Here is an 88840-nt window from a genome sequence, read left to right as displayed (position 1 = left end):
AGCCAACGCAAATCCGACCTTTTTGGGATTGTGAATGGCATTGACGAAAACACCTGGAACCCCGCGACAGACCCACATATCACGCCGTACAAAACAGCCGCCGGTAAGGCACCCAATAAACAAGCTTTGCAAAAAATATTTGGGTTAGAACAGAGTGACGGTCCACTTTGCGTGCTCGTGTCTCGACTAACAGAGCAAAAGGGAATTGACTTATTGCTAGACGCGTTGCCGGAGCTCTTGAAAAATGGCGGGCAACTTGCCCTGCTTGGATCAGGTGACCCTAAGCTTGAAATCGCTTTGTTAAAGGCCGCTGAAGACAACCTAAACGTCTCCGTCAAAATTGGCTATGACGAGATTTTGTCTCATCAGATGATGGCCGGTGGCGATGTGATTTTGGTCCCCTCGCGGTTCGAACCATGCGGTCTTACCCAGCTATATGGGCTGCGCTATGGTACTTTACCGCTCGTTGCGCTTACAGGTGGATTAGCAGACACTGTTATCAACGCCTCCCCTGCTGCACTTGCGAGCGGTGTAGCAACGGGCTTGCAGTTCTTTCCAGTCACATCCCAAGCCCTCTCGAATGCATTCGCGCGGCTTGGTAAGCTATATGCCCAACCAAAAGTTTGGAAAAAAATGCAGAAAAAAGCGATGCGGCAACCGGTCGGTTGGAAGACATCTGCCGAAGAATATCACGCCATCTATGAATCTTTGGTAGGCACGCGCATTGACCAATAAGCCATTTCCTATCGGCCCCGGACGCGCATCCCCGCTAGGGGCTACGGTTGATCCCGAAGGCGTGAACTTCGCCGTCTTCTCGCAGCACGCGACAAGCGTAAAACTGTGTCTGTTTGATGAAAACGGCGCTGAATATCTCGTGGTGACTTTGCCAGAACGCGAAGGCCATGTTTGGCATGGATATTTTCCGGGCATGAAGGCAGGTCAGCAATATGGCTTTAGAATGGATGGGCCATATAAGCCAAGCGAGGGCCATCGTTTCAACCCTTTCAAACTGCTGGTTGACCCCTATGCCAAACGTTTAACCGGGCACCCAAAATGGAACAATGCCCTGTTTGGTTATGAGGTCGGCCATAAGGACAAAGACCTTAGTTTCGACACCAATGACAGCGCACCTTATATGCCACGCAGTGTGGTGGTTGATCCGACTTTTGGTTGGTCCGAACCACATCGCCCAAACCATTCGTTAGAAGACACGGTGATCTATGAGGCACATGTAAAGGGTCTAACAGCGGGTCGTAAAGATATCAAAAATCCGGGTAGCTATTTATCGATGGCCTCGGACCCGATGCTCGAACATCTCAACAATCTTGGTGTCACAGCTGTAGAATTGTTGCCGGTGCAGGCATTTTTAAACGAGAAATTTCTGCTTGATCGCGGGTTGACCAATTACTGGGGCTATATGACCTACGGGTTTTTTGCCCCCGACCCGCGTTATATGCAGGGCGCTGATATTGCTGAGTTTCAACTCATGGTGCAACGGTTTCATTCAGCTGGAATCGAAGTCATCTTGGACGTGGTCTATAACCACACCGCAGAAGGCTCCGAAATGGGCCCGACGCTGATGTTTCGAGGGCTTGATAACGCCAGTTACTATCGCTTGGCTGATGATCGGCGCTATTACATCGACGATGCGGGCTGCGGCAACACGCTGGATTTTGAAAACCCGTTTGTTATCCGATTGGTGATGGACAGTTTGCGCTATTGGGTGGAGGTCATGCATGTGGATGGGTTCCGGTTTGACCTATGTTCTGCATTGGGTCGAACGCGTCACGGATTTGAACGGGACGGTCCGTTCTTTCGTGCCGTCGGGCAAGACCCAGTATTAAACAAAGTGAAATTGATTGCTGAACCATGGGACATCGGCCCACGCGGCTATCAGCTTGGGGCGTATCCCGCGCCATTTGCAGAATGGAATGACAAGTACCGAGACAATACGCGAGAATTTTGGCGTGGCGACCGCGGCAAAGTCTCTGATATGGCGGGGCGGTTGGTTGGATCGGCCCAGTTTTTTGACCATAGCGGCCGATCTGCCACCTCGTCTTTGAATTTCCTCACCGCACATGATGGGTTCACGCTGCACGACACGGTGAGCTACAAAAGCAAGAACAACCTAGCCAACGGCGAAGACAATCGCGATGGCCATTCCAACAACCGTTCCGACAATATGGGTGTTGACGGTCCAACGGATGACCCCGCGATCACTGCGGCGCGAGTTCGACGCAAGCGAAATATGATGGCGACATTGATGCTGTCCCAAGGCACGCCAATGATTTTGGCCGGTGATGAGTTGAGCAATTCGCAGGGTGGAAACAACAACGCCTATTGCCAAGACAATCAAATCGGCTGGGTGAACTGGCCGGAAGAGGACGACCCGTTTTTTGCGTTTTGCCAGCAGGCAATCGCGTTTCGTAAAATGCACCCTCTTTTGCGCCAAAAGCGATTTTTGCATTCCCGCGAGCGGCATATTGATGGAGAACCCGATCTATTTTGGCGTCGTGCAAACGGAAAGCCAATGCGGCAGGCGGATTGGGACAATCCCGAATTAGATATCATTGTTGCTGAAATGCGCATGGCATCGGGAACGCCCGAATATGTTCAGCGTCAAGGTACGCTGTTGATCGTGTTGAATAGAGGTGCCGAAATAGAAATCGTTCCGCCAGTGCTTCCTGACGGGAGTGTTTGGGTGCGCCGATTTGATACTAGCCAGGACGATGCGATTCAGGTGACCCCGGGGATGACGGTAGCAGCAGACGCTGTAGTTGTATTCTCTCAGGAGGCGAACACAAAGACTACGCCAACGGATGATTGATAAACGAATGTAAAGTGGAGACCAGCCAATGCCCATGCAGATAGTTCGAACTGCCCCGATTGAGGGTCAGAAACCTGGCACGAGTGGATTGCGTAAAAAAACAGCTGTCTTCAAGCGTCCACATTATCTAGAGAACTACGTCCAATCGATCTTTGACGGGATAGGCGGGATAGAGGGCAAAGTGCTGGTTGTTGGTGGTGATGGTCGCTACTTTAATGACGACGCTATTCAAATCATTTTGCGTATGGCCGCAGCCAATGGAGCAGCAAAATGCATCATCGGCCAGAGTGGCATCCTATCAACACCTGCGGCGTCTCATCTAATCCGACTTAGGAAAGCTGACGGCGGTCTAATCCTGTCCGCAAGCCACAATCCAGGTGGGCCAAACGCCGATTTCGGTCTCAAATATAATGGCCCAAATGGTGGACCCGCAACCGAAGCTGTTACCGATAAAATCTTCGAACGCACCACAACAATTGATACCTACAAAATCGCGGTATCCGTTGAAATAGACATTGATACTTTAGGCAGCCAAAGCATCGAAGGTATGGACGTCGAAATCGTAGACCCAGTTACCGACTATGCCGCGTTGATGCAAAAGCTGTTTGATTTCGACAACATCCGCGCCCTTTTCGCAAGTGGCTTTACGATGCATTTCGACGCTATGCATGCGGTTACCGGCCCCTACGCGCACGCCATTCTAGAAGACACGCTAGGTGCCGCGAAAGGCACGGTATTAAACGGAACACCAAGCCCTGATTTTGGCGGTGGCCATCCTGACCCCAACCCGATTTGGGCTAAGACATTGATGGACAAAATGCATGGCGCTGACGCCCCTGATTTTGGCGCGGCTTCTGATGGTGACGGCGATCGCAACATGATTGTGGGGCGCAACAATTATGTAACGCCATCTGATAGTCTTGCACTATTAACCGCGAAAGCACATTTGGCCCCGGGTTACAAAGATGGATTGGTTGGCGTTGCACGTTCAATGCCGACATCCCGCGCGGTGGACCGTGTCGCGAAAAGCTTGGATATTGCCTGCTACGAGACACCCACCGGCTGGAAGTTTTTTGGCAACCTTTTGGACGCTGGCAAGGTTACACTATGTGGAGAGGAGAGCGCCGGCACGGGTTCTGACCACGTAAGGGAAAAAGATGGGCTTTGGGCGGTCTTGCTGTGGCTGAACATCCTTGCGGTCACCAAGCAATCTGTTGCAGATTTGATGGCCGATCTTTGGGCAACCCATGGACGCTGCTACTATTCACGTCATGATTATGAAGATGTCGATGCTGACAAAGCCAATGCGATGATCGTCGCCCTTCGCGCTAAGCTGCCGTTGCTTGCGGGAACCAAGGTAAATGGGCTGATGGTAGAAACTGGCGATGAGTTTGCTTACGACGACCCGGTTGACGGTTCACGGTCTGAAGGTCAGGGAATTCGGATTTCGTTTGCGCAGGGCGCAAGAGCTGTTTTCCGCCTATCTGGCACAGGAACTGTCGGCGCAACGATCCGTATTTATCTCGAACAGATTGAAACCGATCCGGATAAACTTCAACTATCTCCTGAAGATGCGTTGAAAGAGGTGCAGATTGCTGCGCTTGAGCTTTCGGATTTAGCGGCAATGACAGGTCGGACGGACCCTGACGTTATCACCTGAATTGGGATGATTTCGCCTAGAAGACGCGCAAAACCTGCGCGTTGAATTGTTGCGAATAATCAAAATTTCATGGCCGGCCCTCTTGGCATCTGGTGGTGAAAAAGAGTATCACGCGTTTCTTGAACTGTTTCGAACAGCATCAAAAAACGAAGAAACATTGAATTAGCGCGCCCAAAGGCCCCTTTGGTTGACCGCGACGAAACAAGGAATTCTCTTGATGGACGTAATGAATGATCAGTCCGCAGATGCGTTCCGGGTTCGCATCACCAAACATCTGACCTTTACGCTGGGGAAAGACAAACCCCATGCCAGTCTTTATGACTGGCGTATGGCCGTCAGCTACAGTGTTCGTGATCTGATTATCGAGCCATGGTTTGCGGCGACACGAAAGACATATGAGGCGCAGGGCAAACGCGTTTATTATCTGTCATTAGAATTTTTGATTGGCCGCATCCTTGGTGATGCAATGATGAATTTAGGTCTGTTCGACATTGTGAAAGATGTTCTGGACGGCGAAGGCATCAGCCTAGCCGATGTCATCGCAGATGAACCTGACGCGGCATTGGGCAATGGTGGTTTGGGACGTTTGGCGGCTTGTTTTTTGGAAAGCATGTCGACGTTGGCCTGCCCTGCTGTTGGCTATGGTATCCGCTACGAACACGGCTTGTTCCGGCAAAGATTTGAGGGTGGTCGGCAGGTCGAGCATCCTGAAGATTGGCTAAACCAACCTCATCCTTGGGAGTTTGTGCGGCCGGAGGCGCGTTACACTATACCTTTTAAAGGGCATGTCGCTGATGTTGATGGCAAGCTGACTTGGCGACCATCGGAAACAGTTTATGCACGCGCATATGACATGCCAGTGGTGGGATGGCAGGGAAAATGGGCAAACACGTTGCGGTTATGGGGTGCCCACCCAACTGAATTATTTGATCTAGAGCGGTTCAATTCCGGCGACTATACCGCAGCCGCGACGCCCGAAGCATTGGCGCGAACCTTGTCGCGGGTCCTATACCCAGACGACACGACGGACAGCGGAAAGGAACTACGACTAAAACAGGAATATTTCCTGACCTCTGCTTCGTTGCAAGACATTTTGCGCCGCTTCCTAAGCGAATATGACGACCTTGAATTGCTACCCGCGAAGGTCGCAATCCAGATGAATGATACGCACCCTGCCCTTGCCGGCCCTGAACTGATCCGGCTTTTGATGGATCAACATGGCTTGGCGTGGGACGTGGCGAAGCGTATCTCCGTGAAATGTTTAAACTATACCAATCACACCCTTTTGCCAGAGGCGCTTGAAACATGGTCAACGTGGCTATTGGGCCGTGTGCTGCCCCGCCATATGCAGATTATTGAGCGGGTTGACCAAGAGCATCAATTGACCACCAAATGCAGTGCGGAACTTGGCATTGTTCGGCAAGATCAGGTTCATATGGGTACATTGGCATTTGTCATGGCGACCAATGTCAACGGCGTTTCAGCCCTGCATACCCAGCTGATGAAAGAGACTGTTTTCGCAGGTCTTAACGGACTTTATCCAGCACGGATACTAAACCAAACCAATGGCGTCACTCCAAGGCGTTGGTTGCGTTTGTCGAACCCTTCATTGTCCAGTGTTCTAACTGATACAATTGGTGCAGGCTGGGAAAACGACCTAGATCGGCTTTCTGAGCTGGGCGCACATGAAGCAAATCAAGACGTGCGCGATGCAATCGGCGCTGCAAAGCGCAAAAACAAAGTCGCTCTATCCAATTGGGTAGGCGCGCAGCTCGGTATTTCACTGAACCCGGATGCGATGTTTGATGTTCAGATTAAGCGTATGCATGAATATAAGCGGCAATTGCTGAATGTATTTGAAACGATTGCACGCTGGTCTGCCATTAGGGCCAATCCGCAAGGCAATTGGACCCCACGCGTCAAAGTGTTTGGTGGCAAAGCTGCACCTGGCTATTTTGCCGCAAAAGAAATTATTCACCTGATCAACGATGTGGCAAAAACCATCAACAATGACCCAGTTGTTGGCGATCTATTAAAGGTCGTTTATCCGGCAAACTATAATGTCTCGATGGCGGAGCGCCTTATTCCTGCAACAGATTTATCTGAGCAAATATCAACTGCGGGGAAAGAAGCGTCCGGCACCGGCAACATGAAATTCACTATGAACGGTGCTTTGACCATCGGCACGTTGGACGGCGCCAATGTTGAAATCCGCGAACATGTGGGGGCAAAGAATTTCTTTTTGTTCGGGATGACCGCATCCCAAGTGCAGGAGCGTTACCTTGTACACGATCACGCGCGGCAGGCGATTTCTGCCAGCCAGCCGCTTCAAGACATATTGCAAATGATCGCCGAGGGACGTTTTAGCCCTGAGGACAAAGGCCGATATGGTGGTCTGGTTGATGCGACATGGAACCACGACCCGTTTCTTGTCGCATCCGACTTTGACAGCTACTTGGCGTGTCAGGCAGATGTCGACCAGGCCTTTACCGATAAGGATCACTGGAACACATTGGCGCTGCGTAATATCGCAGGGTCAGGGTTCTTTTCATCCGATCGCACGATCAAAGGTTACATGGCCGACATTTGGGACACAAAAAGCCTGTCTTAGCTCGACGTAATCGTAAAATCAGCTCCATGAGATAAATAGGCGAACCCGTTGCCCGCCAACGCAATCTTGCCTTTATCCAGCGTGACTTCGTTGCCATGCAAAATGTCAACATTGCCTTTGGTCTGTAAGGTGTGTGCTTCAGTCGAGAGATTAAATACGCAGGTGAGCGTTTCTTCCTTAGAAACACGACTGAACGCTAAAATGGGTTCTGGCAATGATATGAATTTTGTCTTCCCACCGCTCAAAGCAGGGCTCGATTTCCGACGGGCAATCGCGTCTTTATAATAGGCTAAAACGCTCCCGTCACCTTGGCTATCGACCGCTTTTCCTGCCTGTGGTGCCTTCACAGGCAGCCATGGCGTGCCCGTGGAAAAACCAGCATTTTCAGCATCTTTCTCCCAAACCATGGGTGTGCGGCAGCCGTCACGTCCTTTCACGGCTGGCCAAAATCGAATTGCAGGCGGGTCAGTTAATTCCTCAAAAGTTAGCTCCGTTTCTGTCTGGCCCAGTTCTTCGCCTTGATAGATGCCGATGGTCCCTTCAAAAGACATCAACATCGCACAGGCAAGCCGCGCCATACTATCTTCGTTCACAGCATACTCGGCCCAGCGGCTTACTTGTCGAGGTACATCGTGGTTGCTGAATGACCAATATGGGTGACCACCGGGTGCGCCTTTTTGGAACCCCTCGATGCAACTTCGAAAGTGGTCTGCGCTGAAATCTGGTCCCAACATTGCAAAGCTATACGCCATATGGAGCCTGTTGGTCCCTTCGGTGTATTCGCCCATAATCTCGATGGAACGGCGCCCCATTTCACCGACTTCACCCACCATCATAATGTCAGAATATTGATCCGTTAGCGTGCGCAACCGTTCAAGAAACCCAATATTTTCAGGCCTCGTCTTATTGTAGATATTGTCCTGCATGCCATATAGATCAGTCGCCATCACCTGCGGCTTTACCTGCGCAGGCGGGTTAGAGCGCAGTTTTTGGTCGTGGAAATAGTAATTGACCGTATCCAGACGGAACCCGTCCAAACCACGGTCTAACCAAAACCTGCACGTTTCCAAAATGGCGTCGACGACATCAGGATTGTGAAAATTCAGATCCGGTTGTGATGCTAGAAAATTATGCAAATAATATTGACCACGTTGAGGATCAAATTCCCAAGCAGGGCCACCAAAATGACTGTGCCAATTTGTTGGCGGAGAACCATCGGGCAATGGATCAGCCCAAACATACCAATCTGCCTTGTCATTGTTTCGACTAAGACGTGATTGCTTGAACCAGTCATGTTTTTCTGAGGTGTGCGACAGCACTTGATCAACGATGACCTTCAACCCACGCGCATGGGCAGATGCAATGAGTTTATCAAATGCGGCAAGATCACCAAACAAAGGATCAACAGCCAAATAGTCGGAAACATCATAGCCCATATCGGCCTGGGGCGAGGCAAAAATTGGCGAAAGCCAAATGCAGTCGGCACCAAGTTCAGCAATATGATCCAATCGGCGCGTAATGCCCATTAGATCGCCAACCCCGTCGCCAGTTTCGTCCTGAAACGACCTTGGATAAACCTGATAAACTACAGCATCTCGCCACCATTCTTGCACCAAAAAATCCCCTAATTACATGTATATGAACACAAAAACCTCATTAGAAAGTGCCCCAAATGTCAAGTGCCAAACTACCAACTTGTGAACGGTAGAAGCCAAATAGAATAGTGCGTTTTACAAATAAGCGGCCAGTTGCAAAGATAAATACTGATTGATTTGCGTCCATCTTCAGTTTTGAGCTTGCCCAGTTGAATTTCGACGGCGGCGTAAATGCCAAGTTTTCCGCCAAACTTGACTGATAGGATAACAGATGTAGGGTTTATGCTATGCAAAGCCCTGCCAATTCCGATTGTACCAACGACATTTTAAGTGCCTTTGAGGCCAACGAGATCGAGCGTGCTATCGCTCTGTTTCAGGCGGCGGGTGGTGAACTTTTCGCGCTTTTGCACGGTTATGAGGATCTTGGGTTGGTTCTTTCGGACATGCCGGAGGGGCTATGGCGCGAACATGAATCGTTGCTTGGGGCTTATATGCTTTTTCTGGCCAAGCAGGGCAGAGCCGGACGAGCACTGGCCCACCTAAACGATCCTGATCTGACATTTGAGCGAACGTTTAAGTCTGATCTTTATGCTCTATTCATGGCCATTCATTTGGGCGACCCGGTGAGTACAGAGCAACTAAACGCATGGATCAATATCGAACGACGACTTCCGCTAGCCAATCCCCTGCTGGAAGGCTTATTTTACAATTGTATATTGGTTTTCTTTGTGCGGCATGGGCGCATCAAGGAAGCACGCATTGCAGGTGCGCGCGCGATAACGGCTTACCGGGACGCCAATCACCCGTATTTAGAGCATTTCATACATTTACATTTGGCAGATCTTTCGATCATGGAGGGACGGCTGCGCGATGCACGGCGTGACTTGAACATAGGCATACAGCTGTTTCGCGAGGCCGGGCAGGTTTACGGCAACGAAGAAGCGATTATTGAGATTATCGAGCTCGCGCTTGACTATGAAACCGGACGGTTCGAACATATTCCAGCACGAATAGAAACGCTGCGGCATGCTCTTTTGGCCAACGATAGCTGGGTGGAGATGTACGCGCAATTGGCCCGGATAGCTGTAAAAAGCACGTTCTTTCTTGAAGGGCGAGAGGCCGCATTGGCCGAACTTGAAAAATTACGGGCCGGCTACGCCGAACGGCATGGCGGGGCATCAGAATTACTTGCAGTGTTGGAGGTTTCGATTGACCGGCTCGATTGTCGGTTTGGTGATGCTGAAATCGGCGCGATGGCCTTGGACCCTGAAAAATTGCTAAGCCCCATTGGCCAATCTTTGTTACGCGAAGTCACAACCCAGGAAATGGCGTTCGATGGTCCAGAAGTGGAATTTTCCTGTCCACGCACAAGCATTATCGATGCTTTGCAATCCGCCCGTTTGGAGACCGGACACCAACGCAGACGGTTGGTTGAAAAAGCATTTTGGCTGGCCGTAAAAGAAGGGCAAGCCGCCCCGTTTTTGGAACATCGCGACGTGCTATCTGGGATTGGTGCACGCTTGTCATCAGGCCGGTTTGCACGTGGGCATATTCAACTGGCGCGGCTTGCGCGGCGCACTGTTGATATTATTCGGCGAAGCTATTGGATGCCACCGGGCTTGCTGGACCTTAACATCACATATCACCAATATAGGGTTGTTACCGCGCTGCAATCGGGCGCGAGCAACAAGGAAATTGCCCGTTCTCTTGCGGTAAGTGAGGCGACGATCAAGTATCATCTTGCGCGGCTTTATCGCATTTTCGAAGTCCAACGACGCGGCGAACTCGTTGAAAAATTTACTTTAATCTAGATAATGGGCGAAAACTAACCCACTTAGAACCAAACTATCCGTTATTCCAATATCTCGATCGCAGTTTGTAAAGCTAAGCTGATTGCGGAGGTTCTGGATGTTTTCATATCTATTCCGCCGTGCTCTGTCACTCTTCTTTGTTTTGTTGGGGCTGGCCATTCTAATTTTTGTGATTGCGCGCATTGTGCCGGGCGATCCAGCGCGGATTGCGCTTGGTCCAAAAGCCACGCCAGAGCAAGTTCTTCAACTGCAAGTAGAGATGGGTCTGGACCAACCCTTCATCGTTCAACTGGGCACTTATTTGAACGGGCTTGTAAATGGTGATCTTGGCAAATCTCTTTTGACATCGCGCCCTGTGCTCGACGACATTATGGCGGCGCTGCCCGCGACGTTTGAACTGGTTCTGTTCACCATCATTTTGCAAATCGTCATATCCATCCCTTTGGGTATTTTGGCAGCGTCTTACCGCAATACTTGGCTGGACAATGTCACGCGGATTTTTTCCCTGATCGGCGTGGTGACGCCCGGCTTTGTGCTGGCGATTATATTGCAACTTGTGGCCGCCCATTATTGGGGATTTCTTCCCATAACTGGGCGGCTTGATGGCGGCATCGATTTTAACGCTGATATTACAGGCCTCTTGCTTGTGGATGGCGTCTTAAAATGGCGATGGGATGTAGTTGGAGATGCATTGCGGCATTTGATGTTGCCTTCAATTGCATTGGCAGCAGCCGGTATTGGCCAGGTGGTCAGGATCACCCGTGCGGCCATGATTGAAGTTTCAAGCCGAGATTTTGTAGAAGCCGCGCGTGCTTACGGCATCCCGGAGCGCGTGGTGACATTTCGATATATGTTGCGTGTCTCGGCTGTCGCCCCACTTACCATTTTGGGGCTTGAATTTGCCTCCCTCATTGGCAACGCCTTTATTGTTGAGTTCGTTTTCTCTTGGCCCGGTATTGCCAGCTACGGAGTGCGGACCATTTTGCAAAAAGACCTTAATGCAGTGATCGGTGTTGTACTTATTTCCGGCGTATTCTTTGTGATTGCAAACCTAGTGATCGACATCATTTTGGGGATCCTTGATCCGCGCCATAGGCTTAATGCGAAGGACAGCAAATGAGGGGTACAAGCGAGACAATTAGCAACGCCCCACGTGTTCTAACGTCGCGACAAATGGCGATGTATCGGTTTACGCGCAATCCTGCGGCACTGTTTGGTGCTATCATTGTGATCTGTGTCATCATTGCAGCAATATTTGCCCCTCTGCTTGCACCGTCGCCCGAAAGTGCTGGTTCGATGGTTGATTTTCGCAACCGCCATCAGCCACCAAGTTGGGACCATTTGATGGGCACCGACAATGTGGGTCGCGATGTTTTCAGTCGCGTGCTTTTTGGCTACCGGGTTTCACTTGGGCTTGTTGTGGGTGTCTTGGGTGTGGCTGTGCCATTCGGAGTCGTTCTGGGGCTAGTTGCAGGATATTTCGGTGGCTGGACCGAAACGATCATCATGCGCTTTACGGATGTGATGTTGGCCCTACCGCCGCTGGCAATGGCGCTGGCAATCACCGCGGTTTTGTCACCCAACCTGGTCAACGCGATGATCGCGATTACATTGCTGTGGTGGACGTGGCATACGCGCCTGATCTACCGGATCGTCAAAGGTCAGATGAACGAAGACTATGTTGAGGCCGCCAAACTGGCCGGTGCCTCCCACATGCATATTCTCTTTCGTGAACTGCTGCCCAATTGCATTTCCGCCATTGCCGTTAAGGTTTCGTTGGATGCGGGTTTTGTGATCCTGTTCGGGGCTTCTCTTTCTTTTCTCGGCCTTGGCATCCGGCCCCCAACCCCCGACTTGGGCACAATGGTTGCGACCGGGTCAGAGTACATGCCCGAGATGTGGTGGCAGGCCGTTATGCCTGGCCTAGCGATCCTATTTGCCACCCTTGGTTTCAACCTATTGGGTGACGGGTTACGTGACATGATGGATGTAGAAGTATGAATGCACCATTGTTAGACATTCAAGGACTTAGCATCGGGTTTCGCGCCTATGGCCAATACCGGCGAGTGCTGGATGATGTTTCGCTTAGTGTTGGCGAAGGGGAACGCGTGTCGCTGATCGGACAATCCGGGTCCGGTAAAACCGTCACCATGCGCACCATAATCGGCACGTTGCCGATGCCGCCGGGCCATATCGAAAGCGGGAGCATAAATTACGACGGTCGCTCATTGCTTGATCTGAACAAGGTAGAACGCAACAAGCTTAAAGGCACCGGCATCTCGATCATTCTTCAAGACCCGATGCTCTCGTTCAACCCGGTTTTAACGATCAGACGGCAAATGGACGATATTGTCAGGTATGCCGATATACGGCTCGCCCGATCACGCAGCCGCGCGGAACGAGAAACGCTTATTTTAGACACACTTTCAAAGGTTCAGCTTGCGGATGGCGCGCGCGTTCTAAACAGTTATCCCATCATGTTGTCGGGTGGAATGCGTCAACGGGTGTTGATCGCCATGGCGCTGTTGAACAAACCCCGCTTGCTGATCGCAGATGAACCGGGCACTGCGCTTGACGTGACCACACAGGACGAAGTTTTAGTGCTGCTGAACAGGTTAGTCGCCGAAGAAGGCCTGTCGCTTTTGCTGATTACCCACAATTTGGGCGTCGTGCGTGAAATGGCAGACCGGGTTTATGTCATGGATAAAGGCCGCATCGTGGAAACTGGCACCCGAGAGGCGATTTTTAACGCGCCTAAGCACGCCTATACCAAACAGTTGATGGCCGCTGTGCCCCCGCTTTATGGCCCCGATGTACATACAGTGACGAACACAAAAATTGATCCCGATGCAGCCATTTCAATTCAGGGTGTGTCCAAAGACTTTCATGCCCGCTCTGGCTTTTTCAACCAGCACCGAAGCGTGCATAGGGCGGTTGATAATGTATCTATTGACGTGAAATCGGGGGATATTTTCGGTCTCGCGGGTGAAAGTGGATCGGGTAAAACCACGTTGGCAAAAATGACCCTTGGGCTTATTCGCCCGACGAAGGGGATGATCACCATTGATGGACAAGACGTTGGCGACGCAGCTGGTACGACAGAATTTCGCAAGCTGATCCAGATCGTTTATCAAAATCCCGGTTCTTCTTTAAACCCTCGCCGCACAATCGCTGATCAAATCGCTGTGCCGCTCAAATTCACCAACCACGCGTCTTCACAGATTAACACCCGCATCGCGGAGTTGCTTGAGATGGTGGATTTGCCAGCAGATATGGCGAACATGTATCCGCATGAGCTGTCTGGTGGGCAAAAACAACGGGTGGCAATCGCCCGGGCTTTGTCGGTTAATCCACGCATTTTGGTGTTGGACGAGCCAACAAGTGCGTTGGATGTGCTGGTGCAATCGACGGTGATTGATCTGCTGCACAGGCTGCGCGAACAGTTCGATCTAACCTATCTGTTTATTAGCCACGACCTGTCGCTTATGCGCAATTTCTGTAATCGCGTTGGCGTTATGTGGCGAGGTGCAATTGTTGAGGAAGGCGCTGTCGATAAAGTCTTTGATACACCTCAGCACTCGTATACGCGTGCGTTACTGTCAGCTATTCCCGTTACAACGGACGCCGCAGAAGCGCAAAAACCCAAAATTAGCAAAGAAGAACGTGCAGCGGTGCTTAACCCCACCACAGCACTAGGAGGATAGTGATGTTTCGGATTGGTGTAGATGTTGGTGGTACAAATACCGACGCCGTAATTATGGATGGCGACACGATCCTTGCCGGGGTGAAATCCCCCACGACCGAGGACGTTATGGGCGGGGTTGCTGAAAGCATCACCAAAGCGCTCGAACAATCTGGTGTGCCCAAAAATCAAGTTTCTTCTGTGATGATTGGCACCACGCATTTTGTAAATGCTGTTGTAGAGCGTCGGCATATGGAACGCACGGCTGCGGTTCGTCTTTGTTTGCCCGCCGCCCAATGTCTGCCCCCGATGGTTGATTGGCCAGATGACATGCGCGATGCCGTTGGCGGGAAATTCTGGTTGGCTAAAGGCGGTCACGAATTCGATGGGCGTGAAATAAGCCCATTAGACATGACTGAGTTGGATACGATCGCCGCAGAAATCGGCGCGGCTGGCATTAATTCAATTGCGATTTCTTCTGTCTTTTCACCTGTGAATGACAAGATGGAAAAAATAGCCATGGAGCGGCTTAAAGAACGGTTGCCGCAAGCCGATTTCACACTTTCCTCTGAGATTGGCCGTTTGGGCATTCTTGAACGCGAAAATGCCGCCATTATGAACGCGTCATTGCGTGGCCTGTCCCGCAAGACAGTGTCGGCGTTTGGTGATGCGCTTGAAAATGTTGGGCTATCTTGCCCCTATTACATCACGCAGAACGATGGCACCCTGATGAACCGGGATTTTGTTCAGGCCTATCCCGTTCTTACCTTTGCTTCGGGTCCGACCAATTCAATGCGTGGCGCATCATTCCTGTCGGGTGAAACCGACGCCATTGTTGTGGATGTGGGCGGCACAACCACTGACGTGGGCGCGCTTGTTAAAGGCTTCCCTCGCCAAGCAAGTACAACCGTGGATGTCGGCGGTGTGCGCACCAACTTCCGCATGCCAGATGTTTATTCGATTGCCTTAGGCGGCGGAACCATCATTGACGGCGATGGAGATGCCATGACGGTCGGCCCTCGGTCCGTCGGCTATCGCATCTTGCAAGAAGCGCTGGTGTTTGGTGGTGAAACCACAACAACGACCGATGTGGTTGTTGGGCTCGGGCTAGAAGATATTGGCGATGTCGATAAAGCCAAATCAATCGGTGGCGAGAGGCTAAACCGAGCTAAATCCAAGATCGATGAGATGATCGTGAACGCGGTAGAGCGAATGCGCGTATCCCCTGCGCCAATTCCGATCCTTGCTGTCGGCGGCGGCTCGATTTTAATGCCCGATCAAGTTGGTGATCTAAAGGTAATCCGGCCAGAACATTTTTCAGTCGCCAATGCCGTTGGTGCCGCCATTGGCCAAATCTCTGGTGAAGTTGACCGCATTTTCTCCCTTGCCTCGATCACAAGGGAAGATGCGCTGGCGCAGGCCAGAAAAGAAGCAACTGAAAAAGCGATTGCTGCTGGCGCGCAACCTGACAGTATTGAACTACTGGACCAAGAAGATGTACCGCTGGCCTATTTGCCCGGTGATGCCACCCGCATCCGCCTAAAAGTTGTGGGGTCCATGCATGACTGATGTTTTACGCGAAATCACACTAGAGGACTTGGATGCGCTAGAAATCGGTGCCGCAATCCTTGGCACCGGCGGTGGTGGCAATCCATATATCGGCAAGCTGCGCTGCCGCGAGCAATTGCGGATGGGGCGCAAAGTGCCTGTTATCCCGCTTAACGAATTGCCCGATGATGCGCTTGTTGTCTCACTTGGCGGGATTGGTGCGCCGGTTGTCGGCGTTGAAAAAATCGAAGAGGGCGAGGAATGCTTGCGGGCATTGCGCGCTGTTGAAGAAGAAGTTGGGCAAAAGGTCGATGCGCTGATATCCGCAGAAATCGGCGGCTCAAATTCGATGGAGCCGATCCTTACCGCCGCTCAAGCAGGCTTGCCAGTGGTGGACGGCGACGGCATGGGCCGCGCCTTTCCAGAAATGCAGATGATTACGTGGTCAATTTATGGCCAACGTTCCGTCCCTGCGGCAATGGCGGACGAAAAAGGCAATGTTGTCGTTTTCCGCACAACGCCATCAGACAAATGGCTTGAAGATTTGGCACGTTCTTGCGTGGTGACCATGGGGGCCGCGGCTGGCCTTGCACAAGCGCCGATGCGTGGCGAATTCGTCAAACGCGCCGCCATTCCCAACACGGTCACCCAAGCCCGCAATTTAGGACGCGCGGTGCTTGAAGCCAATGCGCAGAACCGCGATCCCGTGCAGGCCGTAATTGACCAAGAAAACGGGCGGCTGCTCATGACCGCCAAAATCTCTGATCTAGAGCGCCATTTGAAGGGCGGGTTTGCCGTTGGTCAATTGTCGCTGGAAGGCTTTGGCGCTTTTCAGGGAGATACTGGTCGCATCGATCTGCAGAATGAATTTCTGATTTTCATGCGCAATGGGATTGTTGAAGTTTGCGTGCCCGATCTGGTCGTGGTGCTGGACGCCGATACCGGCCTGCCCATCACAACGGAGATGCTGCGCTATGGACAACGGATCGCCATTTTGGGTCTACCCTGTCATGCGCTGTTGCGCACACCAGAAGCTTTGGCGGTCGTCGGGCCAGCAGCCTTTGGCTATCACGACATCACATTCAACCCGATGAAACCAAACGGGAGCACATCATGATTTCTTTGAACCAAATCACCCATGCCGATATGGCACATGTCGCCCTTGGTGGCGCATTTTTGGGAACTGGTGGTGGCGGAGACCCTTACATTGGCAAACTGATGGCCGAGCAAGCAATCGCCCAAAACGGCCCAGTGCCAGTTATTGATGTTGATGCGCTTGATGACGATGCGTTGATTATTCCTGTCGCCATGATGGGCGCACCAACTGTCATGCTGGAAAAGCTACCGCGTGGCGACGAAGCTGTCGCTGCGGTGCGGGCGCTTGAGGCAGTTGTCGGGCGAAAAGCCGACGCTATCTTTTGTATCGAAGCGGGTGGACTAAACTCGACGATCCCTATCGCCGTTGCCTCAACTTTGGGGCTACCGATTGTCGATGGGGATGGAATGGGCCGCGCTTTTCCCGAATTGCAGATGGTTTCAATGACCATGAGCGGCATCAGCGCCTGCCCAATGACTATGGCGGATGACAAGGGCAATGCTGTGACGATGAACACCGTGGACAACTTGTCGACTGAGAAATTTGCGCGGGTTATCACCGTGGAAATGGGTGGCGCGGGACTGATCGCACTTTACCCCATGACCGGCAAACAAGCTAAAGCTGCGGTTTTGCGTGGCTCACTTTCGTTGATTCATGCGATTGGCAATATCATCGCCCAAGAGCAAGCGGCCAACCGCAACTGCGCTGACCGCCTTGCAAGCGAGTTAAACGGCGTGCGGTTGTTCGAAGGCCGCATCGTCGATGTTGATCGGCGCACAACGGGCGGTTTTGCGCGCGGCACGGCTTTGATCGACGGACTTGAGAGCAATCATGGGATGAAAATGAAGTTGCATTTTCAAAATGAATTCCTCGTCGCAGAGACTGACGATGGCCGGCCGATGGCCACAACACCTGACTTGATCTGCTTACTGGATTTAGAAACTGGCGTGCCGATCACGACCGAACAAATGGGTTACGGATTTCGCGTGATCGTCTTTGGTTTGCCGTGTGATCCTAAATGGCGTTCAGAACATGGCCTTGATCTCGTCGGTCCAAAATACTTCGGATATGAACACACTTACGTTCCAATAGAAGACCTTTCAGGGTCCGCAATTTAGACACAACAACAAGGAGTTAAGATAATGAAATCATTACGATCCCTTCTTTTAGGTGCAACAGCGGCTCTAGCGCTTGGCGCTAGCGTTCCTGCATTTGCGCAAAACGTTGTTACCGTCAATACGGTGCAGATTTTCGGGACAGTGGACCCCGCTAAGATCAACGATTACACCGAGTATATGGCCGCGGTGAACATGTATGAGGCCCTTACAACACTAGACGGTGACGGCGCAATTCAACCCTTACTTGCTGAGAGTTGGGAAGTATCTGAAGATACGTTGACATGGACATTCACCTTGAAAAAGGGTGCGACGTTTCAAGACGGATCACCCATTGAAGCCAAGGACGTTGTCTGGTCCGTAGAGCGCCTGTTGGCAATCAATGAAGGCCCGTCATATCTGTTCAGCAACCTATTGTCTGAAGGCTCCGTGACAGCATTGGACGACCACAAAGTTCAATTTGTCCTAAACGAGGTGTACACACCGTTCCTCACCACCACACCACTTCTGTTTTTGGTGAACTCTGATGTGGCGGCTGCCCAAGCGACCGAAGACGACCCATGGGCTCAAGGTTATATCGCCAATAACACTCTTGGCGCAGGCGCGTTCATGCTCGACAGTTGGGACCGTGGCGCATCGATGACGATCAAGCGGTATGAAAACTATCACCTTGGCTGGGATGATCAGGCGATCGATGAAGTTCGTTTCGTCGTAACCAACGAAGAAGCCACAGTGAAAGCGCTAGCAGTAGCTGGTGAACTTACAATGTCGTCGGATGCTCAAGCTCAAGAAACTTATGCCAGCATTGGTGCGCTAGAGGATTATCGAATTGTCGAGTATCCAACCGCCACGAACTTCTACTTCAAGCTAAACAACCAGATCGCACCAACGGATGATGTGAACATTCGCCGCGCCTTAGCTTTAGCAACAGACTACGACACAATCCGTGAGGTGTTGCTGCCAGGCGAGCCATTGGCAGGACCAATGCCGCCGGTTTTTGCTGATGCATTCCCAAAAGATGTTGCACTGCCCAAGTTCGATTTAGAAGCAGCCAAAGCGTTAGTTGAGGCATCACCTTATTCGGCTGATGGACCAATCGACATTGAAATGATGTATGTGGCTGGTCTGGCGTTTGAGGAAGAGATTGCGCTGTTGACAAAGTCGATCCTGGATACAATTGGGTTCAACACAATCCTAAAGCCTGAGCCTTGGAACCGGATGACTGAACTTGCAGCAAATGTAGATACTACCCCTGCAATGACACAAGTGTTCTACGGCGCAACATACCCCTCACCTGACAGCTATTTCTTTGGCCAGTACCACAGCCGTGCGGCGGGCACTTGGCAGTCTATGGAATGGGTCATGAATGACGAGATCGACAAGATGATCGACACAGCACGCGGGACAGTTGACGTCGATGCCCAAAATGCGATTTATGCCGATTTGCAGCGCAAATTGGTTGATGAGCAAGTTGCTGTCTTTGTGCTAACCCAACGTTCTCAGCAAGCATTTCATCGTTGCCTAGAAGGGTTCACATGGGTTCCAATGCAGAGCTTCGAGTTCAACTTCCACACGATGCGGTGGGTTTGCGAATAACCTTCCGGTCCTCGTGACCACCCAAGAAAGAAAGCGGCCAATAAGTCTTGGCCGCTTTCCCACATGTAAAAGATCTCAATGATCCGTTCGTCGCAGAACCGTGCTAATATAAATTGCCATTCGCCAACTTATTAAGTCGAAGTCTACACAGCACCTATTGCGGAGGAACAATTAGTGCTGAAGTCTAAAACTGCAAGATTTTGGGGATGTTGGTCAGAGCTATTGGAGTGATAAATGGCCACCCTCATTCCAAATTTATGCGCGGTGCACCTTTTTAACTGTTTTATTGGGGCATTTATGGGTTGAAACAAAAATCCAAAAAGACAACCCACCTCATAACAGATTGATTTTATTAAGAAAAAATGGTGGGCCCGGTAGGACTCGAACCTACGACCAGACCGTTATGAGCGGTCGGCTCTAACCAACTGAGCTACAGGCCCAACCCGGCTCAGCTAATAGCAAGCTGGATGCAAATTTAAAAGCATAAAATGCAAGCTTGATCACATTACGAAATTTGAATAACATTATCCCCAGTTGGGTTCCCTCATTCCGCCTTCGATTGTCTAGGATTTTGGGAAAATACTTAAGTATATGTTTTAAGTGAATATGCCTCCTGACACATATTCTCATTTTTAAAAAAGTACAATTATGAGGCGCTATACGCCTCGATAGGGTAGGTTTATGTCATTACATGAAATCGAAATAAGCTCCAAAACTCCAATTTCAAATGACCTGCATTATTCCGCAGCAGAAGCATCGTCTTTTTTGAAGGCGATCGCCCATGAAGGGCGCTTGATGATTCTGTGTCGCCTTTCAGAGAGTGAAGCTTCTGTGTCTGAACTTGAAGAACTGCTAGAGGCGCGCCAAGCAGCCGTTTCTCAGCAACTAGCGCGGCTGCGACAAGAAGGCCTTGTGAAAACCAGACGAGATGGCAAAGCCATATATTATTCGCTGGCGGACGACCGGGTGCGCACAATTATCAATGCGGTGCACGGCACTTTTTGCTAGCAAGTTCTTTATTAACGAGCTTCCAACGTGCGGCAATTGATGGCATTGCCGCACGGTTTATTCTGATCCATGTTGGCGCCAATGATCAACATGATAGGTGTCATCCATGAAATTCCTCTCCATATTAACCGCTATGTTTCTCGCATTGTCAGCCCCTGCATTCGCAGATGGTGACGTGGAAAAAGGCGAAAAAATATTCAAGAAATGCAAGGCCTGCCATATGGTTGGCGACAAGGCAAAATCAAAAGTTGGCCCCGCGCTCAACAATGTTTTTGGCCGCCAAGCTGGGTCCGTTGAGGACTTCAAATATTCTAAAGCAATGACGGAAGCTGGCGAAGCCGAGCTGGTTTGGAACATCGACAACATGAAAGAGTTTGTGACCAAACCCAAAAAGTTCCTCAAGGGCACCAAAATGACCTTTGCTGGCCTGAAAAAAGAGAAAGATCAGGATAATCTGATCGCCTATTTGCTGCAGTTCTCGCCTGAATTCGACCCAGCCGCGACAGCGACCGAAAGCAAATAATACGCATTTTTCCTATTGCGGCCTGCCCCAATCGGGCCGCAATATTCTGACATGTTCCGGTCGAGTATTTTTCGAACGGAGACCACAATGTTAAAGAAATTACTTCCCCTTTCCGCCATCATTATTCTTGGCTTTAGTGTCCAGCAGGCGGCGGCTGAAGACCAGATCGCCACCATCAATATCAGCGCCACCGGCAACGTGACGGCTGCGCCAGACATGGCCATTGTCACCTCTGGTGTTGTGACAGAAGGCGAAACCGCCCGCGATGCACTAAGCGCAAACAACGAGGCCATGAGTGCTCTTATTGAGGTGCTGAAAGGCGCGGGTATAGAAGCAAAACATATCCAAACATCAAACTTTTCCGTTCAGCCAAATTACGTGCATTCTGATAAGCGCGATCAAAACGGGTACACGTTGGCGCCCAAAATTAACGGCTATCGCGTTTCCAACATGGTGACAGTTGGTGTTTTGGAACTCGACAATCTTGGTGATGTTCTGGATAAGGCAGTCACCGTTGGCGCCAACTCTGTGAACGGCGTTAGCTTTGCCGTCGCTGAACCAGCAAAACTGTTGGATGAGGCGCGCAAAAATGCAATTATGGAAGCCCTGAAAAACGCCAAAATCTATGCTGACGCAGCAGACTTAAACCTTGACCGTATTCTGAGTATTTCCGAGAACTCAGGTCACACGCCGCAGCCCTATGCCAATATGGCGCGTATGGAAATGGCAATGTCTGACTCAGTCCCCGTGCAAGCCGGCGAATTGGATTATTCCATAACCGTTAATGTCACTTGGCAAATATCAGAATGATTGATCGTACGTTTATGTTTTGGGGCAGCTACCAAGTTGCCCCGAAACATTATCCAAACAACGCTTGAATGATCATACGTGTGCCCACAATCAGCAAATAGACAGCTAGCACTCTTTTAAGCAGCGTTGCCGACAATTTGTGCGCAATCATTGCACCAACGGGTGCAAATAGAATAGCCCCGATCGCCAGCATCGCCATCGCCGGGATTGAAACATAGCCGACAGATAAAGCTGGCAGGTCAGCAACATTCCAGCCTGAAATCACAAAACCAATCACAGCCGGAAATGCAATAAACACCCCAAGGGCAGAACTTGTGCCAACAGCGGTGTGAACAGGCGTTCCTAGCACGGTCATAGTGGGTACGCTTAGCGAGCCGCCACCAATGCCCATCAATGATGAAATATAGCCGATAAACGTTGCGCTAACGCGGTGGGTGATGGGTGAGTTCGACAAACCACCCATCAGCATTTTTTGCAGCGGCACAATGGAGTTTATCGCGATGAAGAATGCCATCACCCCAAAGACAATGCGCAGCGTAAATGCTGAATAAAAGCCAGCGCTAAGCCCGCCAAGAAATGATGCAACGACCATCGCGGGGGCCCAAAGTACCAATAAATCTCGCGATACAGCACCGCGCTTAGCATGAGATCGAGCGCTTGAAATTCCGGTTGGCACGATCACCGCGAGCGAAGTCGCCACAGCAATGTGCATAAGAATGTCAGGTGAAATTCCCATCAGCTGAAAAATGGTTGCCATAACCGGCACCATCACAATGCCGCCGCCAACGCCCAAAAGCCCTGCCATGATACCAGCAGCAACCCCTGCACCCACGAGCCAAAGTGCCATTGGAAGAAGCGTGGGCACAAGTTCTATCAATTGGTCCATTATTTACTCATTGCAGTCCGTAATTTTTCGATGACTATTTTTCGCGAATCCAAAGGCCCACTGCAAGTTGCATCTAGTGCAGTACGTCCATCATCCGCTGTTAAATGCGGATTTGCGCCGCCATCAAGCAGAATTTCCACAATTGAAAACGTGCACCAGCCTGCAGAGTTGTGCAAAGCCGTCCGACCGTTTGCAGAAGCCGCGTTCGGGTCTGCACCGGCGCGCAACAGTAAATCAACAACGGGCAACCCACCTTTTGGGCCAGCTGCAACAAAGATTAAGGGCTCTCCAATACCATTCTTTTGGTTTGGATCAGCGCCGCCATCCAACAAATATGAAAGTTCAGTAGCGTCGTTGTTGCGCACAGTTTGAAATATCGAGGGCTCATCGCCCATCCGCTGTACACATCCAAAAACAAGGCCCAGTAAGGGTAAAAGTAAAAGCAGTCTCATGACGCACACCTTTCTCCCCGATTTATTATGCGCGTTTACGTCGTGCCTCGCCTGCGGGCAGCCGCGCATATTTGGCAACATAGTCTAACAAAGGACCAGCAACATCAATGCCGGTCGTCTTCTCCAACCCTTCAAGTCCTGGGGAGGAATTTACTTCCAAAACCTTAGGACCGTCTTTAGAGCGTAACATATCAACACCAGCAAATCGTAAACCCATCACTTTTGCTGCTTTTATAGCTAACATTCTCTCTTGTTTGCTAATTTTGACCTTGGCCGTTTTGCCACCTTGCTGCAGATTAGATCGAAAATCACCGTCCGCAGCTTTTCGTTGAATGGCGCCAATCACTTTGTTGCCAAGCACAATGCAGCGAATATCAACACCCTCGGCTTCTGCTACAAAATCTTGCACCAAAATGTCTGCTTTCAATTGGCCAAATGCCGCGATAACGCTTTCAGCCGCTTTCATAGTTTCAGCCAGCACAACACCACGACCATGCGCACCCTCTAGCAGTTTCAGCACAAATGGCGCTTGACCCATCGTACCCAGCATGCCCGAAATATCAGAAGGAGAATGAGCAAAGCCTGTGGTTGGCATTTGGATACCAGATTTAGCCAGCACTTGATGAGCATTCAGTTTATCGCGCGATGACGCAATTGCAGCCCCATTGTTCAGACAAAACGAGCCGATCATTTCAAATTGACGCACAACGGCTAGGCCATAGCTGGTCACAGAAGTTCCAAAACGCGGAATGATCGCATCATAGTAAGGCAACTGTTTGCCCTGATAATGAATCGCTGGATTGTTCGCAGTGATATTCATATAGCAACGGGTTGTGTTAATCACATCCAGTTGAATATCATGCGCCTTTGCTTCTTCAATAATACGTTTGGACGAGTAGCTATTGGGTTCGCGGCTCAACAGTGCGACACGCAATTGGCGTTGCATCGCTTCTGGTTGTGGCTTGTCATATAATGCGACGTCCAAATCACCATTGATGCGGGCGGCCAGCGGGTCCACCACAATTCGGCCTTCCATGGCGGTTCGACCCAGCAATTTACGATAATTCATCGACTCTCTGTCGCTCAAAGAGAGTTCGATTTCCCACTCCTGATCAGCAACCTTAAGTGTGGTGCTGACAATTGGGCGCACCTCGGCCATGCCGTTCGAGGAAACAATTTCGCGATAAGCAACAAGCGGCGCGGTACACCAAACTTGAACATCTGGACGATCCACAATTGGCTGCACGCCAAACCGGATCATCCGTTTCCCGTTCTCTTCTATTTCTTCGTAAGAAAAAGCGTGAAGAGAAGATGTCTTGGCCCCTGTGTCAACTTTGGCCAGCACAGCTGGTAGTCCCAAATCGGGGAATGAAACCCATTCTTCGTGTCCGACATGGATTTTTGGTTTACCGTTATCCGATGAACTCATTTGCTATCCTAATATTGCAAACATATGAGTGAAATTGCAGATGGCTAATTTCACCAGTGTTAGATAGCCGCTTTAAAGCAAAAGGATCGGTCTGGCGATAAATTTTTGACAGCCAAACCCACTTGTTCAAGTGCAATGGTTTACCAATTACTGCTCTGTAACGGCCAACCGTGCCGCCAGCAGCCCAAAACTCATGGCCACCGTTCTGCGGAACCAGCGCATAAAACGTGGCGATCCGGTGAGTACTTTGCGAATTGAAAATGCAAAAGCTGCAAACAGAGCAAATACCAAGAACGTAAGCGCCATAAATACTGCGCCCAACACCAGCATTTCCAATGTATTGTTGGTGGAATTCACGCTGACGAATTGGGGTAAAAACGCCAAGAAAAATATAGAAAGCTTAGGGTTAAGCGAGTTGATGGCGATGCCGCTCACGATCACCTTTTTAAGGGGCACGTTTTCTTTCGGGCTGTCATCCAACTTAATCGGTCCACTGGAGCGAAGCGTTTGCCACGCCAAATAAAGCAGATATGCGACACCGACATATTTCACGATCTGAAAAGCGAGCGCACTGGTGTGCATCAAAACCGCTAAACCAGTAATAGCGGCAATCATGTGTGGAACAATTCCCAGAGTACTAGCGAACGCGGCGACAATGCCAGTGCGCCACCCTTGAGCGATTGCCATAGCCACCGCATAAACCATACCCGTGCCAGGGATCAAGATGACCACCATACAGGTCATAAAATACTCAAAAGTCATCTACACCATCCCCAAAATATCAATGCACAAACATAGCTGATAAATTAAATTAGATAAACGCGCTATGCGGACTTTTGCGAAATTCGATATGTACAACGACGGGCACCAGAGACAATATGGCTCTCACGTTGCACTTCTGCGTCCTCCCCCAGCACCGTTCGAAAAAGGTTCAGTTCTGACCTGCAAAAGCCTTGGCAAGAGGTCGCGGCAACGCATATGGGGCAATGATTTTCATGCAGCAAAAACCCATCATCAGTATGTTCCACCTCAGCCATATAGCCTTCGGCTTCACGAATTTTTGCTAGTGCCACCACTTTGGCTTTCAGATTTGAGGCAGATGAAAGACGCGCGCTATATGTGTCTAAAGACCTTTGCTCGCGCTTTGCAATCAGCTTGTCCAGCCCCTCTTCGCCAAATGTCTCAACGACTGAACTGATCATTTCCAACGTCAAATCAGCATGCCGATCAGGAAAACGTTGATCACCCTTTTCAGTAAGCTGCCAGTATTTCTTAGGCCGCCCAACACTTTCGCGCCGGTCCTGACTGGACACTAGCCCCTTTTGCGCGAGCTTTTCCATATGCTGCCGAACCGCAACAGAAGTTGTGCCCACCAACTCACCTAAAGCGACGGCCGTTTGCGGTCCCCGTGTTTTAATGAGGAACAACAGGCGCTCAATGGTTTTTTCGTCAGATAATTTCATCCAACAGATCCCTAATTGTTAGCGCAACATAATAAAAAAAGGTTTGACTTGTCAAATAATGCGCACTATCAAATTAGATAAGATATTTCTTATTTAATTAGTGAGGCAAGAAAATGTGGACCAACAAATCGCAATACACTCTCCCTAGTGCTTTTCCCTTTGTTCGGCCATCTGTGCATCGCTATGCCCTGTTTGGTGGAAATTCTGCTCCCCTCACCAAACAGGGCACACCCCATTGCGAAAGTTGCAACCAACTCAACTCAAATTTTGAATTCTATGCAAAGATAGCAAAATGAACTCAAATCAGCGCGCCGATGCCCATGTTCGATTTATAGACCTGTTCACCGAAGGCCGGGCATTGCTCACCCTAACGTTGATATTGTCGGTGGGATCACACGCCACAAATCTCTTTGTCACCCGCACTGTTTTGCCAACAATTGTTGCGGATATTGGCGGCAAAGAGTTGATGTATTGGGCGTTGGCGCTGTTCCAAATTGCCGCCATTGTGGGCGGCATGGGGTCGGCCCAAATAAAGGCGAAACTGGGTGGCAGACATACGATTTATCTCGCTGCTGGGCTGCTTGTCATTGGATCGTGCTTCGCGGGTTTTGCAACCCATTTCGGCTATTTGGTTATCGGTCGCGGCATACAGGGCTTCGCAGAAGGCATGTTGATTTCCCTTGCCTATATCATTCTGAGTGAAAGCTACAAAAACAACCTCATGGCCCGCATGATCGGCGTGTTGGCCATCGTTTGGGCAGTAGCTGCCGCAATAGGGCCCTTAGCGGCGGGTCTTCTTGAGGAAGCTTTTGGCTGGCGCTCGGCCTTTCTCATCAACTTGGTGATCGCGCTGGTCTTAGTTGTTCAATCACGCCTCGCCGTAAAACAGCAAATTTCTAACACTCAAACCGACCGCGTGCCCCTTGCGCGCATGGCTTTATTTGTCACCGCAATTACAGCCCTTTGTCTAACCGGCCAACTAAATGATCCACTTCAAATCGGCTCTGTTTTGGCAATGGCTGCAGCCCTTCTAACTCTTGCCATTCGGCGGGATCAAAAAGCGACGAACCGGATGCTGCCAAAGTTCATTTTCACCGCAAAGAATTCCATCGGGCTAGGGTTTTGGATTAACATTTCGATCAGCCTCGCTGCAGGTGGACATGTGGTTTACGCCGTCGCGCTGCTGCAAAGTATTTGGCAACTCAGCCCCATGAGTGCTGGCTATATCGCTTCAATCCTTGCTGCAACATGGTCCATTGCTTCTTGGAGCCTTTCAGGTGTCACAAAATTAAAGAACCAGCTCAACCTAATCCGCCTTGGCGTTAGCCTCATAACGTTCAGCTTCCTGCTCACAGCCTTGGGTTGGGCTCAGGCTAATTTGATCATCACGGGGCTTGGTTTTGCCATGATGGGCACCGGACTTGGCACCTCCACCATATTCCTAGATAAAAAAATCATGCAGGCTGCCGCACAACCGGAAAAAGACAGGACATCGTCTATGTTGCCACCAATTGATAGCGCTGCAAGCGCCATAGGTGCAGCTTTTGCAAGCATATTAGCGTTGTCACTTGGCCTATTTGGCGGCACCCCAACCTTTGGCATTTTAGATGCAGATGTCGCCATCAGCGTCGCGCCGCAAATGTATTTGATCTTCTTCGTTTTGGCCCTGCCTGCTATGGTGATGACATTCCTATTGCCCCTCAACGATTCTCAAGTTGAGCCAGTTTCCGAATTTGCCAACACCACATCTTCATAGTCCCGCCATCCATATTTGAGTGAAAATGCAAACCACTGCCACAAACAGCGAACAAAATTTAGGGATCTTTTCCAAGCAGTTTCTCCCGCTTACGCTGATGAACATTTTGGTGGTGACCTCCCATGCAGTGAACGGATATGTCACCGCTGTGATCGCGCCTTCAATCGTGCTCGATTTGGGTGGCCGCGAATATATGTTTTGGCTCTTCGCACTGTTTCAAATTGGCTCGATCTGCGCAGGTGTTGTTGCCGGTAATTTCAAATTGCGGTTTGGCGCACGTCCCATATTCATAACCGCCAGCATTTTGCTCGCTTCGGGTTCTCTGCTTGGCGGCGTTGCCGACAGCCTTGCGATGGTGATCCTGGCGCGAGGCATTCAGGGCTTGGCCGAAGGCATGCTCATTTCCTTGGTTTATGTCGTGCTGGCAGACCATTTACCCGCGAAACTATTGCCCAGAATGTTAGCGCTCAGCTCAACCCTTTGGTCTGTGGCCGCCGCCGCAACTCCCGCCCTTGCAGGCACGTTGACCCAGTTCGTTTCTTGGCGCGCCGCATTTTTGTTCAATCTACCTCTCGTTGCTGTGTTGATCTTGCTGGCTGTTTTCTACTTGCCCAAAAGCGCCATTGTTGCCCAAAGCAAATCATTTCCCATTAGACGATTGCTGCTCTTAATGAGTGCATTGTTGATTGCTGGGTTTGCTGGGCAAATTCAAAACACGGTCTGGTTGATTGTCATCATTTCAACGTCTGCCACATTGCTCGTCGCCTTTGCGGCATTTGACCAAAAGGCCGAAGATCGCTTCATGCCCCCTAACCTATTTTCTGCCAAAACGAATATGGGCCGCGCGTTCACCGGACTTGGACTTTTTGCCGTCGGTGCAAGTGCCACCAACATTTACATGGTCGCGCTTTTGCAGTCCATTTGGAGCCTATCTCCACTTGCCGCAGGCTACACTGTCGCGCTGATTGCCTTTGCTTGGACCGCGTTCGCTTGGATGGCCAATAAGATTGAAGACCATCAACGCCAGCTTGTCTCCATCCGTTTAGGCGGCACATCCATCTTGGCTGGATACCTAATTTCTGCCGCTGGCATTTATTTTGGTCAATATGCACTGGTTGCCATTGGCATGATCTTTATTGGCGCGGGGTTCGGGTCATCAAGCCCCCTCATTCGCCAAATCATCATCACCCAAGCACCAAAAGAACATAAATCAATCGCCTCCGGCGCCATTGCACCTGTTCAATTCACCGGCGCAGTTGTTGGCGCAACCCTAGCCGGGTTCTGCGCACTCACGTTTGGTCTGTTCGAGGGCGCAACGAACGACAGCGTATTTGCCGTCGAAGCAGCAACACGCTCCGGCGGTTTGATGCTACTTGCCTTCGCGGTTTTCCCTATAGGCGCTTTGTTTGCAATCTTTGGCTTACAGCTACCCACAGGTCAGCCTCAGGAAGAGGTTTCGCAAGCGGCAAACTGATGTTGTTACAAGACATTGGTCGGGCGGTGTCAACGAATTTGCAAACTGTTGCATGGGCAACTTTTCATTTCGCGCTTTCACCCAACAAACTATTGTGAATAACCCTATTTGCAAGCAGCACCCCAACCACCGCGAACAATGCCCCGCCAAATGCCGGGCCGATAAGAACACCATTAACGCCCCAAAAATGCGCACCCATCAAGATGAATGGCCAAGTGCCAATCGTATGGCGTCCCCAATTCAACCACATCGAATATATGGGGCGGCCCAGCGTGTTAAAGGCAGCGTTGCTCACAAAAAGCCAAGCTTCAAATGTGAAGGCAAATGCAAGTGGACCGCAAAATAGCAAAACAAGTGAAAGTCCATCGCCTTTAATTCCAAAAATCTGAATGATAGGAAATCTAAGGATGAACAGCATGGTCGCTGCAACCATGATATAGGCCGTTACAAACTTTAATGAGGCAAACAAGGTTTCAAACATTCGGTCCTTATGGCCCGCGCCAAAGTTCTGACCAATTATTGGCCCCACCGCCCCGCTCACTGTGAAGACGACTGAAAACGCGATGGGAACGATGCGGCGAATAATGGCAAATCCCGCCACGGCATCCGTGCCAAAACGAGCAAGCTCACGCGTAATCAGCACATTTCCAATCGGCGTTGCCAAATTTGCCATAATGGCTGGCGCCGCCAATTTGCAAACAATCATAAAGTCGCGACGAACACTGGAAAGGTTGAACTTTGCAATGCCGTCATATTTGAGGATGAGCGGTGCGACCTGCGCAACCATAATCACGACGTAAGCCGCGACCGAAGCGAACGCTGCCCCTTTTAACCCGAGCCCAAAGCCAAATATCAAAATTGGGTCGAGAACCGCATTGACCAATCCCCCAATAGCAATCGAAATCATCGGCTGCTTCGCATCGCCATGGGCTCTTAAAATTGTACCGCAGATCATGCCAAACATCAGGATCGGCATGACCGGAAATAGGACCATAAGGAAGGTTTTTGTAAGCGCTGCGGTTTCGCCTTCAGCACCTAGCGCTTTTATGATCCAATCTAAGTTGAACAATACCGCAATAACGATAATGCAACTCAAGCCAACACCAATGGTGAGAACGCTCATCACCTGCCTGCGGGCGTCGGCAAGTCGTGAAGCACCGATACTCCTAGCGGCTAAAGTACCTGCGGCTGTAGAAATCCCCACACTTATGGCAACCGCTGCAAACATCACAACGCCACCATAACCGGCGGCCGCCGCAAGGCTGGCATTTCCCAACATCGAGATGAAAATGAGATCTACAAATCCCACAGTATGCAGGATCATAGACCCAAAACTGGAGGTCAGCGACACCACCATGACGTGCTTGAGTAAACTGCCTTTGGTGAATTTGGCTTGGGTCATAAAAATCGCAATTAATGCAAACGGGGAATGCAATACCCTATGGGTCGATACTACACTCTAACGTTGATCAAATAGCGACGCCTGTCACCTATTATCTCGTACCGGTCAGTAAAATCAAAAAGTCAGCCGCATCAACTTAATCAAAAAGGCGGTCGCCTTGCTCCTTGATGATTTGCTTTGCTTTGTTGATGGCCGCACTGCTCACCATCTCAGCACTTGCCAAACGATCTGCGCGAATAAACGTGGAGGTTTTCAACTCGCCATTGATTTCTTTTTCGATCGTTCCGGCCAATTGGTATTCTGAACCAACCTTCATTTCTTTGGCTTTGATGAGATACCCTTCGTGGGTTTCTTCACTCAATATCTTGGGCTCGCCCGGCGCTGCGTCGTCCCCACCCAACCCAAATAGTTTTTTCAAAAATGACATATGCGCCTCCGTTTCAATTTAGGTCCCTGCATAACCTATCAGTCACGCGCTGCCAATATCTGCCCGAACTTTGCCATCGCACCAATCACGTTGTGGGCACTTCCCCCCAACTCTGTCAGTTCATATTCCGTTTTTGGCGGAACCGTTGGATATATGGTTTTGGAAACGATCCCCGCTGCATCAAGATCCGACAAACGCTGCGCCAACATTCTGGGACTTATCCCAACCAACGAACGCTGCAATTCAGAATAACGCTTCTTGCCCGACAAAAGATCGCGGATGATCAGCGTCGTCCACTTGCCGCCCAACACACCATTCGCCCGCGCAACGGGACAACTTTCATCACAATTATCTTTCAACATGGCGCACCTGTTTCCAACAAAATAACACTATACTTTTGGTAACTACTTCCTTTTGTATAGTTCATAAGTTAGATCATGGCAAGGAAACAATGGAGCCTTTCATGACTAAACAAAAAATCCTTCTTTGGATAATCGCCATTTCTCAATTTGCCTTGGGTGCGCTGACACTTGTCATGCCTCAACAATTCTTTTTGCTCATGGGGTTGTCCGCCCCACCGATCGACAACAATTATATGCTGGGCATGTTGGCGGGTCGCTTTATCGCCTATGGAGCTGGCATGGCAATGTTGGCGCGGCAGGAAAAACCAGACCACTTCTGGATCCGCAATATGATCTTCATTCAGCTCATAGATTTTGCGGCTGGTGCCTATTACTTAACGACCGGTGTCATCAGTATATCCGTTGCGGCATTTCCGATGTTCAATGCAGCACTTTTCTCAATTTTGCTATGGCGATGGTTCCCTAAAAACCATGCACAATAAAACCATGCACAATAAAACCATGCGCGGTCGCTTTTATGCGACCGCGTTCACACCTTGGAAGGGTTTTCAAACTACAACCAAGCACAGCAGTTCCTGCTATCCTTATGAATTGATTCAACAAATCAAGACAAGTCGCTGAAATTGAATCATCTTTTGATGGTTTAGCCGTGTTGTTCGGCCACATCGGATGTCGGGAAAATGCCGCGAATGGCATAGCAGTTGCAAGAATATTTGCGCTCATAAGTTGATTCAAAAAACTCACGCAAACCATTGGCTTTGAATCTCAATCCAATTTCGGCACCAAACCCGTTGCGCATAACTTGCCCTATTGCGTAAGTAATCGAACTCAACCCAATTTATGAATCATTTGAATCGCTTAGTCTGGTTTGTTCAAGAAAATCCGCCGCTTCTCGCCTAAGCGAGGCTGCAATGGAAACCCGCTTCTCGACATTGACGATCAGAAACACCAAATTTGCACAATAAAAAGGGCCCCGCAGGGCCCTTAAAATTCGATTTGTCAGCTCGACTAGTTGTCCAAGAAAGACCGCAATTTGCGGCTACGACTTGGATGCTTCAACTTGCGCAAAGCCTTCGCCTCAATCTGACGAATACGTTCCCGTGTCACGCTAAATTGCTGGCCAACTTCTTCCAGCGTATGGTCGGTGTTCATGCCGATACCAAAGCGCATCCGCAACACACGTTCTTCACGCGGTGTAAGCGAAGCGAGAACCCGCGTTGTTGTTTCGCGCAAGTTCGACTGGATCGCCGCATCAATTGGCTGTATCGCATTGCTATCCGGAATGAAGTCGCCAAGATTGCTGTCTTCCTCATCACCGATTGGCGTTTCCAAAGAGATAGGTTCTTTTGCAATCTTCAATACCTTGCGCACCTTATCCAAAGGCATTTGAAGCTTTTCGCTCAATTCCTCTGGTGTCGGCTCGCGACCAATTTCGTGCAACATCTGACGTGATGTCCGCACAATCTTATTGATCGTTTCGATCATGTGTACCGGAATACGGATCGTACGCGCTTGGTCGGCAATTGAACGGGTGATCGCTTGACGGATCCACCATGTTGCATAGGTCGAGAATTTATAGCCTCGACGATATTCAAACTTATCAACGGCCTTCATCAAACCAATATTGCCCTCTTGAATAAGATCCAAGAACTGCAACCCACGGTTTGTGTATTTCTTAGCAATCGAGATAACCAAGCGAAGGTTGGCTTCAACCATTTCCTTCTTGGCAATCGCTGCTTCGCGTTCGCCTTTTTGAACCTTTTGAACCAGCTGACGATATTCAGCAATATCAACGCCAGTTTCTTGGGCAAGTGTTTTGATCTCGTCGCGCAACTCTTCAATCATATCGCGTTCAGCGATAGCAAAGTTGGTCCAACCGGCAATCGGCAACGTAGAAACCCGATCAATCCATTCAGGATCAAGCTCAGAACCTTGATAGTGCTCCAAGAAGTCAACGCGCTTAATGCCGTAGCTTTCTGCCAACCGCAAAAGACGACCTTCAATACGCACAAGGCCTTTATTGATATCGTAAAGCTGCTCAACAAGCGCTTCAATCCGACCGTTATGCAACGATAATGATTTAACTTCCTTGATCACTTCAACATGAAGATCAGCCAGCTTTTTCTGCTTACCGGTCGTAAGGTCTTGTGAATTGAGTTTGAGTTCAACTTGCTCATCGTGCAATTTACGCAATTTTGCATAAGTGCTCGCGATCAGATCAAAAATCTCAACGACTTGAGGCTTTAGTTCAGCTTCCATTGCCGACAATGAGAGATTGTTCTCGAACTCGTCGTCTTCATCGTCATCTTCGTCATTGGTTTCGCCTTCTTGACCCTCTGGCTTTTTCTCATCTTCAGGGGTGCCATTCTTCGCATTTTCTGCCGCTTTAGCGTTAGCTTCAGCATTGGCTTGGACGCGAGCCAAGACATTGGGTCTACCATTTGTCGTATGGGCATTGGGTTCAGCTGGCTTCGCATCTGGACCAGCATATGTGGCTTCCAGATCGATAATGTCTCGCAACAAAATCTCACCTTCGGCCAACTGATCGCGCCAGATAATAATCGCCTGGAACGTCAAGGGGCTTTCACACAAGCCTTCGATCATGGTCTCTCGACCCGCCTCGATACGCTTGGCAATCGCTATCTCGCCTTCGCGGCTCAATAACTCAACTGTGCCCATTTCGCGCAAATACATGCGCACCGGATCATCAGTTCTGTCAGAACCTTCGCGAGCGTTCGATTTCGAAGCAACTGCCGTACCGGTTGCAACTGCAACCTCTGTACCTGTTTTGGCGCGTTGTTCGGCCTCGTGTTCCTCTACTTCATCTTCTTCGATAACAGAGATGCCCATTTCTGAAAGCATCGCCATTATGTCCTCAATTTGTTCGGATGACACTTCGTTTGAAGGCATCACCTCATTGAGTTCGTCATAAGTCACATACCCGCGTTTTTTCGCGAGCTTGATCATTTTCTTGACCGCAGAAGCGGAAAGATCGAGAAGGGGTCCGTCTTGACCTTCGCCTGATTCTGGCTTCTCAGTTTCTTTCTGAGCCTTAGTCGCCATTCATGTTCTCCTGAACGGGTAGCCGGCAAAATTGCCGAGAATATATGGTGAGACAACAAAGCCGAGACAGGGGCGATTGCCGTTAAATCCCCTAAGGGAATACAACAATCATGGTTTCAGTTTCGTTACCAAATGCAATAACTTAACGTCAGATGCACAAAAACGCCGACCGTAATCTTTCACTTAAAGATCCCGCGTCGAGCGCCCAGATAACGAACCAAATCCCTCAATCAGAGCCTCAGTGCCATCAACACTGGTAATCTGGTTCTGGATGTCACGCAGCCTTTCATACGACTCTTCGCTCGGGTCACTGCCCAGCGCCAATTCGGCTGCTTTAAGTTCTCTATTTAAGCGATGTGATTTATAATGCAAGGCCAAAGCGTGATTTAATCCAACCTCAGCGTCCTGACTGTCAGCTTCCGGGGTGACCTGCCATATGCCCTGCTGGCGCACAATATAGTCGATTTGGGCCAATTCAGTCTCACAACCGAACTTAGCAAGCGCTGTTCGAAGGTCTTTATTTTCAATCTCAGGATTTGCTGTCACTTGCGACATGACGACGTCCAAAATGCGCCGCACCACATTGGAAGTCAGATCAATTTCAGCCAAATCTTCTAAATGACGCTCAACGAGTTCCGGGTGATTGACCAAGCCAGCGATGATTACAGCTTCGCGAGATGCAACCCCAGTCGCAGCGGAATTTGGTGCCAATGTTTTTTTCAAAGAACTACCCAGCTGATAGCCCCCTCGCCCAACACTCACCGCGCCGCGTGCGTCACGTCCTGCATCACGCCGAAAGCCGGAATTGTTCTGGTTACTGCCACCTGTATATTTGCCCGTATACTGACGTTGCGGACGAAAATACTTATAGAGTTTGTCGTTAAACGCCTGCCCATAATGTTTGCTGACGGACTTATCGCCTATCTCGTTCGCAATGCCCCTAAGGCGGTGTTCGAGCGCGGCTTTGGCCTCAGGCGTATCGGCATTTACGCTGCGCGTTTCACGTTCCCAAACTGCCTCGGAAAGCGGTGTCGCACTTCCAAGCAAGTCCTCGAACCCTTTGCGGCCCTCTTTTTGAATCAAATCGTCAGGGTCTACACCGTCAGGCAGCGTCGCAATTTTGGCAGAAACGCCAGGTTTCAGCATCGGCAGCATGATGTCCATCGACTTGGATGCGGCGCGTTGCCCAGCAACGTCCCCGTCAAAACAAAGCACAGGACTGTCTGCCATTTTCCATAAAAGACCCAGATGTTCCTCCGTCAGCGCTGTACCAAGGGGCGCGACAGCCCCTTCAAATCCAGCCTGCACCAGCGCGATAACATCCATATAGCCCTCAACAACAATCAGTGGTTTGCCGTCATGGGATGCTTGGCGTGCCATTTGGCCGTTATAAAGGGTGCGCCGCTTATGAAAGAGCTCTGTTTCTGGCGAATTGAGATATTTTGCCCGCGCCTCCGGCGACATGGCCCGCCCACCAAACGCAACAACACGACCTCGAAAATCATTGATTGGGAACATCAAGCGATTGCGAAACCGATCAAACGGCACCGCAATATCATCGCCTGAAACCAAAAGGCCGCAATCAATCATTTCTTTGGCTGTAACGCCGTTTGAGGCGAGATACTCTTTCAGCCCGTTGCGACTATCTGGCGCAAATCCCAAGCGGAACATGTTTTGAAATTTTGGCAGCACGCCGCGCTCATGCAAATATCCTCGTGCCCGCGCACCCACATTTGCCGCCAATGCCTGCTCGAAATAGCTCGCGGCCAAATCCATCACGTCGAACAGCGACTTGCGCTTAATGTCCCGCGCTTCGGCTTGCGCATCACGCGCTGGCATTGGAATGCCTGCCTGGCCGGCAAGCTTTTCAACAGCCTCAGGAAAACTCAAACCTGATTTTTCAACTAGAAACCGAAAATGATCGCCCGAAACACCACAGCCAAAACAATGATAACGCCCACGGCGGTCATCTGCATGAAAACTAGGTGTCTTCTCGCCATGAAATGGGCAGCAAGCCCAAAAATCACCTTTTTGCGGCTGGGACTTCTTCTTGTCCCATACGACTTGCTCTCCCACAACTTGGGAGATCGAAATTCGATCCCGAATGTCGTCTAAAAATTGATCTGTAAACCGCATCGACACAATCTAAGGGGCAAGAGGGGCAAAGCGCAAGTGATGGAATTGCACTTTAAGGTGTTCAGTCCACAGCGCGTTCAAAAAACACGATATCGCCGTCAAAGCCAACTTCTTTGGCTCCATCTTTAACTATGTGCGTTTGGGTGAACCCACATTTTTGCAAGACATGAATGGATGCTGGATTGGAAGATAGCGCATGAGCATGGGCAACTTTCGCAAGTGAGTTTGACGAAATTTGCATTAGCCCAAACTTCACAAACTCAGACGCGAAGCCTTTTCCGCAATATTCTTCGCCTACCCGATAGCCGAACTCAGCTCGATCACCTTCAAAACTAATGTTCAGCCGACCCACAATTTGATCTTCTAAATAGGCGACATAGTACTTGCCTTCACCCGCATCAATTTCCCGCACAAGCGCATCAATAGCGCTCGCCATGCCCTCACTCGTCAACATTTTAGGTGGTCGAGGCGGCACAAATGCAGCAAAAAATTCCGCATTGCGCAATTCAAATGCCAATAGGGCTGCGCAGTCATCTGCGCTCACCAACTTGGTATCAGCCATGAGGTTATCCGTTCGTGCGAAGAATTCTTACTAGAATGCAGTTTAGAGTCTGGACCCTAGTTAAACCAAAGGGCAAACAGTCCAGTCTGCCCCCCGGTCAATCTAGAAAATCTTTGGAATATAGAATTATCGATGACCCGACCACGTTCTAAATACGGAGCCAAAGCAGCGCCATGTACCAACAGTAACAGATCAAAGTCGCCCGGATCATTCATGAGTTTGGCGAAATTGACGCCAACTTGTGTATCCGATGCGCCGTCTATTGAAGCACGAACCCGCCAAAACGGAATAAGCGCCTCACCTTCAAGAACGGCAGACATTTCACCCAAAACTGCCTGCCAGCCGAGCGCCATTTCAGCATCAACTTTAACCCCAAAAGCCGAGGTCTGCTTGCTGTTCGGCAGCCATTCCGCGTCATTGTCAGTTTCAAATTCAAGTGTTTGCCAAAATGCTGCATTGAAGGCGATCATTTCTTTAAAATGAGCCAACGCAAGTTGAGTACGTGCTTTTTCTGGCTTGCCATGCAATGCCGTCACAACAATAGCTATTGTGTCGATCAGATTTTCTTCACCCAAAATCGGGTCACGAACGACAACGCCCATCGCTTCCATTTGCTGACGACCGGTCCACACTTTCGAGATGGCGGTTGTTGGATCAACAGAAAGCACCATTTCCGACATGCCTTGCAGCACATGAACATAGGCGAGCAACCAATAGGCATCAGCACTGTCAAATTTTACAACTGGAAGCTTAAAAGACATCACTTTGACATCAATCGCCGCGCCCAAAAATCCGCTAATAGACTCGTCGTCGGTCCGAATGCCGTCTTTGTCAATATCAAACCAAACATTGTTCAGATCGACCGGCGCGACAAATTCTTTTCCCGCGACCTGTTCAAGCGTTGCTTGGGCCGTTTTCAATCGCTCAATCGCGCCGGTTAGCGCGACTTCAACAAAAGCAGGATCAAATTCAGCGTTTGGGTTGGTCCGCAAAATTGTGCGCCCACCCGGCACAAACGGCAATTGTCCCGCATATGAACTATAACGCTCTTGCAGGATAAATTCGATCGCCATCAGTGTTTCAACTGCCCCGCGCAAAAACTGGGTGCGCGGCTCTTGTGGCAATGTATCCAGATATTCCGCTGCCGGAGCCAAACCTTCATCCAACAATATTTGGTCGAATTGGCCCTGCTCTTGCGCCTGTGCGCCAAAAACGAACAGTACGAAAACCAAAAATGTAACTGCGAGTTGTCTCATGTGCATGGCCCCAATTGTATATGGCTCCCAAATGGATTATCCGTTCAACGCCGCTTTCACTGACTTTGAAGCGTGGCCAAAATCGATCCGACCTGGATATTTGGCTTTTAATATGCCGACAACTTTACCCATGTCGCGCAAACCTTCTGCGCCAGTTTCCGCGATGGCTGCAGCAATTGCCGCCTGCAACTCATCGTCGTTTAATGGCTGAGGCAAAAACTCCTGAATAACGACGATCTCTTCACGCTCTTGTTGAGCCAGTTCTGGACGATCATTTTCAGCATAAACAGTGGCAGACTCTTCACGCTGCTTCACCATCTTTTGCATGATTTGCAAAATCTCTTGTTCGCTCACTGGCTCTTTACCTTTGCCACGCGCTTCAATGTCGCGATCCTTGATCGCAGCATTGATTAAGCGGTAAGTCGAAGTCCGACGTGTATCGCGCGCTTTTAGCGCTACTTTGAGCGCTTGGCTGAGTTTGTCTCGCATAATTTCGCAAAATTCCCTGATGATTTTTAAGCAAGCTTATACCTAAGCTACACTTCAATGCCAATTGGTCTTTAAACATAAATCTAAGGGATTGATTTAAAACGGTTAAATCTTTGCTTCGAATCTGTTGACCAATTTTGCTTTCTCACATAGTGTCCGCCCGATCCAGAACAGCTTGAATTGCGCGACTAAAAACCAGGCGCAAACGCACATCCAAGCGGCAAAGCTGAACAATTGGATCGGTCAAATTTACGCCCACGACACAGCGTTTAAAGGATTTGTGATGACCGGCTGGCAAGAAGAAAAACCCAACGCACTTCTCATTTTACAAAATGGCACACGAATTGAAGGTCGTGGACTTGGTGCCACCGGCCACGCAGTTGGCGAAGTTTGCTTTAATACTGCCATGACAGGGTATCAGGAAGTCCTCACAGATCTTTCCTATGCCGGGCAAATCATCACGTTCACATTCCCGCACATCGGCAATGTCGGCACGAATGACGAAGACATCGAAACGCTAGAAAACGCCAGCGCGTCAGGCGCAAAAGGCTGTGTCTTGAAAGCAGACATAACCAACCCTTCAAATTACCGCTCCACAAGTCACCTTGACGCTTGGTTGAAGGCACGTGGCATTATCGGCATCGCAGGCGTTGACACAAGAGCGCTAACAGCTTTCATCCGCGAAAATGGTTTGACGAACGGCGTTATTGCACACGCTCCAGACGGTGTTTTTGACGAAGCCGCAATCAGTGCTGAGCTTGCAAAGTTCAAGGGGTTGGAAAACGCGGATCTAGCAGCAGATGTTTCCACGGCAAAAACCTATGAGTGGAGCCAAGGTCGTTGGGTTTGGAACGAAGGCTTTTCCGCCATCGACAGCCCCAAAAACCATATTGTTGCCATCGACTATGGCGCAAAAGCCAACATCCTTCGTTGCTTGGCCAGTGAAAATGTCGCTGTCACAGTCGTGAGCGCTTCCACACCTGCAAAAGACATTCTCGCGCTGAACCCAGATGGCATTTTCTTGTCAAACGGGCCTGGCGACCCTGCAGCAACCGGCGAATATGCCGTTGGCATCATCAAAGAGTTGATCGCAAGCGACAAGCCAATTTTCGGTATTTGTTTGGGACACCAATTGCTCGCCTTGGCACTTGGCGGCAAAACCGTCAAAATGCACCAAGGTCATCACGGCGCTAATCACCCGGTGAAGGATTTGACGACAGATAAAGTTGAAATCACATCCATGAACCATGGGTTTGCAGTAGATGCAGACAGTTTGCCTACCGGCATCACACAGACCCACATTTCACTGTTTGACCAATCAAACTGTGGACTAACGGTCGATGGCAAGCCGATTTTTTCTGTGCAATATCACCCAGAAGCATCACCCGGCCCACACGACAGCCACTATCTGTTCAAACGCTTTTTGGACAATGTGCGCGGTGTAACAGCCGACGCATAAGCCAGGCTGAGATTTGATGTGGGACGAAGGTTGCTAAACCAAGCCTTCACTCCATTTTTGTGGCGGCGCTTAGAGATAAGGCTCAGCACGAGGCAGTCCTCAGCAACAAGTATGCGCCTAACTTCACAAAGACATCTTCTTCGTCAAGTTCAGGCCATATAAGCAAAAACTATAGTCCAACTTCAATTGTTCCGACGCGATCAACGCTAAAACGTGTCGCACTGGCCAACATTACCCGACTTGTATCCCCGTTCGAACCACTCTTGTCGTTGAGCGGACGTACCATGGTTGAAATTCTTGGGCACCACAAAACCTTGGCTACGCATCTGGATGGCATCATCACCAATTTGCTCGGCGGCGTTCAGCGCTTCGGCAATATCACCGCGCTCCAATAAATTCTGCTCACCCACATAGTTCGCCCAAACACCGGCATAACAATCCGCCTGTAATTCGACACGAACTGAATAGGCATTGGCTTCTTCCTTGCTCATGCCACGTCGTTTTTGATTGAACTCAGGCAACACACCCGTCAATTGCTGAACATGGTGTCCAACTTCGTGAGCAAGCACGTAGGCCTGAGCGAAATCGCCCCCTGCCCCAAATTGCTGCCGGAGCTGATCGTAAAAGCTCAGATCAAGATAAATCTTTTGGTCACCGGGACAATAAAATGGCCCAGTTTGCGCGCTAGCTGTGCCACAAGGTGAACTGGTTGAACCAGAAAATACCACCAACGTTGGTGGCTGATATTGCAATTCATTTTGCCTAAAAACCTGCGTCCAAAGATTTTCGGTTTCGTTCAAATTAACGGCGACAAAATCAAACAATTCATCTTTGCCAGCGTCAGGCAAGGGCCGGTTGTCAGAAGGTCGAGAACTGGTTGTCCCGCCGCCAGTTGAAATGGACCCATCCAATAGGCTCATTGGATTGATACCCAGCGCCAAGGAAATCAACACGACAATGACAATCATCACCAAGCTGCCCGCGCCGCCTTTTCCCGCACGGCTGCGTGGCATCGGGATACGCACACGATTGCCACCTGAGCGCCCGGATGAGCGGGAACGGTTTCCACGTCGATCTTCGATATTTGAACTTCTATCGCGTCCTTGCCACTTCACCGTATGCGTCCTTTGAATTGCCTTCGTTCTACATGAACTCAATTAGCGTGAAAATCTGCGCTGAGCAAGTAAATGGGCAATGCAATGCGCAAGTGTTCAAGCCTGCCACCAACTCAGTCCAACAAATAACTGAGTCACAAAACTGTCGTTTTCTCGCCTTCAAATTGAAACAATTTCAGCCTATCGCTGCACTATTCCATTAAAGGTTAGAACAATGCCCACGAATAGTATTTTACCAAATGGTCGAATTATGACACATTGGCCCTGTCGTGTTTTTACTCAGCGACCAACAGGTGGTGAAATGCTCATAACAGCATTCGAAACATCGGAAATATCCGCCCCACCAATAAGTGCGCCAACTCAACCGCACAGATTTCAAACCACCCAGCGGAGGACAAAATGTCACTTCTAAATTCTATTTCACGCCGTTCATTTTTGGCAGGCTCTGCCAGTGCAGGCGCGTTAATCGCGATGCACCCATTTGCAGCAATGGCCAGCAATTCTCAGGCCCATTTGCGCCTGATGGAAACAACAGATATTCACGTTGCTATTCATCCTTATGATTATTACGCAGATCGTCCAAACGACACGATGGGTTTGGCGCGCACAGCCACTCTAATTGACAATGTTCGCGCAGAAGCCACCAACTCAATGCTCGTTGATAATGGTGACCTGATACAAGGCAACCCGATGGGTGACTACGTCGCTTACGAACGCGGTTTTAAAGACGGTGACCTGCACCCAATGATCGCGGCGATGAATACGTTGGGTTACGACATTGCTACGGTTGGCAACCACGAATTTAATTACGGACTGAGCTTCCTCGATAAAGCCCTTTCTGGCGCGTCATTCCCATTTGTCAGTGCAAACATTGTTATGGGCACCGTGTTGGGCGCGGACCCGACAAAAGACAAAACACTTTTCCCTCCATTCCAAATTCTTGAAAAAGAAGTTGTTGATGGCGCTGGCAATAAACGCCCAATTAAGATCGGCTTCATTGGTTTCGTACCACCGCAAATTATGGTCTGGGATTTCCAGCACCTTAACGGCAAAGTCACCACACGGGACATCGTTCAAACCGCAGAAGCCTATGTACCTTTGATGAAAGAACAAGGCGCTGATTTGATCGTTGCCCTTTCTCACTCTGGAATTAGTGGTGAACCACAAACCGAAATGATGGGCAATGCATCGCTGCATCTGGCTGGCGTTGAAGGCATCGATGTTGTGTTCACCGGTCACCACCATAATGTGTTCCCAAGCTCTCAGTATGATGGCATCGAAGGTGTTGATTCTGAAAAAGGCACTTTGCAAGGCAAGCCTGCTGTAATGGCTGGCTTCTGGGGTTCACATATGGGTCTTATCGATTTGCTGATCGAGCATGACGGCAACGCGTGGAAAATCATTTCCCACACATCAGAAGCCCGTCCGATCTCTGAGCGAATTGAACGCAAGGTAAATCCCTTGGTTGAGAGCGACGCAGCCGTTCTGGCTTCGGTGCAAAAAACCCATGATGAAACACTTCAATATGTGCGTACAGCCGTTGGCCAAACCGATGCCAAATTGCATTCGTACTTCGCGCTCGTCGCTGATGACCCATCCGTGCAAGTCGTCTCGCAAGCTCAAATGTGGTACACCGAGCAAATGATGCGCGGCACAGAGTGGGAAGGCCTGCCGATCCTTTCAGCAGCTGCACCATTTAAAGCTGGTGGCCGTGGTGGACCGGATTACTACACTGACGTGCCTGTTGGCCCTGTCGCCATCAAAAACGTTGCCGATCTTTACTTATATCCAAACACTGTTCGTGCCGTTGAAGTGACCGGCGCAGGCGTTAAAGAATGGTTGGAGCGTTCGGCCGGTATCTTTAATCAAGTTGAAGTGGGCAAATCAGATCAGCCTTTGGCCGATCCTGATTTCCCATCATACAATTTTGATGTGATTGACGGCGTTACGTACAAAATCGATATCTCACAACCGTCAAAATATCCACCTCGTGGTGGCGATGCCATCAATCCAGATGCAAATCGGATTGTTGACCTGCGTTATAAGGGCGAGCCAATCGATATGAACCAGCGCTTTGTTGTTGCAACAAACAACTATCGTGCGGGCGGCGGCGGCTCATTCCCAGGTTTGGGTTCAGACAAAATCATCTTTGTTGGACCAGATACCAACCGCGATGTCTTGGTGCGTTACATAGTTGAAAAAGGCACGATCAACCCAAGTGCAGACAGCAATTGGTCGCTTGCACCATTGCCGAACACTTCAGTGTTGTTCGAAACTGGCCCATTGGCAAAAGACCACCTGAGCGATGTTACCGCAGTGGACATCGAATATGTGGGTGAAGCGGAAAGCGGCTTCGGCCAATATCGGATCAATCTACAAAAATAGATTTGTCGCTTAAGATGACTAAAAAGGGGTGGCGCATAACGTGCCACCCCTTTTTCAATTTCGCGTGACCCCATTGAACGCAAATGCTTCAGCGGCGTAAACTAATAATTGGTGAAGGAACAATTTGCGGCAAAGCCCTTAACGCCCGCCCACACTGTTTACGAAATTTCTGACGACATAATTTGATGCCGTCAAATGGGAGGCGATTATGCAAATATCCAAACGACAATTACTCAAATCAGGTGCTGTTCTTATGGCAGGTATCACTTTTATTCCGTTCAATGCGCTTGCCGATGGCCACGCAGACCATCAGTTCGGCACCAATTCGGGCAAAATCACAGTTCACCCGATCAGCCACGCATCAATCGTTCTGGAAACGCCAGCTGGCGTGATTTATGTCGATCCGGTGGGTGATGCCGCACAATATGCCAGCCATCCAAAGCCTGATTTGGTTTTGGTCACGCATCAACATGGCGATCACTATAATGCCGAAACATTGGCCGCAATTGTTGGCGAAAACACAAAACTGATCACCAACCCAGCAGTTTTCGAAATGCTTCCGGCCGCGCTTAAAGAAAACGCAAGCCAACTGGCGATCGGTGGCACTATAGATTTCGCTGGCGCGCAGATCGATGCGATCCCAGCTTATAACACTACTGAAGGCCGTAAAAACTTCCACCCTGAGGGTCGAGACAATGGCTACGTGCTTTCGATAGATGGCACACGGATCTACATTTCCGGCGATACGGAAGACATTCCTGAAATGCGGGCGCTCCAAAATATCGATATTGCCTTTATCTGCATGAATTTGCCATTCACCATGGACATCAATGCAGCGGCATCCGCAGTAGCAGAGTTTAAACCCAAATACGTGTATCCCTACCATTATCGCGGTCGTGACGATGGCACCCAAGACCCGAAAGAATTCGCCAAACTTGTTGGCGAAATGGCCACGGTCAAATTTGGAAATTGGTACGGATAGAACGCAAAAGCCCGGTGTTTAACGCACCGGGCCATCTTCTCGAAGTATTGAACTATTTAGCATCTGCCGCGTTGCACCACACCTTCACGATCTCGATCAGTTGAGGTTTGACCTTTTCAAACTCCTCAACATCAGCAATTTTGCTGTCCGTGCAACAGGCGTATCTCCCACAAGAAGAGGAAAATCACCTTCAGACGTTGCATCTCTTGGTTCAAAAAATATAAGATAAACACATCCAGCGCAATCCATCCAAAGATGGATATTGCGCCGCCCCAGATGCAGAGTGAATGCCAATGACAATGCTTACTTTTCGCCACGCAACACGAAACGACATCGCAACTATTTTGCGCCTTTCGATTGGCGGCAATGCGCCGGGCCGCAAAATTGTCGACGATGCAAATGATGCGGATGCGCCTGAATATCAACGTGCTTGGGACGTGATCGAAAAGGACCCAAGCAATTTCTATATTATGGCTGAACTCGAAGGTGATGCGGTTGGCTGCATGCAGATCAATATTTTGCATTCCCTTGGCGGGCGCGGAAAATCCCGCGCTCAATTGGAAGGCATTCACATTCGTGCTGACCAACGTGGCAAAGGCTTGGGATCACAAATGATCCAATGGGCGATTGATCAAGCAAGGTCAAATGGCGCGCGTTTGGTGCAACTTACCTCGTCAAAAGTACGTCCAGAAGCGCACAGGCTTTATAAGAAGTTGGGTTTTGAAAACACTCATGAAGGATTTAAGCTCGATCTAACCAAGTAAGACTGAAATCGATCTTCTTAGCCGCGAAAGTCATCATGAAACTATTATATTCTCACGCCTCACCTTACGCTCGCAAATGCCGCATTACGGCGATTGAAAAGGACATCACCTCTGTTGAAGAAGTGTTGGTAAATCCATACGAGGAAACTGAAAAAGTTTCACAAACCAACCCTTTGGGCAAAATCCCATGTCTGATCTACGGAAACGGTGAAACGCTTTTCGATAGTTCGGTCATATGCGCTTATTTTGATACAATCAGCGATGGACCACGCCTTATGCCCGAAGAAGGGGTCGATCATTGGGCAATGCGACGCCACGAAGCCCTTTGCAGTGGCATTCTGGATAGCGCCGTTAACATGGTGATTGATGGACGCAAACCTGAAATTCAGAGGTCGGCGCACTGGGGCCAACGTTGGACTTGTGCCATTGCGCGTTCTCTTTCACAGTTGAATAGCGAGCTGGACCAATTCAGCGGCAACATTTCAACGGCACAAATTGCGTTGGGCGCAACCATTGGCTATTTAAATTTCCGGCTTGGCGACCATGACTTTCTTGCCCCTCACCCAGAGCTACATGACTGGTATGGTGAATTTTCCCAACACCCTTCAATGCAGCAAACAATGCCTAAATAACGATCACTGGCCGGTGTTTATGCTCAGCGGCCAGCACATGACGACACGCGCAAATCTTCCTGCGCTCCTATTCTTATGCACCCGCGACCAAAGTTTTGTTGCAAAAGCCCCAAAACTGGGCAATTTGGAAACCTCTTTTCCTAAAACGGAAGCACTGGCCAAAGCATGACCCGCACCACGTCCACCTTAATCGGCTCCATCGCCATCTTGCTGTGGTCTTTTCTCGCGCTTTGCACGGCGGCGAGCGGCGAAATACCGCCGTTTCAGCTCAACGCGATGGCCTTCGGCGTGGGAACGCTTGTTGGGATGAGCAAATGGATACGCGATCCTTCATCCATCAAAAAGCTACGCCAACCCATAATGGCTTGGGTTTTAGGCATCGCGGGATTGTTCGGCTATCACCTGTTTTACTTCACCGCCCTGCGCAACGCACCAACGATTGATGCGAGCTTGATCGGCTATCTCTGGCCATTGCTCATTGTTTTATTTTCTTCGCTTTTGCCGGGCGAAAAGCTCAAATGGCAACATGTTGTAGGCTGTCTGCTCGGGCTAGGCGGGGCTGGCCTCATCGTTACTGGTGGGCAAGGCTTCACTTTCAAAACTGAATTTGCGTTCGGCTACTTCATGGCCTTATTGAGCGCCCTTTCTTGGTCTGCATACTCAGTATTGTCACGCCGCTTCGCTAATGTACCAACTGATGCGGTTACAGGGTTCTGCGCTGCGACGGCGGTCCTATCACTTGGCGGTCATCTATTGTGGGAAACGACGGTCTGGCCGCAAGATATTTGGCAATGCGTTGCCGTTATCGGTTTGGGTTTAGGGCCGCTTGGCCTTGCATTCTATGTATGGGATCGCGGCGTAAAGCATGGGGACATTCAAGTTTTGGGCGCAGCGTCATATGCAGCACCTTTACTCTCAACGCTCATCCTAATCTTGTTTGGATTTGCCCAATTTACGTGGGCAATAGGCGCCGCTTGTCTCCTCATCACATTGGGGGCAGTGATCGCCTCAAAAGACATGATTTTTGCACGTAAATTTGGTTCAAAACCTCAAAATTGAGGATTATTTTTTCCAAAGAACCATTTTCTTTGAACAGGGGGTTCCCCTTTGGCTCATTACGCCATAAAACGCGCACTCAGCCACATATGATAAGAATCGCCACATTTTTGCGCATAAATTGCGCACGATGTCTGGCCTGCTGAGAAGTGATGATATGCCCAAACGCGAAGATATTTCCTCCATCCTGATCATCGGCGCCGGACCTATAATAATTGGTCAGGCATGTGAGTTTGATTATTCAGGCACCCAAGCCTGTAAAGCGCTAAAGGAAGAGGGTTACCGGATTATCCTGGTCAACTCGAACCCGGCAACCATCATGACAGACCCGGACTTGGCTGACGCGACATATATGGAGCCGATTACACCAGAAGTCGTCGCAAAAATCATCGAAAAAGAACGTCCAGACGCATTACTGCCCACAATGGGCGGACAAACCGCCCTGAACTGTGCGCTTTCGCTGCGCAAAATGGGCGTGTTGGACAAATACAATGTCGAAATGATTGGCGCGACAGCCGAGGCAATCGACAAGGCAGAAGACCGTGACCTGTTCCGTTCTGCAATGGATAAAATCGGTCTTGAAACACCAACTTCAATGCTCGCGCATAATTTGACCGAAGCACTTGAAGCTTTAGACGTGGTCGGCCTACCGGCGATCATTCGCCCGTCTTTCACCATGGGTGGCACCGGTGGCGGCGTTGCATATAACCGCGAAGAATACATCTCAATCGTTGAAAGCGGCATCGACGCATCTCCCACCAATGAAGTGCTTGTCGAAGAAAGCATCATTGGCTGGAAAGAATATGAGATGGAAGTTGTTCGCGACAAAAACGACAACTGCATCATCATCTGTTCAATCGAGAATATCGACCCGATGGGCGTGCATACCGGCGACAGCATCACAGTGGCACCAGCCCTAACGCTTACCGATAAAGAATATCAGATCATGCGCGACGCCTCACTGGCTGTTTTGCGCGAGATCGGCGTTGAAACCGGCGGCTCAAACGTTCAGTTCTCGGTGAACCCAAAAGACGGTCGCCTCATCGTTATCGAGATGAACCCACGGGTTTCTCGCTCTTCAGCATTGGCATCAAAAGCAACTGGCTTCCCAATTGCAAAAGTCGCGGCACGTCTAGCTGTTGGTTACACGCTTGATGAACTCGAAAACGACATTACAGGCGGTGCAACACCCGCCTCGTTCGAACCATCCATTGACTATGTGGTCACCAAAATCCCTCGCTTTGCATTTGAAAAATTCCCCGGTGCTGACAATCGTTTGACCACAGCGATGAAATCGGTTGGCGAAGCCATGGCCATTGGCCGGACGTTCCAAGAGAGCATGCAAAAAGCACTTCGTTCGCTTGAAACAGGCCTAACTGGTTTCAATGAGGTTGGCATTGAAGGCATTGGTGAAGGCGACGACAAAAACGCCGTTCGCGCTGCATTGGGCAAGCCAACGCCGGATCGTATTTTGGTGATTGCAGACGCGATGCGCCTTGGGTTTGACGATGAGTTTATCCACAATGCCTGCCAATTCGATCCATGGGTACTTGAACAAATTCGTGGCATTGTCGACATGGAAGCCAAGGTTCAGGAACACGGCTTGCCGGACAACGCCCAGCAAATGCGCAAACTCAAATCGATGGGTTTTGCGGACACCCGCCTAGCTGACTTGAGCGGCAAAAAACCACGCGAAATTAAAGCCCTACGGGACGAGTTGGACGTGCATCCGGTCTATAAGCGCATCGACACCTGTGCCGCCGAATTCGCATCTCCAACCGCCTATATGTATTCAACATATGAGGCACCATTTGCCGGCAAGCCAGCGGACGAAGCGCAACCAACTGACAAGAAAAAGATTGTCATTCTTGGTGGTGGGCCGAACCGTATTGGCCAAGGCATCGAATTCGATTATTGCTGCTGCCATGCCGCATTCGCGCTGTCAGAAGCCGGTTATGAAACCATCATGATCAATTGCAATCCTGAAACGGTTTCAACCGATTATGACACCTCTGATCGCTTGTATTTCGAACCGTTGACCAAGGAAGACGTACTTGAGATTCTGCACACCGAGCAGAAGAACGGCACGCTTGAAGGCGTTATCGTGCAATTTGGTGGCCAAACACCACTTGCGCTTGCCAATTCAATCAAACGCGCGGGCATTCCAATTTTGGGCACCCAACCTGAATCCATTGACTTGGCTGAAGACCGCAACCAGTTCCAAAAGCTGATACACGAGCTGGACTTGACCCAACCCCGCAACGGCATCGCCTATTCGCTTGAGCAATCGCGCATGGTCGCTGAAGATATTGCTTATCCGCTGGTTATTCGCCCCTCATTTGTTTTGGGTGGTCGCGCCATGGCCATCGTGAACAATTCTGATGAGTTCGAAGACTACGTGCAAAGCACGCTCACAGAGTTGGTCCCCCCCCATATTCGTCAAAAATATCCCAACGACAAAACCGGGCAGATCAATTCAGTACTCGCGACCAACCCTTTGCTATTTGATAGCTATCTGGGCGGCGCGATTGAGATTGACGTTGATGCATTATGCGATGGCACGGATGTGTTTGTGGCTGGTATCATGGAACATATCGAAGAAGCTGGCGTTCACTCCGGCGACAGTGCTTGTTCCCTTCCATCGCGCAATCTAGACGACGAGACCATCACAGAGATCAAGCGCCAAACCAAAGAATTGGCATTGGCATTGAACGTCGTAGGATTAATGAACATCCAGTTCGCCTTAAAAGACGGCACGCTTTATGTTTTGGAAGTGAACCCACGGGCGTCGCGCACAGTTCCGTTCGTCGCAAAAGTCATTGGCAGCCCAGTCGCCAAAATCGCAGCGCGCATCATGGGCGGTGAAAAGCTAAGCTCATTTGATCTCAAAGAAACCAAGCTAAAACATATCGCGGTCAAAGAGGCTGTGTTCCCCTTCGCGCGGTTCCCTGGTGTTGATACAATTTTGGGCCCAGAAATGCGCTCAACCGGCGAAGTTATCGGCCTTGATTCAAGCTTTGGCGTGGCATTTGCCAAAAGCCAGTTGGGCGGCGGCACGAAAGTGCCAAAATCGGGCACCGTTTTTGTCTCCATACGTGATGAAGACAAAGAGGCGATCCTGCCGTCCGTAAAATTGCTAGAAGGCGTTGGCTTTAAAATCATCGCCACCAGCGGCACGAAACGTTTCCTCACCGAGAATGGCGTGACGTGCGAGAAGGTCAACAAAGTGCTCGAAGGACGTCCCCACATTGTTGACGCAATGAAAAACGGTGAAGTTCAGTTGGTGATCAACACGACCGCTGGACAACAAGCGCTAAAGGATAGCCGCGATCTACGCCGCACCGCACTATTGAATAAGATCCCTTATTACACGACCATCGCCGGGGCAATCGCTGCGGTTGAAGGCATCGTTTCCTATTCGACAGACACGCTAACGGTGAAATCGGTCCAAGATCACTTCGCCGCATAAAAACGCGTTCAAGGTAATTTCTGGGGCAGCAAAGCAGGACCAGCATATGAAGATCGCCATCGGCACCGACCATGCGGGCTTTTTGTACAAAGAAAAGATCAAGGCATTTTTGATTTCGCTCGGTCATGAGGTCAAAGATTTTGGCACTTTTAATGACGCGTCCTGCGATTACCCAGATTTCATCATCCCCGTTGCCCAAGCCGTTTCATCAGGAGAATACAAAAAAGGTATTGTTCTGGGCGGTTCTGGCAACGGCGAAGCGATAGCTGCAAATAAAGTCAAAGGCATACGCTGTGCCGTGTGTTGGAATAGCATCTCAGCAGAAATGGCACGTCGCCACAATGATGCGAATGTGTTGTCTCTCGGGCAGCGCATGATTGAAGAGGAAAAACTACTCGACATCGTTCAAACTTGGCTGGAGACCGCGTTTGACGGCGGTCGGCACCAACGACGCATCGAAAAAATTCAAGAAATGTAACCAAGCCTAGGGTCGCATTTCACTCGGAATTAGCACTAGACCTTAGTTCGCTCATATCCGCCGCCGGATCATAAAACATGCCGGTCATCAAACTCCGCGCAATGTTATGCGCCCGCGCCGTAAAGAAGTTCTCAGCTTCAGCCGATGGTGCAATTTCATCCAAGTTTTCAGCAAAAAGCTTAAGCCATAGATCAAAATGCCACTTCTCAACCTGTTTAAGTTTGAGATGCGCAGGCATTGGGCGTCCGTGATAGTCACCTGTTTTGAGCGCGATTGCGCCCCAAAACTGTTTCATTTTCGCCATATGGGCGGGCCAGTTATCGCCAATCACCCCGTCAAAAATCGGACCAAGGTCATCGTTGGCCCTCACCTTTTCATAAAAACTTTCGACCAGTAGTGAAACGAAGGCCTCGTCAATGCCATAGCCATTTGCTTGCTGGCGATAGTTTTCCCGATGAATTTCGGCGAATGTTTTGTCCATTGAACCATGACCTTAAAAGATATATACAAAATGCATCTTTAGTGATTTAATCAAAATTTGCAACATGCTAAACGCCTCAAAGTCAAAAGTGAGACAATAAGTGCATCTAACCAACCAAACCGATTACGCACTAAGGCTCCTGATGTATTTGGGTGCCGTGGCGCCCCAAAAACGCACAATCGCGCAAATTGCGCAAAAATTACAGATTTCAAAAAATCACTTGATGAAAATTGTTAATCGCCTGACGACCGCAAAAATACTGATCTCCATACGCGGGAAAAATGGTGGGGTCACTGTTAATCCAGAGGCTCACACCGCCACTATTGCAGAAATAGTTGAGCATACAGAGCCCGGATTTACGATCGTTGAATGTCTGAATAAAGAAAACTGTAAGTGTGTATTCGTCGGATACTGCTCGCTTACATCATTCTTTACTGAGGCAAAATCAATGTTTATTGCACATTTGCGCACAAAAACACTCGGTGATATAATAAAAGAAAACTCTATTCTTCCTCCATCACTGAATTGACACATTTAAGTCATCGAATTTAAATTTCGTAGTTTAAAGTATTTTTACCCGCTTGAATTTTGAGCGATTCAATTCTATATTTCTACAGTCGAATATTGGCCGAACGATCTGGCCGGAGCTACCTCCGTGAATGCTACGTTTCTACCAACATCGATCCAGAACCGGTTCTAAAGATAAAGAACCAAGAATTGCGGCAGTATTTCACGAAAGGAAATTTTCATGCCTTCAGGTACAGTTAAATGGTTTAACACCCAAAAGGGTTACGGCTTTATTGAACCAAAAGACGGTGGCAACGACGTGTTTGTCCACATTTCTGCGGTTGAGCAGTCAGGCCTATCTTCTTTGGCAGAAAACCAAAAAGTTGGCTACGAATTGGTTCAGGACGAACGTTCTGGCAAATTCTCTGCTGGCGAACTTACAGTTGAAGACTAAGCCTTAACGGCCAGTTCTTCTGCTTTTTAGTCAGCCCTATTGCTGACATATCAAGCGCGTAACAAATTCGGTAGCCGCACATTTTCCTTAGCATAAGGCAGATTTGCGGCTATGTTAGTTTTTGCACGCTGTCGGTCTCCAATTGTAATATTTTGGGGCCGGTTTTTTATTGCAGTGCAACACAAAAATAAGAATGAAAGGGCGGGACCATGGAAAAGATCCCAATGACAATTGCAGGCCACAAGATGCTAGGCGACGAGCTTGTTCAGCGATCTTCTAAAGAGCGGCCGAGCATTATTGCAGCAATTTCTGAAGCCCGTGCTCATGGCGATTTGTCAGAAAACGCGGAATATCATGCGGCCAAAGAGCAACAAAGTCTAAACGAAGGGCGCATCCAGGAGCTAGAGTCTATCATGGCGCTGGCCGAAGTTATTGATGTGACCAAGCTAAGTGGCGACACCGTTAAGTTCGGCGCAACCGTTAAATTGGTTGATGAAAATACCGAAGAAGAGAAAACCTACCAAATTGTGGGTAACCCCGAAGCGGACGCTGGCGCAGGCAGAATTTCGCTATCTTCACCTATTTCCCGCGCACTGATTGGGAAAGAAGAAGGCGACAGCATCGAAGTTTCGGCACCAGGCGGCTCAAAATCTTATGAGATTTTAAAAGTTAGCTATATTTGACCCTCATTGGTTCACGTTTATGTGGGCCAATTCTGTTCAGTCTTGTATCATGCGCGTCGCATACCTACACTAAGTGCAAATCTTCTAATCCACTTTTTCAAGGTATGCGAACATGCACGCACCCGTCATGATCATTGGTTCTGGACCCGCAGGTTACTCAGCAGCAATTTATGCTGCTCGCGCCATGCTAGAACCGGTCATTATCCAAGGCATCCAGCCCGGTGGCCAACTCACCATCACCACAGAGGTCGAAAACTATCCCGGTTTTGCGGATATGGTTCAAGGCCCATGGCTTATGGAACAAATGCAAGCACAAGCTGAACATGTGGGCACCAAGATTGTTTCTGACATTATTATCAATGTGGACATGGAAAAACGCCCGTTCGAACTTACTGGCGATAGCGGCACCATTTACACCTGCGATGCGCTGATTATTGCCACAGGCGCCCAAGCCAAATGGCTTGGCTTACCCTCAGAGCAAGAGTTTCAGGGCTTTGGTGTTTCCGCATGCGCAACTTGTGACGGCTTTTTCTATAAAGAAAAAGAAGTTCTGGTCATTGGCGGCGGCAACACAGCTGTTGAAGAAGCACTGTTCCTCACCAACTTTGCCTCAAAAGTCACATTGGTTCACCGTCGGGACGAATTACGTTCGGAAAAAATCCTGCAAAAACGCTTGTTTGCGAACGACAAGATCGAAGTTATGTGGGACACAGAATTGCTTGAAGTGCTCGGCACCACCGGCATTCCAAGATCGGTTACTGGCGCGAAACTGAAAAACCGCAATACCGGCGAAATCGTTGAGAAAGCTGTTGATGGCATATTCGTCGCCATCGGGCACGCCCCTGCCACCAGCCTTTTCGATGGAAAACTGGATATGAAACATGGCAATTATCTCGTCACCAAACCTGACAGCACTGCCACGAACATTCCCGGTGTTTATGCAGCCGGCGACGTCACGGACGATATTTACCGTCAAGCGGTGACCGCTGCGGGCATGGGGTGCATGGCGGCCCTTGAGGCTGAAAAATACATCGCAGAGCTCGATGTTGCAGAAGCGGCCGAGTAATGGGCATTGATTGGGACAGGTTGCGGATTTTTCATGTTGTTGCCGAAGCAGGCAGCTTCACCCATGCTGGTGAACGTTTGGGCATGAGCCAATCCGCCGTGTCCCGTCAAATATCGTCGCTAGAAGACGGGCTTGGCCTAAAACTCTTCATTCGCCACGCGCGCGGCCTCGTGATGACGGAAGTTGGCGAACAATTGTTCCGCACGGCTCATCGCATGGCATGGGAACTGCAATCCGTTGAAGCGCAAATGAGCGAGACGCGTGACCAACCCACTGGCCCATTGCTGGTGACCACCACCGTTGGGTTCGGCTCGACTTGGCTAACCTCGCGGATCAATGAATTTTTAGAGCGCTATCCAACCATCCAGTTGGAAATAAAACTCAACGATTCTGAACTTGATTTGGCGATGCGTGAGGCAGATGTTGCCATCCGCTTGCACCGTCCCAATCAATCTGAACTGATCCAACGCAAACTCTTCACCGTGCATTTTCACTTCTATGCGTCATCAAGCTATTTGGAACAGCACGGCATTCCTGAAAATGTTAGCGACATCGACAACCACAAGATCATCACGTTTGGCAATCCAAGCCCAGCCTATTTAGGTGATGTGAATTATCTAGAAACCATCGGCCGCGCTGAAAACAATCCACGCATCCCCTCCCTGCGCGTCAATGCAATTTACGGGATGATGCAGGCGTGCCGCGAAGGCATCGGCATCGCGATGTTGCCCGACTATGTCACAGAGGACGAATCTTCCTTAGTGCGTATTCTCGAAACTGTAGAAAAGCCAGAGTTTGAAACCTATTTTGTTTACCCACCAGCGCTGAAAAACTCAAAACGCGTTGGCGTTTTCCGTGATTTCCTCGTGTCCAAAGCTCGCGGCTGGGAATTCTAGTTCAACAACAAGCTGAATACGTCACCCATTGCTTGGAAATGTCCGCCCAAAGGTCACTTTCAAATCCGTTAGGCTTGATGATGTAGCGAGAACCAAGGACATCGACCTTCTCAGGTGACGTGAGCAAGCCCGTGCATAAACTGGAATACACAGCATTTCTGAAGAAAAATCGGCACAAACCAGCGCGGCAATAATATTGATAACAGGCTGGAATATATGAACAATGCGACTGATATGCAAAAACTGCATACCGGACATGTGCGTAACGTGGTTGCCAAAAAGTAAATTCGCCATCATATACGCCTCAAGAAAAACGAACATGTTGTTCCTCCTCCCTCAACTGTTTCGTTGTTCCCTCCTTGTTAGAGTTTTCCTCTAATCCTTTTTGGCTCTGTCCTCGCGGATGGAGCCTTTTTTTTGAGCAATCAAACCCATGCATTTTGTGCATGGCAAATATGCAATCATGTCTGTTGTGAAAGTTGGAGGGGACAGGCATATAGGATGCATAACAAGTTGATGACGTATCCTCCTCCCTCGAAGTCAACTTGTCAGACGGCAGACACCGTCCCTCCTCCCTCGATGTCTGCCTCATTCATTCAAAGGCTCCGTCTCCTCCCGACGGGGCCTTTTTTTATGGGAAATCCCAACGCATTCAATTGCATACCAATTAAGTCCAGTTACGCCAAAATAACAGGGCTCGATGCGGTTTTGACCTCAGAATGGCGCAAACCATAGGTTGCGAAATTTAGCTATGCGTTTAGCGCATATCAAATATGCATTCTATACGCTTGTTAAGTTGCCATCGCACACCATATAAGGTCGGTAACGAGTTGATGACGTCCCTCCTCCCTCGAAGTCAACTCGCGTACGGCAGACACCGTCCCTCCTCCCTCGATGTCTGCCCCTTATTCAAGGCCCTACCTTTTTGGTAGGGCCTTTTTTTTGCATAATCGATGATGGTTTTGCGGTGGGCTAAGAAAAACTAAACCCTAGCCAAGTTGATGGCCTGAGCAATTTCAAACCCTTGGTTTGCAGCTTGGTAGATCGGGCGCGGCGGGTTTTTGCTCGTGTCAATATTGCGCACAAGCCAGCGGCTCTTTTGAAGTTGTTGCAGGGATTGCGATAAGGCCCTGTCCGTCACGGACACCAGCTCATTCTTTATTTCGCCAAAATACCGGGGTTTGTAACTTGCTGCCAAAACCGGCACGCTCCAAGTGCGACGCAATATCGGACCATGCGCTTGCTCCGTTACAGCGGCATTGATTTTCCCCGCAACCGCTGCGATTTCAACGCCCTTTGGTGTCAGCCGATATTCGGGGCGCAGCGGATGGCCGTGACCTGGATTTCGCTCCAGCAGGCCAAGATCAACCAAATGAGACAAGCTTTGCGCAAAGGCCGTGCGGCTTGCACCTGATTTAGAAAGCAATGGCGCTTGTCGACCCGGCGTACCAGCGTGCAGCAGCGCGAGAATGTTCAAGCACCATGCCCTAGAAGTCACCTTGACAATTGTTTCTATGTCCATAAAGTATAGTATATATATTTTATGATCAAAAAGGAAGCCCTATGCCAGCCGTAACTTTAGAAAACACAATCACCATCGCCTTATCCGTAAGTGACCGCCATGCCAGCGCACAATGGTACAATGATATGCTTGGGTTTGAACTTGTTTATCACGCCGATGACGCTGGGTGGAGCGAACTTAAAACCAAAACCGAAGGCGTAACATTGGGTCTTGGCGAACATACCGAACCCGTGCCAGGCAATTCAGTACCCGTATTTGGCATTGCAAATATCGACGAAGCGCGTGCAGCCTTAGAAGCGGCTGGTGTAAAGTTTGATGGGGAAACAGATGTCATAGAGGGGATGGTCAGCACCGCAACATTCTACGATCCCGATGGGAACGCGATGATGTTGGCTCAAGACTTGACGTGAACAAGACCTGACTTAAATCTGATTGAATTATAAAAAATCGCCGGTGAAAATCTTCACCGGCGACCAGTTATGAGGAGGAGTATTTAAGATACGGCTCTACCGGTAAAGCAGATCACCTAAATCTTGCATATCGGCATAAAGCCCCGCGACTTGCTCTTCATATCCATTGAACTTCAATGTTGGAACGCGATCACCTGTATGCAACACACGTTCGGTCGCTTGCGTCCAGCGCGGATGTGGCACTTCGGGGTTCACATTGGCCCAAAACGCATATTCTTTATCTTGCAACTGTTCCCAAAAACTAACTGGGCGTTCGTCAGTAAACGTGAACTTCACGATCGATTTGATCGACTTAAACCCGTATTTCCACGGGACAGCCAATCTAAGCGGTGCGCCCATTTGGTCTGCAACCTGTTTGCCATAAGCGCCCACAACCAAAAATGCCAAGTCGTTTTGCGCTTCTTCAATCGTTAGACCTTCAACATATGGCCAAGGATACCAAGGTTGGGTCTTGATACCACGCGCGACGCCAGGGTCATTAAACGTTTCCATGCGGATATATTTCGCACCCGATTGCGGCCCCGCCATTTCAACAAGCTTTGCAAATGGAAACCCAATCCAAGGAACGGTCATCGACCACGCCTCAACACACCGGTGCCGATAGAGCCGCTCTTCCACAGCCATTTTGCCGATTAAGTCGTCGACATCAATTTTTGTTGGATTGTCCACCATCCCATCAATGGTAATTTCCCACGGGCGCGGCTCAAGCGCCTGCGCATCACGGGCGATCTCTTTATGCGAGCCAAACTCGTAAAAGTTGTTGTAGTTGAGATTGATATCTTCAGGCGTCAATTCCCGATCAAGTTGAAAAGCTTCATTGCGCGGTGCGTTGATCGCTAACCGATCATCTTCGGTCGCCGCAAATGCACCATTAACTGTACCCAATGCGCCAGCCAAACCAATGGCTCCAGCGCCGGCCATAATTTGGCGTCTGTTAAGATAGATACCTTCGGGCGTTGCCTCCCGCTCAGCAATTTCCCAACTTTTCTTCTTCTTGATGAGCATTTACACCCTCCTGATCATTTTTCTAACCAAACCAGACTAAACATTTCGCTCACATGCAACTGAGCATTTGTAAATTCCCCGTGAGTGAGTAGAACTTCTCCAGCAGCAATAGATATTTTTTGACCAATTGATAAAATATCTGTATGAAACCAAAACTTTAATCGCGACGAGGTGAAATCATGCCCATCATCAATATCGGATCCATCAATATTGACTATGTTCACCGCGTTCCCCACTTCCCGGCAGCTGGTGAAACATTGCGCAATCTTTCTTATAGCGCAGGCCTCGGCGGCAAGGGCGCTAACCAATCCATCGCCATCGCGTTGGCCGGTGGCAATGTTGTCCATGTCGGTCGGATCGGCGAAGACGGGCAATGGGCGAAAAAGAAACTCACAGACAGTGGCGTGGATACCCAGCATACGCTCACCGATGATGGCGCATCAGGTCACGCGGTGATCTATGTCGATAATGAAGGTGAAAACACCATCGTTATTCATGGCGGGGCGAATGAAACGCTCAACCAAGCTCAGATCGATAAAGCCTTGGCTCAGACCGACGAAAATGATTGGTTACTGCTACAAAACGAAACCAACATGATTGTTGAGGCGGCCAAATCAGCCAAACAAAAAGGCCTAAAGGTCGCTTATGCCGCCGCGCCCTTTGATGCAAAGATCGCCGCGCAAATGATCAAACATGTTGACCTCATCGCGGTTAACGAGGTCGAAGCTGCCCAGCTTGCCGAAACGCTAAACATTACAGTAGATCAGTTGCCGGTGGACCGTATATTGGTCACCAAAGGCAGCAAGGGCGCGTCCTACAAACAGGGCGACCAGCAATATGAAGTAAGCTCATTTAAAGTCGACGCGGTCGATACCACTGGCGCTGGTGACACATTCACCGGCTATTTCCTCGCACGGCTCGATTTGGGTGATGATCCTGAAACAGCCCTAAAAATCGCAAGCGCTGCTGCCGCCATTCAGGTCACACGCCCCGGCGCGGCAGACGCAATTCCCCCAATTAAAGAAGTTTTTGAATTCCTGGAGTACCAATCTTGACCCTACATAAAATCATAATCGACACTGATCCGGGCATTGATGACGCAATGGCCTTGCACCATGCATTTGCCGACGAACGCATTGAAGTTGTTGGTCTCACGACCGTTTTTGGCAATGTTCCGGTTAAAACAGCAACACGCAACGCCATCCACCTTACCGATTTGGCTGGCCTCAACATTCCCGTCGCCGAAGGTGCGCCAACACCCTTGACCATCACACCAAATCCACATGCGGATTTTGTGCATGGTGTAGAAGGTTTTGGCGATTATCCACCCCAAATACCAAGTCGCGAAAAAGACACACGTTCAGCTGCTCAATTTTTGTGTGAAGTTACAAAGGCCAATCCTGGTGAAATCACCATTTGCGCCGTCGGCCCATTGACCAATTTGGCCCTCGCGTTACAGCAAGATCCTGAAATTGCAAAGAACGCAAAAAATGTCGTGATCATGGGCGGTGCAGTCGACGCGCCCGGCAATGTCACGCCATTTGCTGAAGCGAACATCTGGAACGACCCGCACGCCGCGCAGGTGGTTTTTGATGCCGATTGGGACGTTACCTTGGTCGGCCTAGATGTAACCCATTCGGTTAGCTGCAATATGGACGACTTCCGCGAAGTCACAAAACATTCGCCAAAAATTGGTAAGTTTTTGGAGCAGGTTTCAGAATATTACATCAAATTTTACACCGAGAATGTCGGCGTAAATGGCTGTTACCTTCACGATCCGGCGGCTGTGATTGCGATCACTGATCCAGAGTTTTTCGACATAAAAGAAGCGCCACTCAACACGATTTTGGAAGGCGACGAGGTGGGCAACACCATCGCAGACCCAGCCAAAAATGGCCGCCCAGTGAAAATTTGCTTCGAAGTAAACGACCAAGGGGTAAAGGATACATTCCTCTCAACCCTTAAAAAGGCAGATGCCCGCCGCGCTGCCCGTTAGGGATTTCCGACTTCATGAAGGTGACCCCGGATCAAGTCTGGGGATGCCGCTTGGTGCAGATCTCGCACTCTTTTCTCACAACTTGCGCCATGATCCAAAAACTTGTGCCGTCCCGGCCCCCGAGCCGGGACCAACCAACAACGAATGTCAGCGCCCTAAGTCAGCGCCGCAACAAATGCCTCAAACCGATCACACGCCTTGCCAATATCTTCTTTCGATACTGCATAAGACACGCGGAAATGCGGCGAAACGCCATATGCGCCACCATGCACGGTCGCGACATCCATCTCGTCCAACAAGGCCATGGCAACATCTTCGTCCGTTTTCAAAAGACGACCACCTTCGGTGGTTTTGCCCAAAAGCCCTCCACAAGACGGGTAAACATAAAATGCGCCTTCGGGCACCAGGCATTCAATCCCATCTATTTTATTTAGTCGTTCAACCAAATAGTCCCGACGCTCCTCAAATACCTTGCGCCACTCTGCCAAGAAACTCTGGTCGCCGTTCAGCGCTTCAACCGCTGCCCACTGCGCGATGGAACATGGATTGGAGGTTGATTGCCCTTGCAGTTTAGACATGGCCTTCAATAACCAACTTGGCCCCGTACAATAGCCAATCCGCCATCCTGTCATCGAGTAGGCTTTAGAAACGCCATTCATGGTCACTGTGCGGTCACCCAAATCAGGTGCGATTTGCGCCATGGTGTAAAACTTGCAGCCATAGGTCAGGTGCTCGTAAATATCATCCATCAAAATATGGACATGCGGGTGCTCCCGCAACACAACCGCCAATGCCAGCAACTCGTCTTTTGAATAAACAGCACCCGTTGGGTTGCCCGGCGAATTCAACAACAACCACTTGGTTTTCGCGGTGATCGCCTGTTCTAATTGCACTGGTGTGATTTTAAATCCCGCCGCGGCGCCCGCTTCAACGATAATTGGCGTCGCCCCAGTTAACCGCACCATTTCAGGGTAGGAAACCCAGTATGGTGCAGGCACCACGACTTCATCGACCGGATTAAGGGTCGCGACCATCGCATTGAAGATGATTTGCTTGCCGCCTGTGGCAACGAAACAATCTTTGGGGTCTACATCCAAATCATTCTCGCGCTTAAATTTGGCGGCGATGGCGGCTTTAAGCTCAGGGATGCCATCAACAGCGGTATATTTTGTTTCGCCCGCATCCAGCGCCCGCTTTGCCGCGTCTTTGATATGCACCGGCGTATCGAAATCCGGCTCCCCTGCGCTCATCGGAATGATATCCACGCCAGCGGCACGTTTTTCCAACGCAATGGCGGATATGTTCATGCTCGCGGATGGTTTTACGCGCGCAAGCGCATCAGAAATCATATTCATAATGTCAAAAAATCTTTTGGCTAGGTTCAATCAAATTGATCAAAGCAAGTTCAATATCGTTTTGCAAGTTGCATATGGGAATGATGGTCTTGCCACAAACTTGCCCGACTTTTGAACGCAAATCACCCAAATTCAGACCAACTCTCACCTCATCTGTCATTCATATTAGCATCATCGAACGATTAAACGATCAAAAGGACGATCCGAGATGAAACAAAAAGCCGCCAAAAACAAACTACACTATTTGTCTGGCTCACTCGCTGCAGTTTTTGCAATCCTCCTGGTCGTTAGCCCCGCAGTTGCCGCCACGCAAGAACACACCAGCGTCACCGCTCTGAGCATTATTTTGCCTGCGTTAGCGCTTTGCTCCGCCATTATTGTAGGCGTCTGGCGACATACGACACAATCCAAGCTCAAACCCATTCGCGTTCGCAACACACAACGCTAGATAAACACAACTGACCTCCATTCTGCCCTGCTTTCCGGCCGAACTAACTCTATAGGAAAGCCCCCCCAACTTGGCCGATGCCTTACCCGCATCGGTCTTTTTTTGTGCCTATTTTCAAATCTTTCCAAACTTACCAATTGTTCATTTCACGGAAAACTTTAGGCAACGTGGCTTCCCCTATCTTCAATCTCGATCAGACGCCAAACCCAAATCGCCCAATTGGTCGGGCAAAGGAAGATAAAATGAAAAAGATTTCAGCACTCGCACTTGCAGCAACACTTGTTGGCACGATGTCAATCAGCGCTCTTGCCCCAGCGGCTTACGCTCAAGACAGCACCAAAACCGGTCCTTCAGCCGAGCAAAAGCAAGAACGCAAAGGCAAAGGCCAGTTCCGGCCCGTACGTGGTGGTCACGCCTTTTTGGGCAGCATCTGTTCAACTGACGGGGCAGAAAACGTTGAGAAAAAACTCGAAATTATGGCAATCCGTATCGATTTAACGGACGCCCAGCGCCCTGCATTCGATGATTTAAAAACGGCAGCACTTACCGCGCAAACTAATTTTGGTGAAAGTTGCGCACCATTGAAAGCTGAAAAGCCAGAAGGTGCGGCTGAGAAAATGAAGCACCGCACCGCGATGATGGAACTGCAACTTGAAAGCATGAACATCGTCATGCCAGCGTTCGAAAGCTTTTATGAAAGCCTATCTGACGATCAGAAGGCTCAAATGGACAAATTCGGCGGCAAAAAAGGTCAAAAGGGTAAAAAAGGCAAACGCGGTCAGTTTGGCAAGAGCCAAAAAGGCGACGGCCCTCGTGGTCCACAAGGCAATGGTGCCCCTGCACCATCAAATGGCTAAGTCGGACGAGTAGCCTATGCCGGGCGACGTGCCCCACGTTGGGGTTACGTACCCCAAGTTGGGGCAACTTGCCCTCGTCGTCCGGCATCTCCTATTTAGTCCTTTATGGACTTCACTGTTCCCCATCCAAAATGCTTCAACTGCCCCTACAGTTGGAGCATTCTTTTGTCTTGCCCCGATCAAATTCGCAAGTTACCAATATGGTTCAACCAATTTTCGGGACGATGATCATGACATTGCCATTAGACACAAAGGCGGTTCGCGCCAACTTTCCTGCGTTTGAACAAAATGACCTCAAAGGATGGGCGTTTTTCGAAAATGCTGGCGGCTCCTATATGGCCCAACATGTCATTGATCATTACAACCATTATTACACATCACATAAATTGCAGCCCTATGGGGTTTATCCTGCATCAAAAGAAGCGGGCGTGGAAATGGATCGCGCCCATGAGCGGCTCGCGAAAGCGCTAAATGTCCATGTTGATGCCATCCACATTGGCCCATCAACCACAGCGAATACCTACACATTAGGCAATGCGTTTAGCGAAATGCTCAGCGCTGGCGACGCGATCATTGTTACGGATCAATGTCATGAAGCAAACACCGGGGCATTCCGTAAATTGGAAAAAATTGGTGTTGAGGTCCGCGAATGGCGGGTAAACAAAGATACCGCAGAACTCGAATTGGATAAATTGACCGAATTGCTTGATGAGAAAGTAAAGCTCGTCACCTTCCCCCATTGTTCAAATGTTGTGGGGCACATTAATCCGGTCAAAAAAATCTGCGAAATCGTCCATTCGGTTGGTGCTGTAACGGTAGTTGATGGCGTCGCATATGCGCCGCACACCCTGCCAGACATCACCGATTTGGGTGCAGATATCTATTTGTTTTCCACTTACAAAACATATGGCCCACATCAAGGGCTGATGGTTGTCGATCCTGACCTTGCAAGAAAGCTCCCCAACCAGGGACATTTCTTCAACGCTGAATTTTTGCGCAAACGTTTGGTGCCTGCGGGGCCTGACCACGCTCAAATCGCGGCCTGCAACGGCATTGTCGACTATTTTGATGCTTTGGCAAAAATTGCTGGCACTGAAAATGCGGCAGATCCCTATCGGGCGACATCACTGAAAATTCGTGAACAAGAAACAGCACTCGTCGAACCATTGTTGGACTATTTGCGCGGCCGCAACGATGTGCGCATCATCGGTCCATCAAATGCCGAGGACCGCGTCCCCACCATTTCAATCCATTGCGATCGCCCTGGACTTGATTTGGCGAAGGAATTGGCTGAACACAAGATAATGGCGAGTGGCGGGCATTTTTATGCCTATAGGCTGATTGAAGCGCTGAATTTGGGCCTTGACCACGGCGTTTTGCGCATGTCATTTGTCCATTACACCAGCCAAGAAGAAATCGATCAGCTGATCAAAGCGCTCGACCAAGTCTTATAGGTACCCAAGTCTTATAGTTTCACTTCGGCATCGCCGCGTTGGGCGAATTGCCTATCTGCCGTGAAAGTTGCTGCAATGTCGCGTTCAACCGCTACTGCTCTGCTGATTGTTGCCACCATTATTTGGGGCTCGGCCTTTATCGCTCAAAAATCAGCAATGGACGCCATGGAGCCGCTAACATTTCTGGCGGCCCGTTATCTGTTGGGCGGCATTCTCATTCTGCCATTGGCGATTTGGGAAACACGACGGGTAAACAAACCGATCACCAGACAAGGTTGGAAACTGATCGGCATTTTGCTGTTCGCCTTTTTCTTTGGCTCTTGGCTTCAACAGATTGGGCTGCTTACAGCATCGGTGACAAACACCGGGTTTCTCACCGGCTTCTACGTGTTTTTTGTCCCCGTTTTGATGGTGGTGTTCGCAAAGGCCAAATTGCATCGCCTGATCTGGGTCGCCGCAGCCCTCGCCTTTTCGGGGCTTTTCCTTTTGAGCGGCGGCAAGGTCGATAACTTTGTTATTGGAGATTATTTCGTTCTCGCCAGCTCATTCTTTTGGGCACTGTACGTTTTCAATTTGGGCAGCGCCGCCAGCATCACTCAACGCCCGATCACGGTTTCCGCCATCATCTTTTTGGTGGGCGGCACCATCTCCGCACTTGGCGCAGCAGGCACTGAAACTATAACCCTAGAGGGGCTTCAAATCGGGTGGGTCGAAATTCTATATGCAGGCGTTTTGTCGACAGCAATTGGCTTTACTCTGCACACCATCAGCCAGCAGCACGTCCCCACAGCAAATGCCGCATTGATCCTATCAATGGAAAGCCTATTCGCCGCGTTAGGGGCAGCGATCATATTGGGGGAAAGACTGGAACCAACCGGTTATATTGGCGTATTGCTGATCTTTTCAGCCATCATTTTGGCCGAAGCAGGCCCGGTCTTTTTTGAACGGACCCGCGCAAGACGTGTGGCGAAGTAACTATTTATCCGCGACGCGGTCCAGCAATACTTCTTCGCACAAAAACAAAAGACATGCTCTTACCGAAAGCTTTTCGCTTGATAGTTGCTTGACAACACCGCTAATTTTTCGACCCTGAAAACTAATGGTGCCACGCCATTTATTCCGGCCACTCGGGGGAAGCTCAGAAAACAAATAGGTGTTTATAAATTTGCGATTATCGTCGTTCACAAACGCTGGGTCGATCCATTTGACCAATGCACAAAGCTGCGCGCCATTGCCGCAATATGAAATCTCATAGCGAGATTCTTTATTGCCAGGCTGCCACACCCCTTCAGGGTTCATGGTCTCCGCCATAGCAGGCATACTCATCGAAACAGCAAGCGCAGTCGCACCGCAAATTTTGGCAAACTTGTTCATTTCATCTCCAAACAAAACAGTACCACCCGCATGCTCTGAGTTAAATACTGAGTGTGGCGGCAATGTGAACCCACGCGATTTTTATGCGTTTACGCAGACCAGACATGCTCCACCAAATATTTGTTAAGCGGTGCCATCTTCTCGCAAATTCCCAAAATTAGCTTGGCTGCACCGTCCACATTTTCCAACTCGTGGGAATAAGCAACAGTACCACTTTTCACCACCAGCCCCTTATGGCGCAACAAATCTGCCCCCGGTGCATCCTTATCAAAACCACGCGGAACACGCGCGAGTGCCGGCTCGTCTAACTTCGCGCCATGCTGCTCGACTTGCATTATAACCTTTGAAACAGCGGCGCCACCGTCGCCCAAAATCTGTTGCCGCATTCGATCCAATTGCTCATTATCCAACGCCCAGTGCCCAGCCCCAAAACTAAACCCTTCCGGGTGAAGAACCACATGAACACCGGGCGACTTGTTCGGATGACCCCCAGTCCAAAAAATCAAGTGAATGTGGGTATGATAAGGTGTCTTGTCTTTGGAAAAGCGCGTATCGCGATATATGCGCCGCAGTGAACCATTTGCTTTGGGTTCAGCACGCAATGGCGGGCTCAGCGCGGCCAGTTCGCCCTCTATTGTGCCAATAAGCTCAAGAACGGGGTTTACCACGTCATTTTGATAACGCGGTTTGTTCGCCTCAAACCACTCTCGATTATTGTTTTCTTTTAGTTCCGAAAGAAAAGATTGAATATTTTCAGCAAACATATTTTCACTCCCTGATCACAAAAGCATGCATCAAACGGCCATGCGCTTGCAAATATGTCGTTTGAACATGCATGGTTTCGACAAAATGGAACCACAAAACTCATCCACAGCTGCTGTGGATAGTCACATTGGTGACACAAATCGGACATGGAACTGTCAATATCACCAAATAGCATAAAACATGTTCAAGGAGCATGCCCCGCACTTTGGACGGGAGAGTCAACGCACGTTGACCTCCATGGCGTACCGCCCCCCAAAAAATGGTACGCCACTGGCCGCTCCATTAGCGGCCATTTTTTTGTCTGCAAAACCGATCCCCCACCCGCCATTTGCCCAAAAAGATGGGGGCGCACCACACTTTTTACCGATCAAACCTTCAAAACACGCGTCGATCTAGCCTAACATCATCTGAATGAACCGATTCCAATGGGGCGCTTTTGATGGCGAAACTCTATTTTTCATACGCGGCGATGAATGCAGGCAAGTCGACGATCTTGTTGCAGGCAGCTCACAATTATTTTGAGCGCGGCATGCAAACACGCCTTTACACCTCTTCTCTTTATGTAGAAGACGGGGTCGGCAAAATCTCATCCCGCATCGGTCTTGATGTGCCCGCAAATCTTTATGATAGCGAACTTGATCTTTTCGCTGATATTGCAAAAGCCAATAAAGAGAAAAAAATCGACTGCATCTTTGTTGATGAAGCCCAATTTCTCACCAGCGAACAAGTCTGGCAATTGGCGCGGGTTGCCGATCACCTCAAAATTCCAATTATGTGTTTTGGCCTACGCACAGATTTCCAAGGCAAACTATTCGAAGGCTCTGCTGAGTTGCTGGCAATTGCCGATGTTTTGCGCGAAATTCGTACCATCTGCGAATGCGGATCCAAAGCCACAATGGTTGTGCGCATGGATGAAAATGGCGAAGCCATCCGCGAAGGCGACCAAGTCAGCATCGGCAAGGAAGTCTATGTTTCCCTTTGCCGTCGCCATTGGGAAGAAAAAATGCACCCCAACAAAGTCGTCAATATGGACGGCCAGTCCATTTCAAAAGCCGATGAAGACGACGACGACGATCTCTCCTCCATATCAGCACTGGGCTAAGTCATGAGCGATCAAAATGCGCCACAGGGCGACCTTACCATTAGAACAGTTGCCATGCCGTCGGACACAAATCCGTCGGGCGACATTTTCGGCGGATGGGTGCTCAGCCAGATGGATATTGCTGGCGGCATTGCTGCGGCAGAAAAATCTAAAAGCCGCGTTGTCACCGTCGCCGTTGAAGCCATGACCTTTATCGCCCCGGTAAAAGTTGGCGACGTTTTGTGCGTCTACACCACCATCGAACGGGTCGGCACAACGTCCATTTCTGTGTTCATGGAAGCGTGGGCGCGCCGCAACCGCTTAAATCAACGCGAAAAAGTCACCGAAGGCAAATTTGTTTATGTCGCACTGGATGATCAAGGAAAACCCAAACCGATAGCCTAAAACGGCGGAAGTCTTCCCTTAGTTTGCACTATTCAGGTAGATGAACTGAAACTGAACATTACCATTCAGTAACCATTCAGCAACGTTTTGGTTAATTGGGGTCACGGAACAAGTGAAACCTCAAACTGGGAGACATCAAATGGACTTTCGCAAACTTACCAAAATAGCTGCCCTTGCAACAATGGGCATCGTCATCACCGCATCTTCGGCCTTTGCTTTTGCAGCAAAGTCGACCGCAGCACTCAACATCCGCTCTGGCCCAGGCACGGGTTATGACGTTGTTGACGCACTATATAAGGGCGAAGAAGTAAACGTTCAAAAATGCACCAACTCGAAAAAATGGTGTTACATCGTTCACTCAGGCCCAGACGGCTGGGTTTCAGGCAAATACCTTGCGCAAAAAGGCAACCATAAGCCGAACAAACCGAAGAAACCAAAGCACAGCTCGAACAATCCAAAAGTAACATTTGGCTTCCAGTTCGGCTCGAACGGGTCATCATTCTCCTTCGGTCTTTCTGATAACGACAATGATTACCGCCCACGCAAAGCACGCATCTGCTTCTATTCAGGTGCCCACTATTCTGGACGCAAAGCATGTGTCGCTGCTGGCTCAAAAGACAACTTGTTGTCAGGCCGTTGGAACGACAGAATTTCGTCAATCAAAATCATTGGCGATGCAGAAGTGAAAGTGTGTAAACACAAAAACTACAATGGCAGATGTCGCACGTTTGACCGTTCAGTGCCAAAACTGGGCCGTCGCTTGAACAACGAAATCTCATCGTTCAAATCTTACCGCTACTAATAAGCGGCACTAAAATGACCTCCAATTCACCCTGGCATAACTGCCGGGGTGTTTTTGTTTGCGCCCCATTGTCGCCGTGTTGATCAGCCTTTATGCTGATGAAATGCCAAACTCACGAGATTTATAATGAAATCAATTTCAGTTCTTTCAGCCCTTATTTTGGCCATTGGTGTCGCTGCTGGCGGCTGGTTGCTTGGCCAATCACTTGAAAACAGCCGCAAACCATTGCGCACAGTGACGGTAAAAGGTTTGGCCGAAAAGAGCGTGAAAGCCGATCTCGGATTTTGGCCCATCAGATTTGTCGCAAACGGCCCGACACTTGAAGCAGCGCGGGGCAGTCTTGAAGCATCGGAAACAGCGGTTCGTGCGTTTTTGACCAAACATGGATTTGAAGCCGACGAAATCGAAATACAAAATGTACGCGTTGAAGACCGATATGCAGGCTATAATGGTGGTAACTTTCCAGCAGATGTGCGCTTCAACCTCAATCAAGATATGTTGGTCACCACCGATAAAGTGGATGAGCTCAACTTCGCCTCACGCGACATAGGCGAACTCTTAAAAGCTGGCGTCGTATTTTCATCCGATAGTTGGTCCGGCGGCCCGAGTTTTGTCTTCACTGGCATCGCAGACCTAAAGGGCGAAATGCTTACAGAAGCAACCAAACGCGCCCGCGAAGCTGCCCAACAATTCGCCGAACAATCTCAATCAAATGTCGGCAATATTCAAACTGCAAATCAGGGTGTCTTCCAAATCCTGCCAGCTGTGGATATTCCCAATGATCGTCCAGACAAACAAATCGACAAACGCGTTCGCGTTGTTAGCACGATCACTTATTTCCTAGCTGACTAGGGATTTGGCTATTTGTTGACATGGGGCGACCGCCTATGGAGTATGCGGCTCCAATAGATTGCTAAGGTATCAAAATGGCCAACCCGCAGACCAAAATTCGCCCTATGCGACAATCTGAATTTGATATTTGGCTGCCCCATTGCACCAATGAGTTCGCCAAGGAAAAAGCTCAAGTCTTGGAAATTGCTGATGATCAAGCTCTAAAATTATCGCAAGAATCGTTTGAACGTTCATTTCCAAACGGCTTAGCCAGCCCAGGCAATAATTTGTTTTCAATTTTGGACGATGCCGATCAAGTCATTGGCACCATATGGTTCGTCGTTTCAACCAAATGGGGTGCCACGACGGCATTCATCTATGATTTGGAAATACAACCCGACCATCGTCGACAAGGACACGCGAAAGCCGCCATGTCTTTGATAGAGCCAGAAGCAAAAAAGCTAGGCGCAACAAAACTGGCGCTTCACGTATTCGGCTTCAATCATGGCGCTGCAAATTTATACAAAAAGCTCGGTTACAAAACCACAGACATCAGTATGGCCAAACCGCTTTAACTCAATCAGTTTCGCCGCAAATGGTCACTTTGATGACCATGTTAATCGGTCAAACTGTTCAATAGCAAAGGGCCCGCAAAAGCGAGCCCCAATTTTTCTCAAACGTCAGTTTGCATCGAACGCAGCGTCGGTTAGTGCCCCGGCACGGCGCCCTTCACAACTGGCGGACGTCGAACGAAAAACGCTAACAGAACGGCCAAAAGGAAAATCACAGCACCGCAAAGGAAAGCGAGCCGAATACCACTTGTCAAAGCAGCCGTCGCATCAAGGCCAGCTTCAGTTGAGAGCCGTGTTTGGATGGACATCACCGCCACAAACAGTGCAACACCCGCCGCCCCGGCCACTTGCTGAATACTGCCCAACATCGCACTGCCGTGAGAATAAAGCATCGGCGGCACAGCCCCCAAAGCCGAAGTGAACAATGGCGTAAAGATCAAAGCCAGCCCAACACTCAGGATCATGTGCCCAATCAAAATGTTCCACACGCTCGTATCTTGTCCCACCATCGTCAGCGCCCAAAGCACCAATGAAACAAGTATTGTGCCCGGAATAACCAAGGGCCGAGGGCCAATGCGATCATAAAGGCGGCCAACACTTGGTGCCAACAGTCCCATAATCAATCCGCCCGGCAACAACATCAATCCAGTTTGCAACGCATCAATGCCCAGCACATTTTGGGTGTAAATCGGCAACAATATAACTGTGCCCAATAGCGTCATCATGCTGATCGCCAACATCGTCAAACTGATCGAATAAAGTTTTGATTGGAAGGTCCGAAAATCCAGTAATGCCGCGTCTTTTTTCTGCAAGGAAAGCTGCCGGAAGATGAAAACAACCATCACAACAGCACCGATCAACAAGATCACCCATGCCGGCAGGCCGCCGATTTGTGCCGTTTCTGCGCTACCCAAGCCAGAAAGACCATAAACCAGCCCACCGAACGCGATCGCCGAAAGAATAACCGAGAGGATATCTAACGGCGCATAACGCGGCTCCGTGACGTTTTTCATGAGTTTTGCGCCTATGACCAAAGCGATTAGGGCAATCGGTAATACCAAAATGAACAACCAGCGCCATTCCATATAGTTAAGAATAAAGCCAGAAATTGTTGGCCCAATCGCGGGTGCTACCGAGATAACAATTGAAATGTTGCCCATCATTTTGCCACGCGATTCTGGGGGAACGAGTGTCATCACCGTGGTCATCAATAACGGCATCATAATCGCTGTACCAACAGCTTGAACCACCCGCCCAAAGACCAAAAGTTCAAGCCCCGGCGAAACGGCGCAGATCAGCGTGCCGACAGAAAAAATACTCATCGCCAAAATGAAAATCGGACGCGTATTCATCCGTTGGATCAAAAACCCAGTCACCGGGATCACAACGGCCATCGTCAGCAAAAATGCAGTGGTCAGCCATTGCACCGAACTTGCGGTGGCATCCAACGCGATCATTAGACGCGGAATGGCGACGGTCATGATTGTTTCGTTGAGGAACACCACGAACGTGGAGGCTAACAGCAAACCAATAACCAAATTATTGCGGGCAGAATTGTCTGTTTCCTGCATCGTTACACCCGCCGCATCAACGGCAGTTTGTTCTGAAGTCGTCATAAATTCCTTTTTCGCGAAAATGCGAGAGCAAGTGGGCGGCACCCTGTCCACAAACTGGAACAGCGTCAATATACAGATTTAGTACTATATGTTTTGTGAATTTGCAAACTTGTTCCCTTTACGTTCCGAGCACAATCACATATATTGATATGTAAGCACTGGTGGGCTAATACACCTTCTGCACCAAGGTATTTTCATGAGCGACGATAAAAAATCAGAACGGCCCAGCAAGCCTGACTTCTCAATTGATGAATTCATCACCCAGATTGAGAAGGCCGAAGATATCGAGTCGGCGAAGCGCCTCCCCCAGCAGCGGCTCAAAAATGCGCGTGCGCTAGATCGCGCCGAAGCAGCAGAAGCCAAAAGACGCACCACCAAAACGTCAAACCCTGACACCGCCACAGGCATGTCCAAAAAGTCTCCCAAGTCAAAAGCCAACTCAGTGGAACGGCCTGAAAACTTGGACGGGTTTGCCGAGGCGCCACAAGCTGGATTTGTCTCCCCCAGCAAACCAATTGAAGCCGCGTCCGGTGTTTCAGAAACCGTAAAAGCTCTGGAAAACCTCATTCAATATGGCCGTGAGGAAGTTGAAGGCGTTGATGCTTGGAAGCCGCACCGGCCCGCGCGTCCGCCCAAAGTGGAAGGCGGCATTCCCTTTAAACTGGAAACCGAATTCAGCCCACAGGGAGATCAACCCACGGCGATTGCGGAGCTAAAAGAAGGCATCAATAATGGCGAAACAGATCAGGTTTTGCTTGGGGTCACCGGCTCGGGTAAAACGTTCACTGTCGCGTCTTTGATCGCCGACACCCAGCGCCCTGCCCTTATTTTGGCGCCCAATAAAACATTGGCTGCTCAGCTTTATGGTGAGTTTAAAAGCTTCTTCCCCAACAATGCCGTGGAATATTTCGTCTCATTTTACGACTATTACCAGCCCGAAGCTTACGTACCCCGCACTGATACATTCATTGAAAAAGAATCCACCATCAATGACCAGATCGACCGAATGCGCCACTCTGCCACCCGCGCGGTGCTAGAGCGCGACGATGTGATCATTGTGGCTTCGGTTTCTTGTATTTACGGTATTGGTTCGGTTGAGGGGTACACTTCGATGATCGTTGACCTACACGAAGGTCAAAAAATTGATCAACGCGAGTTTCTCGCCAACATGGTTGCCCTTCAATATAAGCGCAACGAAGCCAGTTTTGTCCGGGGGACGTTCCGGGTGCGTGGCGACACGATTGAGATATTCCCAGCTCACTACGACAGCGCGGCGTGGCGCGTGACATTATGGGGCGATGAAATCGAAAGCATCGTAGAATTTGATCCCCTCACCGGCAAAAAAGCAGCAAAACTCAAGAACATTCGCGTCTATGCGAACTCACACTATGTGACCCCACGACCAACATTGAACCAAGCGTTCAAATTCATCAAAGCGGAGCTGCAAGCGCGCCTGCAAGAACTGAACGGCATGGGTCGCTTTCTTGAAGCACAGCGCTTGGAACAACGCACCTTGTTTGATTTGGAAATGTTGGAAGCCACAGGCTCTTGCGCGGGTATTGAAAACTATTCGCGTTACCTCACGGGCCGCCAACCGGGCGAGCCGCCCCCAACTTTGTTTGAATATTTGCCCGATGATGCACTAGTATTCATTGACGAAAGCCATGTGACCATCGGCCAACTTGGCGCCATGTATCGTGGCGATTTCCGCCGTAAAGCGACCTTGGCCGAATATGGCTTCCGCTTGCCTTCAGCCATGGACAACCGTCCGTTGCGCTTTGAAGAATGGAACGCCATGCGGCCGCAATCGGTTTATGTGTCCGCGACGCCTGGCAAATGGGAAATGGACCAAACCGGCGGCGTGTTCGCAGAACAGATCATTCGCCCAACAGGGCTAATTGATCCGCCCGTAGAAATCCGCCCGGCGAAAAACCAAGTCGATGATGTCATTGACGAAATCAAAAAGACTGCCAAACAGGGTTACCGCACCTTGGTGACCACCTTGACCAAAAAGATGGCCGAGGATTTGACAGAGTACATGCATGAACAGGGCATCAAAGTCCGTTACATGCACTCGGATACGGATACGATCGAGCGTATCGAAATCATTCGCGATTTGCGGCTGGGTGCATTCGACGTGCTTGTTGGCATCAACTTGCTTCGCGAGGGGTTGGACATTCCTGAATGCGCCTTGGTGGCCATTTTGGATGCGGATAAAGAAGGCTTTTTGCGGTCTGAAACATCCCTAATCCAAACCATTGGACGCGCCGCGCGTAATGTCGATGGCAAAGTGATCCTATATGCGGACAAGGTAACTGGGTCCATGGAACGCGCCATGACGGAAACCAGCCGTCGCCGAGAAATCCAAATGGCCTTCAATGAAGCCAACGGCATCACCCCACAATCCATCAAATCCAATATCAAAAATATCATGGATTCAGTTTACGAGGGTGATCGCGTTACCGTCGGTACCGGAAAAGACAAATTCTCTAAAGGCCAAGTGCATGTGGGGGATAACCTTGCTGCGACCATCAAAGATTTGGAAAGCAAAATGCGCGAGGCAGCCACCAACCTTGAGTTTGAAGATGCTGCGCGCCTTAGAGATGAGGTCAAACGCCTCAAGGATATGGAGCTGGATATTATCGACTAGTCAGCAAGTCGATCTATCTACTCAACCGGAATGCCGACCAATTTTCAAACGTCGACTACGGACCAAAATTAAGTTTTGGGTCCGTAGTATGCCCCTAAGCTCTATTCGAACGGCGTAAAAAACCGGTTCAACCGAACCGCCTCATCACATTGTCCTCAGTAACATTTCAAAGGGCGCTACTAACACTTGGGTTCTAGGTGCGACAATATCGCCCTCATTTACCCTAGTGCAATTGATTTATATCAACTGTGATGTGTAACTCGTCTGCGCATAATAACGGCAGGTTATCGAAATGGCTGCAAGTGGAGATGCCTCTTTTAGGCTCTGTGTCCTGCAATTCGCCGTTTGATGGCTCGAGCACTTCAATCATCAAAGTGCTGTGCAAAACCTTGGTGGGTGCGCAATCATCTCTTGCCTCGCAAAGGCTCACCTAAGTTTTTGCAACAATGTTCGGACAGGTGTGGGCATGTCTCGCGATCATCCCCTATCTGATCTCTCCGCGTATGCTGCGCCTGTTCGTTCCTTTTCTTCAATTCCAGTTTTAGCGCAAAACCTGACGCGCAACCACGCGTTCCTTTTGGCGTTCTCTCCACCAAACAAACAGCCCAGCGCCGACGGTCAATGACGCACCGAAAAGACTAATTGCATCAATCCAATGGCCAAAAAAGATGACGGTCATGATGATAGATGCAGGCAATATCAGGAAATTGAATGGTTGCAACGCGCTTGCTGGGGCCTCTCGATAGGCCATGGCAAATAGCGTATGCGCCACGTTGGCCGTAATAATGACCAACCCAATCAGCAACCATGCATTAAGGGTCATTGGCACCATATTGAACACCCCAACGGCAGTTGAAAGCACAACGCCGACCACTGCCATATAAACCATCGATGTGGACGTACTATCATGCTGGGCGACCAATCGGGTCAGCACCGTGTAAAGCCCAAAGGTGGCCACCGCGCCGAGTTGAAACCATACCCCAATGTTCACGTCTTGAAAACCAGGGCGGATAATAATCATCGCACCAATAAAACCCACGCCAATCGCAGACCACCGGAAAATGCCCACCTTTTCACCCAAAATAGGTATAGCAAACAAGGTCACAACAATTGGGAACAGCATAAAAATGGCTTGCAGATCCGACAGCGGCATAAATTGCAGCGCCGCACTAAAGCACCAAATATCAACCACCAACAGCACGCCGCGTGACAATTGTAAAATCGGTTTTTTGGTCCGAAATGCATTCCGAATTGGCCCTTCGCGCATCACCCATAACAACGTAAACACCGCCACGCCCCAAAAGCGGATCATTACAATTTGGGTCGGCGGGTAGTCTGTCACCAGCATTTTAACAGCGACGTCCTGAACAGAAAAAATCAGGATGGAGATCAAAGTTAGGGCAATGCCCTTGGAAATATTGTTTCCAGCGTCCGCGCTTGTGGTGCTCATATTTTGACCTGATGTGGAGTTTGCGGGCTGTTTAAACCACGCCAATTGTGCGAGATTCAAAGCGTAGCATTGAATTTTGCAAACGCCTATAATAATCACCACCAAACAATGAACTAAAACGGATCCAATATGCCCCATATTATCATTGAATATGCCCAACCCATCGCAAACGATATTGATCTTGAGGCACTTTGCAAATCATTGAGCGAGGCCGCATTGGCAACCGGCGTGTTCACCACACCTGAAGATGTCAAAGCACGGGCAATCCCTGCAACCCATTGGTACCAACCGGTTGAAAACTCAACCTTTATTCACATCACTGTTCGGCTGATGGCTGGAAGGACCGAAGAACAAAAACGCAAAGTGACCACGGCAATCCTAGAAAAGGCGGCGGCGAAACTGCCCCAAGTCGGCACCATCAGCGTCGACATCAAGGAAATTGATCCTGCTACATATGCAAAGCGGAGCGTTTAATCCGCCCCTTTTGGAGATGGGCGCAATCTGAAAACAGATTGCTTAGCGCATTGGCATTTACTAGTCACGAGTGGTCATTTTGCGGTAAATGGTAACAATTGCCGTCAAGATAGCACCGCCGATGAGACCTGAAACACCATCAGCCACAAGGCCCATGCCGGCTAAAAATTGAAGTCCTGGGGTAATACCTAACAAGGCGCTGCAACCAAGGCCGCCAATCGCGCCTGCAATCGTGTTTCCCATTGTGCCAAGATTTGCATCTTTGAACGTTTGTCCCACACCGTTACCGGCTAAACCGCCAGCAATCAGTTGAGTAATGAGTGGTAAAATTGATTCCACTTTTGCGCTCCATTTTTTTGGGCAAATCACACGACCTGCCGACGACAATTCTAACGCGTCGCAAAAAGAAACAAAAGCAAATGGGCGAAGTTGTCAGACAATAATCGCAACTTCACAATACTTCCAATTTTGATGATTTAGGTTAAACTTAACCGATCAAAAGGGACATTTTACCATGCGTTTAACCGCGATACTCATAGCGACTTTGCTAATGGCACCTTCTGCAATTGCGGATAATTTTGGTGAGAAACGCGCCTATTTCAAGGATTGGTTAGCCGCCTGTAGGCCGCAAACAAATTATTGTTCTGCCATTTCATATATTAACCCAAATCCTGCTAACGGCACCGTCGCTGATTATTGGTTCAGGATAGGGCGACACAAGAGCGGCAACCATTGGGAAATGTCATTTACAACGGTTAAAACGCAGCCTGCCAAAACCACAACATTTTATATCCATGTCGGAGAAGACTTTTATCCTTATACCAAGGGTGGAACAGCTCGCGCATATGGCGCGATAAACGACATTTTCCTCATCGGCGACCAAGCGACGGCGATGCTCAAGAAAATGATTGCCGACGACAAAATGACCATTGGTTTTGACGATGAGAACGCCAAGTCCGTCGACATCGAGTTTTCCCTATCCGGCCTAACCGCTGCTTTGTTGTGGATTGATGACCAACAGGGACGCGTAGGTTATCCGCGCATCGCCGGGTGGCTCCCAGTCGATCTAAAACTGGCAGAGCCACAGCTCGATATCCCGAAAGAGCTGCCACCTGAAATTTTAACAACCCATGCCAAGAACGACAATTGCGATACTATGTCTGATCTTGTGCATGGCGCGGACTGGGAAGTGCATCAGGTGAACAATACGACCCTGCTTTACGTCATTCCCTGCACTGCAGGCGCCTACAACTTTGGCTATAGTTTTTACACACAATCAACCGAATATAAAGGCGTAACCAAACTCCTATTCGCCGACTATTGGGCGCCCATGGGGTGGAGCGGCACCGACATTCTCATCAACCCCTATTACGATCCAGAAAACCGTGCGCTAACAAGTTTTTACAAGGGGCGTGGCATTGGTGATTGCGGCAACTTTGGCGAATGGGTATGGGAAGATTACGGTTTCAAGATGAATTCATTTCACGCCAAAGAGAAATGCGATGGTGAGCCCGGGGATTTCCCACAAATCTTCCCAACACCAAGCAAGTAGAGATTTAAATTGCTAAAAACAGCTTCCCTTACGGCACTCGCGATGATCGCATTTGCCGCGAATTCAATTTTCACCCGCATGGGATTAGCCCAAACCAATATCGACCCGGTAATGTTCACCACTATTCGCTTGGTTTCTGGTGCGGCAGCTTTGTTCTTACTGGTTGGAGTTCAACAGCGAACGATCCGAAAAATCAAAACCGCTGGGTCTTGGTTGGGGGCAACATCGCTTGGGGCATATGCAATCTTTTTCTCATTTGCCTATTTGACATTGGGAGCAGGATTGGGCGCGCTGATCCTGTTCGCATCCGTACAAATCACCATGATCATTTGGGCAATTGTCAAAGGCGAACGCCCCGGCCCTATTGAAATAGTCGGCATTGTGATCGCGTTTAGCGCATTCACCTATTTGGTTTCCCCCGGCCTTGTGGCACCAGACCCCATTGGCACACTATTGATGGTCATCTCGGGTATCAGTTGGGGCGTTTACTCGCTGCTTGGCCGAGGATCAAAAAATGCAACCCAAGACACGATGGGCAATTTCGTGCGCACCGTCCCCCTCGCCTTGGGGGCAATGATTATTTTCGCGCTGACAACAAACAGCTGGTCTATCGATTTACAGGGGATAATCTTTGCTTGTCTTTCAGGAATTTTCGCCTCCGGCATGGGGTATGCCGTGTGGTATCTTGTGCTGCCCAGCCTCGCACGCACCAGCGCAGGAGTTGTTCAACTCACTGTACCCGCCATTGCAACATTGGGCGGCGTGTTGTTCCTAAGCGAACAACTCACCACGCGGTTTGTCATCGCCAGCACATTGATTTTGTTGGGCGTGGCGTTGGCGACCATCTTCAAAAAGAAGATTTAGCCAAACTGACCTTGGCCGAAGACGCTGGAAAAAATGAAATATAGCGCCAAGATGTAAGGCAATCCGAGCACCACAATACCAATTCTTGAGAACCGGTTCGAAAACCGTCGCCACATGATCACCGCCAGCCCAAGGCCAAGCACTGTTTCAAACGCGCTGACCCAATCGCCATAATATTTTGACTGCCAATAAGAAATCGGCGAATGAAACCGCTCTCCGCTCAACGGCCAAAAATGCACATGGGCGTCATCCGCGTGAACAGGAAAATCGGCCAAAACATGGAGCAAACACGCTGCTGAGAACAGCGCCAGTGCCAACCAGATTGAACGCCTTGTTTGATCACGTCGAACAAGGAACATGAAAGCCAGTAGCGCAACGATATAAAGGGGGATGGAATTGGAAAGGGCCGAAAAGAACTGCCAAGGTTCCTGCCAATATAATCCGTCCGGTGCGCGCCAAAGATTATCAGCCTGAAAACCCGGTAATCTGGTCACTAGAACCATTAAAGCCAGCGAGAGATCTGGAAAAAGCCCCCCAAAAACCACCAACATATTCTGCCGCCGCGTGAATTTTTTGCGGGTCAACGCGGTCGCCGCGATCAAGATATGAGTGTTTGTCAGCATTACAATCTCCAGAAGGAATAGTCGTAAAGACAAAAATATGTGCTGACTAGCTCATCAACAAAGTTGTGATGTCTTTACATATAAATACCAATCCCCATATGAGACACTCTTGTGTTTTGTGGTGATCTTTGCCACTACCTTGCGCACGCACTTTAGAGAAAAAGGTTCAAATGCCATATTTGCTGCTCGCCTTGGGGCTCGCTACATTGGTTGTGACTGGTGATCTGTTGGTTCGCGGTGCGGTTGGGCTCTCCAATCGCATGGGCATTCCACCCCTAGTTATCGGTCTAACCGTCGTCGCATTTGGAACATCTGCGCCAGAACTCGTGGTTTCGTTGTCAGCTGCCGCTGATGGCGCGCCGGGGCTATCTATCGGTAACGTTGTTGGCTCCAACATAACAAACATTCTGTTTGTGCTGGGCGTACCCGCGCTATTTTTCTCCATAAACTGCAAACAGACCGGACTGCGCCGCTCCGCGACATTTATGGTGTTTGTCAGCGTTTTACTGATCATTTTGAGCCTTGATCGTATCGTCAGTTTTACCGATGGACTTTTGCTCGTCAGCTTACTTGCTGGATATCTGATTTATAATGGCTTTGAAGCCATGCGGATGCGCAAAAAGGGCCAAGCGATTGAAGAAATCGTTGAGGAAATCGACGACGCGCCAGACGATACACGCAAAATCACGATCTATCTCATTATCGGCATTATCGGCCTGCCTCTTGGCGGTAAACTCACCACCGACAGCGCCCTTGATATTGCGTCAATGATGGGCATCGCCGAAAGCGCCGTCGGCTTGTCGATTGTGGCTTTAGGCACATCCCTACCAGAATTTGCGGCAGGCATGGCAGCCGCCCTCCGCCGTCAATCTGCGGTGGCAATTGGCAATGCGGTCGGGTCGAACATTTTCAATATTCTCTCAATTGTCGGCGTAACGTCGATGATCATTCCGCTAAAGGTAGAAGAGAACTTTCTAGCCTTTGATTATTGGGTGATGCTGCTGATCTCCATCGGCATATTGCCGCTCATTTTCTTGCACCGCAATATCGGCAAAGTAGAGGGCGTCATCATGGCCTCACTATATGTGATCTATTTGCTCATCGTCTTTGAAGTTGGGCACGAAATGTTTAACGGGAGTTTTTAGGTCCAGATGGCAAAAGCAGTCGCCTTGATAACTGGCGCCGCAGACCGTATCGGTGCAGCAATGGCGAGGGCCCTTGCCAAAGATGGCTGCCAGACCATTATCCACTACAATTCATCGCAGGAAAAAGCAGAAGCGCTCGCCGCTGAAATCTCCGCTGCCGGTGGCACTGTCGCAACGATCGGGGCAAACCTATTAGATCGTGCCGAACGCGCAAATCTGATTGCCCGAGCTGGCGATATTTTCGGCCCGCTTACAGTTCTCATCAACAACGCCTCAATCTTTCAACCGGACAGCATCGACAAGCTTTCAGATGAATTGTGGCAAACCCACTTTAGCATTCATGCTGAAGCGCCAGTTTTTCTTTCAAGCGACTTTGCCAAACAACTGCCCGAAAATGCACGCGGCAACATCATCAATATGATTGATCAGCGCGTATGGGCGCTCAAACCAACGTTTTTTTCCTATACCCTTTCCAAATCTGCGCTGTGGACCGCCACCCAGACGATGGCACAATCCCTTGCACCCCGAATTCGAGTGAACGCGATTGGGCCGGGACCGACCATTAAAAATATCCATCAATCACAGGCTGATTTCGAAAAAGAAATCAAAAGCCTACCGCTTCAGGTCGGCCCACAACTCGATGAGATATGTGACGCCGTGCGCTTCATCCTTTCCGCCCCATCAATGACTGGTCAAATGATGGCGCTTGATGGTGGCGAGCACTTGAAGTGGACGCATAAAGGTGAAAACATCGCACAATAATGAGCGAAGCAACCACCTCACCCGGCCCTGAAATCATCAAGAAATTCGTTAAAGCGCTGCCCAACGGGCCGGGCGTTTACCGGATGTTTGATGATGCGCAAAATGTGATTTATGTTGGAAAGGCACGCAATCTAAAAGCCCGTGTGACCAACTACACAAGGTATGAAGGGAACTCCATCCGCATCGGCCGTATGATTTCGGCTACGCGCACAATGGAATTTGTGACCACAAATACCGAAAGTGAAGCCCTACTTTTAGAAGCGAACATGATCAAGCGGCTCAAACCGCGCTATAATGTTTTGCTTCGTGACGACAAAAGCTTCCCCTATATTTTGATGGCCATGGAACATGAGGCAGCAGAACTCACCAAACACCGTGGTGTTCGTCGAAAAAAAGGGCACTATTTTGGCCCCTTCGCCTCTGTAACAGCCGTCAACCGCACCATTACATCACTACAAAAAGCATTTTTGTTGCGCAATTGCTCAGACAGTTATTATGAGGGCAGAACACGCCCCTGCCTTCAACATCAAATCAAGCGTTGCGCCGCCCCCTGTACCGGCGAAATATCCATTGAAGACTATCAATTGCTGGTCGACGACGCGGTAAAGTTTCTGACCGGAAAATCCCGAACGGTGCAATCCAACCTGTCTGAGGAAATGCAAAAGGCCGCAGAGAACTTGGACTTTGAACGCGCGGCTTTATTGCGCGACCGGATCGCAGCTCTTTCCTTGATACAGGGGCAAGGCGATATGAGCGCGCAATCGGTGGTCGACGCGGATATTTTCGCCATCCATCAAGAGGCCGGTAAATTCTGCATCCAAGTGTTTTTCTATCGCGCCCACCAAAATTGGGGTAATCGCGCCTACTACCCAAGGGCAGATAAAAGCCTTGAAGAACGCGAAGTTCTCACCGCCTTTATTGCACAATTTTATGAAGCCCGTGTACCGCCCAAACTGATCTTGCTTTCGCACGACGCAGAGGAGCCCAAACTGCTGGCCGAAGCCCTCGCCATTCGTGCGGAGCGCAAGGTAGAAATTTTGACGCCACAACGGGGTGAAAAGCGAACGCTGGTGAAAAACGCCCTGAACAATGCGCGACAAGCATTGGGCCGACAATTGTCTGAAACGGCCTCGCAAACCCAATTGCTGGAGGGCATGGCTAAAACATTTGGCCTTGAACAACCTCCCCGCCGTATTGAAGTTTACGACAACTCCCATATTCAGGGCACAAACGCGGTTGGCGGCATGATTGTTGCCGGGCGTGAGGGCTTTTCGAAGAAGCATTACCGCACGTTCAACATCAAATCGACCGACATCACACCGGGCGATGATTTCGGCATGATGCGTGAAGTTCTGGAACGCCGGTTCACCAGATTGGTCAACGAATATAAACCGGAAGAAATCGCAGAGGATGCCGACAAAGAAACACTACCAGATTGGCCAGATGTTTTGCTTATCGATGGCGGCAAGGGCCAAATGAGCGCGGTCAGGGAAACGCTCAAGCAATTCAATTTGCCGCAGAAGGTAACCCTGATCGGTATCGCCAAAGGCGAAGAGCGCAATGCCGGGCGCGAAACATTCATCCTAGAAGGGCGAGAGCCCTTCATGCTGCCAGCACGAGATCCAGTGCTCTATTATGTGCAAAGGCTGCGCGACGAAGCCCACCGCTTCGCAATTGGCACCCATAGGGCGAAGCGCTCCAAGCAAATCGTCAAGAACCCATTGGATGAAATTGAAGGCATTGGACCAACACGCAAAAAAGCCCTGCTCAGTCATTTCGGATCAGCGAAAGCGGTGAGCGGTGCAACATTGAAAGACCTTCAGTCCATTTCAGGGATTTCCACACAAATGGCACAAATCATCTATGATCATTTCAATCGCTCTTGACCTTCAAGCCAGCATCCTATTGCTTGGTATGCAACAATATTTGAGGGGCATTATTCATTGAACTTACCAAACATTCTCACAATGTCGCGCATCCTACTTATTCCGGTAATTGTTGCGCTCATATTCATGGACAATTGGACCACCCAATGGTTCGCCTTCACGCTTTACGTCATTGCAGCGCTCACTGACTTCTTTGATGGCTACCTTGCCCGTCGCATGCAAATTATTTCACCTCTCGGGCGCATGCTCGACCCAATCGCAGACAAACTCATCGTCGGCGCCCTGCTCATCGCATTCGCGTTCGACGGTAGTTTCGATATGAACCTAACCGTTGCGGCCATCCTCATCATGATGCGCGAAATTGGGGTAGCCGGGCTTCGCGAGCATTTGGGTGCAGAACAAATTACCGTGCATGTATCCGACTTGGGGAAATATAAAACCACCGTTCAATTGGTTGCACTTGGTGCCATCATGCTCATCCCACTCGTCCCTAGCCTGGCCTCAGCTGCCTATGCAATGGTCTGGCTAGCAACGGGGTTAACGGTCTATACTGGGTACGACTATTTCAAACGCGCATGGCCACATTTGATCGACGAAAAATCATGAAAATCCTCTATTTTGCTTGGCTACGTGAGCGCATGAACAAGGGGAGCGAGGACGTTTCTCCCCCCAAATCTGCCACGACAATAGCAGAACTCATGGATTGGAAGGCAGATACTGACGAAGCATTTGCCCTCGCCTTTTCTGACCGTGCTATCATCCGTGCATCAATCGACGATGAACTTGTCGACCATGATGCAATGATTGCCGATGCGAGAGAAATCGCGTTTTTTCCGCCAATGACAGGCGGCTAAATTCAAGGAGTAGCAAATTGCTTTCAGATGCAAAATCACCTGAAGAATATATTGCCCAACTACCAAGCGATTGGCGAAGAGAAACCCTTCTTGAGTTACGTCAGCTAATTTTAGACTGTGATTCAAAGTTAGACGAAACCATAAACTACAAAATGCTTGCCTATGGGATTGGTGAAAACAATTTCTGTCATCTCAACGCCCAGAAAAATTATGTCAGTATATATTTTGGTGACATCGACAAAATTGATCCAGAACACCAATTGCTGGCTGGGCTAAATCTTGGCAAAGGCTGCATTCGTTTTACCAAGTCAAAAAACATCCCTGAAACAAAAATTGACCAATTCATTAAAGAGGCCAACAAACTTTGGCGAAGCGGTGTGGATATCGAATGTTAAAAAACCGCCAGCAAATGGTGACCATCCAACGCGACATTTTTGACCCCGGTCATCTCACCAACCAGTTTATCAGCAAATATCAAGAAGTTGGGGCGGTCGCCACCTTCACCGGTTTGGTGCGTTCAACGCCAGAGAACCCCATCAAGGCATTGATCCTTGAACATCACCCAACCATGGCGCAAAAACAAATTGAACGATTTGCCACAGAGGCCATCGAGAATTTCGACCTCGTTGATATCGCCGTCATCCATCGTTTTGGCGAAATGCAGGTAGGCGAGGTTATCGTCCATGTGATGGCCGCCTCGCGCCATCGGCAGGCTGCGTTTGACGGTGCAAATTACGTCATGGACTGGCTAAAAACCGATGCGCCGTTTTGGAAACAAGAGGTGACTTCTGAAGGTACGCATTGGGTTCAGCACAAAAAAGACGATGATGATGCGCGTAAAAAATGGCAAACAAAAACGCCGCCCAAAACTTAGGGCGACGTCCAAAATTCTAAACTCTGATTATTCTGCAGCAGCACGCTTTGGCTGAACTTCTGCCGTATAAGCCTTCATCATCGCGCTACAAATTTCGCGACCTTTAAAGACATTGCCTTCAATTTCAGCAACCGGCACAACTTCTGCAGCAGAACCAGTGAGGAAGCACTCGTCAAAATCACCAAGTTCATCAGGCATGATAACCCGCTCGGTAACTTTAATGCCCTGCGCCCGAGCCAAATCGATAACCGTGCGTCGCGTAATACCATCAAGGAAACAATCAGGCGTTGGCGTATGAATTTCACCGTCTTTGACAAAAAACACATTCGCGCCCGTCGCCTCTGCAATCTGACCACGATAATCAAGCATCATCGCATCAGAAAAGCCACGCGCTTCAGCAGCGTGTTTAGAGAGTGTACAGATCATATAAAGTCCGGCAGCTTTTGATGCGAACGGCGCAGATGTTGGTGCAGGTCGACGCCAATCGGACAAAGCCAATCGCGTGCCTTTCAACTTATCTTCATGCGAGAAAAGGCTTGGCCATTCCCAAGCAGCAATCGCCAGATGTACTGGATTATTATGCGCGCCAAGACCAAGTTCGGCTGATCCGCGAAATGCAACTGGGCGCATATAAGCATCGACAAGGTCGTTCTTTTCAAGCACGTCCCGACAAGCTTGGTCAATTTGCTCAACAGAATACGGAATTTCAAAATCCAACAATTCAGCTGACTTGCGCAAACGTGTCGAGTGGTCGCTCAATTTGTAAATTTCACCACTATAAGCACGCTGTCCCTCAAATACGCTTGACGCGTAATGCAACGCGTGGGTCAACACATGTACTTTGGTGTCTTTCCAAGGCACCATTTCACCGTCAAACCAAATCCAACCATCCCGTTGGTCTAAAGGCACGCCAGCCATCTCAAATCTCCCTAAAATCGGCATCCTTGATAGGATGCCACATAATTTACTTTCTCTGATAAAACACCCACAGACTTGGCAAATCAACTCAAGCTTGTGATAAGAAGAGAAAAAGCGATGATGAAGGCCAACATGCCAGCCACCAAAATAAATGTCAATAAGACTGACATAAATTTATCTCTCGTCGATGAACCCGCCGCGTCCAGCGCAGCAATGCCCCTTGATTTGATGGGACTTTTGTTTTTCGCCTATCGTGATTTCGTGCGCGATGCGGATGCATTATTGTCAAAACAAGGCTTCGGGCGCGCGCACCACCGGGTGCTCTATTTCGTCAACTTACGTCCGGGCATGACAGTGGCAGACTTGCTCGATATCCTAAAAATCACCAAACAAAGTCTTGCCCGAGTTTTGCGGCAGCTTGTCGATGGCGGGTATATCGAACAACGTACCGGCCCAAATGACCGTCGCCAAAGGCTGCTTTACCCAACTCAAACCGGTGCTGACTTTTTTGAAACCCTCTCGGCCTCTCAAGCGCAGCGAATTGCCCGCGCTTTAGAACCAATGCCCAAAGAAACCCGCGAACTGGTCACCCAGTTTTTGGCCGCAATGATAGATCCTAACGATCAGGCCACACTTGAAAACTTAAACCTAGTCGACTAACTGGCGATAAGGCCATCACGATTTTCATCTTTAGAAAAATCGTATAATTGATACCTGCCACGTCCCTTCTTTTTCGCTGCGTAAACGGCAACGTCAGCTTGGGATAGGAGTTGGCGCGCACTTACTTGGCCATCGGCAGCGTGCGCAATGCCAATGCTGACATTGCATAAACACGTTACACCCAACATCTCAACTGCCTGACCAAAGCTTTCATTGATACGCTTGCCAAGGTTTTCAGCTGTTTTTGGATCGGTGCCTTTAGAGGCAATCAACATGAATTCGTCACCGCCAACACGGGCCAGAAAGTCGCCTTTCCGCTTAACCCTTTCAAGATTTTGAGCCGCCCATTTTAAGATTTCGTCGCCGACCTCGTGCCCATGCGTATCGTTGATTTTTTTGAAATTGTCCAAATCAATTGAAAAGAGAGTAACAGCGGACTTCTCCCCTTGGGCAACGCGCAAACGACCCGCGAATTCCTTTTCGAAATATCGACGATTGGGGATATCGGTTAGGACATCATGAAGCGCATCATAGGCAAGCTTGTCCGCCAGCATCCGTTTTTCAGTTATGTCTTCGTGTGTGCCAATCCAGCCACCAACCGGTGTGGGCGAATGTACTGAGCGGATATAGCGGCCCGAAGTCATTTTGGTTTCAGTATATAGCTCAGTGCCCCTATTCACATGTGCCAAGATGTTGGATTGGATTTGTGCTGGATCACCGTTGAATTTACCATCCTCATTTTGTTGATCTAATATCGCTTGAAACGATACGCCAGCGAAAATGATCTTGGGATCAACGCCAAAAATTTGCAGGTATTTTTCATTCCAAACGGTAAGTTTTCCGTCCCGATCAAAAACTGAAACGCCTTGTTGCATATGGGACAGGGTAATGGTCAATGCTTCGTGTCGTTGGGCGAGTTCGGTCTGGCTTTTTGTAAAATTCGAAATCGTCACAGCGATGAGAAAGGGCGGAAATGTGCAAAATAGTGCCAATGTTTGCTGCTGAAAAACAATGTCCCGCAGTGCCATATCAGGAGAAATGCCAGGCAACACACCGATCACCGCTGCCCCTGAAATCGCCAACGACAATATTGAACTGATCAATGCAACCTGAAACGGACGCCCCTTCAGAGCAAGCCACAATGTTGGAAACAGCAATATTAGGGCTAGCGGCAATGTTAGTGCCGACAAAACCAAAAACCCAAGCACAAAGCTAAAACAAAGCCGCGCAAAATCGCGGATATCGACCATACGAATATTGGCAAAGCTAACTGGTTTTTCATTTTCAGCACGCATTGAAAGAACTGGCAGATAGATAATCATGGCGCTAACAATGTCGCCGGCCCACCAATTGATCAGCGCACCAAACGGCGACCCACCATGAACCAAGGAAACGACAGTAGACCCAATAGCGGCCGCTGGCATCGCTGCCACTGAAACGACACCAAGCAGCGACATCGCTTTTTTCGGACTATCAATCGGCGTCTTATCAAACTGAAGAAGTTGAAGCCCGAAATAGGCAACCAATATCTCAAGGCAATTTGCCAAAGGAAATCCAACAATCATAAGGAGCGGGTCGCCAAAACCTATCTGTATGGTCGCATTTGCACAAAATGCGGCGAGTATGAAGGCAGGTAGCTGGGCCCGACCATTAGCAATACACATCAAAACGATGACCGCATTGGCTGGCCAAAATACGGCAACATTCTGCGAAGCGCGCGCAAGCATCACACTGAACAAAGCCAGAGCAATGTAAATTGCGTAGCCGATCAAAAACGACTTTATCGTTTTTGCATTGATGCGCAACATACAGATGTCCCTTTTACCTCAAATCCTACGCCATAATCCTATATGTTCTATATTTACATTATATTATCATCAGTAACTTTGCGTACGCTCAATTCGATTGAATTTTTATCGACTTTGGCCGACTTTTTTTGCTTGAAACAGAAGCACCCCCACCCTTAATCCCTCCCCACGAGGGGGAGGGAAAAGTGAGTGATCGACAAGCGGAGGTGCTCAACGACCAATCAGTCTTGAGGTTTTCAAGTGGGCAGATACGCGAGGCGTTTAAGGTCTCGTCTTGGGTAGAAATAAAATGAGACGTTAA

At 49.5% G+C, this 88840-nt stretch carries 83 protein-coding genes, 1 tRNA gene and 1 pseudogene; 55 read left to right on the top strand and 30 right to left on the bottom strand.

The window, feature by feature from the left end:
• The 4 genes from ACSHWX_RS11035 to ACSHWX_RS11020 all read left to right on the top strand — a co-directional run.
• Positions 1 to 735, top strand: a 735-nt coding sequence (locus ACSHWX_RS11035; protein ID WP_435668273.1) for a glycosyltransferase, incomplete at its 5' end; no start/stop codon positions are given.
• Positions 725 to 2827, top strand: coding sequence for a glycogen debranching protein GlgX (gene glgX, locus ACSHWX_RS11030; RefSeq protein WP_435668272.1), 2103 nt, complete (start codon positions 725 to 727; stop codon positions 2825 to 2827). The genes ACSHWX_RS11035 and glgX, both read left to right, overlap by 11 nt.
• Positions 2828 to 2855: 28 nt before the next feature.
• Positions 2856 to 4487: an alpha-D-glucose phosphate-specific phosphoglucomutase gene (locus ACSHWX_RS11025; RefSeq protein ID WP_435668271.1), complete on the top strand. Its 1632-nt coding sequence runs from the start codon at positions 2856 to 2858 to the stop codon at positions 4485 to 4487.
• A 187-nt stretch (positions 4488 to 4674) separates the two neighbouring features.
• The gene (locus tag ACSHWX_RS11020; RefSeq protein ID WP_435668270.1) at positions 4675 to 7098 is read left to right on the top strand and encodes a glycogen/starch/alpha-glucan phosphorylase; all 2424 of its coding nucleotides are present in this window, start codon (positions 4675 to 4677) and stop codon (positions 7096 to 7098) included.
• Here ACSHWX_RS11020 and ACSHWX_RS11015 read toward each other — a convergent pair.
• Positions 7095 to 8711 (bottom strand): alpha-glucosidase, encoded by a 1617-nt coding sequence (locus ACSHWX_RS11015; RefSeq protein ID WP_435668274.1) that lies wholly within the window; start codon positions 8709 to 8711, stop codon positions 7095 to 7097. The genes ACSHWX_RS11020 and ACSHWX_RS11015 overlap by 4 nt on opposite strands.
• A 269-nt stretch (positions 8712 to 8980) precedes the next feature.
• On the opposite strand from ACSHWX_RS11015, the gene ACSHWX_RS11010 reads away from it, so the two are divergent.
• The 8 genes from ACSHWX_RS11010 to ACSHWX_RS10975 all read left to right on the top strand — a co-directional run bounded on the left by ACSHWX_RS11010 (position 8981) and on the right by ACSHWX_RS10975 (position 19541).
• Positions 8981 to 10504 (top strand): response regulator transcription factor, encoded by a 1524-nt coding sequence (locus ACSHWX_RS11010; protein WP_435668269.1) that lies wholly within the window; start codon positions 8981 to 8983, stop codon positions 10502 to 10504.
• 97 nt (positions 10505 to 10601) lie between these two features.
• A complete protein-coding gene (locus ACSHWX_RS11005) occupies positions 10602 to 11624 on the top strand; it encodes an ABC transporter permease (protein WP_435668268.1) in 1023 nt (340 codons plus the stop codon).
• Positions 11621 to 12505: an ABC transporter permease gene (locus ACSHWX_RS11000; RefSeq protein ID WP_435668267.1), complete on the top strand. Its 885-nt coding sequence runs from the start codon at positions 11621 to 11623 to the stop codon at positions 12503 to 12505. Before ACSHWX_RS11005 ends, ACSHWX_RS11000 begins: the two co-directional genes overlap by 4 nt.
• Entirely contained in the window at positions 12502 to 14208 is a 1707-nt protein-coding gene (locus ACSHWX_RS10995; RefSeq protein WP_435668266.1) for a dipeptide ABC transporter ATP-binding protein, read from the top strand. Before ACSHWX_RS11000 ends, ACSHWX_RS10995 begins: the two co-directional genes overlap by 4 nt.
• A 2-nt stretch (positions 14209 to 14210) precedes the next feature.
• On the top strand, positions 14211 to 15755 hold the full coding sequence (locus ACSHWX_RS10990) for a hydantoinase/oxoprolinase N-terminal domain-containing protein (RefSeq protein ID WP_435668265.1): 1545 nt from the start codon (positions 14211 to 14213) through the stop codon (positions 15753 to 15755).
• Positions 15748 to 16851, top strand: a complete 1104-nt coding sequence (locus ACSHWX_RS10985) for a DUF917 domain-containing protein (RefSeq protein WP_435668264.1) — start codon at positions 15748 to 15750, stop codon at positions 16849 to 16851. Before ACSHWX_RS10990 ends, ACSHWX_RS10985 begins: the two co-directional genes overlap by 8 nt.
• Positions 16848 to 17948: a DUF917 domain-containing protein gene (locus ACSHWX_RS10980; RefSeq protein WP_435668263.1), complete on the top strand. Its 1101-nt coding sequence runs from the start codon at positions 16848 to 16850 to the stop codon at positions 17946 to 17948. Before ACSHWX_RS10985 ends, ACSHWX_RS10980 begins: the two co-directional genes overlap by 4 nt.
• A 24-nt stretch (positions 17949 to 17972) precedes the next feature.
• Positions 17973 to 19541: an ABC transporter substrate-binding protein gene (locus ACSHWX_RS10975; RefSeq protein WP_435668262.1), complete on the top strand. Its 1569-nt coding sequence runs from the start codon at positions 17973 to 17975 to the stop codon at positions 19539 to 19541.
• 363 nt (positions 19542 to 19904) lie between these two features.
• Here ACSHWX_RS10975 and ACSHWX_RS10970 read toward each other — a convergent pair.
• Positions 19905 to 19981, bottom strand: a tRNA-Ile gene (locus ACSHWX_RS10970).
• Positions 19982 to 20222: 241 nt separating this feature from the next.
• Between ACSHWX_RS10970 and ACSHWX_RS10965 the strand changes: the two genes are divergently transcribed.
• The 3 genes from ACSHWX_RS10965 to ACSHWX_RS10955 all read left to right on the top strand — a co-directional run bounded on the left by ACSHWX_RS10965 (position 20223) and on the right by ACSHWX_RS10955 (position 21882).
• On the top strand, positions 20223 to 20549 hold the full coding sequence (locus ACSHWX_RS10965) for an ArsR/SmtB family transcription factor (protein ID WP_435668261.1): 327 nt from the start codon (positions 20223 to 20225) through the stop codon (positions 20547 to 20549).
• A gap of 106 nt (positions 20550 to 20655) precedes the next feature.
• On the top strand, positions 20656 to 21072 hold the full coding sequence (locus ACSHWX_RS10960) for a c-type cytochrome (RefSeq protein WP_435668260.1): 417 nt from the start codon (positions 20656 to 20658) through the stop codon (positions 21070 to 21072).
• Positions 21073 to 21159: 87 nt separating this feature from the next.
• Positions 21160 to 21882, top strand: coding sequence for an SIMPL domain-containing protein (locus tag ACSHWX_RS10955; RefSeq protein ID WP_435668259.1), 723 nt, complete (start codon positions 21160 to 21162; stop codon positions 21880 to 21882).
• A gap of 49 nt (positions 21883 to 21931) precedes the next feature.
• Here ACSHWX_RS10955 and ACSHWX_RS10950 read toward each other — a convergent pair whose 3' ends face one another.
• The 5 genes from ACSHWX_RS10950 to ACSHWX_RS10930 all read right to left on the bottom strand — a co-directional run bounded on the left by ACSHWX_RS10950 (position 21932) and on the right by ACSHWX_RS10930 (position 26112).
• Complete coding sequence (locus tag ACSHWX_RS10950; RefSeq protein ID WP_435668258.1) at positions 21932 to 22768, bottom strand: sulfite exporter TauE/SafE family protein; 837 nt, start codon at positions 22766 to 22768, stop codon at positions 21932 to 21934.
• Entirely contained in the window at positions 22768 to 23220 is a 453-nt protein-coding gene (locus ACSHWX_RS10945; protein WP_435668257.1) for an ankyrin repeat domain-containing protein, read from the bottom strand. Before ACSHWX_RS10945 ends, ACSHWX_RS10950 begins: the two co-directional genes overlap by 1 nt.
• 25 nt (positions 23221 to 23245) lie before the next feature.
• Positions 23246 to 24649: a 30S ribosomal protein S6--L-glutamate ligase gene (gene rimK, locus ACSHWX_RS10940; RefSeq protein WP_435668256.1), complete on the bottom strand. Its 1404-nt coding sequence runs from the start codon at positions 24647 to 24649 to the stop codon at positions 23246 to 23248.
• A 147-nt stretch (positions 24650 to 24796) separates the two neighbouring features.
• Entirely contained in the window at positions 24797 to 25411 is a 615-nt protein-coding gene (locus tag ACSHWX_RS10935; RefSeq protein ID WP_435668255.1) for a LysE family translocator, read from the bottom strand.
• Positions 25412 to 25473: 62 nt separating this feature from the next.
• Complete coding sequence (locus ACSHWX_RS10930) at positions 25474 to 26112, bottom strand: helix-turn-helix transcriptional regulator (RefSeq protein ID WP_435668254.1); 639 nt, start codon at positions 26110 to 26112, stop codon at positions 25474 to 25476.
• 292 nt (positions 26113 to 26404) lie between these two features.
• Here ACSHWX_RS10930 and ACSHWX_RS10925 point away from each other — a divergent pair, with 292 nt between their 5' ends.
• Together ACSHWX_RS10925 and ACSHWX_RS10920 are read left to right on the top strand one after the other, a co-directional pair.
• Positions 26405 to 27868 carry an MFS transporter gene (locus tag ACSHWX_RS10925; RefSeq protein ID WP_435668253.1) on the top strand — a complete coding sequence of 488 codons (1464 nt, stop codon included), beginning with the start codon at positions 26405 to 26407 and terminating at the stop codon, positions 27866 to 27868.
• Between the two features lie 25 nt (positions 27869 to 27893).
• Entirely contained in the window at positions 27894 to 29342 is a 1449-nt protein-coding gene (locus tag ACSHWX_RS10920; protein ID WP_435668252.1) for an MFS transporter, read from the top strand.
• Between the two features lie 64 nt (positions 29343 to 29406).
• On the opposite strand, the gene ACSHWX_RS10915 is transcribed toward ACSHWX_RS10920, so the two are convergent.
• The 3 genes from ACSHWX_RS10915 to ACSHWX_RS10905 form a co-directional block, all read right to left on the bottom strand.
• Complete coding sequence (locus tag ACSHWX_RS10915) at positions 29407 to 30744, bottom strand: MATE family efflux transporter (RefSeq protein ID WP_435668251.1); 1338 nt, start codon at positions 30742 to 30744, stop codon at positions 29407 to 29409.
• 136 nt (positions 30745 to 30880) lie between these two features.
• Entirely contained in the window at positions 30881 to 31171 is a 291-nt protein-coding gene (locus ACSHWX_RS10910; protein ID WP_435668250.1) for an HlyU family transcriptional regulator, read from the bottom strand.
• Between the two features lie 38 nt (positions 31172 to 31209).
• Entirely contained in the window at positions 31210 to 31533 is a 324-nt protein-coding gene (locus ACSHWX_RS10905; RefSeq protein WP_435668249.1) for a winged helix-turn-helix transcriptional regulator, read from the bottom strand.
• 101 nt (positions 31534 to 31634) lie between these two features.
• Here ACSHWX_RS10905 and ACSHWX_RS10900 point away from each other — a divergent pair, with 101 nt between their 5' ends.
• Positions 31635 to 32015, top strand: a complete 381-nt coding sequence (locus ACSHWX_RS10900) for a hypothetical protein (protein ID WP_435668248.1) — start codon at positions 31635 to 31637, stop codon at positions 32013 to 32015.
• Here ACSHWX_RS10900 and ACSHWX_RS10895 read toward each other — a convergent pair.
• From ACSHWX_RS10895 to ACSHWX_RS10870, 6 genes are all read right to left on the bottom strand, one after another.
• Positions 31996 to 32256, bottom strand: coding sequence for a hypothetical protein (locus tag ACSHWX_RS10895; RefSeq protein WP_435668247.1), 261 nt, complete (start codon positions 32254 to 32256; stop codon positions 31996 to 31998). The genes ACSHWX_RS10900 and ACSHWX_RS10895 overlap by 20 nt on opposite strands.
• A 285-nt stretch (positions 32257 to 32541) precedes the next feature.
• On the bottom strand, positions 32542 to 34596 hold the full coding sequence (rpoD, locus tag ACSHWX_RS10890) for an RNA polymerase sigma factor RpoD (protein WP_435668246.1): 2055 nt from the start codon (positions 34594 to 34596) through the stop codon (positions 32542 to 32544).
• A 183-nt stretch (positions 34597 to 34779) separates the two neighbouring features.
• A complete protein-coding gene (dnaG, locus tag ACSHWX_RS10885) occupies positions 34780 to 36732 on the bottom strand; it encodes a DNA primase (protein ID WP_435668245.1) in 1953 nt (650 codons plus the stop codon).
• A 61-nt stretch (positions 36733 to 36793) separates the two neighbouring features.
• Positions 36794 to 37294: a GNAT family N-acetyltransferase gene (locus ACSHWX_RS10880; protein WP_435668244.1), complete on the bottom strand. Its 501-nt coding sequence runs from the start codon at positions 37292 to 37294 to the stop codon at positions 36794 to 36796.
• 56 nt (positions 37295 to 37350) lie between these two features.
• Entirely contained in the window at positions 37351 to 38550 is a 1200-nt protein-coding gene (locus tag ACSHWX_RS10875) for a hypothetical protein (RefSeq protein WP_435668243.1), read from the bottom strand.
• Positions 38551 to 38586: 36 nt separating this feature from the next.
• A complete protein-coding gene (locus ACSHWX_RS10870) occupies positions 38587 to 39039 on the bottom strand; it encodes a GatB/YqeY domain-containing protein (protein WP_435668242.1) in 453 nt (150 codons plus the stop codon).
• Between the two features lie 283 nt (positions 39040 to 39322).
• Between ACSHWX_RS10870 and carA the strand changes: the two genes are divergently transcribed.
• A complete protein-coding gene (gene carA, locus ACSHWX_RS10865) occupies positions 39323 to 40498 on the top strand; it encodes a glutamine-hydrolyzing carbamoyl-phosphate synthase small subunit (RefSeq protein WP_435668241.1) in 1176 nt (391 codons plus the stop codon).
• Positions 40499 to 40704: 206 nt separating this feature from the next.
• Here the strand turns inward: carA and ypfJ are convergent, their stop codons facing one another.
• Positions 40705 to 41613, bottom strand: a complete 909-nt coding sequence (gene ypfJ / locus ACSHWX_RS10860) for a KPN_02809 family neutral zinc metallopeptidase (protein WP_435668240.1) — start codon at positions 41611 to 41613, stop codon at positions 40705 to 40707.
• A gap of 399 nt (positions 41614 to 42012) precedes the next feature.
• Between ypfJ and ACSHWX_RS10855 the strand changes: the two genes are divergently transcribed.
• From ACSHWX_RS10855 to rpiB, 7 genes are all read left to right on the top strand, one after another.
• Entirely contained in the window at positions 42013 to 43998 is a 1986-nt protein-coding gene (locus tag ACSHWX_RS10855) for a bifunctional 2',3'-cyclic-nucleotide 2'-phosphodiesterase/3'-nucleotidase (RefSeq protein ID WP_435668239.1), read from the top strand.
• 208 nt (positions 43999 to 44206) lie between these two features.
• Entirely contained in the window at positions 44207 to 44980 is a 774-nt protein-coding gene (locus ACSHWX_RS10850; protein ID WP_435668238.1) for an MBL fold metallo-hydrolase, read from the top strand.
• 293 nt (positions 44981 to 45273) lie between these two features.
• Positions 45274 to 45744: an N-acetyltransferase family protein gene (locus tag ACSHWX_RS10845; protein ID WP_435668237.1), complete on the top strand. Its 471-nt coding sequence runs from the start codon at positions 45274 to 45276 to the stop codon at positions 45742 to 45744.
• 35 nt (positions 45745 to 45779) lie between these two features.
• Positions 45780 to 46376, top strand: a complete 597-nt coding sequence (locus ACSHWX_RS10840) for a glutathione S-transferase N-terminal domain-containing protein (protein ID WP_435668236.1) — start codon at positions 45780 to 45782, stop codon at positions 46374 to 46376.
• A gap of 165 nt (positions 46377 to 46541) precedes the next feature.
• On the top strand, positions 46542 to 47435 hold the full coding sequence (gene yddG / locus ACSHWX_RS10835; RefSeq protein ID WP_435668235.1) for an aromatic amino acid exporter YddG: 894 nt from the start codon (positions 46542 to 46544) through the stop codon (positions 47433 to 47435).
• Between the two features lie 154 nt (positions 47436 to 47589).
• Positions 47590 to 50901, top strand: coding sequence for a carbamoyl-phosphate synthase large subunit (carB, locus tag ACSHWX_RS10830; RefSeq protein ID WP_435668234.1), 3312 nt, complete (start codon positions 47590 to 47592; stop codon positions 50899 to 50901).
• A gap of 46 nt (positions 50902 to 50947) precedes the next feature.
• Positions 50948 to 51379 (top strand): ribose 5-phosphate isomerase B, encoded by a 432-nt coding sequence (gene rpiB / locus ACSHWX_RS10825; RefSeq protein ID WP_435668233.1) that lies wholly within the window; start codon positions 50948 to 50950, stop codon positions 51377 to 51379.
• 19 nt (positions 51380 to 51398) lie between these two features.
• Here the strand turns inward: rpiB and ACSHWX_RS10820 are convergent, their stop codons facing one another.
• Positions 51399 to 51860: a group III truncated hemoglobin gene (locus ACSHWX_RS10820; RefSeq protein ID WP_435668232.1), complete on the bottom strand. Its 462-nt coding sequence runs from the start codon at positions 51858 to 51860 to the stop codon at positions 51399 to 51401.
• 100 nt (positions 51861 to 51960) lie between these two features.
• On the opposite strand from ACSHWX_RS10820, the gene ACSHWX_RS10815 reads away from it, so the two are divergent.
• The 5 genes from ACSHWX_RS10815 (at position 51961) to ACSHWX_RS10795 (ending at position 55466) form a co-directional block, all read left to right on the top strand.
• Positions 51961 to 52389: an RrF2 family transcriptional regulator gene (locus tag ACSHWX_RS10815; protein ID WP_435668231.1), complete on the top strand. Its 429-nt coding sequence runs from the start codon at positions 51961 to 51963 to the stop codon at positions 52387 to 52389.
• 219 nt (positions 52390 to 52608) lie between these two features.
• Positions 52609 to 52821, top strand: coding sequence for a cold-shock protein (locus ACSHWX_RS10810; RefSeq protein ID WP_435668230.1), 213 nt, complete (start codon positions 52609 to 52611; stop codon positions 52819 to 52821).
• Between the two features lie 209 nt (positions 52822 to 53030).
• Positions 53031 to 53504, top strand: coding sequence for a transcription elongation factor GreA (greA, locus tag ACSHWX_RS10805; RefSeq protein ID WP_435668229.1), 474 nt, complete (start codon positions 53031 to 53033; stop codon positions 53502 to 53504).
• 112 nt (positions 53505 to 53616) lie between these two features.
• Positions 53617 to 54570: a thioredoxin-disulfide reductase gene (gene trxB, locus ACSHWX_RS10800; protein WP_435668228.1), complete on the top strand. Its 954-nt coding sequence runs from the start codon at positions 53617 to 53619 to the stop codon at positions 54568 to 54570.
• Positions 54570 to 55466: a LysR family transcriptional regulator gene (locus tag ACSHWX_RS10795; RefSeq protein ID WP_435668227.1), complete on the top strand. Its 897-nt coding sequence runs from the start codon at positions 54570 to 54572 to the stop codon at positions 55464 to 55466. The genes trxB and ACSHWX_RS10795 overlap by 1 nt, the downstream gene beginning before the upstream one ends.
• Before the next feature lie 21 nt (positions 55467 to 55487).
• On the opposite strand, the gene ACSHWX_RS10790 is transcribed toward ACSHWX_RS10795, so the two are convergent.
• Together ACSHWX_RS10790 and ACSHWX_RS10785 are read right to left on the bottom strand one after the other, a co-directional pair.
• The gene (locus ACSHWX_RS10790; protein ID WP_435668226.1) at positions 55488 to 55787 is read right to left on the bottom strand and encodes a hypothetical protein; all 300 of its coding nucleotides are present in this window, start codon (positions 55785 to 55787) and stop codon (positions 55488 to 55490) included.
• A 661-nt stretch (positions 55788 to 56448) separates the two neighbouring features.
• The gene (locus ACSHWX_RS10785) at positions 56449 to 56943 is read right to left on the bottom strand and encodes a winged helix-turn-helix transcriptional regulator (RefSeq protein ID WP_435668225.1); all 495 of its coding nucleotides are present in this window, start codon (positions 56941 to 56943) and stop codon (positions 56449 to 56451) included.
• Positions 56944 to 57029: 86 nt separating this feature from the next.
• Here ACSHWX_RS10785 and ACSHWX_RS10780 point away from each other — a divergent pair, with 86 nt between their 5' ends.
• Positions 57030 to 57398, top strand: coding sequence for a VOC family protein (locus ACSHWX_RS10780; protein ID WP_435668224.1), 369 nt, complete (start codon positions 57030 to 57032; stop codon positions 57396 to 57398).
• A 96-nt stretch (positions 57399 to 57494) separates the two neighbouring features.
• Here ACSHWX_RS10780 and msrP read toward each other — a convergent pair whose 3' ends face one another.
• The gene (gene msrP / locus ACSHWX_RS10775; protein WP_435668223.1) at positions 57495 to 58463 is read right to left on the bottom strand and encodes a protein-methionine-sulfoxide reductase catalytic subunit MsrP; all 969 of its coding nucleotides are present in this window, start codon (positions 58461 to 58463) and stop codon (positions 57495 to 57497) included.
• A 179-nt stretch (positions 58464 to 58642) separates the two neighbouring features.
• Between msrP and ACSHWX_RS10770 the strand changes: the two genes are divergently transcribed.
• Both ACSHWX_RS10770 and ACSHWX_RS10765 read left to right on the top strand, forming a co-directional pair.
• Positions 58643 to 59518: a ribokinase gene (locus tag ACSHWX_RS10770; RefSeq protein WP_435668222.1), complete on the top strand. Its 876-nt coding sequence runs from the start codon at positions 58643 to 58645 to the stop codon at positions 59516 to 59518.
• On the top strand, positions 59515 to 60459 hold the full coding sequence (locus ACSHWX_RS10765) for a nucleoside hydrolase (RefSeq protein WP_435668221.1): 945 nt from the start codon (positions 59515 to 59517) through the stop codon (positions 60457 to 60459). The genes ACSHWX_RS10770 and ACSHWX_RS10765 overlap by 4 nt, the downstream gene beginning before the upstream one ends.
• A gap of 155 nt (positions 60460 to 60614) precedes the next feature.
• On the opposite strand, the gene ACSHWX_RS10760 is transcribed toward ACSHWX_RS10765, so the two are convergent.
• Entirely contained in the window at positions 60615 to 61814 is a 1200-nt protein-coding gene (locus tag ACSHWX_RS10760) for a pyridoxal phosphate-dependent aminotransferase (protein WP_435668220.1), read from the bottom strand.
• A gap of 208 nt (positions 61815 to 62022) precedes the next feature.
• On the opposite strand from ACSHWX_RS10760, the gene ACSHWX_RS10755 reads away from it, so the two are divergent.
• From ACSHWX_RS10755 to ACSHWX_RS10740, 4 genes are all read left to right on the top strand, one after another.
• Positions 62023 to 62262 (top strand): hypothetical protein, encoded by a 240-nt coding sequence (locus ACSHWX_RS10755; protein WP_435668219.1) that lies wholly within the window; start codon positions 62023 to 62025, stop codon positions 62260 to 62262.
• A 242-nt stretch (positions 62263 to 62504) separates the two neighbouring features.
• Positions 62505 to 63119 (top strand): Spy/CpxP family protein refolding chaperone, encoded by a 615-nt coding sequence (locus ACSHWX_RS10750; protein WP_435668218.1) that lies wholly within the window; start codon positions 62505 to 62507, stop codon positions 63117 to 63119.
• Positions 63120 to 63349: 230 nt separating this feature from the next.
• Positions 63350 to 64573 (top strand): aminotransferase class V-fold PLP-dependent enzyme, encoded by a 1224-nt coding sequence (locus tag ACSHWX_RS10745; RefSeq protein WP_435668217.1) that lies wholly within the window; start codon positions 63350 to 63352, stop codon positions 64571 to 64573.
• Positions 64574 to 64648: 75 nt separating this feature from the next.
• Positions 64649 to 65548, top strand: a complete 900-nt coding sequence (locus tag ACSHWX_RS10740) for a DMT family transporter (protein WP_435668216.1) — start codon at positions 64649 to 64651, stop codon at positions 65546 to 65548.
• On the opposite strand, the gene ACSHWX_RS10735 is transcribed toward ACSHWX_RS10740, so the two are convergent.
• Complete coding sequence (locus tag ACSHWX_RS10735) at positions 65549 to 65947, bottom strand: hypothetical protein (protein ID WP_435668215.1); 399 nt, start codon at positions 65945 to 65947, stop codon at positions 65549 to 65551.
• An 89-nt stretch (positions 65948 to 66036) separates the two neighbouring features.
• Positions 66037 to 66711 carry a DUF2461 domain-containing protein gene (locus ACSHWX_RS10730; protein ID WP_435668214.1) on the bottom strand — a complete coding sequence of 225 codons (675 nt, stop codon included), beginning with the start codon at positions 66709 to 66711 and terminating at the stop codon, positions 66037 to 66039.
• Between the two features lie 440 nt (positions 66712 to 67151).
• On the opposite strand from ACSHWX_RS10730, the gene ACSHWX_RS10725 reads away from it, so the two are divergent.
• The 5 genes from ACSHWX_RS10725 (at position 67152) to ACSHWX_RS10705 (ending at position 70406) form a co-directional block, all read left to right on the top strand.
• Positions 67152 to 67814, top strand: coding sequence for a thymidine kinase (locus ACSHWX_RS10725; protein ID WP_435668213.1), 663 nt, complete (start codon positions 67152 to 67154; stop codon positions 67812 to 67814).
• 3 nt (positions 67815 to 67817) lie between these two features.
• Positions 67818 to 68198: an acyl-CoA thioesterase gene (locus ACSHWX_RS10720; protein ID WP_435668212.1), complete on the top strand. Its 381-nt coding sequence runs from the start codon at positions 67818 to 67820 to the stop codon at positions 68196 to 68198.
• A 139-nt stretch (positions 68199 to 68337) separates the two neighbouring features.
• Complete coding sequence (locus tag ACSHWX_RS10715; protein ID WP_435668211.1) at positions 68338 to 69000, top strand: SH3 domain-containing protein; 663 nt, start codon at positions 68338 to 68340, stop codon at positions 68998 to 69000.
• A gap of 126 nt (positions 69001 to 69126) precedes the next feature.
• Positions 69127 to 69852, top strand: a complete 726-nt coding sequence (locus ACSHWX_RS10710; protein ID WP_435668210.1) for an SIMPL domain-containing protein — start codon at positions 69127 to 69129, stop codon at positions 69850 to 69852.
• 74 nt (positions 69853 to 69926) lie between these two features.
• Positions 69927 to 70406: a GNAT family N-acetyltransferase gene (locus ACSHWX_RS10705; protein WP_435668209.1), complete on the top strand. Its 480-nt coding sequence runs from the start codon at positions 69927 to 69929 to the stop codon at positions 70404 to 70406.
• A gap of 131 nt (positions 70407 to 70537) precedes the next feature.
• On the opposite strand, the gene ACSHWX_RS10700 is transcribed toward ACSHWX_RS10705, so the two are convergent.
• Positions 70538 to 72019, bottom strand: coding sequence for an MDR family MFS transporter (locus ACSHWX_RS10700; RefSeq protein WP_435668208.1), 1482 nt, complete (start codon positions 72017 to 72019; stop codon positions 70538 to 70540).
• Between the two features lie 196 nt (positions 72020 to 72215).
• Here ACSHWX_RS10700 and uvrB point away from each other — a divergent pair.
• Positions 72216 to 74666 (top strand): annotated as a pseudogene (gene uvrB, locus ACSHWX_RS10695) (excinuclease ABC subunit UvrB); the annotation flags it as partial.
• 544 nt (positions 74667 to 75210) lie between these two features.
• On the opposite strand, the gene ACSHWX_RS10690 reads toward uvrB, so the two are convergent.
• Positions 75211 to 76119: a DMT family transporter gene (locus tag ACSHWX_RS10690; RefSeq protein WP_435668207.1), complete on the bottom strand. Its 909-nt coding sequence runs from the start codon at positions 76117 to 76119 to the stop codon at positions 75211 to 75213.
• A gap of 129 nt (positions 76120 to 76248) precedes the next feature.
• On the opposite strand from ACSHWX_RS10690, the gene ACSHWX_RS10685 reads away from it, so the two are divergent.
• Positions 76249 to 76593 (top strand): 5-carboxymethyl-2-hydroxymuconate Delta-isomerase, encoded by a 345-nt coding sequence (locus tag ACSHWX_RS10685; protein WP_435668206.1) that lies wholly within the window; start codon positions 76249 to 76251, stop codon positions 76591 to 76593.
• 60 nt (positions 76594 to 76653) lie between these two features.
• Here the strand turns inward: ACSHWX_RS10685 and ACSHWX_RS10680 are convergent, their stop codons facing one another.
• Positions 76654 to 76932, bottom strand: a complete 279-nt coding sequence (locus tag ACSHWX_RS10680; protein ID WP_435668205.1) for a hypothetical protein — start codon at positions 76930 to 76932, stop codon at positions 76654 to 76656.
• 211 nt (positions 76933 to 77143) lie between these two features.
• On the opposite strand from ACSHWX_RS10680, the gene ACSHWX_RS10675 reads away from it, so the two are divergent.
• Together ACSHWX_RS10675 and ACSHWX_RS10670 are read left to right on the top strand one after the other, a co-directional pair.
• A complete protein-coding gene (locus tag ACSHWX_RS10675; RefSeq protein WP_435668204.1) occupies positions 77144 to 78145 on the top strand; it encodes a DUF1176 domain-containing protein in 1002 nt (333 codons plus the stop codon).
• Positions 78146 to 78154: 9 nt separating this feature from the next.
• Positions 78155 to 79009: a DMT family transporter gene (locus tag ACSHWX_RS10670; protein ID WP_435668203.1), complete on the top strand. Its 855-nt coding sequence runs from the start codon at positions 78155 to 78157 to the stop codon at positions 79007 to 79009.
• Here the strand turns inward: ACSHWX_RS10670 and ACSHWX_RS10665 are convergent.
• Positions 79006 to 79632, bottom strand: coding sequence for a hypothetical protein (locus ACSHWX_RS10665; RefSeq protein ID WP_435668202.1), 627 nt, complete (start codon positions 79630 to 79632; stop codon positions 79006 to 79008). The two genes, ACSHWX_RS10670 and ACSHWX_RS10665, sit on opposite strands and share 4 nt — an antisense overlap.
• Before the next feature lie 170 nt (positions 79633 to 79802).
• Here ACSHWX_RS10665 and ACSHWX_RS10660 point away from each other — a divergent pair, with 170 nt between their 5' ends.
• Genes ACSHWX_RS10660 through ACSHWX_RS10630 form a run of 7 tightly spaced genes read left to right on the top strand, consistent with a single transcriptional unit; the run spans position 79803 to position 85153 of the window.
• Positions 79803 to 80777: a calcium/sodium antiporter gene (locus ACSHWX_RS10660; RefSeq protein ID WP_435668201.1), complete on the top strand. Its 975-nt coding sequence runs from the start codon at positions 79803 to 79805 to the stop codon at positions 80775 to 80777.
• Positions 80778 to 80783: 6 nt separating this feature from the next.
• Positions 80784 to 81539, top strand: coding sequence for an SDR family oxidoreductase (locus ACSHWX_RS10655; protein ID WP_435668200.1), 756 nt, complete (start codon positions 80784 to 80786; stop codon positions 81537 to 81539).
• Positions 81539 to 83425, top strand: a complete 1887-nt coding sequence (gene uvrC, locus ACSHWX_RS10650) for an excinuclease ABC subunit UvrC (RefSeq protein WP_435668199.1) — start codon at positions 81539 to 81541, stop codon at positions 83423 to 83425. Before ACSHWX_RS10655 ends, uvrC begins: the two co-directional genes overlap by 1 nt.
• 57 nt (positions 83426 to 83482) lie before the next feature.
• The gene (pgsA, locus tag ACSHWX_RS10645) at positions 83483 to 84031 is read left to right on the top strand and encodes a CDP-diacylglycerol--glycerol-3-phosphate 3-phosphatidyltransferase (RefSeq protein ID WP_435668198.1); all 549 of its coding nucleotides are present in this window, start codon (positions 83483 to 83485) and stop codon (positions 84029 to 84031) included.
• The gene (gene moaD / locus ACSHWX_RS10640) at positions 84028 to 84279 is read left to right on the top strand and encodes a molybdopterin converting factor subunit 1 (RefSeq protein WP_435668197.1); all 252 of its coding nucleotides are present in this window, start codon (positions 84028 to 84030) and stop codon (positions 84277 to 84279) included. Before pgsA ends, moaD begins: the two co-directional genes overlap by 4 nt.
• 17 nt (positions 84280 to 84296) lie before the next feature.
• Positions 84297 to 84674, top strand: a complete 378-nt coding sequence (locus ACSHWX_RS10635; RefSeq protein ID WP_435668196.1) for an iron chaperone — start codon at positions 84297 to 84299, stop codon at positions 84672 to 84674.
• Entirely contained in the window at positions 84668 to 85153 is a 486-nt protein-coding gene (locus ACSHWX_RS10630; RefSeq protein WP_435668195.1) for a molybdenum cofactor biosynthesis protein MoaE, read from the top strand. The genes ACSHWX_RS10635 and ACSHWX_RS10630 overlap by 7 nt, the downstream gene beginning before the upstream one ends.
• Before the next feature lie 27 nt (positions 85154 to 85180).
• Here ACSHWX_RS10630 and ACSHWX_RS10625 read toward each other — a convergent pair whose 3' ends face one another.
• Positions 85181 to 86071 carry a branched-chain amino acid aminotransferase gene (locus ACSHWX_RS10625; protein WP_435668194.1) on the bottom strand — a complete coding sequence of 297 codons (891 nt, stop codon included), beginning with the start codon at positions 86069 to 86071 and terminating at the stop codon, positions 85181 to 85183.
• A 132-nt stretch (positions 86072 to 86203) separates the two neighbouring features.
• Here ACSHWX_RS10625 and ACSHWX_RS10620 point away from each other — a divergent pair, with 132 nt between their 5' ends.
• A complete protein-coding gene (locus ACSHWX_RS10620) occupies positions 86204 to 86731 on the top strand; it encodes a MarR family winged helix-turn-helix transcriptional regulator (protein WP_435668193.1) in 528 nt (175 codons plus the stop codon).
• On the opposite strand, the gene ACSHWX_RS10615 is transcribed toward ACSHWX_RS10620, so the two are convergent.
• Positions 86728 to 88539 (bottom strand): diguanylate cyclase domain-containing protein, encoded by a 1812-nt coding sequence (locus ACSHWX_RS10615; RefSeq protein ID WP_435668192.1) that lies wholly within the window; start codon positions 88537 to 88539, stop codon positions 86728 to 86730. The genes ACSHWX_RS10620 and ACSHWX_RS10615 overlap by 4 nt on opposite strands.
• Positions 88540 to 88840: the final 301 nt, after the last annotated feature.

This window comes from Maritalea sp., from assembly GCF_051251695.1.
GTDB lineage: Bacteria > Pseudomonadota > Alphaproteobacteria > Rhizobiales > Devosiaceae > Maritalea.
This window is presented reverse-complemented; position numbering and strand designations above follow the sequence as displayed.

What these genes read in the sequence shown, in the direction of transcription:
- ACSHWX_RS11025 (WP_435668271.1), top strand. Translation starts at nt 2,856, where the DNA reads ATGCCCATGCAGATAGTTCGAACTGCCCCGATTGAGGGTCAGAAACCT.
- ACSHWX_RS11010 (WP_435668269.1), top strand. Translation starts at nt 8,981, where the DNA reads ATGCAAAGCCCTGCCAATTCCGATTGTACCAACGACATTTTAAGTGCC.
- ACSHWX_RS11005 (WP_435668268.1), top strand. Translation starts at nt 10,602, where the DNA reads ATGTTTTCATATCTATTCCGCCGTGCTCTGTCACTCTTCTTTGTTTTG.
- ACSHWX_RS11000 (WP_435668267.1), top strand. Translation starts at nt 11,621, where the DNA reads ATGAGGGGTACAAGCGAGACAATTAGCAACGCCCCACGTGTTCTAACG.
- ACSHWX_RS10995 (WP_435668266.1), top strand. Translation starts at nt 12,502, where the DNA reads ATGAATGCACCATTGTTAGACATTCAAGGACTTAGCATCGGGTTTCGC.
- ACSHWX_RS10990 (WP_435668265.1), top strand. Translation starts at nt 14,211, where the DNA reads ATGTTTCGGATTGGTGTAGATGTTGGTGGTACAAATACCGACGCCGTA.
- ACSHWX_RS10985 (WP_435668264.1), top strand. Translation starts at nt 15,748, where the DNA reads ATGACTGATGTTTTACGCGAAATCACACTAGAGGACTTGGATGCGCTA.
- ACSHWX_RS10980 (WP_435668263.1), top strand. Translation starts at nt 16,848, where the DNA reads ATGATTTCTTTGAACCAAATCACCCATGCCGATATGGCACATGTCGCC.
- ACSHWX_RS10975 (WP_435668262.1), top strand. Translation starts at nt 17,973, where the DNA reads ATGAAATCATTACGATCCCTTCTTTTAGGTGCAACAGCGGCTCTAGCG.
- ACSHWX_RS10965 (WP_435668261.1), top strand. Translation starts at nt 20,223, where the DNA reads ATGTCATTACATGAAATCGAAATAAGCTCCAAAACTCCAATTTCAAAT.
- ACSHWX_RS10960 (WP_435668260.1), top strand. Translation starts at nt 20,656, where the DNA reads ATGAAATTCCTCTCCATATTAACCGCTATGTTTCTCGCATTGTCAGCC.
- ACSHWX_RS10955 (WP_435668259.1), top strand. Translation starts at nt 21,160, where the DNA reads ATGTTAAAGAAATTACTTCCCCTTTCCGCCATCATTATTCTTGGCTTT.
- ACSHWX_RS10950 (WP_435668258.1), bottom strand. Translation starts at nt 22,768, where the DNA reads ATGGACCAATTGATAGAACTTGTGCCCACGCTTCTTCCAATGGCACTT.
- ACSHWX_RS10945 (WP_435668257.1), bottom strand. Translation starts at nt 23,220, where the DNA reads ATGAGACTGCTTTTACTTTTACCCTTACTGGGCCTTGTTTTTGGATGT.
- rimK (WP_435668256.1), bottom strand. Translation starts at nt 24,649, where the DNA reads ATGAGTTCATCGGATAACGGTAAACCAAAAATCCATGTCGGACACGAA.
- ACSHWX_RS10935 (WP_435668255.1), bottom strand. Translation starts at nt 25,411, where the DNA reads ATGACTTTTGAGTATTTTATGACCTGTATGGTGGTCATCTTGATCCCT.
- ACSHWX_RS10930 (WP_435668254.1), bottom strand. Translation starts at nt 26,112, where the DNA reads ATGAAATTATCTGACGAAAAAACCATTGAGCGCCTGTTGTTCCTCATT.
- ACSHWX_RS10925 (WP_435668253.1), top strand. Translation starts at nt 26,405, where the DNA reads ATGAACTCAAATCAGCGCGCCGATGCCCATGTTCGATTTATAGACCTG.
- ACSHWX_RS10920 (WP_435668252.1), top strand. Translation starts at nt 27,894, where the DNA reads ATGCAAACCACTGCCACAAACAGCGAACAAAATTTAGGGATCTTTTCC.
- ACSHWX_RS10915 (WP_435668251.1), bottom strand. Translation starts at nt 30,744, where the DNA reads ATGACCCAAGCCAAATTCACCAAAGGCAGTTTACTCAAGCACGTCATG.
- ACSHWX_RS10910 (WP_435668250.1), bottom strand. Translation starts at nt 31,171, where the DNA reads ATGTCATTTTTGAAAAAACTATTTGGGTTGGGTGGGGACGACGCAGCG.
- ACSHWX_RS10905 (WP_435668249.1), bottom strand. Translation starts at nt 31,533, where the DNA reads ATGTTGAAAGATAATTGTGATGAAAGTTGTCCCGTTGCGCGGGCGAAT.
- ACSHWX_RS10900 (WP_435668248.1), top strand. Translation starts at nt 31,635, where the DNA reads ATGACTAAACAAAAAATCCTTCTTTGGATAATCGCCATTTCTCAATTT.
- ACSHWX_RS10895 (WP_435668247.1), bottom strand. Translation starts at nt 32,256, where the DNA reads ATGAGCGCAAATATTCTTGCAACTGCTATGCCATTCGCGGCATTTTCC.
- rpoD (WP_435668246.1), bottom strand. Translation starts at nt 34,596, where the DNA reads ATGGCGACTAAGGCTCAGAAAGAAACTGAGAAGCCAGAATCAGGCGAA.
- dnaG (WP_435668245.1), bottom strand. Translation starts at nt 36,732, where the DNA reads ATGCGGTTTACAGATCAATTTTTAGACGACATTCGGGATCGAATTTCG.
- ACSHWX_RS10880 (WP_435668244.1), bottom strand. Translation starts at nt 37,294, where the DNA reads ATGGCTGATACCAAGTTGGTGAGCGCAGATGACTGCGCAGCCCTATTG.
- ACSHWX_RS10875 (WP_435668243.1), bottom strand. Translation starts at nt 38,550, where the DNA reads ATGAGACAACTCGCAGTTACATTTTTGGTTTTCGTACTGTTCGTTTTT.
- ACSHWX_RS10870 (WP_435668242.1), bottom strand. Translation starts at nt 39,039, where the DNA reads ATGCGAGACAAACTCAGCCAAGCGCTCAAAGTAGCGCTAAAAGCGCGC.
- carA (WP_435668241.1), top strand. Translation starts at nt 39,323, where the DNA reads ATGACCGGCTGGCAAGAAGAAAAACCCAACGCACTTCTCATTTTACAA.
- ACSHWX_RS10855 (WP_435668239.1), top strand. Translation starts at nt 42,013, where the DNA reads ATGTCACTTCTAAATTCTATTTCACGCCGTTCATTTTTGGCAGGCTCT.
- ACSHWX_RS10850 (WP_435668238.1), top strand. Translation starts at nt 44,207, where the DNA reads ATGCAAATATCCAAACGACAATTACTCAAATCAGGTGCTGTTCTTATG.
- ACSHWX_RS10845 (WP_435668237.1), top strand. Translation starts at nt 45,274, where the DNA reads ATGACAATGCTTACTTTTCGCCACGCAACACGAAACGACATCGCAACT.
- ACSHWX_RS10840 (WP_435668236.1), top strand. Translation starts at nt 45,780, where the DNA reads ATGAAACTATTATATTCTCACGCCTCACCTTACGCTCGCAAATGCCGC.
- yddG (WP_435668235.1), top strand. Translation starts at nt 46,542, where the DNA reads ATGACCCGCACCACGTCCACCTTAATCGGCTCCATCGCCATCTTGCTG.
- carB (WP_435668234.1), top strand. Translation starts at nt 47,590, where the DNA reads ATGCCCAAACGCGAAGATATTTCCTCCATCCTGATCATCGGCGCCGGA.
- rpiB (WP_435668233.1), top strand. Translation starts at nt 50,948, where the DNA reads ATGAAGATCGCCATCGGCACCGACCATGCGGGCTTTTTGTACAAAGAA.
- ACSHWX_RS10820 (WP_435668232.1), bottom strand. Translation starts at nt 51,860, where the DNA reads ATGGACAAAACATTCGCCGAAATTCATCGGGAAAACTATCGCCAGCAA.
- ACSHWX_RS10810 (WP_435668230.1), top strand. Translation starts at nt 52,609, where the DNA reads ATGCCTTCAGGTACAGTTAAATGGTTTAACACCCAAAAGGGTTACGGC.
- greA (WP_435668229.1), top strand. Translation starts at nt 53,031, where the DNA reads ATGGAAAAGATCCCAATGACAATTGCAGGCCACAAGATGCTAGGCGAC.
- trxB (WP_435668228.1), top strand. Translation starts at nt 53,617, where the DNA reads ATGCACGCACCCGTCATGATCATTGGTTCTGGACCCGCAGGTTACTCA.
- ACSHWX_RS10795 (WP_435668227.1), top strand. Translation starts at nt 54,570, where the DNA reads ATGGGCATTGATTGGGACAGGTTGCGGATTTTTCATGTTGTTGCCGAA.
- ACSHWX_RS10790 (WP_435668226.1), bottom strand. Translation starts at nt 55,787, where the DNA reads ATGTTCGTTTTTCTTGAGGCGTATATGATGGCGAATTTACTTTTTGGC.
- ACSHWX_RS10780 (WP_435668224.1), top strand. Translation starts at nt 57,030, where the DNA reads ATGCCAGCCGTAACTTTAGAAAACACAATCACCATCGCCTTATCCGTA.
- msrP (WP_435668223.1), bottom strand. Translation starts at nt 58,463, where the DNA reads ATGCTCATCAAGAAGAAGAAAAGTTGGGAAATTGCTGAGCGGGAGGCA.
- ACSHWX_RS10770 (WP_435668222.1), top strand. Translation starts at nt 58,643, where the DNA reads ATGCCCATCATCAATATCGGATCCATCAATATTGACTATGTTCACCGC.
- ACSHWX_RS10760 (WP_435668220.1), bottom strand. Translation starts at nt 61,814, where the DNA reads ATGAATATGATTTCTGATGCGCTTGCGCGCGTAAAACCATCCGCGAGC.
- ACSHWX_RS10755 (WP_435668219.1), top strand. Translation starts at nt 62,023, where the DNA reads ATGAAACAAAAAGCCGCCAAAAACAAACTACACTATTTGTCTGGCTCA.
- ACSHWX_RS10750 (WP_435668218.1), top strand. Translation starts at nt 62,505, where the DNA reads ATGAAAAAGATTTCAGCACTCGCACTTGCAGCAACACTTGTTGGCACG.
- ACSHWX_RS10745 (WP_435668217.1), top strand. Translation starts at nt 63,350, where the DNA reads ATGACATTGCCATTAGACACAAAGGCGGTTCGCGCCAACTTTCCTGCG.
- ACSHWX_RS10740 (WP_435668216.1), top strand. Translation starts at nt 64,649, where the DNA reads ATGTCGCGTTCAACCGCTACTGCTCTGCTGATTGTTGCCACCATTATT.
- ACSHWX_RS10735 (WP_435668215.1), bottom strand. Translation starts at nt 65,947, where the DNA reads ATGAACAAGTTTGCCAAAATTTGCGGTGCGACTGCGCTTGCTGTTTCG.
- ACSHWX_RS10730 (WP_435668214.1), bottom strand. Translation starts at nt 66,711, where the DNA reads ATGTTTGCTGAAAATATTCAATCTTTTCTTTCGGAACTAAAAGAAAAC.
- ACSHWX_RS10725 (WP_435668213.1), top strand. Translation starts at nt 67,152, where the DNA reads ATGGCGAAACTCTATTTTTCATACGCGGCGATGAATGCAGGCAAGTCG.
- ACSHWX_RS10720 (WP_435668212.1), top strand. Translation starts at nt 67,818, where the DNA reads ATGAGCGATCAAAATGCGCCACAGGGCGACCTTACCATTAGAACAGTT.
- ACSHWX_RS10715 (WP_435668211.1), top strand. Translation starts at nt 68,338, where the DNA reads ATGGACTTTCGCAAACTTACCAAAATAGCTGCCCTTGCAACAATGGGC.
- ACSHWX_RS10710 (WP_435668210.1), top strand. Translation starts at nt 69,127, where the DNA reads ATGAAATCAATTTCAGTTCTTTCAGCCCTTATTTTGGCCATTGGTGTC.
- ACSHWX_RS10705 (WP_435668209.1), top strand. Translation starts at nt 69,927, where the DNA reads ATGGCCAACCCGCAGACCAAAATTCGCCCTATGCGACAATCTGAATTT.
- ACSHWX_RS10700 (WP_435668208.1), bottom strand. Translation starts at nt 72,019, where the DNA reads ATGACGACTTCAGAACAAACTGCCGTTGATGCGGCGGGTGTAACGATG.
- ACSHWX_RS10690 (WP_435668207.1), bottom strand. Translation starts at nt 76,119, where the DNA reads ATGAGCACCACAAGCGCGGACGCTGGAAACAATATTTCCAAGGGCATT.
- ACSHWX_RS10685 (WP_435668206.1), top strand. Translation starts at nt 76,249, where the DNA reads ATGCCCCATATTATCATTGAATATGCCCAACCCATCGCAAACGATATT.
- ACSHWX_RS10675 (WP_435668204.1), top strand. Translation starts at nt 77,144, where the DNA reads ATGGCACCTTCTGCAATTGCGGATAATTTTGGTGAGAAACGCGCCTAT.
- ACSHWX_RS10665 (WP_435668202.1), bottom strand. Translation starts at nt 79,632, where the DNA reads ATGCTGACAAACACTCATATCTTGATCGCGGCGACCGCGTTGACCCGC.
- ACSHWX_RS10660 (WP_435668201.1), top strand. Translation starts at nt 79,803, where the DNA reads ATGCCATATTTGCTGCTCGCCTTGGGGCTCGCTACATTGGTTGTGACT.
- ACSHWX_RS10655 (WP_435668200.1), top strand. Translation starts at nt 80,784, where the DNA reads ATGGCAAAAGCAGTCGCCTTGATAACTGGCGCCGCAGACCGTATCGGT.
- uvrC (WP_435668199.1), top strand. Translation starts at nt 81,539, where the DNA reads ATGAGCGAAGCAACCACCTCACCCGGCCCTGAAATCATCAAGAAATTC.
- moaD (WP_435668197.1), top strand. Translation starts at nt 84,028, where the DNA reads ATGAAAATCCTCTATTTTGCTTGGCTACGTGAGCGCATGAACAAGGGG.
- ACSHWX_RS10630 (WP_435668195.1), top strand. Translation starts at nt 84,668, where the DNA reads ATGTTAAAAAACCGCCAGCAAATGGTGACCATCCAACGCGACATTTTT.
- ACSHWX_RS10625 (WP_435668194.1), bottom strand. Translation starts at nt 86,071, where the DNA reads ATGGCTGGCGTGCCTTTAGACCAACGGGATGGTTGGATTTGGTTTGAC.
- ACSHWX_RS10620 (WP_435668193.1), top strand. Translation starts at nt 86,204, where the DNA reads ATGCCAGCCACCAAAATAAATGTCAATAAGACTGACATAAATTTATCT.
- ACSHWX_RS10615 (WP_435668192.1), bottom strand. Translation starts at nt 88,539, where the DNA reads ATGTTGCGCATCAATGCAAAAACGATAAAGTCGTTTTTGATCGGCTAC.